Source organism: Romboutsia lituseburensis, from assembly GCF_024723825.1.
GTDB lineage: Bacteria > Bacillota > Clostridia > Peptostreptococcales > Peptostreptococcaceae > Romboutsia_F > Romboutsia_F lituseburensis_A.
The window spans coordinates 57,672-173,014 of the sequence record NZ_JANQBQ010000001.1 but is presented as its reverse complement, the minus strand read 5'-3'; the positions used below and the strand labels follow the sequence as shown (position 1 = coordinate 173,014).

The window sequence follows — 115,343 nt, the reverse complement described above, 5'->3', positions numbered from 1 at the left end:
CATCTATGCTTCCTTTGTGATATTTTTTGTTAAGCATTTCTTTTAATGAATTTATATATTCTATATCGTTTTTATTTCTAAAATCTAAGTATTCAACATTAAAGTTTATATTATCTTCTTTATTTTTTTCCATATATTTTTTTATTCCATCTAATATATTAGATTCCCAATAATGCCCTTGATGATATGAATTTAATATAAGTACATTAAAACCTTCATGTTTATTATTATGCGAGTATATTTTCTGTACATACGAAAACGATATCATTGCGCATAAAATGATACCTAAAATATACTTTAACAGTTTTCCCCCCATATGTCATTTCTCCCCTATTTTGTTCCTATTACTATATTTTTACATTATTTTATGGTTTATAATATATATTTTACATTATTTTATAGTTTTTGTTAAGGAAAGTTATATATAATTTATTAAAGGTACAAATAAATCATATTTTTTATAATTTCAAAACTAACTATGTAATACTTATTTCGATATTTTTCTTAATATATAAAATCTTGAAATTATTAAAAAAATTTAACATTTTATTGAAAATATAACTTATTTTTACTACTATTTAAATTAAATAGGTTATATTTTTATCAACCTATATCAGTTTATCAATTACAATGGGGGTATTTTTATGAAAAAAGTATTTGACAGCTTAATATTTAAATTAGTATTAGCAGTTGTTATAGGTCTATTAATAGGTTTCTATGCGCCTGCTTCTTTTATGAATATTATAGTTACCTTAAAGTATATCTTAGGTCAAGTAATATTCTTTGCGGTTCCTTTAATAATTATCGGATTTATCGCACCTTCTATAGCCAAATTAAAGAGCAATGCTTCTAAATTATTAGGGTACGCTGTTGGGTTTGCTTATATATCATCAGTCGGTGCAGCTACATTTTCAGCTATATTCGGATATATGCTAATACCAAAATTGTCAATTCAATCTACTAATGAAGGTCTAAGACAATTACCAGAACTTATTTTTAAATTAGATATTCCTCAAATTATGCCTGTTATGAGCGCATTATTTTTATCTATAATTTTAGGACTTGCAATAACTTGGACAAAAGCTGATCTGTTTGAAAAATTATTAGATCAGTTCCAAAATATAGTTTTAAGTTTAGTTAATAGAGTGGTTATTCCTTTATTACCATATTTCATAGCTACAACTTTCGCATCTCTTGCTTATGAAGGTTCTATAACTAATCACTTACCTGTATTTATAAAAGTTATAGTTATAGTTTTAATTGGTCATTTTATATGGCTTGCATTGCTTTATGCAGTAGGCGGCGCTATATCTGGTAAAAACCCTATGGAAGTTTTAAAACATTATGGACCAGCTTACTTAACTGCTGTTGGAAGTATGTCCTCAGCTGCCACTCTTCCTGTAGCTTTAGAATGTGCTAAAAAATCTAAAGTACTAAGAAAAGATATTTTAAACTTCTCAGTTCCACTATGCTCTAATATACATCTTTGTGGATCTGTTTTAACAGAAGTATTCTTTGTTATGGTAGTTTCTCAAATATTATACGGTAAACTTCCAAGTGTATCATCTATGGTAGTATTTATAATTTTATTAGGTGTATTTGCTATAGGTGCACCTGGTGTCCCTGGAGGTACAGTAATGGCATCTCTAGGACTTATAACTAGTGTTTTAGCATTTAATGAAACAGGTACTGCTCTTATTTTAACTATATTTGCATTACAAGATAGTTTCGGTACAGCTTGTAACGTTACTGGCGATGGAGCATTAACACTTATGCTTACTGGTATAGCCGATAAGAAAAATATACAAAGTGAAGAAGAATCTGTGGAATTTTAATAAAAAAGCCTTTGGTGTTTATACCAAAGGCTTTTTATTTTATAATTTTTATTATATAAAAATAAAAACTCTTAGACATAATCTAAAAGTTTAATTGGTGAGCGCACAGGGATTCGAACCCCGGACACACGCCTTAGAAGGGCGTTGCTCTATCCAGCTGAGCTATGCACCCATATTTTTATGGAGCTAGTGATAGGAATCGAACCTACAACCTGCTGATTACAAGTCAGCTGCTCTACCGTTGAGCCACACTAGCATCTTGGCGGGAATAACAGGATTCGAACCTGTGACCCATTGATTAACAGTCAATTGCTCTACCAACTGAGCCATATTCCCACAATTGGCGGAGAGGGTGGGATTCGAACCCACGGTGCCGTTAAGCATCACTGGTTTTCAAGACCAGCTCCTTAAACCACTCGGACACCTCTCCGTACTTGGTGATCCATCCGCGACTCGAACGCGGGACACCCTGATTAAAAGTCAGGTGCTCTACCGACTGAGCTAATGGATCATAATATTAAATTGGTGAGCGCACAGGGATTCGAACCCCGGACACACGCCTTAGAAGGGCGTTGCTCTATCCAGCTGAGCTATGCACCCACATTTTTATGGAGCTAGTGATAGGAATCGAACCTACAACCTGCTGATTACAAGTCAGCTGCTCTACCGTTGAGCCACGCTAGCATTTTGGCGGGAATAACAGGACTCGAACCTGTGACCCATTGATTAACAGTCAATTGCTCTACCAACTGAGCCATATTCCCACAATTGGCGGAGAGGGTGGGATTCGAACCCACGGTGCCGTTAAGCATCACTGGTTTTCAAGACCAGCTCCTTAAACCACTCGGACACCTCTCCGTGCTTGGTGATCCATCCGCGACTCGAACGCGGGACACCCTGATTAAAAGTCAGGTGCTCTACCGACTGAGCTAATGGATCATAAATATTAAATTGGTGAGCGCACAGGGATTCGAACCCCGGACACACGCCTTAGAAGGGCGTTGCTCTATCCAGCTGAGCTATGCACCCACATTTTTATGGAGCTAGTGATAGGAATCGAACCTACAACCTGCTGATTACAAGTCAGCTGCTCTACCGTTGAGCCACGCTAGCATTTTGGCGGGAATAACAGGACTCGAACCTGTGACCCATTGATTAACAGTCAATTGCTCTACCAACTGAGCCATATTCCCACAATTGGCGGAGAGGGTGGGATTCGAACCCACGGTGCCGTTAAGCATCACTGGTTTTCAAGACCAGCTCCTTAAACCACTCGGACACCTCTCCGTACTTGGTGATCCATCCGCGACTCGAACGCGGGACACCCTGATTAAAAGTCAGGTGCTCTACCGACTGAGCTAATGGATCATTGTTTATTGTTTTGTTAAGTTCTCACTTGCAAAGACTATTATAGTTATATTTTTTAAATTCGTCAATACATTTTTTCATATTTTTTATATTTTTTTCATTTTTTTTCCTTAAATACCTTTATTTTTAATAATTTCAGCTTTTTAATTTTTTACAATTTTTTTATTTATATTCACTAATATTTAAAATTTATTTTAGCTTTATGTTTATTTTTAATCTTGCTTACCAAACTTATAACTAAAAGTTCCATCACACTTATTATAACTATAGTTCCTCCTGGAGCTAAATCAAAATAGAAAGAAATTATTACGCCTGATATTATGGCAACTTCTCCAAATAAAATCGAATAAAACATTGCGTTTTTAAAGCTTCTAGCTATTTGTATACTCGTTGCAACAGGTATAGCTATTAACGATGAAACTAATAATACACCAACTATTCTTAATGTTATTGTTATACTTGCAGCTACTAAAACCATAAAAATAGTATTTATAAATTTAACAGGTATTTTAGAGAATTTAGCATTATCTTCATCAAAAGTTATAAATAAAAGTTCTTTAAAAAATAATGCTATAAAGAATACTATAACCAAAGCGGTTAAAGTTATTATAACTATATCTTCTTTATTTACTGTAGCTATACTTCCATACATAAATGAAAACAAATCAAAGTTTACATTTGACATACTTATTAATATTCCTGATATACCTACACCTAAAGCCATGATTATGGCAATGGATAAATCTGCATATTCCTTTAAATTCGTTCTTAATCGGTCTATTAAAATAGCGGCTAGACTTGATGCAATTAATGACCCTAAAATAGGATTTACACCAAATAATGTAGCACCACAGATTCCAGATAAAGCTATATGAGATAAACTATCTCCTATTAAAGATAACCTCTTAAACACTATAAACATTCCCATAAGAGGGCATATAAACCCTACTATAGCAGATGCAAATAATGCTCTTAACATAAAATCATATTGAAAAATTTCCAAACTACTTCCTCCCAAATTCTAATTACTAAAAAAATCTAACATCATATTTTTACTTATATCACTTTTTGCATTTTGTATAAACTTTATATTGTGATTTTTAATTAATACAAGATTCTTTACTTCTTCTTTAACAATAAATAAATCATGTGAAACTATAACTATTGTAAGATTCAACTTTTCATTTAATTCCTTTAATAGCTTATAAAATTCTCGCTGCCCATTTATATCAATACCTACTGTTGGTTCATCTAAAAATAACATTTTAGGTGATTTCATTAGTTCTCTAGCTATAAATACTTTTTGCTGTTGCCCTCCTGATAAACTTCCTATAAGTTTATCTTTGTATTCATAAACTCCAACTAGCTTTAAAACGTCATCAACTTCTTCTAAATGTTTCTTTTTTATACGTTTAAATAATCCTATTTTTGAAACTAAATTCATTGCTACAACTTCTCTTACTGTAACAGGAAAAGATGATGAAAATGAATTTGACTTTTGATTTACATATCCTATTTCTTCCCAGCTATTAAATGCATTTATATCCGTTCCAAATATTTTTATTTTACCTTTTACTGATTTTATTTCATTTATCATAAGTTTTAATAATGTGCTTTTTCCAGCCCCATTTTGGCCTATTATTCCAACATAATCTCCCTTATGTATCTCTAAATTAATATCTTCAAGTATGGGCTTTTCATCATAACCAAAACTTACGTGTTCAAATTTAATTACATTTTCCATATTTACTCCCTACTTTAAAATCAATTTTAATGTATCTAAGTTCTTATTCATTAATGATATATAATCTTCATCATTATCAAAATCTTGTTTTGTAACTCCATCTATGGAGTATAGTATTTCTGTTTTTATATTTGCTTCATTAGCTATAGTCTGAGCTACTTTAGGATTTACAAGACCATCAAATAATATATACCCAATCTTATTTGTTTTTGCAAAATTTGAGATCTCGCTTACTTTACTAAGAGAAGGCTCTTGATTTGGAGTTATTCCTGTAACGGATATTTGTTCTATATTATATTTTTTACATAAATAACCATAAGCATCATGAGATACAATTATTTTATTGTTCTTTATAGTACTTAGCTCTGAATCATATTTGTCTTTTATCTTCTCTAAATTGTGCACATACTCATTGTAATTATTTTCATAGTAAGTCTTATTTTTTGAATCTACTTCTATTAAAGCATTTTTTATATTTTCGCATTCTTTTATAACTAAATCTACATCTAACCATACATGAGGATCATATTCACCATGATTATGATTATCGCTATCTTCTTCATGAGAATGATTGTGTGTTTCTTTATCATTATAGCTTAAAGGTTCTATTCCCTTTGTAGCTACTACTACCTTTAAATTCGATTCACTTTCAATTTTATCAGCAAAACTGTCAAGTCCTAATCCATTTTTAATAAGTAAATTTGCATCTTGAATATCTTTTAATCCTTTAGGAGTTATTTCATAATCGTGAGGCTCTGTTCCTGGAGGTATTATGTAATTTAAATCAATCTTATCTTTTCCTATATTTTTTGTAAAATCATAAATTGGAAATACTGTTGTATATACTGTTATTTTATCTTTACTTTCATCTATAGTTTCATTTTTTGAGCATCCAAAAACACTCATAGATATAAATAAACTCATTAATAGTAAATATACTTTTTTCATTTTTATTATCCTTTCTATTTATCTAAAATTTCTTTTTTAACTTAATTATGTCCCAATAATTTAATTAATAGACAAACTTTAATTTAAGTTTTTATTTGATAATGATTATCAATACACTTATTATCTTATTGAACAACATTTTTGTCAATAGTTTTTATAAATTTATATACATCAATATAATAATATGAAATTTTAACAAATCTAATAACCTTATCAAACATAATAATAATTTATATACAAAAAGAAGGTCTTTTCAGACCTTCTAATATAATAATCTTACTTAAATTTTCTTTTAATATTAATTCTTTACTAAATCATTCCCATAAGTTTTGGTATAAATAAACTTATTTCTGGTATGAATGTTACCAACATTAAAACTACTAATATACCTAGATAGAATGGTAACAAGTATTTTATTACATCTTCTATTTTAGTTTTACCAACTTTACACCCTATAAACAATGTGTTTCCAACTGGTGGCGTTATATTCCCTATACACAGGTTAAATATAAGCATTATACCAAATTGAACTGAATCCATACCAAAGTTTTTAGCTATTGGTAAAAATATTGGTGTAAATATTAATATCGCTGGCGTTAAGTCCATAAATGTACCAACTATTAATAATATTAAGTTCATTATTAATAATATCACAACCGGATTTGAAGATATTCCTAATAGTATTTCTGTTATTGCATTAGGTATATTTGTAAATGCCATAACCCAAGACATTATAGATGATACCCCTATTAAGAAAATTATTATACCTGTCATCTCAACTGTGTCTAATAATATTTTAGGTATATCCTTTAACTTTATAGATTTATAGAAGAAAAATGATAGTATAAAAGAATAGACAACTGCAACTGCTGCTCCTTCTGTAGCTGTAAATATACCGCCTACTATACCACCTATTATTACAAATATTAAAGCTAAACTAGGAAGCGCATCTATAAATATTTTTATAGCTTCTTTAAAACTTATATTATATTTAGATGAATATTTATATTTTTTTGCAAGTATAAATGCAACTATCATTACTGCTAGTCCCCATAATATACCTGGTATGTACCCTGCCATAAATAATGCAGCTACTGATGTCCCTCCACTTACTAGTGAATATATTATAAGTGAGTTGCTTGGAGGTATTAATAATCCTGTTGGTGCAGATGCTATGTTTACTGCTGCACTGTAATTTTTATTATATCCTTCTGATTCTTGAAGTGGCGACATTGTTCCACCAATAGCAGCAGCTGCTGCTACTGATGAGCCACTTACTGCTCCAAATAGCATATTTCCAACTACATTTGTATGAGCTAAAGACCCTGGTAATTTACCACTTAATACTTTTGCAAAATTTACTAATTTTAAAGCTATACCACCATTATTCATTATTATCCCTGCTAATACGAAAAATGGTATTGCTAATAATGAAAAACTACTTATTCCTGTAAATATTCTTTGTGCTCCAGTTAAAACTGCTACATCCCATGATAATGTAGTTAATATACCAAATATAGAAGCTATCCCTATTGTTATAGATATTGGTATACCTAATAAAAGTAATATCGGAAATACAATAGCTATAGCTGTACCTGCTTGAAATGCTAATTCCATAATCTTCTCTCCCTCAGATTAATTATTATTTAATAATTTTTTTGAATTTGCTACTTCTTGTTTCAAATCAAATAAATTTAATATATTATAGATTATTGTTATTATCCCTGATAACGGTAGTGCTAAATATATATATCCCATTTGAATTCCTAGTGCTGGTGATATCTGACCCATAGCTAGATTACTTATTTGTATTCCACCTAATACTAAAACTAATGCAGAAAATGCTAATACTACCAATTCTGTCATTATGCTTAATCCTAGCTTTACTTTATGACTTTTATTTTCAAGTTTTTGTCTAAAAAATACCATAGTCATATGATCTTTTTTTCCAAATACATAAGCTGATCCAAGTAATGCCATCCATACAAATGAATATATCAATAGATCTTCAGATACTGTACTTGGGTTATTTAGCACATAACGAGTGATTATTTGCCAAGTACCTAAAACTACCATAAATGCTAGTAGTGACATACATATGACTTCTATTGATTTATTTAATATAACTCTTAATTTATTCATCTTAATTCCTCCCTACTAGTATTTATTTACTTTCTTTTGATGCTTTTTCTTGTATCTTATCATATAAGGCTTTTATTGCTTCATTATCTTGAGTCATTTCCTTACGAAGTGGTAAAACCTTTTCTTTAAATGGCTCTATATCTGGATAATAGAAGTTAACTCCCATTTTTTTAGATTGTTCTACTGCTTCATTTACTTTATCTTCCCATGCATCAACTTCAAATTTATTAATTTCATCAACTGCCTCTAGTATTATATTTCTATGTTTCTCACTTAAGCTGTCTAATAGCTTAGCATTCATTATAAGTATATCTGGAATCATAGCATGTTGATTATATGAGTAGTGCTTAGCAACCTCTCCATGTTTATTGTTAGTTAAGGCTAGCTCATTATTTTCAGCTCCATCTATAACCTTTTGTTGTAAAGCTGTATAAACTTCACCAAAGCTCATAGGTGTAGCTGATCCGCCTAATAATTCCATCATTCTTATATTAGTCTGGCTTTGTTGAACCCTTATCTTCTTACCTTTTAAATCTTCTGGCTTCATTACTGGTTTATCTGTTGTATACATATTTCTTGAACCTGCGTCAAACCAAGTAAGGCCAACAAACCCAGATTCTCTAGTTGATTCATATATTTTGTCCATTATCTCATCATCATTCATTACAGAGTGATAATGTTCTTTACTGTCAAATAAATATGGAAGATTAAATACACTATAAGATTTATTAAAACTTTCAAGTAAGCTTATGCTACCAACCGCTATATCAATAGCACCTGTTTGAGTAAGCTCTACAGCTTCACGTTGACCTCCAAGTAATTCATTAGGGTATACTTGTATATCTATTTCCTTATTTGTTTTTTGTTCTACTATTTTTTCAAATTCTTTTAGTGCTAAATGTATTGGATGTTCCTCACCTTGATTGTGAGCAACCCTCATAACTTTTGCTTCATTATCTTTGCTTGAACTACATCCAACTACCGATAAGCTAGTTATAGTTGCGAGTAAAAGAGCTTTAATCCTCTTATTCATTTATAAATTCCCCCTAGGATTATTTTTGAAAATATTTTTTAGCATTGTTATAACATATATCTTCTACTATTTCACCTAATATATCTAAATCACATGGATACTCTCCATTTTCAACTAAAGTTCCTATATAGTTACAAAGTATTCTTCTAAAATACTCATGTCTTGTAAATGATAAAAAACTTCTTGAATCTGTAAGCATTCCTACAAATTTGCTAATAAGGCCTAGTTGAGATAGTGATATAAGTTGTCTTTCCATACCATCTTTTTGATCGTTAAACCACCATCCAGATCCAAATTGGACCTTTCCTGGAACTTGTCCACCTTGGAAGTTTCCTATCATAGTCCCTAAAACTTCATTATCTTTAGGATTTAGACAGTATAAAATAGTTTTCGGTAAATTATCTTCAACATCTAAACTATCTAATAGTTTAGATAAGGAGTAAGCGATTTCCCCATCATCAATACTATCAAATCCTGCATCTACTCCAACTAAATTAAACATTCTTGTGTTATTATTTCTAAGGGCACCTATATGAAGCTGCATCACCATATTTCTTTCACTATACATTTTTCCTAATTCTATCAAAGTAAATGTAGTGTATTTCTGAGCTTCTTTTGAATCTATTTCTTTACCCGCTAAAACTTTAACAAATATGTTTGAAACTTCCTCTTTTGTAGAAGGTTCAAAATAAACTCTTTCTAAACTATGGTCCGTTATATTACATCCATGGTCTACAAAGTAATTTAATCTTTTTTCTAATACTTTTGTTAATGTTTCATAATCTTTTATTTTTACACCTTCCGTTTTTCCTAATACTTCTATATAACCTTTAAAATCTTTGCTTTGTATTTTCAAAGCCTTATCTGGTCTAAATGTCGGTCTAACTTCACATTCAAAGTTTTTATCTTCACTTATAAGTTTGTGATATACTAAGTCATCTACTGGATCATCTGTTGTTCCAATATAAACAACATTAGACATTTTTATTAATTTTTTAGCAGTTAACTTATTCTCAACTATTTCTCTATTACATTTTTCCCATATATCTTTCGCTGTTTTTTCACTTAAAGTTTCATCAACATTGAAGTATCTTTTAAGTTCTAAATGTGACCAATGATATATAGGGTTACCAATTAAATATGGCATCATTTTTGCAAACTCATAGAATTTTTCAAAATCAGTTGCATTTCCAGTTATATATTTTTCATCTATTCCAAAACTTCTCATAGATCTCCATTTATAATGATCATGGTATAGCCACATTTGAGTTAAATTATCATATTTTTTATCTTGTGCTATTTCAACCGCCGGTAAGTGACAGTGATAATCAAATATCGGCATTTTTGAAGCATTATTATGATATAGGGTCTTAGCTGTCTCACTAGATAATATAAAATCATTGTCCATAAATTTTTTCATTGTATTCTCCTAAGCTATTTACTATCTTTTTTATATTAAATTTTAACATATTAAATTTTTTTCTCCAATATTTTTCATTTTTCTTCAATATTTTTCATTGTAAAGGAAGAGTTTCAAAATGTTTTATCATTTAATTCTAATTATATTTTTAATATACTTATTTTTTATAAATGATTTGTCTGCAAATGTAATAAATTGTATATAAATCTAGTAACTAAAATAAAATTCATTCTGAAACATCTTCATTTTTAGCTATTTATTCTTGTTTATAGCTTCTATCAATCCATTTATATAAACAGCACCTAATGCTCTATCATATAGCCCATATCCTGGTCTTCCAGTTTCACCCCATATCATCCTTCCATGATCCGGTCTGTATGGCCCTTTAAAATCATAATCACAGTATGCTTTTACTATTTCATAAAAGTCTAGCGAACCACATTCTGATAAATGAGCAACTTCATTAAAACTACTATCTCCAGTTATTAATACGTTTCTTAAATGAGCAAAGTTTATTCTATTTTTTTCTTTTCCAAAATATTTAACCATCTCTACAACATCATTAGTTTTTGTACATCCTAATGATCCTGTACATAGTGTTACTCCATTGTATTCACTATCATAAAGATTTATAAATCTTTCTAAGTTTTCAAAATTTGTTATTATTCTTGGAAGTCCAAATATTGACCATGGTGGATCATCCGGATGTATAGCCATTTTTACATTACTTTCTTCTGCTACTGGTATTATTTCTTTAATAAAATACTCTAGATTTTCCCATAGCTTTTCTTCATCAACATTTTTGTATTTATCAAGCAATGCACCTATTCCACCTTCTCCATATGATGTATCCCATCCTGGAAGTTCTAGTTCACCTAATGCTGGATCCATTTTCCTTACTGTTTCTTCATCATATATTAGACAAGTTGATCCATCTTCAAGTTCATAGTTAAGATCTGAACGAGTCCAGTCAAATACTGGCATAAAATTATAACATACTGTTTCTATTTTAGCTTTTCCTAAATTTCTTAAAGTTTCTTTATAGTTTTCTATATACCTCTCTCTTGTAGGTAATCCTAATTTTATATCTTCATGAACGGGCACACTTTCTATTACCGAAAGTTTTAATCCATTATCTTCTACAGTCTTTTTTAATTCTAATATTTTATCTAGTGGCCAAGCTTCTCCTACCGGTATATCATATATTGCGGTTACTATACCTTTCATTCCTGGTATTTGCTTAATGTACTCTATTTTTACAGAGTCATCTTGTCCATACCATCTAAACGTCATTTCCATATTTACATCCCCCAAATTATCTTTTTATATTTTGTAATCCTTCTTCTATCAAACTTGACACACTTTTTCTGTCAACTAGGTTTATATCGCCTCTTATTGAATGTTTCAAAACACTTGCACAAGTTCCAAATTCTACAGTTTCTCTAGAGTTTAAATTATCTAATATTCCATGAAGTATTCCTGCCGTATAAGCATCTCCTCCACCAACTCTATCTAAAATGTCAAAATTGTATTCATTTGATACATGTAAATTTTCTTTATCAAATAAGTAACCTTTTAAAGAATTATTATTTATTGAATTTACACTTCTTTTTGTACATGCTGCATATTTTAAATTAGGATATTTTTTAAATAATTTTTCATATAAATCTTTTAGGCTTTCTTCATATCCTATTTTTTTTGATTCATATTTCAATATATTAGTCATATCTAAATTACCTAAAAACGCTATATCTACATAAGGAAGTATTTCCTCTAAAAACTCTTTAGCATTTTCTAAACTCCACAGCTTAGCCCTATAATTAGAATCCAAGGACACTAGTATATCAGTTTTTTTAGCAAACTTTGCTATATCTATAGTTAAATCATATAATTCCTTACTTAATGCTGGAGTTATTCCTGATAAATGCACTAATTTAACATCCTCTAGCATTTTTTCTATATCAAACTCATTTTTATTTGTCATAGATATAGATGAGTACTTTCTATCATATATGACTTCTGTGCTTCTAAGACCATGACCTATTTCTAAAAAATATATACCAAGTCTACCATCACCTTGTAATATATCACTTGTATCTACATTATAGCTCTTTAAATCCCTTATAACTTTATCTCCTAATGAATTGTTAGGTACCTTAGTTACATATTTGGTTTTATGGCCAAAATTAGCTAAGCTACAAACAACATTTGCCTCTCCACCACCGTAAGTTGCATCGAAAGAATTAACTTGCATAATCTTTTGATTATTAGAAGGTGTAAGTCTTAGCATTATTTCTCCAAAACCTAAAATATTATTATTTTTATTTGCTTCTAACATCTTTTATTTTCTCCACAAATTCTTTAGCTAGTTTTTCTATATCTTTTAAACTTCCTGCATTAAACAGTGAACTGCCTACTCCTACACAAGAAACTCCCATCTCAAACCATTTATCTATGTTATCTATACTAACGCCTCCTGTTGGCATTATTTCAGCTTGTGGTATTGGAGCTTTGATTGCTTTAACATACTTAGGTCCAAATACATCTCCTGGGAATAATTTAACCATTTTATTTCCATTTTCTATGGCATTCATTATTTCACTAACTGTCATGCATCCAGGAAGATAAAGAGTATCTAATCTTTTACAAACTTCATTTACTTCTTTATTGTATCCTGGACTTACTACATATGTAGCCCCTGCTAAGATTGCATCTTCTGCCATCTTTCCATTTAAAACACTTCCAACTCCTAGTATTAACTTTTCATTATCCATTAACTCATTTATTAATTCAACAACATCAGGAATTGAGTAAGTTAATTCTACTGCCTTTATTCCACCATTTAAGCAAGCATTTATATATCCTTTTGCTTCATCATGGTCTTTTGCTCTTATTACAGCTACTATTCCTTCATTTTTTATAGTGTTTAACATAATATCCTCCTATACTCCTGAATATGCGCTAAATGCTCCATCTACGGGTATTACTACACCATTTACAAACCCTGATGCATCAGAACTTACTAAGTATAATAATGTACCTATTAATTCATCTGCTTCTCCAAATCTTCCCATTGGTGTAGCATTTAATATTTTATTACTTCTTTCAGTTGGAGTTCCATCTTCATTAAATAATAGTTTCTCATTTTGAGCAGTAACAAAGAATCCTGGTGCTATTGCATTTACCCTTATTCCTACTTTTGACATATGTACTGCTAACCATTGAGTAAAGTTACTTACTGCTGCTTTTGCTCCTGAGTATGCAGGTATCTTTGTAAGAGGAGTATATGCATTCATTGAAGATATATTTATTATTGTGCATCCTTCTCTATTTATCATGTCTTTGCTAAACTCTTGCGATGGAAGTAATGTTCCTAAGAAGTTTAAGTTAAATACAAATTCTACTCCTTTTGGATCTAAGTCAAAGAACGATATTAATTCTTCGTTGTCTAAATCTTCTTCTAATAAGTATTCTTTTGTTGTTGTTCCTTTTGGATGGTTTCCACCAGCTCCATTTATTAATATATCACATGGTCCAAATTCTTTTAATATTATCTCATGTGCTCTTTTTAAGCTTTCCTTATCTAATACGTTAGTTTCTATTCCTATGGCACATCCACCATTATCTATTATTTCTTTAGCTTTAACTTCACATGCATCTTTACCTAAAGCAAGTATAGCTACTTTAGCTCCACACTTTGCTAATGCATCAACCATAGCTCCACATAGTACTCCTGTTCCACCTGTTACTACAGCTACTTTATTATTTAAATCAATATTAAATGGCAATTTCATTTGTTGTACCTTCCTTTCATCTTCTATACTTGTATACTAGCATATCGTTTTTCTCAATGCAATACCTTTTCCTAAATTTTTTTATATTTTTACATTAGCTGTCATTTTTATAAATTTTTTTAATTTTATTTTATTTTTAATTCTATTTTTATATTTTTTGATAAATACAATTTCACTTAAACAAAAAAGCCTTCATTAGAAGACTTCTTGGTTGAATTTAAATTTAAGTTAATTATTATTTAAAGAATCTTTTTAATTCTTCATTTTCATTTATTAATCTTTCCCATTCTTTAGCTGGAGATACTATATGTATATTTATATATTCTTCAATATCATCAAACTTTTTATTTTTTATTATATCTAACATTTGTTCATGCTGATTTATTATTTGCACTTTATTACTTTTCATTTCAGACAAAAGTCTCATTCTATTATAATGAGTACTTATATTCATAATACTTTCCCATATATTTATTTTTTCACATCCTAAAAATATTAACTTATGAAATTTTTTATCTAAATTATGAAATTCAAGTTCTTTTCCGTCCTTGTCTGCAACTAGTTTTTGCGCAAATAAGTTTTTTTCTAATTCCATAAATAATTCTTCTGAAAAACCATTACAGGCTTCCCTTAAAACTTCTTTTTCTAATATAGATCTCATAAATATTGCTTCATTTATAAGACTTTTATCAATTAAAGATACATACGTACCTGATTGTGGCTTAACTTCTATAAGGTGCTCATTTTTCAATCTCATTAAAACTTCTCTTATTGGTGTCCTAGATATATTCAGTTTTTCAGATAAATCAGATTCACTAAGTAACTCTCCTGGCTTTAAATCTAATGACATTATGTTATCTTTCAAAACTCTGTATGCATAAGCTTTTCCTGTTTCTTTATGTTTTTTTTCGTAAAGTATCATTATTCCTCCTGTATACTAATTTAATCTCTGTTATACAATTAACAATTTAATCTAGTATATTAGTATTTTTACTTTTCTTTTTAATAATATATCTTAATTATAAAAAATAAAAGAGTATTTTAAAATTTTCTTCTAATTTCAAAATACTCTTAGTCTTAATTTTTAATTATTTTGTATGCATTATAACTTATATATCTGTTTCTATTACTTTTAAACTATTGTTTTTATCTAATTCTTTGTATAAATTAGTTATAGTAAGTGTCATATATGGAGTTAACCATAAATATCCTATACCTAATGTAATAAGACATAAAATAGCCCATCCAATGAAACTTAATTGAATAACAAATAATTCCCACTTATGACCTTTCATCATTTGTATACTAAGTTTCATAGCTTTAATTAATCCTAAATTTTCTTTATCTACAATTATATATGATGTCATTGACACTGCTAAACTGAATATAGTAAGTAGCACACATAAAACTATTGATAATATTATTAATAACCATGATACTGCGCTTAAACCACCATTACCAAATATAAAATTAACACTCGATGCAACTGCTGCAACCCCTATAATTCCACCAATTATAGCGCCTATAATACTTATTATTACTACAAACCCTAATGATTTTAATAATGCATTTTTAGATACCAATACATCCTCAAATTTGGAATCATTTGGATTTTCTCTAAATTTCAAGAAAAACTTAGAAAATCCTACAAATCCCCACACTTCTATTCCTAATGATATTAAAAATCCTATAAATATACCTACACCTGAATCAGTATGATTTTGAATTATAGATACTAAAATTACTACAACTGAATATATTAGCATTAATAATACAGGTACTTTCCAATTACCTTTTAATTGGCTTTTAGAAAGTTGTTTTAATTCTGCTCTACTCATAGTAATCCCTCCTTTAAAGTTTTATCTATAATATCTATATTCAAGTTATAGCGTGATTGTGCTTTAATTAAAAATTATTCTATAAAAATATAAAATTTATCCATACAATTGATATAATTTTTATCTATTGATACATTTTAATACAAAACAAAACCATTCTATGTCAAAACAAAAACTCTTAAAGCAATTTATTTATATATAAACCACTTTAAAAGTTCTTGTAAAACTATATTTATTTTTTTATTTTATATTATTTATAATAGCTATACATTCCTTTTCAATATCTTCTATATAATCATGTATATAAATCCCATTACCACAAGCAAATATAGCTTCTCTTGATGTCATAAAGTTTTCATTTACTAAAGGACCTGTAGTTTCAGGATTTAGATTTACATTACTTCTCATTGAAACTAACCCATCACTAAGCATAGGATTTGCAAATATTAATGTATCGCAATTTATTTGAATACTTTCTTTACTGTTAGATAAAGTAACACACTCTAATCTTCCATTTCCTTGTATAGAAGTTATCTCATAACTTTCATATATATTGTCTGTAAGGTTGAAAGTATCTTTAATATTTTCTTTTGTAATAATACCTACTACGTTTATATTATGCTTTTTTAAATCATTTTCTAACATATATAAAGTTGCATCTCCGTGTATAAGCATATTTTTTCCTGGAATCATTTTATCCATATTAAAAATCTTTTTAGCCATTGATAAAGTTAAAATTCCTGAACATCTATCCCCAACCATGCTAACAGCTTTTCTACTTCCTTCTTTTGCTCCATTCGCTAGAATTATATTTTTACCTTTAATTTTTTCTATTCCATTTTTTTCACTTGTACAAACAATTTCATTGTTATCATCTATTTTTAAAACCATAGTAGATAATTGTCTTTCTATGTTTTTGCAATTATCAAGTTTTTTTAAGAGCTCTTTTTTGTATTCTTTACCTGTTATATTTTTACTTTTGCTTATATTGTAATCTCCTAATGTTAACGCTCCTCCTAATATAGGATCTTTTTCAATTAACAGTACATTATTTATGTTATTTTTATCAGCATTTATTGCACATAAAATACCCGCAGCTCCTGCTCCTACTATAACTAAATCATACTCTCTCATAATTAATCCTCCTTAAACCCTATAGCATTTGAAGCTTTGTTATTCTTATTTACTTCACTTATATCTATGCCTAATTCTTGACTTAATATATTTCCTATTGTAATCATACATCCTACACCTTGACATCCACCCATCATAGCACGAGTTCTTCTTTTAACTGCATCTACAGTTTTAGCACCTAATGGTCTATTTATAGCTTCTAATATTTCACCTTCTGTAATCAATTCACATTTACAAATCATTTTTCCATAAGATGAATTTTTAGCTATTAAGTTGTTTTTTTCTTCTAAGCTAAGTTCATTAAATCTTGTTATACCTTTTCTAGTTGATTTAAAATTGTTTTTTTCCTCTAAACTTATTTTATTTTTTATTATTTCAACAGTGTAATATCCAATAGCAGGTGCGGCTGTTAAACCTGGTGAGTCTATCCATATTACATTTATAAAGTTTTTAGCATCAAATGCTTCTTCTATTATGAAGTCACCTTCCTTAGTTTTAGGTCTTAATCCACTAAATGTGTTTAAAACTCTATTTAGAGGTAAATTTTTTATAGTCTTTTCACTTTTTTGTATTATTTCATCTATACCTTCTCTAGAAGTTAAAATAGTATTATTAGCTTTAGCATTTGGCCCTAATAAAAGATTTCCATCCACCGTAGGCGTTACTAAAACACCTTTACTTAACTTACTAGGTACTTGGAATAAAGTTTTTTCACATAAACTACCTGCAACTTTATCAAATAAACAATATTCGCCCTTTACTGGATTTACTTCATACTTTTTACTGCTTACTAAGTTATTTATAAATGCTCCAGATAATCCAGATGTATTTACTACTAATTTTGATTTAATAGCTTGCCCATTTGCTAAATTTATTTCATATCCATCATTATATTTTTTTATATCTATAACTTCACTTCCTAAGCTAAACTCTACTCCATTCTCACAAGCATTTTCAGCTAATGCTATAGTCATTTCATAAGGACTTACAATACCTGAACTTTTAACATATAATGCTTTTTTAACATCTTTGTTTATATTTGGTTCCATTTTTAAAATTTCTTCTTTTTCTATTATTTTAAGCCCCCAAACGCCTATTGCTTCACCATTTTGTTTTAGATAATTTAGTCTTTCTATCTCCTCTTCATTAAAAGCCAAAACTAATGCTTGATTTCTTTTAAATTTAAAATCTAAGTCATTTGATAACTTTTCTATCATTTGATTTCCTTCTATATTTAACTTTGCTTTTAAACTTTCTCTCTTTTCATTAAAACCGCCATGTATTATTCCGCTATTAGCCTTTGAAATACCTTCACAAATATCTTCATTTTTATCTATCACAATTATATCTAATTTATATTTTGATAGCTCTCTAGCTATAGAACAGCCTACAACCCCAGCTCCTATAATAGCTATATCTTTCATAAACATCGCTCCTTTTAATTTTACTAACTTAGTCATTTTTATCTTGTTCAATTTATGTATTTATTATATATCAACTTCACCTATAGGTAAAATTGATATATAATATGATAATCATTAATATTGTTAATGCTATAATTTACCATAAATTTATAAATTAAAAATAGCCTTAAAAATTTATCTAAGGCTATTTTTATTATTTATTGTATTTTAAGTATTTTCCAAATTCATCCCATGTTAATTTAAACTTAGGAATTCCTACATAATAGGGAGCTATTTCATAAAGTCCAAAATAAACTACTATTCCTTCATTATCAATATAAAAACTTTGATTATCACTTATACCTTTAAAGCCTTCATCTCCAGTAAAATAGATATCTTTATTTTTTGAAATTTCATCATTTATAAATTTATTAACAATCTTTTTATAATTAACATTTTCTTTAAATAAATCTTTTAATTTTAATTCTTTTTTATTTTCTAGATCATAGTTAAAAGATTTTAAATAGCTCATTCCATGGGCTCCACCTGTGAATTCATATAATTTTATAGGTATACTTATTAAGTTATTTTTATTGTAGGTAACTTGATAATCAGAATAAGCTTCATACTGATATTTTACATATTGATCTTTAGCCTTATAGAAGATAGTTTTATATTGTTTTTCATATTCTTTTGACTCTTCTTCAATTTTCTTTTTAAAATCATCTATATAATTAGATATTGCCTCATTAATATTTTCAATAAATTTTATGTTTGAATTTTTATCGTCTAAATATTTATTTTTTATTTTTAAATTTGGATAATGAATATCCGATTTAAAAAACTCTTTATTTTCATCTATCTTTTTCATTTCTATAGTAAAAATATTATTTATAGAGCTCTGTTTAGATTTAAATAACGGAAGTTCTGTACATTTAGCTTTATCATCAATAATGTTTTTATCAAAATTAGCATATGAAAAAGATGTACTTAAAAGTATAGTTATTAAACTTAAGCATGCTATTGGTTTTATTTTTCTCATCATAAGTACTCCTTGTATTTTATTTATTGTAAATATAGTTTCTTCTATATTTTTATATCTATACTAGAAATAACATATGATTTTTTAGTATAAAAAAACTACCTTTACAGTAAAGGTAGTTTAATATTTATTTTTCATTTAATTTTTCTATTATTTCATCTAAGTTTAAACCATGAATTTCACAAGCTTGTTCTAATGTTTCCATTTGTGCCGAAGGGCACCCTATACATCCCATACCAAAACTCATAAGAATTTGTGGTGCATTAGGATTTGATTTTATTATATCTGCTATTATAGTATCTTTTGTTATCATTATTATAAACACTCCTTTAAATTTGATATTTGTAATACATCTTTTCTAAATATATCTATTGTTATTCTGTCTATAAAGTCTCCGAGTTTTTCACCCATTTGACCATGTTCATTATAATAATTTAATATTACTTCCACTAAATTATATGCTTCTTGTTCTGATAAACCTTTTGTTATTATATCCGATTGTCTTGGATAAAATCCAGCACTTCCTCCTGCTGTTATAAAAAACTTACCATCTATATCAACTAGTACTCCAATATCTTTTGAGTATACACTTGTGCACGCATTTCTACATCCTGCAACCCCAATTTTAGTTCTGTTTGGAAGTAGCATACCATGAAATTTTTTGCTTATTTTTGTTCCAATACCTATTGTAGGATATTTTGAACGTTTACAAAAATTTGCTGGACACATTTCTACGTTTTTAACTGAATACTGATTTTTTACAGCAGGTTCCATACCTAGTTCTTTCCAAATAGTTTCTAAGTCTTCTTCTTTTAGATTAGTTATCAATATTCTTTGGCCTGATGTTAATTTTATCACTCCGTTATATTTTTTAGCAACTTGTGCTATTTTTATAAGAGTCTCAGGTAATACAAACCCACCAGGTATATGCGGCGTTATTCCATAAGTTCTTTTTCCATTTTTTATTTTCTGTAAATTTCCATAATTACTCATGAATAGTTATACCTTTCTTATTGTGTTAATAGTAACTCCATCATTTTCTTTTTTATCATATACGTATTTAACTCTTAAATTTTCTACAAATGACTTTATCCATAAATCTTTAAGTTTATAAAGATAACTTAAATTCCCATTACCTTTTTCATAATTTTTTTTGTGTATACATCCTGCTTGTTCAAATATCACATAATCATCATTTTTTTCTGTAATAGAAGTAGCTCTATCACACGGCATTCCTGATAATATATAGTTGTTTAATGATATATAAACATTGTCTGGTGAATTTACTTTGTTACTTTCATCTTTTGCACATTTAATAGCTTGTTTTTTATATTCTGACATAGTTAATTCTTTACTTTTTTCTTTATAGATATCATAATATTTACTTATTATATATGCACTTCTACTTTCAACTTCTATTATCCTATTTTGAAGCCAACCATGTATATTATTAACATCTATTAATTCTTCTAATGGTTTACTTTGTATATATTCACCATATAATTTTATAGCTTCTTCTTGTACACTTAATACTTCTTCACCAAAAGTATCTATATGCACCTTTACTATATTACTTTCTAAATCCTGTGCTAACTTTATTTTATTAAATAACCAAGTGTGTATTGGCGCTAAAAATTGACTCATAAAATTCTCCTTTATTAAATTATATATATTTATTATTACCTTAATTTTTTTAAGTATTTTAAATATTTATTTTGTTAATTTTTTCTTTCTTGTGAATTCATTATATAAAATATAACTTAAATTTACTGTAACAAATGTTACAAAATAAAAAATAATTACCATATACTTTAAATTAATTTAAAGCATTAGTAATTATTTTTTATCTTTTTTATTTATAAAACTCTAAAAATTAATAAAGAATTCTTCATACCATACTAAAAATGTATATATAGTATATATCTTTCTGGCATTATTTCTTTTTCCATTAAAATGTTCATCTAGAAGTTTCACTATTTTTTTAGTTTCAAAAAACTCACTTGCATGTTCGCTAGTAAATGATTTTTTTATTATATTATAATATTTTTCATCTTTAAACCAATATCTTATAGGAACAGGGAATCCCTTTTTTTCTCTTTTCGCCCATTCTTTTGGTAATTTTTTCTTAGCTGCTTCTCTCAAAGCAACTTTAGTATTTGTTTTATCAATCTTATATTTAGTAGGTATCGACTCTCCTACTTTCATAACTTCTTTATCTAAAAAAGGAACTCTTAATTCAAGTGAATGAGCCATACTCATTTTATCAGCTTTAAGTAATATATCTCCAGCTAACCATAATTTTAAATCAAGATATTGCTTTTTAGTTATGTCATCTTGATTTTTTACATTATCGTATATAGGCTTAGTTATATCCGCTATACATAAAGAATCCTTGTATTTATCTTTTAAAATTTTTTTTGCTTCCTTTTCTTCAAATATTAGTGCTTGTCCTATAAAGTGGTCTACTACAGGACAACCACCTCTTATAATAGTTGTTCTACCTTTAAAATGCGGTAATTTTTTAGCTACTAATCCTAATGGCTTTCTTATATACGATGGTAATTTTTTATATTCTTTTAATCTTTCATCTTCATCATACCATTCATATCCACCAAATATTTCATCTGCTCCTTCACCTGATAAAACTACAGTAACATGTTCTCTTGCAAGCTCTGATAGGAAATAAAGTGGTATTGAAGATGGATTTGATTGAGGCTCATCCATATAATACTGTATACTATGTAATTTTTCAAAACACTCTTCAGCTGTAAGTGATTTTTGTATATTTTCTATACCTAGCATATTCGATAAATCACTTGCTAAACTAGTTTCATCAAATTGTTCTTGTTTAAATCCAACTGAGAATGTTTTTTCAGGCATTAGATTGCTAACTATATAACTTGAATCAACCCCACCTGATAAAAATGCTCCTACTGCAACTTCACTCTCACTATGTACTTTTACAGACTCATCTACGACTTCTTGTATACGATTAACACATTCTTTTAAAATTATATTTTTCTGTTTAAAATTTATATCCCAATATTGTTTAATTTCTAGTTTTTCATTTTTATAAGTCATAAAATGACCTGGCTTTAGTTTAAATACGCCTTTGAAAAAAGTTTCATCTAAAACAGAATACTGGAAAGTTAGATAAGGTTTTAATGCATTTTTATTTACTTCCTTTTTAAAATTTGGATGTTCTAAGAAACTTTTAATCTCTGAACCAAATATAAACGACTTATTTGAACCTTCAACTATCTCTGTATAATATAGAGGCTTTATTCCGAAATGGTCTCTAGCTGCAAATAACTCTTTTTTATTTGTATCCCATATCACAAAGGAAAACATACCTCTTAATTTATTTACCATATTTTCTTTATACTCTTCATATAAATGTATCAAGACTTCACTGTCAGTACTCGTCTTGAATACATGCCCTTTTTCTAATAACTCTCCTCTTAATTCTTTATAATTATATATTTCTCCATTAAATACTAGTACTAATCTTCTATCTTCATTGTACAATGGCTGCATACCATTACTCACACCAATTATACTTAATCTCCTAAATCCTAATGCTACATCACTATCCAGATATTCACCTTTTTCATCTGGACCCCTATGAACTATACGTTCCATCATTTTTTCTAAAACTTTTGCTTTATTTTGTATATTATCTACAAAACCTGAAAATCCACACATACTAAATCCTTCCTGTAAATATATACTTAATATATTTATCTTGCATTAATTATTTCTCTCCACTATATAAGACTAAGTTCACTACAAAAAAGTTTCATTTTGTTACATTTTTTATAAAATTTTATATAAAAAAAGAAAATCAGACACAATATAAAATACTAAATTATACTGTGTCTGATTTTCCTATACTGATTTTACAGCTGTATATATGTCTGAAAACTCTATATTTATATTTTCAACATATTTATTATGCTTAATTTTTTCTATTTTTTGCTTTTTGGATTCACATACTATTATAGGAATATTTACAATAAATTCACTTCCTTGACCTTGTTCACTATAAACACTTATACTTCCACCATGAAGGTCAACTAGTGATTTTACTATTGATAAACCAATTCCACTTCCTTCACTTTTTTTCGTCATTCTATTATTTACTTGTTTAAACAATAAAAATACTTCATCTAATTTATCTTTTGGTATCCCTATACCACTATCTTTTACACTAATTTCTAAGCTGTCATCTGAAAAATTTAAGCTAACCTCTATATTTCCATTTTCATTATTGTATTTAATCGCATTAGATAATAAATTTAACATTATACGTTCCATTTTTTCTAAATCAAATGCCATAATTTTTTCTTCTAAATTTGTATCAAATATTAATTTTATATGTTCTTGACTAGAATAATATTGAACTGAATCACATATATTTTCAATAAACTCAACAATATCATAATTTATTGGATTATACTCTAAACACCCTGCATTTAATCTTGTGCTATCTATTAAGTTGTTTACCATTTTTAACAATCTATATCCATTTTGTTTAATTATATTAGTATATGTACGGTAATTTTTACAATCATCACCCTTATCCATCATAAACTCTACTAATTGAATTGAACTAAATATAAGGTTTAATGGTGTTTTAAACTCATGGGAGAGATTTGCGAAAAATTCCATTCGTAATCTTTCAAATTCTAATTCAGCCTCTCTTCTATGTGATATATCTCTTGAAATACCAAGTACTCCTCCAACCATTTTATGATCATCTAAAAATGGTACCTTTATAGTTTCAAAATACATTATTCTTCCATCACTAGCTTCAAAAGAATTTGTAGTTATTAATGACCTTTTAGTTCTTACAATCTCTTTTTCTTCTGCTTCATATTTTTTTATTTTTTTATCTAATGTATTAATTTCTTTTTCACTTTTGCCTATTATATCTTCTTTTGTCATATTTCTATTTTCAGCAAATACTTTGTTACAATGTCTAAAGATTCCATTTACATCCTTGAAAAAGATACTGTCAGGTATAGTGTCACTTATTAACTCTAACATTCTAGAGTCAGAAATTTTGTCACTTATAGTTTTTCTATCTTTCCATAGAGTATTAGCACACATACCTATTGTACCTATTATATTTCCTTCTTCATCTTTTACTACTTTATTTATACCATCATAGCAGTTTTCATTAAAAAAAGATAATGCTTCTATGTAATCTTTTTTCCCCTCTAAAAGTTCTTTATCATCTTTAACAAATTTCTCTGCTATCTCTTTTGGAAAAATTTCAAAATCATTTTTTCCTATAATATATTCTGGTGTCGCATGTTTATATGATTCATATGATCTATTTATATAGATATACTTTCCATTTTTGTCTTTACACCACAAATAAACATCCATTTTTTTTATTAATTCTTTTATATTTTCATCTATTTCTATTTTTTTAGTGAACCATATTATATATTTCTTTTCACTGATACACTTAACATCTATATTATAAAAAGAATTTAAAATACTAACATACTCTAAAAATTTAAACTGCTTAGTATTATTTTCAATATTTGATATAAAGTTTTTATAGAATTTCTTATCTAGCTTATAATTAAAGTTAAGTTTAAAAGCATCTTTTTTTATTTTGTCTAATTCACCATTTATCCCTAATATGTTTATATAGTATTCATCTTCCTTACGTGTAAACTCTATCCACATGCAAGGTACAGGACTATCCAAAATTATCTTTATATACTCCTCATTTGATAACATATATAAATAAATGCCCCCCATCTTGTTAAATTAACAATCACAATACTACTATTATATTATATATAAAAACAAAAGTGAATTTTTTATAATAAAATAGATTTTTTTATTATTTATAGTATAATTTTGTTTTTATATGTATTTTAAATTAATTTAGCTCAATGGTATACTTAATTAAGTATTTAATTATATTTCTATTATTTTTAAAGGAGAAAACTATGATTATTTTTTTTATATTTTTTTTATTTTTAATTTATATTTTATCTAATTTTGCATTTGAAAATATTATTTTATCACCTAGGAAATCTAAGATCGATGCTTTTGATTTATTAGAAAAAAGAGGATTATATTCAAATTATAAATTCAAAGAATCTGCATTAGAAGAAATAGAAATATTAAGTCATGACAAGTTTAAATTAAAAAGTTATTTTGCTAAAAATGATTCATATTCTGATAAAGTTATCCTGATAATACATGGTTATACAGCTAATCATTATATCTCTTTGCAATTTATAGACTTTTATTTAAATAATGGATTTAATATTTTACTTATAGATAGTCGGAGTCACGGAAATAGTGAAGGTAAGTATGCCACTTATGGTATTAAAGAAAGAGAAGATATTAAGTTATGGATTAGGACTTTAAAAGATAAATTAGGAAATAACATAAAAATCGGGATTCATGGACAATCTATGGGAGCTTCCACGGCTCTTATGTATGGTGGTAAATATAAGGACATTGACTTTATAATTGCAGATTGCCCTTATTCTAGTGGAAAAGATATTTTAAAATATCAATTTAAACATATAGTTAAAATTACACCTTATCCTCTATATCAATTAGTAAATGTTTTATTTAAAATACGTTGTAAATTTTCTATGAATTCAGTTAATCCAAGTTCTGATATTCTTAACTTAAATATTCCCATATTATTTATTCATGGAAAAGAAGATAAGATAATTCCATATTATATGAGTAAAAATATGTATAAACTAAGAAATAACAAATATGATAAAATTTTTATTGTTGATCATGCTGATCATGTAGAATCATATATGTATAATAAAACACAATATGAAAATATTATTATTAAGTTTTTAAATGAAGTTTATATATAAATTTTATTAACAGATAGTCCCACACACAATTAGTGTCTGGGACTATTTATTATAAATTCATTTCATTTAATAAATTTTTAAGAGATTTTAATTCTTCATTGGTCAAAGTTATACCTTTACCCATTTTTTCATGATTTGGAGACCAGTCTCTTAGGTCAAATTTAGGAGTATTTCCATTCCAACTTATAATATTTAACTCTTTTGTCCATCCTTTTGATGAATCTGATAAAATACCTATTTCTTCATGTATTTCAAATTTTATATCTGCCATTTTTTCACCTCGCACTAGTTATTTTACCATATTTTACTTATTTTTTATTATAACTTTTTATCATTTCAACATGCTTTTTTTTTACTTCATCACTTACTTTTGTAAACTTAATTAAAATATTATATATAGTTTCTATATCTTCTTTTGAAAATACAACATCCGTACTATTTAATATAACACTTATTGTTTGCAGTAATTGATTTCTTTTTATTACTTTAGTAAAGCAATTTGATATTTCAATTGGCTTTAAATTACATCTTTCACTAAATATAATCAAAGAATAAATATCTTCATCTTCTATAAATTTTAATGTATTGGTTAAGTGCTTTATATGATTTTTATTTTGAAATATTGGGTTATAAAATTTTTTTCTAAAGCCATTATCTAGTACCTGTAGCCATTCTTTTTTGAATTCTTTACCATAAATACATCCACTATAGTTTTTGGATTCTATAACAAATATTCCATTTTCATGAATCAATATCATATCTATTTCAGTATTTCTGTTGTGATCAACAGGAATATATAGATTAGTTAGAACTTTGAAGTTCCCATTTAAATTTTCTATTTCTTTATAAACTAAATATTCACCAAAATTACCAGCATTATGTATCATTTGATAAAACCCAATACCTGATATTTGTCTATAATTAATACTTTTTAAATAGATATAAAAACTTAGCATAATAATTAAAATTGAAGTAAATAAAAGCATTATACCTGCTACTACTATTGGTATTTCTATATTCATATTATCATCTTCCTATACTTATATTCTGCATTTTAATTATTGTCATATTTATATTAATTCAAACAAGGTTAATTATTAAATTTAATAGATTATAAAATAAAAAGTACTTTTACTATTAATTAAACTATAATAGCAAAAGTACTTTTTATTACTTTAATATTAATTTTATTGTTACTGGATTATGATCAGTATGTCTAAACTCTAAGTTTTTGCCAGTCACATCAATAACTTCTACATTATCTGATACTAAAAAACCATCTATAACTGATAATAAGTTTTCTCCTTTTTTATAGGTTATGTCCATAGTTCTAGCTGTTGGTGTTCCCTTATCATAAGCCCATCTAAAACCTTTAGGTTTGAAATCATCTGGTATATCTTGTAGCCAATTAGGCTTTTGTTGAGTTGTTTCAAATGCTGTAAAATGAGTTCCTGGAATTTGTTGGTTCCAATCTCCACCTACTACAACATAGCTACCTTTGTTATACTCTTTCTCTAAAAATTCACTTAAAAATCCTAGCTGCTCTTTTCTTATTTTACCACCTTTATCATATGCAGATAAATGAGCATTTACAAGTACTAAGTCTTTACCTTCTTTAACAGGTACTTTATTTACCATAATACATCTATCTAACTCCCCAAGTTGTACTAAAAAACTTTCTTTGCCTGGTAAATCATATCTGATGCTCTCTTTTATATAGTACTTTGACATTGTTGTAAGACCTGCTAAGACTTGCCCATGTGGTTTGGATATTGGCACTGGAACCCATGGTACTTTGTAATTTATAGCAAATGTAAATCCATATTCATTGAATTTATCTTTTATAGCTTTATATTGATTTATCTTATAGCTCCTTGTAGCTCTTTTATCTACCTCTTGTAAAAAGTATATATCTGAATTTAATGCTTCAATTTCTGATATAATTCCATTTAAGTTTTCTATAGTTTTTTCTTTGCTAATAGATCTTGACTGAGTTCCTCCATCCATAAAAAAATCTATATCTTTATCTGTGCCACAATATCCAATATTAAAAGTCGTTATAGAGATTTCATCTTTATTTTCTATGTATCGTTTTTTATTATCCTCTATGTCTATTTTTATCTCACTTTCTGGCCTATAGTCTGTAACTATCATAAACAGTATATAACTACCTATAATAGCTATAAGAAAAATTAAAATCCCCAATATTATTTTTATCATATTCTTACCCTTCATCTAATACTCCTTTTAATTTATTATATATAAATAGTATCACACATATATAATAAATAGGACATATTTTTTATTAAAAAAGCACACTATTAATAGTTTAAACTATATTTAGTATGCTTTTTTATTTATATGGTAAATCTATCAATTAAGTTTTTTATTATGTCTTCTAAATCTCCACACTCTTCTACTTCTATTATTCTTGGATGTAAACCTTTTTCATAATTAACAACACTTATGACAAAGTCTTTACCTTCTACATCTTCTGTATCTATTAAAATACCTACATAATGATCTAAATCTAAACTTAAGTCACCTATATCTCTTATAGTATGTTTATCTGAGTACTCATCACCTTTATAATGTTTTAAACTGTATTTAGTACCATCTATAAATTCAAATTTTTCTTGTCCTTCATACGTTTGACCTACTATAAATAATAATGCATTTTCTTCATTTAATAATACTGATTCGTAATCACTTGCATCTTCTAATTCTTCATAATCTTCATCAAAAGTTATTACATCCATATAGTCTCTATCTATTAAATTTACTCTAGTTACAGATTCATTTTGATCATAAAGCATTTCTTTTATATTATCTTCATAATAGTTTATGAAACCACTTAATTTAAGTTCATCTACACTAATTCTTATTTGCTCCATTTATAATATTTACCTTTCCTTAATTTATATTGACAACATATAAATTTTTAATATGAATAGGATAATAATATCACAATTCTTTCGTATTTTGAATATTTTTCTACAATTTTCTACATTTGTTTTAAGTGTTTTTTATAACTCAAACTTTATCTGTCTTTGTATATTATTTGTTATCATATTTTCACAGCTTTTAAAATTATTTATTTTATTTTTTAATTCTTTTATATCTTTTTCATTCCTTATAATTACACATCTCTTATCTTTTTTTATAGCCTCATTTCCATCCGCGTTAATATCTATACATGAAATAATTTTACCTTGTAATTTTGCAAATTCTATAGTATGCATACTCCCTGATTTTAAACTTGACTCACATAATAAAACAGATTTACTTATGCCACTTTGTATCCTATCTCTTTCTATAAACTGATTTTTAGATATATTTTTACCAATAGGATATTCGCTTATTAAGCATCCCTTATTCTCAATTATTTTTTCAGCCAAATAATTATTTTTATAAGGATATATTTTGTCTATTGCGGACGGAAGCACTGCTACTGTATTTCCATTTGCATCTAAACACCCTTTATGCGCTTGTTCATCACATCCTATAGCTAGTCCACTTACTACACAGTACTTATCCTTGCCAAAATCATATCCTAATTTATACGCCTCTTTTAACCCATTAATACTTGCTTTTCTACTTCCAATAATATTTATTGTTTTTTGATCTTCTATACACTTGTAATTGCCTTTGTAAAAAAGCATAACAGGCTTATCTTTTATTTGTTTTAAGCTTTTAGGAAATTTTTCATTTAATATATCTATATATTTTATATTTAATATACTTGAGTTTAATATTATATCATTACTTTTTTCTTTCGCTTTTTTTATTTCATCTAATGTTGGTATATAAATTTTTTTATTTGTAAGCTTACTACTTATAAAAATTTCTAGTAATTCTGATTCATTTATAGGAAATTTTTCTATTGATTCTATTAAATAAAGCACTGTTTTTCTACCTACATTTGGTATGCATAGTAATGTTAATATTATATTATCCATATGTTAAATCTCCTTAATATATGTTTTATCTATTCCATATTGTATATTATCCCTAAGATATAAAAATATGCTACTATAAAAAATAGCAGCATATTACTTTAATTATTATTTATTTTTATTTATATACTGCATAACCATATCTAACGTTTCCCATCTGTCTTTTCCCTGGAAATTGAAATTACCTTTTAATTTTTCACATGCCCCTCCGATTACAAATACAGTTTCGCCTAGCCCAGGCTTATAAATGCTTAAATCCACTACTATACCATATTTCAAATGCCAACTTAATATTTGTGCTATATTTTCATCAACTTGACTATTATATACAACACAGTATTTGTATAATTCTTCTTGAACCGCAGGAGGGGTAGTTGGCTTTTCTGGCTCTGTAGGTTCATCAGGCTTTTCTATATTACCCGGCTTATATTCAATCCCAAAATACTTACAAACACCTTGTATTGTAGCTTCTGCTAGCTCAGTTCTATATTCTTTTAATATTTTTAGATCTTCTTTATTTGTATAAAATGCATATTCCTCTAATAATGATGGCATTTGAGCTTTATATATAACTGTAAAATCAGCAACTTTAACGCCTCTATCTTTTGCATTTGGGTCTATTGATTTTATCATTTTATAAACTGCATCTTGCACATATTTTGCGGCATCTTTTGAATTTTTGCTAGCATTTGATGCAACATATGTTTCTGTTCCTCTTGCCGCATTAAATTCAGTTTGATATGCATTAGAGTGTATACTAAAAAATAGTGCTTCTGGTTTATTTTTAGATTTCCAATAATCATTCGCTAACTCTGCACGTTTTGTTAACCCTATTTCATCTTTCTTTTGTGGATTAGGGTTCGTTAAATAAACAGTTAATCCATGTTTTTGAGCTAATTCTTTTATTCTATTTTGCATATCATAATTAAATTCCCATTCTCTCATTGATTTATCTGGTGCTTCTTTACCTTGAACGTACTCAGCATGACCACTATCTAAAATTAATAATTTCATTTTATCAGCTCCCATTTAAGTTATATGATTTTCCGTCTATAAATTTAGCTTAATTCAAATACTATTTTAAAGTACTTCTTAATATCTATTAAGCAATTAAATTTTAAGAATATAGTTTTCTATCTCATATTATCTTATTAAAAGGAACTTAAATATGTACTTACTAATTAAATTTATTTTTTACTTGTGTAAATGTATTAAAGTGTAGTATATTTAAAGTTCATGGTTTTATTGTTTTTAATATAAAATATATTCATTTTATTTTTGTTATACTTTATATTAAAAATACTAAAAAATATTTTTTAGTTAAATATGAGGGTGGGGTGAAATACATTGGATTTTAAACTAATACAAGACTTAATTAAATCAAGAACGGATACCTCTAGATGGGTAAGAGGAATTAAATATTTTAATAGAAGATTAGTCGATCATGTAACATTTAATACAAGTGAAAGTATACTTTCTTTTGAGGGAATTTGTGAATCAGAATACTATAATGAAGTTTATCCAACATATGTTGCTATTGATATAAATGAGATGAAAATAGTTAGTACTAGGTGTACTTGTGAAGATTTTAGAGCAAAAAGTCTTACTGATTCTTATTTTATATGTAAACATCTAGCAGCAACTTCTATCTATGGTCTTCAATTAGCAAAACGAGATTATGCCACTGGATTAGTTACTAAAATAAAAGAAAAAGAAAATTCAGCAGTTGTACCTTCTCAACTTAATAAAAAATTACTTTTTTATTTTGATGATTCAAAAAAAGAATTTGTCAATTTAGAAGTAAATCTATCCATAGAAGATGAAAAAGTTTTTGCAGATTTTAAAATAGGCCAAGATAAAATGTACGTTTTAAAAAATATTAAAGACTTTGCATATGCTAAAGCTAACGGATATACATTGCAATATGGTAAAAATTTCACTTATAATCCTACTGTTCATATATTTGAATCTAAATACGATAATTTAGTTGATATATTAGAAAACTACGGCAATAATTTATCATCTTATTTGAGTGTATCTAATCCCAAATTAATGCATATAGGTAATAGTGAATTAAAACTATTTTTAAGTAATTTAAAAGATATACCATTTACTCTTACATTAAACGATACGGTGTATAGCCCTAAAATTTCAACTCAGACTTTACCAATTTCTTTTGATGTAGAAAATGAGGATGGAAAAATAAAGTTAAAAACTAATAATGATTTACCAATTCCACTTACAAATAAAGGTGACGTAGTATTATTTAATGAAGACATATACCTGCTATCATCTAATTATAGCTATAATTACGTAAATATTTATTCTGCGCTTAAAGAACAAAAAAGTATTTGTTTTGATAAGGAAGATACACAAGGTGTTTTTAGTAGTTTAATACCTAAACTATCTCAATTTTGTAAATCTATTAACATAGATAATGATATAAAAAATAATATAGTTAACTCATTTAAAACAAAGTTTTATTTTGATCTTAAGGGAACTACTATAATATGTGATGTTAAGTATATATATGATGATGAAAATGGAACTAAATTTATACTTAATGATTTAGAAAAAGAAAAAATAATAAAAGATAAAATCATCTCTTTAGGATTTAATTTTGAAAGTAATTTTTTTGTATTTAAAGGATCTGATGAACAACTTTATGATCTTTTAAATGAAGAAATTATAAACTTGAAAGCAATTGGTGATGTCTATTATTCTGATAAATTCAAAGCTAAAAAAATATATAACTCATCATCTATTCAAGCATCACTAAGAGATGGTGTTGATGGATACTTAGACTTTTCATTTAATATAGAAGACATAAATAAAGATGAATATAAAGATATTATTTTATCCTTTAAAGAAAACTCTAAGTTTTATAAATTGAAAAATGGTAATTTCTTAAATCTTGAACAAAAAGAAACAAAATATTTCTTCGAACTTTTAGATAATCTAGACTTAGTTAATAATAATGAGTCATCTAAAATTCATAATAGTAAAATGCTTTACTTAAATGATTTTTTTGAAAATAAAAGTTTAGATTTTATTTCAGGAAAAGACTTAGTCAAAGATATCTCTAAGAAATTTGAAAATATAAAAACTCTAAAGGTAGATGTTCCAACTGATTTAAAAGCTAACTTAAGAGAATATCAAGTTGATGGTCTTAATTGGTTTAATACACTAAATCATTATGAATTTGGTGGTATACTTGCAGATGAAATGGGACTTGGTAAAACTCTACAAACTATAAGTTTCTTATTATCTAAAAAAAGTGATACTTGTAAAAGTATCATAATTACACCAACATCTTTAATTTATAATTGGAAAAATGAATTTGAAACTTTTGCACCTACAATAAAAGTTTTATTAGTTCATGGAAATAAAAAAGATCGAGAAAAAGCAATTGAATCAATAAATGAATACGATGTAGTAATAACAACTTATGGAACACTTAGAAATGACTTAGAAAACTATTCAAATACAGTATTTGACTACTGTATAATCGATGAGGCTCAAAATATAAAAAATCCAATTGCATTAAGTACAGAAGCTGTAAAAAATGTTAATGCTAAAGTTAAGTTTGCTCTTACTGGTACACCTATAGAGAACAATTTAATGGAATTATGGTCTATTTTTGATTTTGTTATGCCTGGATATCTATATAATAAAAGTAAATTCCAAGATTTATTTATATATAGTGATAATAATAATGAAAACTTAAAAAAATTAATAAAGCCATTTATTCTAAGAAGAACTAAATCTGAGGTTATGAAAGAATTGCCAGAAAAAATCGAGAAAAAGTTCTTTGTAGAATTGAATAAAGATCAGAGAAAAATATATAGTACTTATGTTTCTGATTTAAGTAAAAAACTCCAAGAAAAAGATGTTAAAAAGGATAGGATAGTAATTTTTTCTTATTTAACAAAATTAAGACAATTATGTTTAGATCCTCGAATAATTTTAGAGGACTATAATAAAAAAAGTTCAAAAATAGAAACTACAATAGAACTTTTAAATGACTACATTGAAAATGGTCATAAGATACTTTTATTTTCGCAGTTTACGTCTGTTCTTAAAAACTTAGGAAATGAACTTAATAAAAATAATATATCTTATTCTTATATAGATGGTCAAACACCAGCTAAGGAAAGATTAAAACTTGTCGATGAATTTAATACTAGTAACAATAATAAAATATTCTTAATATCTTTAAAAGCAGGTGGAACAGGTCTTAACTTAACTAGTGCAGATGTTGTTATACATTTTGACCCTTGGTGGAATCCATCAGTTGAAAACCAAGCTAGTGATAGAGCTCATAGATTTGGGCAAAAAAATGCTGTTGAGGTTATTAAATTAATAGCTAAAGGAACTATAGAAGAAAAAATAATAAAACTTCAAGAAAATAAAAATGAACTTATTGAAGAATTTATAAATGGTGACCTTTCTAATCAAAATACTCTTAGAAGTCTTTCTGATAAAGAAATAATCGATTTATTTAATTAAAAAAAAGAGTTATTATAATTTTTTATAATAACTCTTTTTTATTTGCGCTTACTTTTTATAATTTGTTTAAAATTAATAAATCTCTCCTGGCTATACCTATGTTTCATATTAGGAAATGCGTTTATTATTCGCCTTTGATTTATTGATTTATTTTTTATGATGTGCAATTTACCTATAATTTCTTCAATTTTTTCTGTTTTTATTTCACCTTTGTTTTTAAGATTTTCTAATAACCCCTTAAGATTATCTTCATTGATTTTTTCAGTATTTATATTTATATGCCTTAACTCTATAGTTAACTCCTCTAATGATTTTAGTTTGTACTTTAAATTATTCATAGAGGCTATTGTAAAGCTTAAATCAATACAAAATAATAAAATGTTATTTATAGCTAAAAATATTAAGAATAATGTTGGCATAGATAAGGTAAAACTAGATATACACTTATGAATTATTTTCATTAATATAACTGACATCGTTCCAAATAATAAAGAGTTTTTGAGACATATTCTACCCTTTATATTAAATTTTTTTCTTGAGTAATCCCACCATGTTGTATTAAAAATTGTTTCTAGCAAATAACCTGTTACATATTCAAGTATTGATGTTACTATTATCCCATATATAAAAAGTTTTAAAATCTTATTTTCATATCCTTTAAGAAAAAAAATAATAATTAATGCACCAAATCCATAAATAGGGCATATTGGCCCATTTAAAAATCCTCTATTTATAATTTTTTTGTGCCCAATAGAACAATAAATACATTCACTAACCCACCCTAAAAATGAATATATAAAAAAATATAAAATAATTTCTAAAAATAATCTCATTATTATCACCTTTACATTTTTAGTTATTATATTATTCTATGAATTTATTTGTATTTTGTCATTACTCTTATACATTAAGATGTGCAAATATTTTTGCTATTGTGCATATTTATTTGCAATTTATTTTAAAATTAATGTTTATGTGTTAAATCTATATTAAATTTTTTTAATATTTTTAAATATTCTTTACATTGATATTTTCTAAATTGTCTAAATATTTAATTTTTATTTTTTGTTTTTTACTGGTTTATATTTTGTTTTGGCACAAAAATTGCTCTATAAAACTAAAAAGCATATCCTTTCGTGACTTTCATCTATAAGTTAGATTAAAAATTTAAGGGGGTTTTTATACCATATGGAAGATAAACAGAAAAGGCAAGCTACATTGTTTGATGCATTAATTCCTATAGGATGTTTAGTATTATTTTTAGGTATTTCTATTTTTAAATATGAGGCTTCTCCTCATGTTCCATTAATTGGAGGTACTATAGTTGCTGCACTTATCGCAGTATGCAGATTAGGCTATTCCTGGGGAGAATTAGAAGAAAGCATGTTTGTAACTATAAAAATGGCAATGCAAGCTATTTTAATAATTATGATAATAGGGGTTCTTATTGGAACATGGATAATAAGTGGTATAGTTCCTGCTATGATATACTGGGGACTTGAAATTTTATCACCTCAAATATTCTTAGTTGCAACTGTATTAATTTGTGGAATTGTATCTATAGCCACAGGTTCATCATGGACTACTATGGGAACAGTAGGTGTTGCTCTTCTAGGAATCGGTCAGGGATTAGGAATACCTGCACCATTAGTTGCTGGTGCTATAATATCAGGTGCATATTTTGGAGACAAACTATCTCCACTATCAGAAACAACTAACCTTGCTCCGGCTATGGCTGGTACTAATTTATTTGATCATATAAAATTCATGCTTTATTCTACAGTTCCATCATTGATTATTTGTTTAATTATTTATGGTTTTATGGGAATGAAATATGCTGGCCAAGATTTAGATTTATCTCAAATTACTTTAATTAGAGAAACTTTAGCAAGTTCATTTAATACATTATCACCTATTTTATTTATCCCACCAATAATAGTTATAACATTAGTAATATTTAAAGTTCCTGCAATTCCAGGACTTATAGCTGGTGCTGTATTAGGATTTGTATTTGCTATAGTGTTCCAAGGTGCATCAATTGGAGATATTATTAATACTGCTCACAGTGGATTTGTTTCTTCTAGTGGCGTTCCTGCAGTTGATGACTTATTATCTAAAGGTGGACTAATGTCTATGATGTCTACTGTATCTCTTACAATCTGTGCTCTATCTTTAGGAGGTATTTTAGAAAGAACAGGAATGCTACAAGTTTTAGCTTCATCTATACTACGATTTGCAAAAGGAACATTTGGTGTTGTATTTGCTACAATGGCTACATGTGTTCTAACAAATGCAGTTGCTGGTGAACAATATCTTTCAATAGTCATACCTGGTAGAATGTATAAAGATGAATATTTAAAAAGGGGATTACATCCTAAAATGCTTTCAAGAGCACTTGAAGACAGTGGTACAATGAGTTCAGCACTTGTACCTTGGAATACATGTGGTGCTTACATATATGGTACATTAGGAGTTAGCACATTTGCTTACTTCCCATATGCCTTTTTAAATTTAATAAATCCTTTGGTTTCTTTATTCTTAATTGCTATTAAGTTTAAAATTGAAACTATCTCTGAGGATGAAATAGAAAGATTGCAAAATCCTGAAGGTCAAAACTTAGCTTAAAAATAAAAATGCTTGCCTAAATTTTAGGCAAGCATTTTCACTTATACACCATAGATATCTGAAAACTCAATATTACATTTTTCAATTTTATTGCCCTCTGTTGAGGCATCTATTATAGATTTATATTTATCACTATCTATTTTTTTATTTGGTATGTGAAATTGAAACTCTGTTCCTAATCCTACCTTACTTTTAACATCTATATTGCCATCATGCATTTCTACTAATGACTTTACTAATGATAGACCTATACCACTGCCTTCACAAGGTCTAGCTAATATATGATTTCCTTGAACAAATCTATTAAATATTATCGGCAGCTTCTCCTCTACAATACCTTCTCCATTGTCTTTAACAGATATATTTATGTTATGTTTATCTATATTAAGATTTACATGTATATATCCACCTTGTTTTGTATATTTTATTGAATTTGATAATAAATTTAATAAAATTCTTTCTATCTTTTCTGGATCACATGCAACTATATACTCTTCATAATTAGTATCAAATATTAAATTTATTCCATTACCTTCTATATACTGAGCAACAGAGAGTGTTATATCCTCTACAATCTTTACAATATCATGATTTCCTAGCCTTACTTCATAATATCCATTATCTATTCTAGTCATATCTATTAAATTATTTACAAGTCTCAATAATCTATATGAATTTTGTTTTATTAATTTAAGATATTTTTCTAAATCAAAATTATTGTTACAAACTATATTATTATTAGAATAGTTTTTTGTAAGTAATTGCATTGTGCCTAATATTATATTTAAAGGAGTTTTAAATTCATGAGACATATTTGCAAAAAATTCATTTTTTATACTTTCTAAAGCAACAGCATCTTCTAACTGTTTCCTTTTTTCTTGTTCCTCTACATCTTTGGTTATATCTCTTATAGTAAATGTAAAAGTTTCTCTTTCTTTTATTAGTTTAATTCTCCATCTAAAACATTTATAAGTATTGTTTTTGCATTTTATCTTATTTTCTACAGTTTTTACTTCTTCATCAGAGCTTATCAATATATTCATAAAACTATCTTTATCTTTTTCATGTATTATATCTAATATATTAAAATTTAATAATTCTTTTTCATCCCATCCTAAGCATTTACTCCATGCTATAGTAGATGTTTTTATTTGACCATTAATTGCCATACTTCCAACTAAATCTACTGAGATCCCTAGCAATAATTCAAAATCTTTCTTTATCAATTTAGATTTATATATTTCCCCTAACATTACTTCTATACCTTTTTTTAAATCCTGTACTTTGATTAACTTGGTTATGTCTTGATCTTTTTCTAAATTATCTAGTAGTTTATTTAGTCTTTCTATACATTTAGCAGTTTCATTTATTTCTTTTTTTATACTATTTTCTATTGTTGTATTCTCTATATTTTCGTTAAAGTTTATAACATTTACGTTATCACTAAAAATTATTATTACATCTTCATCTAAAAAAGTATCTTCTACTATTTTGCTTTCAAGTTCTATAGTTTTTTTACCTGTAATCAATCGTACTGCTAATTTTTGATTTTTGATTTTTTCATTATTTTTTAAAATTTTATTTATTTCAGCTTTATCTTCTTTACCATCCACAGATATTTTTAAAGTTAATATATCTTCATTATTAATTTCTAATTTATTTAATAACCTTTTGTTGCATAATACTGGATTTAACTTTTTATCTAAAATTATTACACAAGTATCTAAATTATCTAAAAACTGTTTCATTGATATAACCCCCACAAAACTTCATATATAAATATAATTCTACATTTTTAGATAATCCCCTTGTTAATTTATAGCTTTGTAACTATTTCTATATTTTTTATACTTTTTATAAAGATAAATTTAATAAACACCATTTTAAATTAACTTATCTTATAAGTTTTATACAATAGTAAATTATTATCATCGTAGTTATACTATTAGCTATTTTTATATTTAAATTAAATTTAATTAATCTTTCTGATATCTTAGGTCCTATAATGTTCTTGAATACAAAAAATAATATTGCTGTAAATATTACTCCTATAGAAAATAATTGTAAATTTAAATAAGATTTTATTATTGGAAGTATATCTACAATTCCAATTAATATAATTAGATTAAATATAGATGATAATAAAGTTGTATATTCATCTTCTTTTAGAATATATTTTTCAAAAAATGCTTTATCTTCAAATGAGTATATTTCTTTAGGTATTTGATCTATTTTTAAAAATTCAAAATCATTCGTATATACTCCAACCTCAACTAAGTATATAGTTAAAGTTTCAAATTTATGCTCTAACTTTTCTTTGTAAACTTTTTTTATTTTAAAAATTTCTTTATCTAAGTTTTCAACTATTTCTGCCTTTATTGTATTTATAATATCACTATTTTCTTTTACCTTCGTTTTTATGTAAAAATTTCCATCATGTAATAGTATATTGTCCCATTGATTTTTTATAACAATTCCTATGTACTCATCCATAGAATCACCTCATAATTTTTCAATGTAAAATTTTATGTAAATTATATCAGATTCAACTTAAAAATAATGTTAAACTTTAGTTAAATATATAAATAAAAACTACACTCTATAATTAAAGTGTAGTTTTTATTTATATATTTAATTTTCTTCTTTTTTTCTTTGCTCTAATTTTTCTTTTGTAAGTTTTTTACTTCTAGAAATCAACATTTTGCATTCCATGCAAAAATAACTTATAGAACCTCAGCTATTCATTTCTTCAAGTTTTGACTCACAATAAGGACAATAATAGTCTTTGTTCATAGTGTCACCCCTTTTTATGTTGTCGACTATATTATTTCATAAACATATATTTAATTCAATATATTATTTAGCAAATTTTATTACTACTTTAAATAAATCACCATCAATACTTAACTTAAATATTCCACCTTGTAACTCTATAAAGCTCTTAGCTATAGCAAGCCCTAGACCACTTCCTTCTGTATTTCTAGACTTATCTCCTCTTACAAACCTCTCAGCTAATTCATTTATATTAAATGTAATTTCATCTTTAGTCATATTCTTAAAGCTTATCTCTACAAATTCTTCATTTTCTATTATATCTATATATACTCTGGATCCTTGCATAGCATACTTAGTTATATTTATTACAAGATTTTCAAATACTCTAAATATCCTTTGACTATCTAATGAAAGTATTACTTTATTATTAGGATAATTACTTCTAACAATAAGAGATGATTCTTTTATCTTATCATCTAATTCAAGTAATGTTTGCTTCATTAAAGCTACTACATCTACATCTATTTTATTTAAAGTTATATTGCCACTTGTAGCTTTGCTAACTTCAAACAAATCTTCTATCAATGCTTGAAGTCTTTGAGATTTTTTATCTAATGTATCTAGATATAATGCTCTTTTTTCTTCATCTAAATTCTTATCTTTTAATAAATCAACATAAGTAATTATCGAAGTTAGAGGCGTTTTCAAATCATGGCTTACATTTGATATAAGCTCCGTTTTCATTTTTTGACTTTTAACTTCTTCATCTACTGCATTTTTAAATCCTTTTTGTATATTTGAAATTTCATCCTTTAATACATTAAACGTTCCTAAGTCTTCATTTGTGTCTATATCTAAATTTCCACAACTTATTTCACTTGTTACATTTAATAATTTTAAATAATCTTGTCTCACCTTATTATAGTACTTTTTAACTAATACATATAATAAAACTGTATATATTATCAATCCAAATATTCCAAAGAACCATATACTACACATTATAGATAGCACTACAAAATTTATTAATAGTGCAATTATAATTTTTTTGTTATCTTCACTATTTAATTTTATATCACAGCACCATTTAATTAAATTTTTAATCTTATTTTTTAAGTATCTAAAAGCTTTACAAATTAAACAAGTTTCTCTTAAATAATTTCGTATTCCAATCTTAATCATGTGTTTAGTCGTAATAATACCTATAAAGATTGCTGAAAAACAACATATCCAATATATCATATTTAATAAATATACTAATGTACTTTTTACAGTTTCATCTAATTGAATTCGATTAAAATCAATAAGTTGTTGTTTTATACTTGGGCTTATTATTATTTCACCGCTTCCATATATAAATGTAATCGCCATTAACACAATAAAAGCAACTATCTCAAAAGGTATCTTAATAAATTTATCAAATTTGAATATATTCTTTAATTCTTTATATGGAATTATTATAAACAGTAATACTATAAATAGCATAGCTATGTTTATATATAAGTATGATGCCGATGTATAAGAATAATTTTCTTGCCATGTTTTAAAGTCATATATCTTATCTCCTGCAACTAATTTGTTTGGTACTGCATAAATAAATTTCATATTAGATATAGGCTTTATTGTAGCTCCATTTGATTCATAGTTCATATCTAATCTATTCTCTCTTTGTAAAGATTCTAGATTATTCAATACAACTTCTTTATTTGCACCATGTATCTTTTCTATTTTAATATTAGCATTTTCATCGTAATCTAATACTATATAAAAATTGTAATTATTATTTAAACTTAATATATCATTTTTCGTTGCCTTTTCATCTAATAATATATCTATCTTTCCATTTGATTTTTTTTTAATTTCTTTATTTTCCTTATCAACTGCATAATATTCTAAATTTTTAAATTCAGTATTAAGTTCTTTATTTAAATTATATATTTTGTTGTTTATTTCATTTTTATAATTAGCATAATCATTTTGTACATAATAATCATCTTCGTGTTCTCGCTTGTATATTTCACTGTATTCAACTAAAATATCTGATGGTTTTATTTGTTTTTCTTCACCATATTTTTTACACTGATAATATAAAGAATAATTAGCAAGGTGAATTTCTTCTAAAAACCTGTACCCTTCTTCAAATATATTATAACCAAATTTATCACTATCCTTTTCTATTTTAGGATAAACTAAGCACATACCTATTGATGCTATTAATATTGATATTATTACTACTATATTTACTATAAATTTATTGTTTTTCAATTTTGTATCCAACACCCCACACCACCTTCAAATATTTAGGATCTTTTGGGTTCATTTCTATTTTTTCTCTAATATTTCTTACATGAACCATAATAGTATCTGTATTAACCGCTCTTTCTTTCCAAACTTTTTCATATATTTCATCTGCTGAAAATACTCTTCCTGGATTTTTCATAAGAAGTGTTAATATCTTAAATTCTATAGGAGTTGTTTTTATAAAATTACCATCTACACTTACTTCTTTTGTTGATGTATCTAATTCTAGCCCTCCTATAATAAATAAATTTTCATTTTTTATATCTTTTTGAACCATATTTAAAAATTTCCTATATCGTCTTAACTGAGAGTTTACTCTAGCTAATAACTCTAACGGTTTAAATGGTTTTGTCACATAATCATCAGCGCCAATATTTAGCCCTGTTATTTTATCAATCTCTTCTGACTTTGCAGATAACATCATTATAGGAAAATCATAATTCTCTCTTACTTTCATAGTAAATTCTATACCATCCATTTTAGGCATCATTATATCTACAATTCCTAAATGTATATTTTGTTTTTCTACAATTTCTAGACCATCAACTCCATTATGTCCTATAAAAACATTATATCCTTGATTTACTAAATACGCTTGTATCGCTAATGCTATATCTTTTTCATCCTCTACTACTAAAATATTATAATTATTCATTTTATACCCCGCTAAATTATATTTTTACATAATTATATAATATCATAGGTAACTTCTTATTTATCATCAATCTATGCATTAAATTTTTCCCTCCTTTGCGCTTGTTATCTTTTCTATAGTTAATATAATATATCTAAACTTTTAAGATTTTTGGTATATAATACTAAAGATTTCCTAAAGAAATTCAATAAAAATTTTAAACTTAAATAAATAATATTTATATATATAGGGAATTTTACAATTAGTAATTAAATTTATATAGGTGAAAATATGAATATAGAAAATAGTTATATAATTCCAATAAAAGTCGATTCTTATAAAGACCTATTTTATGAGTTTGACTTTAGTTCTATTGAAAATAGAGATTTAAGAGATGATATAGATTCTTTTATATCTAATAAAGTTTTAGATTTAAATCAAAATAAAAATACTACTGCCATTTTAGAAATCTATCTTTCTTACAATTAAAAAAATACCGAGGAAGAAATTTTAGCTAGACAAGCTATTGAGGATTTTTATGATTCTAAATCTGATATGGATAAGTTTATTATAAATACAGGAAAAAAAGCTTCTTTATTATTTATTTTTATCAGCAATGTTTTTTATGGCTTGGTATTTTATACAAAATTTTTTAATTACTATTGGAAGTAATATTATAGCCTCAATATTTGATGCCTGTGCTACTATGGTATTATAGCAAGCTATAAGGTTGGTATTTATATAAATACTTATAATAAAAATTTAACATTAAATAAAGCCAATAACTTATATATTATAAGGTTTTATTGCTATTGGCTTTATTTAATACAAATATGGTTATTCTATATTTACAAGACCAAATTTAACCTTAACTCTTTTTAACTTAGCTCTCCATGGATCATATAAATATTTTAAAAATATGATAGTAGCAATTGAATGTATCAAATCAGTCGGAAAGCTTGAAGCATATAATGATAAAAATGATTCACTTGAAATCTCATTAATAAATGATGTAGCTGTCCAAATATTCATTATCCATCCAAATATAAACCCACTAATTCCTCCAAATAAGTACAACTTTAATTTATTGTTTATTAAATTTTTTTTAATTAAAAAACCTGATAAAAAACCTATTATACCCCAACTAAACATTTGCCAAGGAGTCCAAGGACCTTGTCCAAAAAATAAATTTGAAGATAATGCAGATACAGCACCTGTTAAAAAACCAGCTTCTGGTCCAAATACACTTGCTGTTATTATTATTATGGCTGATGTCGGTTTAAAAAATGGAACTGGTGCAAATGCTACTCTTCCTATAGCGGCAAGAGCTGCCATAACAGCTAATGGTACCCATTCTCTAGCCTGAGGCTTTTTTAATTCATATATCATTAAAAATGGTATCATTGATAAAGTAATAAATAATAAACTTATCAATGCATAATTTCTATTATCATATTTGGTATATAATATTAAGCATATAGGAAATATAGTAGTTATAAGTAATATTAGTATTTTAAATCTATGTTTTATAAACTTACAGTTTCTTTCTTCTCTAAATTTAACTTGCATAATTTAACCACATCCTCATAAATAAGTGTATCTTCAAAAATATTTCTAGTCATTCTATTTGCTACAGTTGTATAAAAATTATTCCCTAAGAAAAATTGCCTAGGAGTTCCTTCTGATACTATCATTCCATCAAAGAACATTGCACATCTATCAGAATATCTAGCACTAAACTCTATGTCATGGCTAACTAATATTATTGTTACATTCATAGATTTTAACTTTAGTAAAACCTTAGATATATCTTCTTTTGATTGATTATCTAGACCCTTTGTTGGTTCATCTAATAGTATTATCTGTGGATTAGACAACATAATTTTGGCTAGACCTGCTCGTTGCAATTCTCCCCCACTTAAATCATAAGGATGTTGGTTAAGTAAATGACAGATTTCCAATAATTCACTTATTCTATTCACTTCTTCATAAATCTGTTCTTTAGACTTATTTTTTAAAATTAATACTTCTTCTAAATCTGATTTTAAGTTTTCTTGTACAAATAATGATTGTGGATTTTGAGGAAGTATAGCTAAATTTTCTTCATATAAAGATTTATTATTATATTTTTTTATTTCTTTTCCTTTTATAAATATCTGTCCTCTTTGTGCTTTCCTCTGCTTAGATATTATAGATAAAGTTGTTGTCTTTCCTGTCCCATTTCCTCCTAATATCGAATATATATCTCCCTTATATACCTTAAATGATACATTTCTTAATACAGGTTCTAAATTTTTACTATACTGAAACCAAACATCTTTTAATTCTATAACGATTTCATTTACTTTCAAATTATTATGTAGTTTTTCTATACTATTGAGACTATTTATATATCTATTTTTTAAAATATCATTTAGCCACTGTTTACCTTCTTTTACGGTTAATGGACAATTGTGCTCCGTATCCAAATATATTTTTAGTTCACTATATACTTTACTAGAAGTTGGCATTGCTTTAAACATACTGTGTTTTATTTTATAAAGTTTATCAACAACTTTTTGCGGAGTATCATTACATAGTATATTTCCATCGTCCATAACTATAACTTTATCTGCTATTGAAAATATATCTTCTAAATTATGCTCGGTTATTATTATAGTAGTTGATAATTCTTTGTTTATTCTAACTAGTGTGTCAATAAATTCCTTCGATGCTATTGGATCTAGTTGCGATGTCGGCTCATCTAATATAAGTACTTTAGGTTGCATTACCATTATAGCTGCTAAGTTTAGTAACTGCTTTTGACCTCCGGATAAATCAGATATACTTTTTCTAAACCACCCTTGTATTCCAAAAAAGCTTGCCATTTCAGCTACTCTTATTCTTATTGTTTGTGTATCTAATCCTAAATTTTCTAATCCAAAAGCTAGTTCATGCCATACCTTATCCGTTACAATTTGTGCATCTGGATTTTGTAAAACATACCCAATTTGACTTACTAGCTCTTGCTGTGGATATTCATTTATATTTTTTGAATAATAAAATATTTTACCATTTCCTTTTCCATGAGGTCTTAATTCTGGTTTGAGATGTCTAAGTAAGGTGCTTTTTCCGCATCCAGATTGACCACAAATTAAGACAAATTCACCTTCTTTTATGCTAATATCTATTTTGTTTAATGCTTTCTTTAATTTATTTGGATATGAAAACTTTAATCCGTCTAATCTTAGTATTTCCATTTGTATCCCTCCCATAGTTCTAAAACAATCGGTATTATAGTTATAATAAAAAATGATAAATATAATATTGTAGATAATGTATCTAATCTTATCGATTGTATAGTTGGATAAAATAATAATTGACAATATCCATTTGAATATGCAGATCCTAAAAATACGGCTACAATCCATATAAACCCAAGCATTATTATATCCCTTTTAATAAATATAAATATTGTAAAATTAGTTCTTCCTTTTATTCCATACCCTCTAGCTTTCATAGAATCAGCTGTTTGAACTGCATCTTCTAATGCCCATGTTACTACTATTGATAATATTCTCATACTACTCTTTATTTTTTTTATTATAGTACCTTCTTCATAGTCAATACCTATTGTTTTTTGTGTGCTAGCTATTACTTTAGTTTGATTTATTAACTTAGGTATAAGCCCTAAAGTCATACTCGCCATTAATGCAATAGAAGGCAGAGTTTTCCCAAATATATATAAAAACTTGTCCGAAGTAACAATTTCGTTATAACAACTAAACCATACAATTACACAAGCCATCATTAATCCAGATAATATTCCATATAAAAAAGACTCTAAAGTTATTGGATTTCCTCTTAAATAAAATAAAACTGTTACACCTCTGTTTACAAATATTACATTTGCTAATGTAATTAAAATAATCATCAAACTAGAAAATTTTAATATTTGCTTTGTCTTCTCCCGATTAATTATAAATGAGTATAGTGTTCCACTAATAAGTGATATTACTACAAATATAGGATGCATGCATAACATAGATGTTCCAATCACTACTACAAAATATGTAAAACTAACAAGCGGATGATATGCGCCTAATGCCCTTTCCATACTAATTAACTCTAGCTCCTAAATCATAGCCTAAATCACAAGTATAATTCCACTGTATTATGTCACCATCTTTTAAGTTGTACACTCCACATCCATAATTTGGATACCAACCATTTACATTATACATCCATCCGCTATCTTTACCCCCATCAAACTCATATAAATTATTTATTCCTTCTATGTATATAGTTTGACCCGCACCTGTATATTCCATATGTATACCTTTTTCAAGTACTATTTTTTTTAATACATCAAACACAGTCTCTCCTTCTTTAATCTGTACTTCAATTGCAGGTAATATTATTCCATTTGATGGTAAATGAGTAAATCCAACTTCATTATTTACACCATTTTTTATTGCTGTTTTACAACTTATTGACACAGTTACAGTTTGTGTTTTAGGTATTTCTTGCTCTACATTTAAGTTACTATTATTTATGTCAGACTTATTTTCTATATTTGAATCATTACCTGAAACATTATTTTCTTCATTTGGTTTATTTTCTTCTAAAGTATAATTATTTTCATTGTTATTGCTCTCTGCTTCTAATTCTTTATTATCGCTATCTTTACTCTCTTCTTTTATATTTCCTTCTTTATTATCCATATCTTTATTATATTTTTTATCATTTTCACTATTTTTATTTTTTTTACTATTGTACATTACAACATTTTCTTTAGGTTTATTTTCATTTTTATTTGCTCTGGAAAAAATACTATTAAACATTAATCCAATAATTAATAAAAATGAGATAGCTACTGCAATTATACTTAAAATTTTTTTATCCATACTTTCATTCCCTTTCTAAGTTATCAATGTATTTTATAGTTTTAATACTTAAATATTTAAATATTTTTATTTTTTATTTTTACAATTACTAATCCAAAAATAGAAAATATAAGCATACCAACATAACCTAATATAGAAGAATCAGAAGTTTTTGGATTTTTTATCTGTATTGTGTTTGTTGGTATCTGATTATTAATTTTGGCTTTATTACTTCTTTCATTATTAATAGCATGATTATTATTAGAATTATTTCCTAAAGTACTATTATTCTCATTATTTTTATTTAAGTCTTCATCTTGATTTGAATTATTAATTATTTCAATATCACTAGTATCATATAGCTTTGTTTTTAAATTCATTTCTCTATATTGAGATGCTAATGCATGTACAGCTTGTTCAGTTGCCATTGCATTTGAAGATGTCTGCGTTAATAAGTGTCTAAACCCGCCATCTGATGCTTTAAATCCTATTATTGAATCCATTACATTTTTTCCATTCTTAATAAATCGTTCATTGTTTATCTCTATACCTAAAGCATTTAATGCTATTACAACTTGTGCACCACTTTCTACAGTTTCACCTTCATCAGTTCCAAACCCTCCTGTTTCAAGCTGAGCTTTAGATAAAAATTTAAGTGCTTTATCTATAGATTCTTTTACATTTTTTTGATCTTTATATTTAGCCAATGCTTGAATAGCCATCGCAGTTATGTCTACGTCACCTTTTTCAGATGTTAAATTAAATCCTCCATCATATAGTTGCTCATGTATAATTTCTTCTACCATTTTTTCTCTTGAATTATTAGCACTTTCAGGTATATTAAATGATTTAGTATCTAATGCAATTAATGCAAATACAGTTCCATTTATTCCCTGTTTTGATACATTGTCATAATCATATAACTTTTCTACTAAGTTATATCCTCCAACATTCGATGGATCTTTTCCAATAGAGGTTAGTGCTATTATTATTCTTGAGTATTCAGTATATTTTGCTCTATGTAAGTTTCCTTTTTTTTCTTTTACTACTTGTTCTACATTTTTATAATATTTCTCATAGTATCCTGATGGTACAGTAACTCCACTTCTTGCTAATGCAAAAATACTCCATTCATCTCCATAAGATGGATTCTTTACTCTATTTAAAATAGATTGAGAAGCTTCCTTTATATGTTTAGAAATTTCAATCATATCCACAGTTTTAGCTAAAAAACTTGTTTCTATATTTTCACCATTCGATGATTCTTCTATAGTAGAAGTTGTTGTAACTACATCGCTAAATTCTTCTTCCTTTTCAATTATAGCGTTATCATTCATAATAATACTATTACTCAAATGTTCTTGTTTAAAATTTTTATCTAGACTTTCTTCACTATAATTTCTATTTGTATTTAATGTACTTTCTATTATTTGTTCATTTGCAAATACACATATTGGATCTAATATATTTAAACTTATAGATAACATCATAATTGTTGAATAATACTTTTTGTTATTCATCTCATATCATCCCCTCTAATATTTATAAGTAGCTTAAAAAAATATAAAAAGCCTTCTACTACATTTTTTATGAGAAAGGCTTCTTATTTTAAATATCTAAAATTATTTTACTCTACTTAATATAGTTACAGCTTCTGCTCTTGTTATATGTGCTTTGGGTCTTATTGTATTATCATCATACCCATCTACATAATTAGCTTCTATTGAGCCTTCTACTGAACTTTTTGCCCAAGTTGATGTTTGACTTCCATCTTTAAATTGATTTAGTTTATCAGTGTTATTATCTTTATTTTTATTTATATTTGTCAATATTACAGCAACTTCTTCTCTTGTTATGTTTTGATTTGGTTCAAATGTATTGTCAGATTTTCCATTTATATATCCAGCTTTTACTGCTTTGCATACATCATCATAAAACCAATTATTTATTTGTACATCATTAAATCTTTCTATTCCCTTATCTTTAAATCCATACACATTATTAATTATTTTTACAAACTCTGCTCTTGTTATTGTTTTATTTGGTTTAAAAGTATTATCACTATATCCACCTATAAATCCTTTAGTTGAAAATTCTTCAATTTGTTTTTTAGCCCAATGATTGTTTATATCGCTAAATTCTACATTTGATAATTGCTTATTTGCCACCTTTACTTTTATCTCTTTCATAGTCTTGTTTCCATCACTATCTGTTACTTCATATATTACTTTATATGTACCTTCTTTAGATGTATTAACTTCATTACTAATAACTTTTATAAACTCAGTTAAATCCCCATCTTCTTTATCTATTGATTTTACATCTTTCATCGGATCAAATTTATGATTTAATTTTACTTCTTTATCTATTGTATATATTATAGGTTTATTGTTTGTTGATGAATTATCTTGATTTTTATTTTTAAATATATCAAATCTATCATAGCTTTTTTGAATATCTTTTCCTAAGTTTATAGTATAATGCCATATTATTTCATCTCCAGCTTTTAAACTATATATACCTGCACTATAGTTAGGCATAACCCTATTCACAGAATAATTCCATCCACTATCTTTACCTCTATCAAATTCTCCTAAACCATCAATTGCTTCAACATATATAGTTTCATCGCTTCCTATTGACTGTACTTTATTTCCAAGCACTTTTTTTATTATTGAGTATGCTGTATCACCACTTGTATATGGCACTTCTAAGCTTTCATATATAGCACCATCATCCTTATATACTCCTAATTGTATGGTATTAGACTTTGAGTTTATTTTAGTTTCATATGCTAATACAGTGCTTGTTGATGATAGATTAAATATCAATATTAAGCTTATTATAAATAATGAAAATTTTTTAATTAAATATTTCATCTATTTCACACCTCCTAAAAATATTTTAACTCTTATTTAATTTATAAAAAGTAATTAAAGTTTTTATAAAAACTTTAATTACTTTTTATTTATATTTTATATTACTTATCTTATTCTACTCAGTGTAACCACACTTTCAGCTCGTGTTATATTTGACTTAGATTTTATTGTGTTATCCTCATATCCTTTTAAATACCCTGCTTCTATCGAACCTTCTACTGAAGATTTAGCCCACTCAGATACATTATTTGCATCTTTATACTTATTTAATTTATCTAAATTATTATCTTTATTATTTTTTATATTTGTAAGTATTGTTGCTACTTCTTCTCTTGTTATATAATCATTTGGTGAAAATATATCTTTTGATTTTCCTTTTATATATCCTGCTTTTACTGCTATGCATACATCATTATAAAACCAATTTGCTTTTTTAATGTCTGTAAATGACTCGTCTCCAATTTGTGTATATTTAAATACTTTGTTTACTATTTTTATAAACTCTGCTCTTGTTGTTAAATTGTTAGGTTTAAATGTATCGTCGCTATAACCATCTATATATTTTTTTTCTACAAAATCTTTTATTTGATTTTCTGCCCAATGACCTTTTATATCATTAAAGTTGATACCGATTTCCTTTTCCCTAACTCTAACTTTTATATCTTTTGTAGTCGTATTTTCATCACTATCACTTACTTCATATGTTACCTTATATATTCCTACTTTTGATGTATTTACTGTATTTGTTTTTATTCTTATAAACTTTGTTAAATCTCCATCTTCTTTATCATAAGCCGAAACGCCTTTTTTAGGATTAAAAATATCTCCAACATTTAAATCCACATCTTTAGCTGTTATTTCTGGCTTTTCATTTATTAATTCATTTTCTATTACTCTAACCTTTATCTCTTTTGTAGTCGTATTTTCATCACTATCACTTACTTCATATGTTACCTTATATATTCCTACTTTTGATGTGTTTACTGTATTTTTAGTAACCTTTATTTTATAAGTTAAATCTCCATCTTCTTTATCAGTTGCAGTAACTCCTAATATAGGATTAAACTTCACCCCAACTTTTATATCTTTATCACTTGCATTTACTCTTGGTTTTTCATTAGTACTCGGTATTTCTGGTTTATTTTCTTTTACATCACTCATGTCGTATAGGTTAGTTTTGTTATTTTCTAACCTATTTTGTGACACTAAAGCATATAAAACCTGTTCAGTCGCCATATCATTTGCCTTTTTTTCACTCTTTAAATGTTTAAATCCTCCATCATTTGCTTTAAATGTCATTATATTATCTACTATTGTTTTTCCATTTTTAACAAATCGTTGATCTGTATTATCTATACCTAGTGAATTTATAGCAACTAAAACTTGAGCTGCACTTTCTACATTTTCTGCTTCATTATTAGTTATATCATTCATTATATTTTTAAACAATGATGATTTAATCTGGAATCCTCCTGTTTCTATTTGAGAATTTGATAAGAAATTTAATGCCTTTTCTATTGCTACTTTAACATTTTCTTGATTTTTATATTTAGCTAAAGCTTGAATTGCCATAGCTGTTATATCTATCTCACCTTTATTTCCGCTTAGCGCAAATCCACCATCCTCAAGTTGATTTTTAAGTATATGATTTATCATCATCTCTCTTGAATTTAAATCACCCTTTATATCAAAGTCTTTACTGTCTAATGCTATAAGTGCAAATATTATACCATTTATACCCTGCTTAGATACATTATCAAAATCATATAATTTTTCTACTAAGTTGTATCCTACCACATCTGTTGGATCATATCCTAGTGCTGTAAGTGCTATTATAACTCTTGAATACTCAGTGTATTTATTTTTATTAAGCTCTCCTTTCTTGTCTTTAACTACCTCTACCAAGTTTTTATAATATGCTTCATAATAATCATCTGGTACTTTTACATCTCCTCTGCTAAGACCTAGTATATCCCATTCATCTTGATATCCTGGAGCTTTAACATTTTCAAGTTCCCAATCAGCTGCATGCTTTATACCTTCTGTTGTATCTACTGATTCAGCATTTACAACTATATCTATTTCTGGCATTTCATCTTTATAGAATGTAAAACTTCCAAATTGAGGTTTTTGTACAACCACATGTCCATTAGTCATTTTATATATTCCAGGTTGTGCTTCTTTTGGAATTTTAAACTTAATAGTTTTTATTAATTCATTTTCATATTTACCATCTTCAGATTTAATTGTTTCAGTTATTCCAGGTATATCTAAATTATATTTAGTTAATAAAGATATTGTCGGACCTGGTACAGAAGCTGATGGTATTGGCATATTAGGGAAAGTTACTATAACTTCACTCCCTGGAACTATATTAGTTGGGCTAATTTCAAATTTCCAAGGGATTGAAACTAAATTTTGTTTTGCTTGTTGTAATTTTTCTTTTACTTCTTTTAAATCTTGTATTGAAGAATTTTCATTATTTAAAATAGATTTTGCCTTTTCCAGTTGATCCATTAAAAGTTTCCACTCTTTTGGCTCATACTCTTTTTCTTGTAATTTTTCTATTTCCTTTATCAGATTTTGTAGTTGTACAAATTCTTTAGCTATTATTTTCACATCACAAGTAGATTTAAAGCTACCATCTACTGTAGTAACAGTTATGATAACAGTTCCTGCTTTTTTACCAGTTATTTTACCATTTTCAACACTAGCTATATTTTCATCTGAACTAGTCCATTTTACAGATTTATTAGTAGCATTTTCTGGTTTTACAGTTGCATTTATATTTTTAAACTCACCTTCATTTATTTTTAAATTACTTTCATTTAAAATTACTTCTGTAACATCAACTACCTCAGCTTCATTTTTTTCACCTACTTCAATGCTAAAGTTTGGCATTTTAGAGAAATATCTTTCCTGTGTTGGTGCTCCAAGATTTGGATTTCCAGATCCTTGGACTTCTTTATCTGTTCCTAAAGGACTTCCCCACCATTGACTAAATATACGTCCTTCTGAGAAATCATAAGTTCCCTCTTTATCAAACTTAAACTCTATAGTATTCTTTTTGTCTAAATCCCATTGTGAACAATATCCTTTAATAATTCCCACTGTATCATTTTTATACTCTACAAAAGTTCCTTTTGTATCTCCCCACTGACTTATAAATGTTGGATTATATATTGTAGCTAACTTTCCTACTGGATTAGATACACCTTTAAAGCTTATTTGCGCTGTATCACCTTTACCAATTTGTTTACCTGGGTTAGTTTTATTTTTTATATCTATTTCTATTTTTCTGGCATCTACAACTTTATAATAACTCTTAGTTTCACCTTTGCTATTTGTTGCTTCAATACCAATGATATTACTTCTATTTTTTAACTTTGCAGTATATGAATCTCCATTTTTTGTTAGTACTTCATCGTTACATGTAACCTTTATATTCTCCGCATTAGTTGCATTAACTTTAAACGTTAAATCAGTACTATTTCCATTTTTAAAATATATAGTATCATATGAATCTTGCTTTATATCAGTACTTATTTTTATATCAGTATCACTATTTGTAACATTAAATACTACATAAGCAGTATTTACACTTGAACTAGCTCCATATGTTCTATCTTTATAAGTTGTCTCATCATATGTAACTTTAACTATAGTAGTTCCTTCTTTTTCAGCAGTTACTAATGTTTTTTCACTACTACTATTAGTACTTAATGATATGCTGTCTCCTTTAACTATTTTAAATTTAAAATTAGGCCTATGTACATCATTTTCTATACTACTTCCTACTATTTGAGGTATTCTACGTGGGTATATATCTGACTGTTCTCCTACCTTCATTTCTTTAAAATCATATTGTAACCATAAATCATTGGCAAAGTCATTAGGTACGTTATTTATATCTTCCTCTGTACCACAACTTGATTCTACTAGTCTGTTCACTGCTATATTTATTTTGCTTATATATTTACTTACTATAATTTCTGCTTCTGTTTCTTTACTATTGTATTTTTCGTCATTTATTATTACTTTAGCTTCATCTATAGCATTTTGTAAATTACGCTTAGATTCCTCTGTATAATTACCTTTACTTAAAGTGTCAATTGCATTATATGTTATTTCCGATAAATATTTAACTAGTGGTTTTTTTAATTCCTCAGAATTTACAGTTACACAATATCTAAGTCTTATAATATCGTCTTTTTTTATTTTATAGCTATCTAAACCTACATCAGGAAATTCTCCATTTACTTCATACTTCCATCCACTTCCATTCCCGTGGTCAAATTCTCCATCACCATCTATAGAACTAACATATAGGTTACTACCACTTCCTGTATATTCTATAGGTATATTATTTTCATCAGTAACTTTCTTTAATACTGACCAAGCTGTATCGCCTTCATCGAAAGCTATGCTTTGTAGTGAAAGAGTGTCACCTTTACCTATAGTTCTTTTTTCTATTGAGAATTTAACCATATCTTTATTTTCACATTCATGGTCTTCTTCTACTTTTATAGTTATATTTGGTAATGTTCCAAAGTTACCCTCAGTACCAATATTAGGTATTCCTGGACTCCACTCATTAGCTTCCTCGTATACAGTTCCATTTGTTAGATGATATTCTCCTGGACTTAAATCACTTATAATTAGCTTTTTTAAATCCTTAGATTCTGATCTTAACTCTTCCTTTCCTGGAATATCAGACTTATATACAATTCTATAATCTCCGCCATAACTAGAGTTCCATTGACCTGAAACCGTATAAATAGGTACATCTATACTACTGAATTTTATGGTAACTTGATTACCTTCCACCGTCTGATTTATATCTATTGGTTTATTTTTTAAATTTACATTTTTTCCTTCAACTCTTATTTCATTATCTGAAACAAACTCCACTATATCACCCTTGTAGGTATAGTCAATATTATCAGAGTGATAGTAAGTTTCATACTGACTAGCATTGATGTCATCTTCTGTAATTTCTTGTGTTGGCTTCATATTATACATATTATTAGATGTCAGTGCACTTACTGGTATAACATTAATAATTAATGCTAATGTAAGTAGTAAGCTCATAATAGTCTTATACTTAGCCTTTTTAATTTTACTCATTTAAACTCCCCCTTTTTTTTAGTACTCTATTTAATACATAAAATACATTTTTTATCCCCCCACTTAAGAAAAAGTTATACTTGTGAAATTTTTTAGATTATTTAATTACACATGCCATGTTTAGAGATAATATGCTTACAATCATAAAAATAGCTATAACAAAATTATACTTATATTTATAATTAAAAAAGATATTCAAGTATGAATATCTAACCAAGAAAAATCACATATATATATTTTTTTATTTTTTCTATACATAGTGATATATTTCCCCAGAAAGATCTATTCGTGGCATAGGCAGGTCTCCTGGCTTACGATTCATCCTTATTAGCACCTTCCCGCTTTTTTAGCAGTGGCATTTTGCTAACTCATCATCGATTACAGTTACTGGGGCAGCTTTGGCATTTAACCAAATTCCCTATTAAGTAATAATACACCTTTGCCATATATATTTTGTTTTAGTGTATAAGCATATTGAACAATAATTTTAATTTAAATAAATTTGTTCCTCTAATTCCAATTATACATATTATTTTTTTTCATTTGTGTCATAAGGGTGTCATAATAAGTACAAATTCTTATTTTTTTACATAATATAACAATCTACATTTTATTTAAATCATAATTATTGTTTGTTATTTTATTTATTTAATATAGAAAAACTAAAAAAAGTTGATTAATACGTGTTAATCAACTCTTTTTCCCCATAATGACATTAATAATTACTAGCTTATTTCAAACTTATAACCTACACCATATATCGACCTAATTTTCCAATTTACTTCATCTTGTGGTATTTTTTTTCTAAGTCTTTTTATCTGAGTATCAACAACTCGAGTATCTCCAAGGTACCCATACCCCCAAACTTCTGATAATATCTCATCTCTATTTAAAATAATTCCAGGATTAGATGCAAGCATATAAAGAATTTTAATTTCTTTAGGTGTAAATTTTACCAATTTACCTCTTATATAAACTTCATAAGTATCGATACTTATTTCAAGGTCTCTATACTTTATTCTATTATTCATCCTAGAGAAGCTATTACTTCTTCTTAACACTGTTTTTATTCTTGTTACAACCTCTCTTGGTGAAAAAGGCTTTGTTATATAATCATCTGCTCCTAATTCTAGGCCAATTATTTTATCTATAGTTTCTGATTTTGCTGTTAGCATAATAATAGGTACCTCACTATATTTTCGAACTTCCCTACAAACATCTGTCCCAAACATTTTCGGCATTGTTACATCCATCAATATTAAATCTGGCTGAATTGTTTTTGCTTTATCAAGTGCATCTAATCCATCATATGAAGATATATAATCCATCCTTTCTAATTTTAAATACTCTCCTATAGTGTCATGTACTGATGTTTCATCATCACATATAAGTATCAAACTATTTGACAATTAACCTCACTCCCTCTAAAAATTCTCCATTATCTAAATATATTTTTAATAGTTTATAATAAAATTATCTATATATTTTATTATATAAAGTCTTTTTGTTATTTTAGTGTCATTATTATGTCATAATTAGTACAATTTAAACAATAAAAAACTATCTCTAAGTATTATTTCATATTACTTAGAGATAGTTTTTTATTAATTATTTCTTTAATTTAAGCTAAAACTTTTGAAATCTCCTTATTGTTAGTGATGAATTTAACTAGTATTGGTATAAATATTAACTGTATTATCATACCTGGTATTGCTTTAGTCAAACTACCAAACACAAACATTATAGGACTAACTTGTGGTGCTATAGTCATAGATACTATATAAGCTCCAACTAAAGCAAATATTCTACCACCTATCATTGCCCCTACTAATGAAATATATATTTGATTTGTTTTTTTAAATAAAAATCCTGTTATTAAACCATATGCACAAAGTTCAAAAGCCATAATTGGCATAACTGGAACTATTGGCGGCATACCTGTCATAACTCCACTCAGTATTGGAGTTAAAATACCTACAATAGCACCACAAATTGGTCCCAATAAAAATCCAGCTACTAGTACTGGGATATGCATTGGTAAAAATATTGGTCCTGCTAAGTTAACTGTATGAAATATCATTGGAAATACTATTCCAAATGCTATAAATAAACCTGATAAAACTATTTTCTTATTTCTCATGATTATTATCCCCCTATTATTTTTTATTTACAACCAGATAATATATTTCGTCATCCTCATAAGCATCTAATACATTTAGATTAACTTGTTCAAATAAAACTTTCTGCTCTTTTATTGATATAAGCCTGTCTTCACTAACTATTTTATCTTTTTCTTTGTGCATATTATTTAAAAATTCTCTACTATTTGAATGCGCTATTATAAGCTTTCCTTCTTCATTTAAATTATTTTCAACCAATGTTTTAATTGTATTTGTTTTATTTTGTAAATGAGGAAACATTGAGTAAAGAACTATCTTATCGTATTTTTCTTCTAATGTGGAATTTTCTATATCTAAAACTTCAAACGATACATTTTCAGTATCCTTAAACTTTTGACTAGCTATATCTAACATACCACTTGAAATATCTACCCCTTTTATAATACCATTTGTATTTAAATTCTTTAAAAATGGTATTAAAACACCAGTCCCAGTTCCAACATCTAGTATATTATCGTTATCTTTAATATCTAATTTAGATAAAAGAGTGTTAATTTTTTCTTCATTTACTTCTATAATGTTATCCCACTCTTTGGCTATACTATCAAAAAATTCTCTTTGTTCCATACTATCCCCCTAAAAATATATTTTTACATAAAAAAGCCATAAAGATTATTACTCTTTTAAGAGTATCAAACCTTCATGGCTTTATTACAATTTTATAGTATCATTGTATATGATTCTTTTTCAATCTTTTTCGTTAGACATTTTCTCTCAATATTCTTAGATATTACATTTTTTAAAATATTATTTACTATAATTTTATTAAATAGTCTATTCTAATATTTAAAATTCTTCGCTATCAAATAGCATTTTACTATCAAAGAATTTTCCATCTTGCTCTTCTTTTAAATTGAACTTTCCTATAAGCTCCTTTAACATCTCAGCTTGGCTTGATAACTCTTCACTAGCTGCAGCACTTTCTTCTGCTGTTGCTGAATTTGTTTGAACAACAACTGAGATTTGTTCAACACCTATATTTACTTGATTTATATGTTGAGCTTGTTCATTACTTGCATCTGCTATTTCTTGTATAACTTCAGCAGATTTTTGTGCCCCAGAAACAACTTCTTCAAGAGATTTTGCAGTTTCAGAAACAATTCCACTTCCATTTTCGATTGCTAAAAGTGACTTTTCAATTAACTCTGCTGTATCCTTTGCACTTTGAGCAGACTTTGCCGCTAAGTTTCTTACTTCATCTGCTACAACAGCAAATCCTTTACCAGCTTCACCAGCACGAGCTGCTTCTACTGCTGCATTTAATGCTAATATGTTTGTTTGGAATGCTATATCATCTATATTCTTTATTATATTACCTATTTGATTAGATGTATTGCTTATTTCATTCATAGCTGCAATCATCTCTTGCATTTGCTTTTTACCTTTTTCTGTAGCTGCACTTGATTGTATAGAAATTTGTTTTGCTCTTTCTGCATTTTGTGCAGTTTGCTTTATTTGCATTGAAACTTCATTTATTGTTGCTGAAAGTTCTTGAACTGAACTAGCTTGTTCTGTCGCTCCTTGAGATAATAATTGTGCCCCTTCTGCTACTTGATCAGAACCTACTGAAACTTGTTCTCCTGCTATATTTATTTGAGATAAAGTATCATTTAGGCCTTCTACAATTTTATTTACTGCTAATAGTATAGGAGCAAAATCATTTCTAAATAGCTCATTTAAATGTTCATTATCTACTTCAACATCTAAGTTTCCATTGCTAACTTCTGTTAATATGTACGTAAGTTCATTTATCATGCTTCTTAAATCTTCTACAATATTAGTAGTGGCATCTGCTACTAAACCAATTTCATTATTAGCATCTAGCTCAATAGTATCTGAGTTTAGATCACCTTCTGCTAATGATTTTAATCTTTCACTACATGATTTTAATGGATTTCCTATTTTATTAGAGAATATTATAGCTACCGCAAATGCGATTATTGTAAATACAACTGTCGTTATTGCAGTTATTATCATTGAGCGATATGTTGAACTCATAAAATCTTTTGCATTCGCCATTACACCTATACCCCATCCGTTGCTATTGCTTACAGGTGCATATCCTAATACCCAACTTTGTCCATTAAACTTAGCTGTTGTATATCCTGTTTGTCCTGATATAAGCTTTTTGTCAGCTTCTGCAAAAGGCACTTGACTTTCATCTGTCTGAGCCTCTTTTATAGAGTTTGCTACCCCTATACGACTTTCATCTTTATGACCAATTACAGTACCTTCACTATCTATAAGGTATGCATAACTATTTTCACTTACTTGTATACCTTTTACTATATCATTTAAAAGTTCCTTAGGTGGGTCAAATGATACAACTCCAACTATTTCACTTCCTTGTATTCCATCTTTCCAAATAGGTGCCGAAACTACTAGAGTTAAATCTCCTGTTACTTTACTTATAACTGGACTACTTAAGTATTCTTTACCACTCATAGAAATTTTAAAATAATCTCTCTCTGAATAGTCCTTTCCACTAAAGATATCTTTCCCATTTGCATCTATAATTTGACCTAATGCTAATCCATATAATTTCTCTTGATTTGTTATAATTTTTTGTTTTTCTTCAATACTTACATTAGGATCTGATATTTTTTGCATAATACCTGTTTGAATCGCTGCATTTTGAACATTTTTTATTTTAGCTGCTGCATTTTCAGAGACTTGTTTAGTAGTCTCTACAACTGTTTTTGATAAAATTTCTTCAGAGCTTTTATAAGTTAAAAAGCTTGTTATTGACCCTAAAAATACACAACTAATAACTGCAAAACATACTATTATTAAAGTAAGTTGAGTCTTTATACTTTTATCTTTATGATTATCCTTACTTTTTAGTTTGAATTGAAATTTCATTCGTACTTTCTCCTTTATATTCTTTTACATTTTCTTTTATTTGTCATTTTATTAACAGTTTTTCCCACAAATAAGCTTAGTTACCTTTAAATATATTTGTATAAATAAACCTCCCCTTCACTAATTATTTTAATAGTTAGACACCATGCATTTTGCAAAAAAATAAAAGAGCATAAACCTAAGCCCGCTTACACTCTTTTTATAAGTTTACACTCTTTTTTTAAAAGATAATTTATGCAACTGGCTAACTTAAAAAAGTCCCTATAGCTTTGCGTCACCAGATCACTCCGGCTTTGCCTATTCAATTTTTATAATAGAATACTCAGCATATATTAACATAGAAATTAAATTTTGTAAATATTTATAAAAATATGTAATATTATGAAGTTATTTTTGATTTTAGTATAAAATATTCAGTATTTATAATATTTTTATAAAATAGTTATATATTTTTTATTATAAATTCCATTTATCATCCATGTATATCATTTTCTTAGTCATTCCACCATCAATAATAAGATTTGTTCCATTTATAAAATCGTTATCTTTACTTGTCAAAAACAAGCAAGCATTAACAATATCTTTTGGTGTACCCACTCTTCCAGATGGATGCTGTTTTTTATCTAAATCTGATAATTCATAATCATCCACTTTAATCCATCCAGGACTAATTGCATTAACTGTTACAGGTGTTTCTGATAAAGATACAGCCATTGTATTAGTTAATGACACTAGTCCTCCTTTTGATGCACCGTAAGCTTCCCATCCAGCTTCATTTTGATTAAATCTCGTTGATGCTATATTTATTATTCTTCCATAGTCCTCACCTTTGTTTGCTTTTATAAATTCTTTTGAACATATAAAGCTACCTCTAAGGTTTACTGCTATAACTTCATCAAATTCACTTAATTCTATATCAAATATAGATTTATTAAACTTACTTATAGCTCCATTGTTTATTAGTACATGTACTGATCCATATTTTTTTACAACATCTTTAAATACATTTTTTATTTGATCTTCACTTTTTAAGTCAGCTTTATAAAAATCTATATTGTTCTCGTGAAATTTTGTATCTACTATATCTATTGCTATTACAAATGCATTTAACTTTGCATATTCTTTTGCTATAGCATTTCCTAATCCATTTGCAGCTCCTGTTACAAATACTATTTTACCTTTGTACATAGTTTTAGATTCTCCTTAACTTTTTATATTTAGCTCTTTTATATTTGAATATATAAGTATTATAGCCTACAAATCGACTAAAATATATTTATCATTTAGTAATTTGTAGGCTATATATTTTTTTATTAAATATTTTAATTAAAGTTTTAATGTATCGTATTAATCAGCTTGCTTAGTTTTTGCTATAACAATTTCTCTTATACAAATATCTTGTGGTTGGTTGTATGCAAATTCTATACAACTAGCTATTCTTTCCGGCTCTAATCCTGCTTCTATGCTCTTTTTCCACTCATTATAATCAGATTTTATATTTTCATCCGTAGTATGAGATAGTAGAGGTGTTTCAACTACACCTGGTGATATAGTTATCATTCTTACATTACTTTGAGATACTTCTTTTCTTATATTTTCAGTTATAGCATGAACTGCAAACTTAGTTCCACAATATACTGCATGATTATCAAAAGTTTTTCTTCCTGCTATTGAACTTATATTTATTATCGTTCCTTCATTTCTTTGAACCATATTTTTTAAAACTATATTAGTTCCTGTTAATATACCTTTTATGTTAAGATCTATCATATCATTCCATTCATAAAAATTTTGTTCTTCTGGATGACCTAATAACATCATACCAGCACAATTAATTAAACAGTCTACTTTTCCAAATTTTTGTTCAGCTTCTTTTATAGCTTCTCTTACCATTTCTAAATTAGTAACATCAACTGATTTACATAATGAGTTTGGTAAATTTAATTCTTCCATTTTTTCTAACCTTCTTGCCAACAGTAGTACTGGATGACCATTATTTGAAAACTTCTTTGCTATGTCTCTTCCTATCCCTGAACTTGCTCCTGTCACAACTATTAATTTTTTCATAATTATATCTCTCCTTAATTTCTTATTAATTATGTTATAATTATATATAAATTAATATTTTAATTTAAGTACGCACATTATAGTTACATAGGGAAATGAAGGTAACCTTTGTGTAATTTCAATGACGTTATTTTTGGAGGTCTTAAAAAATTCATGAAAAAATGTAGCCTAACTTGCGAGATGGAGATAACTTTAAATGCTATAGGAGGTAAATGGAAACCTCTTATACTTTATTATTTAATAGAAAATGGTACTAAAAGATTTGGTGAAATAAAATCTTTTATAAATCATACCTCTCATAAAACTTTAACTAATCAACTTAGAGAGTTAGAAGATGATAATTTAGTCTCTAGAACAGTTTATCCAACAGTACCTCCTAAGGTTGAGTATAGTATAACTGAGAAAGGGATGAGCTTATACCCTATACTTGAAGCAATGTGTGAATGGGGAGAAAAAAATTTCGATGATAGATATGAACTAATTAATCCACAATGTAAATAATGTTTAAAATAAAAAGTGTCTTATATTTTTAATATAAGACACTTTTTTATAGTAGTATTTATTTTTACAATATTAACAATATAATTTAGAACATATTAAAAAAATGTATTTTTTATATGAATGCTTTTTTATATAAGTCTAAAGTATCATCCTGTATACTTATATATTTGCTTAACTCTTCTAAAGATGTTGTTATAAATTCATATACTAAATATCTCGGATTGATTATATCTACTAAATCTTTTATTTTTTTATTAGTAAAAGGTTTATGCTCATCTATCTTTGCTACATGAAAATAAACCTCTTCATTAAATACATCTATTTTCTTATCTATATTACTAAATTTAGATATTTGTTCCTTTACATATTTTGAAGAAATTGATTTGCTTAAATGAATCCCTTTTATATATTTTTTTAAATCTCCTAAGCTATTTACTGTATTAATTAAAAATTCTATCCCTTCTTCTTCTGTATGTATGTTTAAATTTGTATTTAATAAATGTCCTGTGTCTAGCATAAACCCTTTATTTTCGTATTCTATGCTTTCTATAAAATATTTTACTAAATCATAATCTAACATTCTAAGGCCTGGCCACCATAAGTTTTCAAAGAGTATAGTTATATTAGTTTCTAAATCTTTAAATATCTCATTTACAAGCTCTATAGTTGAATCTATTACATTTTTATCTGTGTATGTAAAATCATAACTATAACAGTGCTTTAATTTAACATGAGATACATGAAAAACTACATATTCTGAATTTAAACTTTCTGCTATTTTTATCTCTTCTTTATAATGATTTATTATATCTTTTTTACTATTGCCTCCATAAAAATTTATTACATCTTCTACACTATTAAAGTCCTCTAATAATCCATCTTTATTTCCATTCCAAAAATCTAACCACATTGGATAATGCTTTAAATGCACCCCTTTTATAATCTCCTTTGAAATTAGATCTTCTCTATATCCTAATGGTGCTAACAACTCTATTGCATCTACTTTATGATTTCTTAAAAACTTATTTATATTTTCACTACTATTTTCATATCTATCCATATCAAATTTATATGTAGATAAATTAATTATTTTTAACATTTCCCCTCTCCCAACTATAGAAATCTCTCTATTTTTATTACTAAATTTTACCTATAGATTAATTCAACTTTTGTTAAAAATCAACTATTTTATATTTTTTGACTTAATATTGTCATAATCTAAAAATAGGCTGTAAGATAAATTTATCCTATAGCCTATTCTTTAGTATAGTTTTTTATTCAACTTAACTGGTAGTAATATAGTAAAAGTACTTCCTTTATTTTCTTCACTACTTACATAAATATCACCATTATGAAGCTTTATTATATGCTTTGTAATAGTAAGACCTAGGCCACTTCCACCTTTTTGATGAGAATTTCCATCTACTACTTGGCTAAATCTATTAAATATATGATCTTGTTTATCTTTTGGTATTCCTATACCATCATCACATACATTGATTTGAACAAAATCATCTAAATCTTTTATAGTTACTTCTATTTTGCCACCTCTAGGTGTAAACTTCTTTGCATTGCTTATTAAGTTAACTATACATCTTTCTATTTCATATTTATCACACGCTATTATCTTTTCTTCCATCTCAGGATCTATAATTAAATTTAATCCATCAGATTCTATATAATCTTTTAACGATAAGCATGTTTCTTCTACTAAATAAACTATATCATTGTCTTTAATATCTATGTTATAACTTCCATCTTCTATCTTAGATGTATCTATTATATTATTAATTAAATTGAGAAGTCTATTGGTATTACTTTGCATAACATTAGTATGGTAATTTATTTTTTCTTTATCAATACCCTCATCTCTTTTATTTAATTCTAATATAAGTTGCTGAGTTGTAGATATTACATTTAAAGGTGTTCTCAACTCATGTGATAAATTTACAAAATAGTTAGTCTTATTTTGCTCAAGTTTTATAAGTTTGTCAAAAAGATTTTTATTTTTAATCATCTCTTCTTGTAGCTGTATAGTTTTTTTATCTACTAATCTATCCAGTCTTTTAACTTTAGTTGAATTTAAATATAGTATAATTGATATTATTAGTATATAAATGCAAAATGCCATTGAGCTTAAAAGTATATGAGGCTTTATAATAAATGTAACCTTACTTTCATTACTTTCAATACCATGATGATTTATTGCTTTTATAACAAATGTATATTTACCTGGATCAAGATCTTTATAAATTATTTCATTGTTATTAGTAACATTCCAATCACGATCATGACCTTCTATTTTATAATAGTATCTATTATTTTTTGTGTCTTTATAGTCTGGTAAAAAATACTTTATTTTTATTGAATTTCCTGTATAGTCAAATTTCATATTATTTATATCTTTATATGAAGCATCATTTACTATGAATTCATCAAATTTAACGTTTGGTATACTCGTCCTGTCTTGATGTATTTGAGATGGTTTAAATATATTAAATCCATTTATACCTCCAAAGAACAATTCACCTTTATTATTTTTAAAACAAGCGCCTCCATTAAATTCATTGCTTTGAAATCCATCTGCTACATTATAATTGGTAAATATGTCAGTTTTTATGTCTAATTTTGATATACCATAATTAGTACTCATCCAAATATTATTTTTATCATCTAATAAAATTCCATATACCGTATTGCTACTTAATCCATCTTTTTCTTTATATGTTGTAAATTTTTCTGATTTTAAATTTAATTTATTCAGTCCATAACTTGTTCCTATCCATATATTCCCGTTAGTATCATCTATTATGTATCTTATTGAGTTTGAACTTATACTGTTTTTATTTTTTAGATCTTTTTTATAATTCTTAACGACATTATGTTTAGTATCTACTTTTATTAATCCACCATCTTTAAATGTTCCTATCCAATAGTTACCTTGTGAATCTTCATATATAGAACTTATATATTTATCGTTTATTTTATAATTATCAAATATATAATCCATATCTTTCATTTCATCATTTTCAGTATTTAATATACTTAAACTGTTTTCGGTTCCTATCCATAAATATCCTTTACTATCTAAACATAGACTTTTAACTTTATTATTTTTAATTCCTTCTTTATTACCATAAATTTTTATTTCTTTTGTTTCTTTATTTATCCTATTTAATCCGTCATTTGTTGCAACCCATATATAGTTTTTACCTCCCGTTATATAATTTATAGAGTTATTACTAAGTCCGCTGTCTTTAGTTATATACTGTACTGTATCTTTTTTTCTATCTATAATATTTATACCGTCAGACCTAGTTCCTATCCATAGATTTTCATTATCATCCTCATATATTCCATGTATAATACTACTGTTTAAAGAATATTTTTCCGAAGGTCTTTTTTTATAGTGTTCTATATTATTTCTTGGATCAAATAAACTTATACCTTCATATGTTCCAACCCACACAAGACCTGTATTATCTTGCATTAAAGAAAATACATCATTATTTAACAAACTGTATCTATTCCCTACATCATTGCTATATCTTAAAAATGATTCACTATCTTCATTATATTTAGCAAGGCCTCTATCTGTAGCTACCCATACATTATCTTGGCTATCTTTTAAAATACTTCTAACAAAATTTCCTGGAAGTGAAGTATTATCTTCATCTATATTTTTATATACTGTAACTTCATTTGTGTTTATATTAATTTTATTTAATCCTGAACTAAATGTTCCTACCCAAACATATCCATTTTTATCACTATAAACTTTATAAATAGTGTCTTCACTTATTGAGTCTTTATCTTTGCTATAAAAGTATTCAACACTTTTGCTTTTTATATCGATTTTGTTTAATCCATTATATGTTCCTACCCATATATTTTCTTTTTCATCTTGATCTAAACTATATATATCTTGACTAGTCAAATTATACCTAAGGATTCTTTTAAAGTTATCATTTTCCTCATCATATAAATTTAACCCATCACCTGTTGCTACTAAAACTTTATTATCTTTGGTGATTAATATATCGCATATATTATAGTGAGATAAATTACCACTTTCCTTTGTATCAAAATAGTTAGTTATTTTATTATTTTTTGTATCAATTTTACTTAACCCGCTTACTGTAGCTACCCATATATTTTTTTTATTGTCTTCTTTAATTGATAGTATGTAATTGCTAGCTATATTAGTTGATGGATCATCACCTTGTTTATATCTTTTAAAGTCATATCCATCGTATCTATCAAGCCCATCATTAGTACCTATCCATATATATCCGTTGCTATCCTGATATAAAGCCTCAACTGTTGATTGAGATAATCCATCATCTATAGTTATATCTTTAAATTGAATATTTGAACTATGAGCATATACGTAAGAAGTATTTATATATAAAATCATAACTAACAATATAGGCATTAATTTGTTTTTGATATTTAAATTATCACCTAATCTCTTTTTCAAATTAAGTCCTCCATTATTTAATTTTTGGTACAATATTATCTAATTATATTATATTTGCTTTTATACTTTTGGTAAAGCTTTACATAACTTTTTCTACATTTTTCTACATTTTTCTACATTTTTTTATATCCATATATTTTAAAATTAAACAAATAATTTTTTTATAAAGATTTTATTATTTTGTAATTAAATTACGATTACTTAAACATTCTATATTTTTGCATTAATCAAGATAATCTATACTGTATAGATTTTTCTTAACTTACTTTATTTTCAAACATGTTTACATTCTTTGCAGAAAAAATATATAATAATAAAATATTTTTCCCTATTTTTTTACAAATTTCTACATAAAATATGTGTTATTATAAAATTCAGATATATTTATGTCAAATAGTTCCATATATAATTTTCATCAATCACTAAATGGAGGAAAATATGAAGAAAAAACAAGAAAAATTTAGAGGTAAGTTTATATCAAACTTAATTTTAATTTTGCTATTTGTAGAGATAGTTACATATACAGCTGTATACATAAGCTTGAAATTTAACCATGGAAATATGGTTGAATCTGTGAAATTTTCTTTAGCACCACCAATTATATGTTTAATAGTATTTCTATTATTAAATTCTGCATCATCTGAAAATAATAAATCTAAATCTTTATTATTTTTAAGTATTATAGCATCATGGGTGCCATGTTTATTAATTTATTATTTTAAAGACTTTGCAGTATTAGAAATAACTTTAAATAAATCTGCAACAATAAATGTTTTACCGCTATTTTCTTTAATTATAGGTTTATTAGCAACAATAAAGTACATATCAAGTTTAACTACAATTTATATAAATGAAAAAGAAATGAGAAAACAAATGGAATTAGAATATATGAGACTAAGAAGAGAGAGCCACAAAAGAGAGTTAGAGCAAAAACGTCGTAATGCTCAAAAAAGACGTTATACTTATTTTAAATAAAATTATAACTATAAACAAATACCCTTTATTTTATTTAGTTTTAATAAAATTAAGGGTATTTGTTTATACTTCCTATTTAATTATATGCTACTTCTTCTTGGTTTTCATTATATATTAGCTCTTTAAAAACATACTTACTTGTACAAGCAGTTAAAAGCCCTCCATATTGTACTAAAAATTCAATAGTATCTCCAACTGAATAATTTTTCTCACTATTAGTTACATTAAGTATCATATGATCTGAGCTTGCACCTAATATTTCTATATTTTTATCTATCGGTGTTATTCCTTCTATATTTATATCTTGTTTTCCTATCCCTACTATTGCTCTTTTTAATATTCCTTTATCTTCATATACAGGTACATTGCCAAATGCATCCATACCAATTTCTCCTATAGGTAAAGATGGCTTTTCTTTTAATTCAACTATTTCGCAAACTAATTTAAAAGCATCTTGGTATGTTCCTTTTATTATATTTCCATAAGCAGTTTCACGTCCAAGTGCTATAGCCTCACCTAATCTTAGATTAGTTATTCCATCTGGCATATTCCATTTTTGAAGTAAATCTATTGAACTAGAGTTACCTCCTGAAACAAATTCTAAAGGCATATTATAATCCCTTTCTATTTGTTTAGATAACCTAGCTAACCTTCCTAAATTTTCAGTTGATGGCATTATAGCCCCATAACAAGTTAAATTTGTTCCTATACCAAATAGTTTTATATTTTCTAATCTCAAAACTTCATCAACTACTTTAAAAAATTCATTTTCTTCAAAATATCCTTCTCTCAAGTCTCCTAAATCAAACATTAAAACTACTTTATGAATTTTTGATTTTGATTTAGCTTCTTCGTTTAATTTATATATAGTTTTTAATTCTGAGTTAAAACTTATATCAACATATTCAATTACATCTTTTATTTCACTAATCATAGGTATTCTAAGTAATATTTTAGGCAAATTTATATCTTTCAAGTTTTTTAAATTTTCTACTCTAGAATCTGCTAAATAATCTACATTTTCTTGACTTATTTCTTTTACTACTTCTGGTATTGCACAATATACTTTTGTAACCATAGCCATATCTAAATTATGAGTTTTGCATATATCACTTAATATAGATACGTTATGTTTTAATTTAGGAATATTTATTTCTAACCTAGGGTACATTCATGTTCCTCCTCTAGATTTAAACTTTTTAACATAAGTTTTAGAGATGCGTCTTCATATTTTTTAGATAAAACGCCTAGAGATGCCATTATATAATCATTATCAACTAGAATTGTTGCTTTTTCTTTTGGGAATAACAAATCTTTATTTTTGTTATATTCACAAATATATTTCATTATTTCTACTCTTTTTGGAAGTCTTGTTAAAGCTCCACCAGTTCCAACTATATACTTTACTTCAGTTAAGTCTTTTCCCTCTGCTATTTTACTTTTTCCACTTGCTCCGTATACATTTCTAATAATTCCTGCATGTCTTTTTGTAGCACGAAGCACAGCTTCTCTTGTTAGTCTCTCAACAAATTCTTTTTGCTGAGGTGTTTTTGGTATTGGCAAATAATTATCCATTATTTCATCTATATTGATGTTTTTTAGCTCCTCTTGTAACTTATCTTTACCTATAAGATTTACTATATTTTTCATATTAACATAGACACCTAAATCACCTTCAACACTTCTTTTTGCTACTGGCTCTGGATTTACTAATATTCTATTTATACCCTCACTACCTTCTGTTACAGAATGTAAATCTGTTGTTGCACCACCTACATCTATAACTATCAAGTCACCTATATGCTTTTTAAGAAGTTTTGCACTTTCCATTACTGCTCCTGGAGTTGGTGTTATATTTTCATTTACTAAATCTTTTATATGTTCCATTCCCGGTGCATTTGTTATATGCTCTTCAAATACATTTTGTATTACTTCTCTTGTTGGTTCTATATTTAAATAATCAATTTTTGGATATACATTATCAACTATATAAAGTTTGTAATTTGTATCTTCAAAAATTAACTTTATTTCTTCTTGATTTTCAATATTTCCTGCATATATAACTGGTACTCCTAGATGAAGCCCTGCTATAAGCTCTGCATTGTAAATTGCCGTATCTCTTTCTCCGTAATCTACTCCACCTGCTATTAATATTATATTAGGCTTAATTTCTTTTATTTCTTTTATATCAGTTCTTCTTAATTTCCCAGCACTTACTTTGTGTATAACTGCTCCTGCACCTAAAGCCGCCTCTTTAGCTGCTTTCGCTGTCATATCATACACAAGTCCGTGAACTGTCATCTTAAGACCTCCAGCTGCACTAGATGTTGCAAACATATCATCATATTCAATACTGTCTACACCTAAATTTTCAGCTAAATCTTTTATTGCTCCGTTAAGACCATTTCTTACATCTCCGCCTTCAAATACAGTTGTTGGTGCTTGTCCTTGACCTATAAACTTAGGACAATCTGTATGGATGCCGAGAAAGGCATTTACAACTGTTGTTGTAGAGCCTATCTCCGCAACTAATACATCTATTTTCATGTTTTATTTCTGAGCTTCTCTTTCTCTTCTTTTTTCAACTAAGAACGTTGCAACATTAACGCCTCTGTCGTTTCTTCCAAATCCTCCGTCCATTCCATTTTCAACTGCTATTTCAGGCGTAACTTGTGTTCCTCCAGCGGCTAATATCACATTATCTCTCATTCCTTTTTCTATGCAGTACTCATGCATTTTCTTCATGTTTTTATAGTGTATATCATCATGACTTATTATAGTTGAAGCTAATATTGCATCTGCGTTTAACTCTATTGCAGCATTTACTAATTTTTCAACTGGCACTGAAGTTCCTAAGTAATGGCATTCTATACCATATTTTTCTATACCACCATGTTTTATATCTATTACTTCTCTAAGTCCAACAGAGTGTTCATCTTCTCCTACTGTTGCACAAACAATTTTTAATGGTTTTCTTTCTATATCTGCTCTTATTTCATCATCTGTCATGATCTTTGGCTCTTCAGGTATTACTAAATCATCTATGTCTACAACAAAAGGAACTTTACCTTTTATCTCTATTCTAGTACCTTCAGCTGAGTGCATTACTTCTCTGTTTATAACTTCAGGATCTTCTAAGTTCATTTTCTTAGCAAATTCTAGTGCTGCAAATTCTGCAGTTCTCTTATCTGTTGGCAACATCATAGTAAGCATTACTGTACCATCAGCACACCATTCCATTTCTGGTTTTATCTTAGTAGAAGTTCTAAATTCTTCTACTTCTTTTAAACGTACATTTACGTTATCCATATCATCTAATTCATCTATATATATTATTTTTGAAGGATCTTCAAATGTACATCCATCTATTAATTTTGCAGGGTCTAGCGCACAGTTTCCATCATATTGTGCTACGTTATTGTATCCATAGTGGGCAGTTACTGGAGCTAAATAATCTTCATCTCTTTCATAAACAGTACCTACTCCTACTCCGTCTTTTATTTTTCTAGCTATACCGTCCCCATTTCTTTCTGGGTAATTTCCTGAATCAACGAAGAATCCTTGTTCAACAGCTTCAAAGTATCCACCAGCTTCTATTATTTCTTCCATATATAATACAGCTCTTTCTTTTAATTCACGAGCAGTATCTCTTAATTGTCCAGTTTCTTTAAGTTCTATCATATCCATAAGTCCATCCATACCAACTAGTGCTTGTTTTGCAGTATCACAAGCTTCTATGTTATACATATGCCAAGGAACATTTCTTCCTTCATCTGGAGTTATAGTAGATTGTATATCAGCTCTTGTTAAAACTGATGTTAGTAAGTTAAGAACATGAGTTACTGTAGCTTCTCTAGTTGATGAATCCATATATTTAGTGTTCATTTGAGCTCTCATTTTATAATCACTAAACAATTCTCTAAGTGCTACTGCATATGGTAAGTCTAATGTTAAACAAGGTGCTGGTGGTGCTGTTGGAGGAACTGTTGATAGACATATATTTTCTTTTTTAATCCCTACTTTTTCAGAGAATATTGAGTTTAGAGCATGCTGAACCATAAGTTCTGGCATAACCTTCCAAGCTTCTCTAGCAGTTGCATTTGCATTATGAGCCCCATCTATTTGAGCCATATCTGAAAATGCCATTATAGTTTTTGCTTCACAAGCATCAACAAATGATCTTATCATATTTATATTTCTATATAATACGTTGTATTGAGGATCTTGATGTGCTCCATTTACTCCTTCTTCTGCAAACATTACAGCAACTTCAGGTCCTGCAACTCCACTTACATAAGAATGGTAATTTATTGGTCTTCCTACTTCTTCTTCTATAAAATCTAAAGCTTTTCTTTGTGCTCTGACTTGTTTTCTAGTTATAGGTACTCCTCCTATACCTTGTGGCGTACCTTCTATAAGTCCATCAAAGTGAGATTGACCAGCTGTTCTTATAACCATTATATGATCCGCTCCGTGATAAGCTGCCATTCTCATTCTTCTTATATCATCTTCAAATCTTCCTGAAGCTATTTCTGTTGTAATTACTGCTTTTGGCTGAGGGTCTATATTATTAAAATATTTTGCTGATGGAAGTGCTACGCTATCTTTTAAAGGAGCTGAACAATCTTGGTATTTAAAAGGTCCCATTTCTAAATCTTTTTCATTTTCTCTCCAAGTCCAACCTCTTCTTTTTGGTACGTAGTTTTCTAGATCTTTTAATATATATTCTATATCTAATTTTTTATTTTCTTTTAGCATGATACACCCTCCTTAGCAAATAAATTAACTACTTCATCCCAGCATTTTCCATTCACTAACATAAGTCCTGCTTCTCTTATACTTATCTGTTTTTCTCTTGCTAATTTATATACAACATGGCCTGCACCTTTACTTATAAGATTGTTTTCAAGTACACCATTTACTATTTCCTTAGCTTCAAGCGAAGAGAATCCCATTCTTAAAAGAACAGATCTTTCTATTGATGGACTTGTATTTTTCTTCCCAAGCTCTAGCATTGGAGTAACTATTTCTTCTGCTAACTGCCAAAATCTATTCTTTAATTCTTCATCACTCAAATTAGCTAAGTGAGTTCTTCGTTCTTGAAAATCATCTAATCTTTTTTTCATGATAATCCCCCTAATTATTTTTTAGTTTTATTTATACTAATAAATATCTAACAAGACTTTACAGACAATAACTCTTTTTCTACTTCTTTTACAAATTCTTCACTACATTTACAATCTTTAGCTAAGAAGCTTATATCTTCATCACTTAATGAAGATACATTATTGTTTTCTATAGCATTTTTTATATATGATTTTCTTATCTTATCAATATTTATATCTTTTGATTTTATTAAACTTGGATGTGATGGCAATATTAAATTCTCTCCACATATTTCATCTTGTGGATTTCCAAACTTAATTTCTATGCCATTTTCACGAGCAAATGTAAGTTGTGGATTTATATGCTTTCCAGCACCTGTATACTCAGTTTCTTGAACTATTATTATTTGATCTTCATCTAACTCTTGAGCCAAACTAAATGCAGCAGTAAGTGAAGTGTTTCCTGCAGGTCCTCTTTCCAATCCTTCTAATTGAGCAAGAAGCTCTGTCATATAAAATACTTCGCCTTGATTAACTGTTACATATCTATCCATATATCGAAGCGGTCTTGCTGCTGATCTTGGTACATCAGATCTATCAGGCCAAGTGCAAAATGGTATTCCAAATCCTGTATGACCTGTTGTAAATGATTTTTTATTGAATTGATTGTCACTTGCCATGTGAAGTCCTTTTAAATTGACACTTGCACCAACTACTTTAGTGTCAGTTGCACCTGCTTTTATTAAACCTCTTGCAGTTCCTGTTAAATTTCCTCCACCTGCATTTGTACAAACTACTATATCTGGATCTTTACCTAATCGTTCTCTACACTGCATAGCTATTTCATATCCTAATGTTTCAACTCCAGCTATTCCAAATGGAGAATATAATGATGCATTAAAATAACCTGTCTCTTCTAACATAAGTAAGAACGTATAAAATAACTCTGGTCCTACTGTTAATTGAACAACTTCTGCACCATAAGCTTCACATTTTCTTGCTTTTTCTATAATTTCAGGTTGGCCTATACCTCTGCTATCATAACATTCTTGAACTATTATACACTTTAATCCTTGCATAGCAGCTTGTGATGCAACTGCTGCACCATAATTTCCACTAGTTGCTGCTATTACACCTTTATATCCCATTTTTTTAGCATGATAAACTGCAGTTGCAGCTCTTCTTGCTTTAAAACTTCCTGAAGCATTCGCTGCTTCATCTTTTATAAATATTCTAGCTCCTTTGCCTTTTAGAGCTACTTTTCTAGCTAACTTAGTTATATTTTTAAGTTCTATTATAGGAGTATTACCTACTGCATAATTTGATTGAATTTTTTCAATTTCGTCTAATGAATATCCAGTTTCTCTCATCATCTTTTCATAATCAAAAGAAACTCCTTCATTTTCAAATATAGAGTAGTCTATTCCTATAGCATTTTTCATTATTTCATTTTTTCTACTCATTACACCACTATAGCTTTTATCTTTAATCATTTGATTCACCTCCAAATAGTATATCTCTTGCTTGAATTCCTATTTGAAGTAGTTCTGGTATACACTTTCCATAGTCATGTGTATAATAAGGGTTTACTTTTAATAAATTTCCTACTGCACATCTTCCTGTTATAGTATTTACTTTTACTAAATCCCCTATATTGGCATCATTATCTATAAATCCCTTAACCCACATTTCTAAAGGATGAGCTTTTGTATCCTCTGGAACTTGTGGAGCTCTTTGACTAGGATTAAGTACAATATTGTGAATTATAACCCAATCACCACGTTTAGCATCCATATCAACAATCTCCCTTTTATTTCGTGCTAGCTAAGTTTTTGTCATAACAGCTAACTAGCACGAATATTTAATTTATATTTTTCTATATTTAAAAGCAAATATTTTATGCTTCTACACTTTCTTTTAATTGTACTAACTCACGTACATCTCCCATTATAGCTCTTGGAACTGGTATATCTAACATTGTTTTAAGACCTGGTATTGCATTTATTACATGTGGTATAGAATTTACACACATAGCTATTGTTCCTATACCACCTGGTATTTCTGGAGTTATTTGTAAATCTATATTTGGAGTTCCTTTTATACTTACATAATCTCCTGTAGATAAACCTTCTAAGTGAGGTAATATTTGTTGTGGATGCTCCATTTCTACTTTCATTTGACCATCTACATATCCATATCCGCATTGTCTACATCCAGCTACATTTCCTGCTTGAACTTCTGCATATTCACTTTTTCTATATACATTACTCATTATTGGTTCTCTAGTTTGATCTATTTTTTCTAAATTCCATCCTATTCCATCAGTTATCATTCTTATAGATTCAGGGAATCCTACATGACCTGCTATTGATCCATCTTCTACCCCTTTTTCAAATACTTCTTTAGTAACACCTACCCCTTGTTCTACCATAACAGCAGTTCCAAATGGAGATAAATCATTTACTCTAGCAGCCTTTATGTAATCTACTTCTTCACAAGTTCCAGTTAGTGCAAGTATTAATAAATCAAGTACAAATCCAGGATTTATTCCTGTTCCTAAAACTGATACTCCATTTTCCTTAGCTATTTTATCTAACTCTTTAGCTAATTCTAGTTCTTGAGCTTGTGGATATGCCATTTCTTCAGCAGTTGATATAACATTTATTTTTCTTTCTAAAACATGTTTTATTTTATCAAATGCTCCTTTTGTAAAAGAATCTGTTGCAAGTAATACTACGTCTGCACATTCTTCTGTGAATACTACATTTGCATCAGAATTTATTATAACGTCTGGTCTCTCTCCTCTTTCACAACCTAAAACTTCATACATACTTTTGTTTACTCTTTCAGGATGCATATCACATACTCCTACTATATCTATCCCTTTTTTCTTAAGAAGCATTTTTGCCATTCCACTACCCATTGCTCCAAATCCCCAAATTCCAACTTTAACATTTCTCATTTTTTAATTCCCCCTTATTATTTTTTCTGTCTTTTATTTAAGCAATTACCATGCCATTTTTTACTTATTTTTGATTTTTTTATTTTTTCAAAATTTAAAATAGTTTCAAAGCGTGTGAAATAAATACTATTTTAAAAATTATAAAAAATAATATTTTTAGAAAATTTCCAATTATTAAAAAATGCTTGTCCTTTTGTTATTTTTTAATAAAAAAAGAGCATTAAATTTTGCATATACTGCAAATTTTTTTGCTCTTTTACTCTTTAATTTAATTCTTATATTGTATTTTATAAAAATTATGCACTAAATATTAAAATATACCATTTCAATACTTTAGCAAAAATAATTACTTATTTTTTTTTATATTATATTTTTTCATTTTATATTGTAAATTTTGTCTGCATAACCCTAATATAGCAGCTGCCTTAGTTACATTATCATTAGTTTTATCTAATGCTTCATTTATGTATCGTTCTTCTATATCAGCTACTACCCAATCAAGAGGTTTAGCATCAACATCAACTACATATACATTTTCAGCAATATTATTTTTATATTCATTTATATTTACCATCTCATTGGTTAAAATATTTTCATCATCCATCATACTCATACTTGAATATATTGTATTCTCTAACTCTCTGACATTACCTTGCCAGTAATGATTTCTGAGCACTTTTATTCCTGTGTCTGAAATATACTTAATATTTTTATCCAACTTTTTATTATATTTTTCAATAAATTTATTTGCTAAAAGTATTATGTCATTTCCTCTTGCTCTTAAAGGAGGTATCTCTATATAAATGACATTTAATCTATAATATAAATCTTTTCTTATTTTTCCTTCATTTAAAATATCCATAGGATTTTCATTTGTTGTTGCTATAACTCTTACGTCTACAGGAATATCTTTAGTCCCTCCAACTCTTCTTACATAACCTTCTTGTAAAACTCTAAGTAATTTTGCTTGAAGTTGAAGAGGCATAGAGTTTATTTCATCTAATAATATAGTACCTTTATTTGCTTGTTCAAACAAACCAGGCCTATCTACAGCGCCTGTAAATCCTCCCTTTACAGTTCCAAATAATATACCTTCTAACAAACTTTCAGGAAGTGCAGCGCAATTTTGTGCTATAAATGGTTGTTCTTTCCTTTTACTATCATAATGTATAGACTGGCTTATTAATTCTTTACCCGTTCCCGTTTCTCCATAAATCAAAACAGTTGCATCACTTTTAGATGCCTTTTTAGAAATTGTTAATGATTTCTTTATAGCATCACTTTCACCTATTATATCATCAAAGTTATATCCTAATTTTTCATGGTTTACTATTTTATTATCTTTAACTTCTTTCATTTTTAAAATTTGTTCAGATAGTGTTTGAATTTGTGTCATATCCTTTGATATCTCCAATACACCTAAAAGATTATCTTTTACAATTATAGGTACTGTAGTATTTATAGTTGTAATTTCTTTTCCATCTTTATTTAAATATTTCTGTACATTATCTTTTATAGATTTTTTATTTTTTAATACTTTCAATAATGTGCTGTTTTTTATCTCCATACTTTGCAATACATCTATAAATGGTTTATTTAATACATCATGTTTATCCATTTGTTCTAGTTTAGCCATGGCATCATTGTAAATAATAGTTTTTCCATCTTTATTTATAAAGTGTATTCCCTCATCAATGCTTTCTATTATTTTTTCAATTACGTCACTATATATTTCTTCTTTCATAAGTTACGCCCCCTACATTCCCCTATTTAAAAGATCTTAATTATTTATGTATTATTTTTATTTTTTGGATCTATTGAAAAAAAGCATCATTAATATAATAATTATACAAAAACCATAAATTTCCTTTTTAGTAAATAATAATTATAGTTTAAAATTGTAAAAAAGTACTTTTTTGCCATTTTTTCTACATTTTTATTCAACTTTGTTATTTTTTTGTTATTTTTTTATATACCTTAGATATATTTTCCATTTTTTGGTATAATTAAATTTATTAATATATTTTTACATAAAGGTGGATTAAAATGAAAAAGGGAAAAATAAAATTATTTATTATAATTTTTATTTCTTTCTTATTTGCTTTTGTTCCTAAAACTTCAAATGCAGAAGAAAGAAAAGATATTTTATTCATCAGCTCTTATTCTCCTAAGTTTATAAGTTTCAATGATCAACTTAACGGAATGGCTAAGGGTTTAGATGAGCGATATGATGTAAGTATTGAATACTTAGATGTAAAAAAGTTTAGAGGAAAGGATCTTGAAGAAAATTTTCATAATTATCTAAAGTTAAAATTTGAAAACTACGAAAAATTTGATGCAGTAATATTAGGGGATGATGCTGCATTAAATTTTGCATTAAAGTATAAAGATAGCTTATTTAAAGATATGCCTGCTGTTTTTTTTGGTGCAACAGATGAAGATAATATAAAATTAGCTAAACAAAAAAATATATCTGGAATTATTGAATATGCGTCCATATATGAAACAGTTGATTTTATTGGAAAAATTTATGGCGGGCATAAAAACTTAATATTGTTAACTGGTGATAAATCTATTTACAATAAAGAAATTACAGATTTTTATAAGCTTAAAGACAAATATAAAAACTTTGATTTTAGCTATATGCCGATTCCCAATAAAGTAAATGATCAATTTTTAGATAAACTATCTAAAATAGATAATATGAATGATGTGGTTTTATTTGTTTATCCTTATAGAGATAGTATTCAAAGTCCATTGTCTGTTAAAGAGGCTATAGAAGTTGTCAAAAACAATATTTCTGCTCCAGTATTTACGACACTTAACTATGATATTATGGATGATATTGTTAAAGGAACTAATATCATCGGTGGTAAAGTTATAAATCACCAAAATCAAGCTTTACTAGCATCTAATTTATTAGACAATATACTAACAACTAATACAAATGAATGTAAAATTATATACCCTAAAGATTCTAATCTTTGGATGTTTAATTATAATAATTTAAAGCATAATAATATATATGAAGGAAATATTCCTTCTAATTCTATTGTATTAAATAAACCAATACCATTTTGGGATAAATACAAAGACTTATTATACCCTGTTATTTTTGTTTTCGCGGGACTTATATTAATTTTATTAGCACTAATTTCACATACATTTAAAACAGTAAAACATAAGAATGAATTGAGAAAGGCTATGAAAATAGCTGAAGATGCAAATATATCTAAAAGTAGCTTCATAGCTACTATTAGTCATGAACTTAGAACACCTGTAGCTGTTATAACTTCTGCCAATCAGTTATTAAAAATACTATTAACAAAAGACGGTATAGATAATCAAATACCTTATAAAACTATGGAAAGTATTGATTCAAATTTAGATATAATTAATCAAAATTCAAATAGATTGCTTAGACTTATTAATAATGTTATAGATGTAGCTAAGATAGATTCTGGATTTGTATGCTTAAAACCACAAAAAGTTAATATAATAAATTTAGTTGAAGAATCTGTTCTCTCGGTTATACCATATGCAAATTCGAAAGAGTTAGAAATTGTATTTGATACAAATACAGAAGAATTAGATATGGTTGTAGATCCAGAAAAAATAGAACGAATAGTTTTAAATCTACTTTCTAATGCTATAAAGTTTTCAAGGCCAAAATGTGTTATTCTTACAACTATAATTGCAAATGAACAATATTTTGAATTTAGAGTTGATGATAATGGTATTGGAATAGAGGAAGAAAATTTAATTAAAATATTTGATAAATTTATGCAAATAGATAATGGTCTAACTAGACAAAATGAGGGAAGCGGAATTGGTTTATCTATAGTTCAATCCTTTGTAAAATTACATGAAGGAACTATAGATGTAAAGTCTGAGGTAAATATAGGAACTTCATTTATTATTAAGTTGCCAGTAAACTCTGATTTATCTACTAAATCTTATAGAGACATACCTTCTTTAGATAGTAACACAGATATAGAATTGTCAGACATTTTTAAATAATTTATAAAAAAGTTATCTGTATTTTAGATAACTTTTTTATTTTATAATTTACTTTTTTAATATATCTTCAATTTCTTTTACTAATTCACTTTTATCATATTCATTTAATGTTTTGCTGTTTTTAATTCTATTTTTTAGATTTAAAATCTTTTGATCCTTTATATTTACACTTCTATTGTGTTTTAAATTTATTTCTTCAAAGCTTTTACTCAACATATTTATAAGAGATGCCATTTCATCTGAACTTCCAGCTATACGATTTAACAACATTAAATTTTGTTCAAGTATTTCAGGGATTTCATTTAACGAATATCTAAGTTGATGATCAATTTCTCCATATCCCTCTTCAAAAATTGTTCTTACTTGAATTTCCGATATTACTTTCTTAGTTGTTGGATAAGATTCAATTAAATAATGTACAGATCTATAACCAGATAATCTAGAACACACTTCTATTCCAAGCTCCTCTAATTTTTTTGTATTGTCTCCTTCTCTTATGTTTGCAACAATTTCTATTACATTCCACATTAAAGTTATAAAATCATGTATTTCTTCCCAATCTTCTTTAAATATATGTATTACTCTTATTCCTAATAAATCAGTAATTTCTTCTTTATAATTATCTACTGTGAACTGAAAATCCTCACCATATTTTTTTCTTCTGTCTTCGGTCTTTCTTATTACCTTCTCAATTAAATGTTCAGCATCTTTAACTCTAGTTTTAACTGAATGAACTTTATGATGTCCTCTAAGTATATTGGCTATTAAGTCAGCTTGTGTTTCATAACTTTTTCTATATTTATTAAAATCACTATATATTTCAGCTAAATTATCCCAACTTATATTATTTTCTACTAAATATTCATTACTAATATTGTGCTTTATTAAAAATTCCTCTTTTCTAAGCATATATGCCTCCCAAAAATCTGATTATACATTTTGATTGTCTCTTTTTATCTTTACAAGTTTCTTCTTTATATTAATTTGTTTATAATTTTTTAGAAGTTGTTCTCCTTTATGATTTAAAATATCTACATATGAGCATAAATCAGATACTTCTATTACACCTATATCATCTACACTTATTCCTTTTAAATTACTTATTGCCCCTACTATATCTAAAACTCTTATTTTCTTTTTCTTTCCTGCATTTAAGTATATTCTAGTAACTTCACTATGTGACTTTTTATTAATATCTTTATTTCTTTTATTTTTTAATATTTTAATTTGACTATTCTCAAAATTTAATTTCCCATTTACAATATCATTTTCATCTATTTTTTTTATTTCCTTTATTTCATAACCTATATAATCTTGTATCTCATTTATATATTTTTCATCTTTAGTAGTTACTATACTTATTGATTTCCCAAATTTATCTTTTCTTCCTGTTCTTCCGATTCTATGTATATAGTTTTCTTTATCTCTAGGTATGTCATAATTTATTACCAAGGAAATGTTTTCAATATGTATTCCTCTCGCAGCAACATCACTACTAACTAATATATTAAATTTATTTTCTTTAAAATCTTTTATAACATATATTCTTTTATCTTGTGACATATCCCCATGAAGTTCTCTTACTAAAAATTTATCTCTTTTCATCTGATTATAAATTTTATTAACTTTTTCTCTTGTATTTGCAAATATTATTACAGTTTTAGGATTTTCACTATAAATAATATCCTTTAAAGTATTATATTTTTCATTTTCATCTACTTTTATCAAATTTTCATCTATTTGCTTTTTATTAATTGCCTCAGCTTCTTCTACAGCTATAATTAAAGCATCCTTCATATATTTTTCACATACATATTCTATCTCTTTATCAATTGTAGCTGAAAATAATCCTACTGTTTTTTGCTTTGGTAAATTTTCAAATATAGTATCAATTTGTTCTATAAATCCTTTATTTAGCATTTTATCTGCTTCATCTATTATTAAATATTTTAAATTTTTTATATTAATAGTTTCTCGTTTTATATGATCTATAATTCTACCAGGGGTAGCTACTACTACGTGAACACGTTGTTTTAAGCTTGATATTTGTTCCTTAATAGATTGTTTACCAAATATGGCACAGCATCTTACTTTTTTTAATCTTCCTATATTTGATATTTCTTCCTTTACTTGAAGTGCTAGCTCTCTTGTTGGCACTATTACTAATGCTTGCACATTGTTATCTTCAATATTTATATTTTCACATATTGGGATTGCAAAACTTGCTGTTTTTCCACTACCTGTTTTTGATTTTACAATTACATCTTTTTTATTTATTAACTGAGGTATGGTTTTTATTTGAACATCGGAAGGTATTTTATATTCTAAGTTATTTAATGCTTTTAATATTTCTTTATCTAAATTAAATTCTCTAAATGTATTATTTTCTTTACTCATTTTTTTGCTCCTTATGTTTTATGCAATTACTAATTATACCATATTTTGTGTTTGTATAATTATTTTACCTTCAAAAATTTTATTATAAATTTATCATTTTTCTTAGTTATTTTATTTAAGATATCTTTACATAATCTTAACTTTTCTTATTAAATTTAAAATAATTTTAACTAACACTTAGATTATATATATAATTCTCTTTTATGGTTGAATTTATGAATACAAAGTACTAGAATTTAATTAAGATTTGTTAAGGAGGTGTTAAATATTTTAAGTAAATTAAAAAATTCTCTACAAAACTCATTTAATATATATGATGATTATTGCATTGAAAATTATAATTTTGATTTTATGGGAGAATTTTTATTAACTAATTCTAAATTTTTTCTTAGTAAAGACAAAGTAATATATTCTTACGACAATAACGAATATGTTTTTGCTAAAGAAGTAAACTGCCTATCTAAAGAATATCTAGAAAAAGATGTACTTCCATTTGCAGAATATGCACTAAGTAACATCGTAAAAACTAATGAAAATCATATGTCTTCAATTATCACACTTTTTTTATCATCAAGTTTTATTGAATCTAATTTAAAAACCTACATAAGAAAATATAAAAAAAGAAAAAGCTACATGTTTGGATTAAAAGGTTATGCTAGCACTAGAATTATTCTTCATGATAAATCAACCAATGAGCTTTTCTATAATAATGAATCTAAAGATATCATAAACTTTTATAAGGGGGTCTTTAAATGAATTCATTTACATTGTTATTAATTAGTGCAGTTATTTTAATAATTGCATACATAAGCTATGGTGGATATCTAGCTAAGAAATGGGGAGTAGATGATAGTAGAAAAACACCTGCTCATACAAAATATGATGGTATTGATTACGTTCCAGCTAAATCTCCTATTCTTTTAGGACATCACTTTGCTTCAATTGCTGGGGCTGGTCCTATAGTTGGACCTATTCAAGCTGCTATATTTGGATGGATACCAGTTACTCTTTGGGTTTTAATCGGTAGTGTATTCTTTGGTGGAGTTCAGGACTTTGGTTCTTTATTCGCATCAATTAGACATGATGGTAAATCAATCGGAGAAATAATAGAAGTTAATATGGGTAAAAAAGGTAAAAAGTTATTTGCTTTATTTGCTTGGTTAACATTAGTTTTAGTCGTTGCTGCATTTGCAAACATAGTTGCTGACAACTTCGTATCAACACCAGAAGCTGCTAGTGCATCAGTATTTTTCATGATACTTGCAGTTCTTTTTGGTATAGCTGTTTATAGATTTAAAATGCCTATACTACCTGCTACAATTGTTGGAGTTATATTATTATTTGGATGTATTTATTTAGGATTCTTATTCCCATTATCTCTATCTAAGCCTGTTTGGATAGTAATACTTATGTTATATATATTTGTTGCATCTGTTACTCCTGTTTGGATATTGCTTCAACCTCGTGATTATTTAAATTCATATTTATTATACGCTATGATAATAGGTGCCCTTTTAGGTATAGTAATATTAAGACCTGAAATACAAATGGATGGATTTATTGGATTTAATGTAAATGGTCAATATTTATTCCCTGTATTATTTGTAACAGTTGCATGTGGTGCTATCTCAGGCTTCCACTCATTAGTTGGTTCTGGTACATCTGCTAAACAATTATACAAAGAATCTGACGCTAAAAAAATAGGTTATGGTGCAATGCTTATAGAAGGTTTACTTGCTATAGTTGCTCTTATAACTGTCGCTTATATATCTAACGCTCAATTTGGAGATTTATTAAAAAATGGTGGTCCTGTTAATGTATTCTCTGAAGGTATCGCTAACTTTATGGCATCATTTGGTATACCTTTTGCAATAGGTAAAACATTTACAGCACTTGCAATATCTGCATTTGCCCTTACTTCACTTGATACTGCTACAAGACTTGGTAGATTTATATTCCAAGAATTCTTTGACACTAATGGTCTTGATAATAAAGAAGCTACTCAAAAAAATCCTTTATCTAATATGTATATTTCAACAATAATAACTGTTTTATGCTCTGGACTTCTTGCTGTTATGGGTTATGAAAAAATATGGCCAATATTCGGTTCTGCAAATCAATTACTTGCTGCAATTGCATTAATGGCAATAGCTATATGGCTTTATAATACTAAAAAAGGTTGCAAAGAGTTTATCATCCCTATAATATTTATGTTTGTTGTAACTATAGTTTCATTATGCTTCAATATAAAAGCTAATATTGGTGTAAACTATTTTTTAGTGGTAATTGCTCTTGCCCTTTTAATATTGGCATTAATTCTTATAAAAGAAGCATTAAATTTCTTTAAACAGAAAAAAAGTGAATCTACTAACTAAGATTCAAAATTTTTAAAGCTATTTAATATAAATTAATAAAACTACTACCTTTTCATAATTTTTTAATATGATTAGGTAGTAGTTTTTAGTTATGAAGCACTATTGTTTTTGTCTATTATATTATCAACTATTACAACTAAGCATAATATAAAAGCTTCATCTTTAAAGTTGATATCTATATAATAGTTATCGGTAAATGAGAAAAATTCTTTTGCAACATGAGCTATTTCTTTTTTATTTTGATAGATTTTATAATTATAGTCAAATATACTTCCTACTATTTCTAAATTTCCATACTTACTTTCTACTTCTATTTTTTCTCTAAAAAATGTTACCTTTTGTTTTACTTTGGCTATAACCTTATCTTCTTCATAAATTTCATACTTACTCATAAAAGTAAGCAGTTTTTCTTTTACATAATATAAAATTTTATTTCCTTTGCTTATATCAAATTGAAGTCCCATTGTTAAAAACTTATTATCTACAAAGTACACTTCTTCTTTTTGATCATTTTTTATCCAAAAGTCTTCTTTTAATTTAAAAAACTTCGACTTCATATAATATCTCATTCTATCTCCCCCACTATGTAAGATTGTCTACATTATTTCATTTAATACTTTAAGTATATTATTTGAATTATCTACTTCAAATCCATACTTTATATACATTTTTTTAAGATTCTCTTCACTTATAATATGTTTATTAGCAATCATTTTTCCTTTTATGATCATTATCTTATTTAAATCATATTTTTCTAGTGTTTTATTTAGATCTTCTAATATTTCATCTAGATTATCTAATATAATTTTTCCATATCCTCTATTACTCATACTTGACCTAAAATCATTTATATATATGGTGCTTTGATTTGAATAGTAAGTACAGTCCATATAAGATTCATTGCTACTTCCTGTTAACAATCTTATATCTACAGATATTCCTATATTTATTTCATTTGGATTTATTTTAGAGATTAATGTAATCAGATCGGATTCTTGATGTTCTTTCGCATTAATAATTATATCATAACCAGTTGACTCTTTTAGATATTTTTTGATTTTTCGCATTAATTTGACATGATAATTATAACATTTTATTAATTCTTTGTCTTGAGTATCTCTTATATTACAATCTTTTATGAGTTGTAGTTTATATTTTTGTATAGCATTTATATCTTTATTAATAAGGTCATTTTTAATTTTACTTATTATATCTATACTATTCATAACTCCCCCATATAAATTATATTTTTTAATTTATATGGATATTACTAATTATTTATGATTTTATTTACATACCACATAGTTAATATAAAACTTATGATAAAGATGGATATATAATAAGTAATGTAACATTTACATACCACATAGTTAATATAAAACTACATTTCTCATGAAAACAGCATCTGCATATTCCTTATTTACATACCACATAGTTAATATAAAACAAAATTAGTAAATCAAACTGTAGTTCCATTACTTGGATTTACATACCACATAGTTAATATAAAACTTAAAAATGGATGCTCAGTACATGCATAAACATAATTATTTACATACCACATAGTTAATATAAAACTCAGATGTTTCATTTGATATAGATAGGAAGTTAACTGATTTACATACCACATAGTTAATATAAAACACCGCCTTTATTGCCTAATGCATTTTTATTTCCTTTATTTACATACCACATAGTTAATATAAAACCTTTTTATGAAGATGGTTACATATGGTGTCCAATAAAATTTACATACCACATAGTTAATATAAAACTGTTCCCACATTTACACTTTTAACATATTTACCAGCATTTACATACCACATAGTTAATATAAAACCCCAATTAGCTCAATACTTACACTTATTGGTACAACTATATTATATCATTAATTTTACAAATAAAAATTTCTTTTTTGCAGTGAGGTAGCATTAGCGTTAATAATAAAATACTAACATATATCTTAACCCGTTTAAATTCAATGAATCTAGCCATTTTAAATAAAATAAACCTCACTGCAAAACTATAAAAACATATCATCAAAACTCTTATGAGTTCCATATACATTTTTACTTATATTTTTAGGATTCTTAATTTCATACACATAAACAGAATCTTCTTTGCAATCTATAATATTTTTTAATTCAATCATACAACTTTGAAGTTTAGAAGGCGTTATCTCACCTTCAAAAACAGAATTCTGAGTCCAAGTTAAATATTTTTTTAAATGCTTCCTAGCTTTATTTAATTGTCTTCCTTCTGAAATATCATAAGTCACTATAACAAACATACTAACACCACGCTTTCAATACTTTATATTTTTCATCTTTTATAAAATGTTTAATCAGCTTATAACACTCAAGCCTTATAAAGTACCTATACGATACACTTCTATTTAATTTTCTATGCTTTATAGTAGTATTCATCTTACCTTCAAAATCAGCTAAAAACTTTTTCTTTCCACTCTCGCTTAAATAACATATTTCATCTTTATATACAAAATCACTTTTAATTAATCTTTTATTGTTTACTAAACTAAATATTATAGGATCAATTATAAGAGGTTTAAATATTTCAGCAACATCTAAACTAAGTGAAAATCTTTTTGATGATGGCTCATGTAAAAAACTTATAGTTGGATCCAATTGTGTTTTATAAATTTCCTTTAAAACAGTTGTGTACATAATACTATTTCCAAATGACATCAATGCATTTATAGGATCCTTTGGAGGCCTTTTTTCTCTTTTATCAAATGTATAATTATTTTTAAGAATTTGATTAAATGATTTATAATAATTTTTTCTTATTCTTCCTTCTATTCCCATTAAAGTTTGAATATCTTCTATATATTTAATACTTTCAGCTTCTTTTTTTATTTTATTGATTAATTCTTCATCAACTTTATAATATCTCATATTTCTTAATATATGATGAACTGCACTTTCTATAAAAGCTTTTGCTAAATATAATCTTTCATCATAATCTAAATAACAAGCAGATTGGCACACTAGTGAAAATCCCGAAACATTTTTCTTTCTAGGATAAAAACTTCCTGTATAGTATCCATAATAATTGTAGAAGTTTAAAATTATTCCAAACTGACTTATATAATTAATCATTTTAGTATTTAAATCAACTTCTCCATACAAATGAATACTATTAACTTGTTCTATTGGCAATGCTCTTTTACTTTCTTCATCATCAACAAAATATATAGTGTTATCTTTTCTTTTTAATCTTCCATTGTTCATTATATAATAATCTTTAGACATTATTCTTCCTCCTTAATATAGCAAAATTCATAATATGCACACTTAGTACAATACGGTAACTTTTGCAGTTTTGGAGGTGTTTTTTCTTTACTTATTTCTACAATATCTAAAATTATTTTCTCTATTTCTGTATCTATTTCTGGTGTTAATTCTATTTCTTCTTGTCTTCTTTCTTTTACATAATTTATCATTCCTTTTTTATTTATACCAAGATTTTTTAGATAATATAAGTAGTAATACAGTTGCATCTTATCTGCTTTTTCCATCTTTCTACTTATTTTAACTTCTCTAACATAATCTTTATCTACTATATCAAGTCTTAATAAATTATCAATTAATAGTTCTTTATGTTGCTTTCGTTTATATGAATTTTCATGTACTAATTTTCCAGCCATTACTCTATCGCTATTTTGTTCCATAGTTATTCCTTTTGTGAATAACCATAGTTTTCTTTTACATACAAAGTAGTAATTTATTTTTACACCTTGTATATTTAATTGTTCTAAATCTATTGACATAAATTCACCTTCTTCATTTGTTTTTATGCCACATGGTTAATATAAATTGTATTTTTAATCTTATAAAAATTGTGAAAGCTCTTCTCCTATAAGAACGCCTTTTCCACCTAAACTTCCTTTATTTTCATATATATCATATTTAAATTCTAATATTTTTAAATCTTCTAAGCCTTTTATATTTATAGGTGTTATTCCACCTTTTCTGGTTTTATATGTTGGTACATTTACAGTTTTTTTAAATATTTCTCTTCTTAAGGATCTTCTTTGATTTTTTATATATTTTATAAATTCTTTATTTTTTTCTTTTTCTTTGTATGCTTTGTTTAGAGTTTCACCTAAATCTTCATACATTTGTATAAATGTATCTCTTATAGAATCATATACGGTTCTCGGTATAACTGTATCACTTTCTATATCTCTTAATATACTTTGAGCTTCATTTTTAGATAATTCATAAGGAGATATAGAATCTAATATATCTAAAGCTTTCCTAAACTTTTTGTAAAACTCTGTTCCTTTTAAGTTTTCTTTAGAATAAAGTACTTCAACCATTTTAACTTTATCATCTTCACTTATTTTTAAAGAATGCTCTAAGTTATCACTATTTTTTAATATATTTTCTTTTAATAACTCTATTCCTTTATTCACTATATCTTCATCATATATACTTCCAATTCCCTCAGCTTCTTTAGTATATATAAATACATTAGCCTTATCAGTACATTTTTCACCTTTTCTATTACATCTACCAAATCTTTGGAATAAACTATCTAATGTTGATACTTGAGTATGAAGTACATCAAAATCAACATCTAAAGATGCTTCTACTAATTGAGTAGTTATCCATATTCCACTTTCATTACCTCTTGCAAATGCTTTTATATCTGATTCTAATTTACTTCTATGTTCTTGTATATACATCGAGTGGAGTAAATTTAAGTTAACACTATTATCTATTTGTTTTAATTTTTCATAAGTTTCTATGGCACTTTTCACTGTATTTACTATAACTAATACTTTTTTATCATACCCTTCTTTTGATATACTTTCTAAGTTGCTAGTAAATGATTTATCTTCAATTTTTATATTGTGTCTGATTGTTTCAGTATTATATGTAGCACTTACTAGATTTTCATCAAATACTCCTCTTTTTTTAAGCTCATCAATATATATAGTTGGCATAGTAGCTGTCATTATCATAAATCTACCACCAATTTTATGGATCATTTCAATACCTTTTATTAACACTGCACATATCTCTGGTGAATATGCTTGTATTTCATCCACTACTACTTTTGAATAAGCTAATGTTGCATATTCTTTTTCATATCCTCTATACATAAATGGGAATTTAAATATTTGATCGATTGTTGAAAATGTAAGTTTTGTGGACATAAGCTTTGATTGATTTACTCTATCTTCATAATCACTATATTTATTTTCTTGTAAATAATCTAAACTTGTTGAATGTAATAATCCTGCATAATTATACTTAATATCTTCTTTTGATACTCTATCAAATAATGCATTTATGCTTACTCTAAGTGGTAATGTAAAAAATGCCTTATCTTTGTCTACCCATATAAGGGCAGTTTCTGTTTTTCCCATACCTGTAGATGCTATAAGAAGTACATTTTTATCTTTATTTTCATTTGCAAAATTTTGTACATCTCTTAACTTTCCATAATTAGATTTTATAAAGTTTTGTGTATATTTGCCTACATTCTCTTTATAATTCAATTCTATAATTTCATGACCTGATGCAGAGTGATCTAGCCTATGTGTAAGACCTTTTAGCAGTATATATAAATTATAATTTGGATCATTGGGTTTTATTCTCTCTTCCATACGAGCTAAATAATTATTTTTTAATGACTTAGACTTTATAGGATATCTGATATTAAATTCATTTTTGATATCATCTATCTTATTGGTTATATCGTTATCTAGTATTTCTTTTATCTTTTCTTTACAATTTGCATCTATTCTTACATCTCTTTCATGATGATATCCAATAGATTGAACTACTAGATTCTTTAGGTTTTTATCTATTTCAAGTTCATTATAATTTAAAAATGATGGTGATATATAATTATGATAAACATCATTCTCGAATACTGTATCTAATGTGTCTATTCCTATTTTTTCTCTTATTACATTTTGAAATGGTGTAAATACTTTTCCTAAGTCATGAAACTCCACAATTATATCTAGTAATCTCCAAAACTCATCTTTATCTAAATTAGCTAATTGTTCTATTTTATCTCCATAAGAGTCTTGCAATATTTTTAACTGCTCTATTAGGGCATCTGTATGCTCTCTTAATGTTTCTTTTGGATCAGATTTTGCATAAATCATAATTTAATCTCCTATTTTTGCTCTATTAATAAGGCAAGATAGTTTTAACTATACTTGCCTTATTCTGTTATATATTATTAAAACAAACTAACTCTTTATATTCATCTAATAGTATTTCACCATCTATAATTTGTTTTCCATGTTCAACATATAGTGTATCTATCTTATTCCAACTGCTTCTATCATTTAAATAAAAATTATTAAGTCTATAACTTATTCCATTTAATTTATAATCTTTATTTTTTGGAATATATATAGGCATTTTTATATAGTATCCGCTTAATTCATTTTCTTCATAGTCATCTTCATTATCATCATCTACATCATATGATTGAACTTCTACAAATTTAATATCATCTATTCTAACTAAATCTTCTTTTCTTCCTAATGATAAATATTCATCTAAGTTTAATAATCTATCATATATTTTATCTAATATCTTATCATCTGCATTTATATGAATTATCAACTTCATATTTAAAAGCATATGCTGATTCATTGGCATAGTTGTTACTTCTTTCTTCTTATAAAAATAAGTTGTTTGATAGTTATTTACTATACTTTCATAGTTTCCTTGAATACTAATATTTAGAGGAATATAACTATTAGCATCTAATAATTTATGTAACATACCATTTACAGTTGAATATGGTGGCAAAGGATAAGTTTCTGATATCTTCATTGCAAATGGCTTTTTGTAACATACCGTTTCTTGAAATAAATCTAATCTTAATGCTCTCATCATCTACACCCCATAGTACTCTTTTACTCCTACTATTAAACCATTAAAGAACTTATCCACACTTAAAACTTTTTCTGATAATATTGTTTCAAATTCTTCCTTATTATTGAATACTCCATCTGTTATCCCTACTGATGTAAAATCTTTTAAATTCTTACCTAAAAATGTTGAATCAACAACATCTTTTATAGCATTAGAGTTTATACTATAACCACTTTGACAAGAGTTTAATTTTATTCTTCCTAAAAAGAAAGGATTTGTTATGTCATATATACCACCTATTACAAATAATGGTGATAGATTTTCTTGTCTTCCTCTTATATTTCTATTTAAAACTTTTATTACTTCTAGTAATTGTACTACTCTTTCACATTTTTCTTCATTAGATAATTCTATGTCTCCATCTTTACCTATCTTAGATAAATCTATTGTAAATGTGTATGTATAAAAACTTAAGTGTTGCTCTATATTAGCTAAATTTGGATGTTCTCCTATTCTATCTGCCAAACCTTTATTGTTTAAAAAGTCCATATCACTTCTATATGGTTCAAGTGATATGGCATTACTTAGTCTTACTACTGCTTCTCTTGTTGCTGACCCACCTTTAGAGTCATCACTTTTTTTATTAGTTTTCATGTATCCAAATAAATCCATCTCTTGTGAATCTTTTATACTTAAGTTGTCTTTGAATTGTATAGTTCCTTTTCCCTTATCTACTACTTGTAAATTCCAATTAAAAAAGTCATGCGCTAATCTAACCATATCATATCTTATAGCTTGTCTTGATGCAAATGTATACATATTACCATCAGCTCTAGTTAATTTTTTAAGTTCAGATATATTACCTATTCCTTCTCCATAGTTTAAACTTTGTGCATTAAATACTATACTTGCAGTTAATCCCTTTTTCATATTATTTTCCCTCCATTGTATTTGTTTCATATTTTTCTGATATAAGTCCTGATATAAATGCATAAGCTATTGATTCAAAATCTAATTCTTTTTCTGCCATTACATCTAAAAATACTGTTGGAACACTTTTTTCACAGCTCATAAATAATCTAAGTATTATATCCATAAAATCTTTCTTATTTCTTACCTTCGCTGTATTTAAAAGTCTATAAGCAATTCCATCTATCTTATTTTTCGAGTTATTTTGAACATAATAATCATGTATTTCTCTACCTGCATATCTAACTGATTTTAGCTTCTTCTCATCCACTTTTTCTTTTCCTCCCTTTTTATAACAATCTAATGTATACCTTATCTTTATAACTTTATATATGTCATTAGTTGAAGTATAAAATCCTTTTGAACTATTTAATGAATCTGTAAGTTTTTCTCTAATTTTTTCATTAATTAAATATTTTAAATCTCTCTCTTTCAAAATTAAATCTATTACTGATAACTTTAAGCTTTTATCTTTTATACTATCTAGCGTTTTTGATTCATCGCAGAAGAATTTTGATGAATATGTTGGTATATCAAAATAATTCAACGTACACTTCTTAGAATCTATTGCCTTAAACTCTATAAACAATATATTACCTAGTTGCCATTCACTCTTTTTCTTATTTTCCCCTACCATATCTAATATAAGTTCTTTAAATACTGAATCCCTATCTTTTGCATTTCTAACGATTATATTTTTATTATATAAATCATCTATTGATGTATCCATATTTATAAATGTGTAAAATTCATTTTCGCCTTCTTTTATATAGTTTTTTCTTACCATATTAGATCCTGCAGGTGTACAAAATAACATTAACTTACATATATCACAAATAGAAAAATCTAATTTCATATCCCAATACATATTCATTGCATTATCTCCACTAACCGCAAGAGGAGAAAAATGGCCTTCTGTATAATTACTTACTATTCCTTTATGATCAGAACACATTTCACATATTTTCAAATTATCACTATTATAATAATTTAGTATTAAATCTATATCCTTATTTTTTTTTGATATCTTTTTTATATCTTTGAATATACCCTCAATAGCTTTAGATGTATTTTTATCTTCTAACCTCTTATCTATAAATTCAATCAGCTTATCTATATCTTGTTTTTGTAATAATTCATTTAGGTTACAGTAATCTAGTATCGGTAATATATAATCTCTATACATAAATTCAGCTTGCTCTTCTATACTAAGAGTAGCTCTAGGCTTTTGAAGAAAACTAACTTGTCCAAAGAAATTATCGCCTATATAACTTCTAGTTTTATTTATCGTTAATTTTTCATTAATATATCGCTTCTCAAATATTTCTAAACAATTATTTACTATTTCATTTAAATGTTCCAAATCTTCTTCTTTTTTTATACCCTTTAGTAAATTTAAATTTTCTGAAATTATCTTAGCGTCATCTTTAAAATAGTTTTTAACTTTACCATTTTGATACATTAAATCTTTCTTTAATTGTTCTACTGTTGATTTTAATTTATCATGATTTGATTTTATATAATTCAATTTCATGATAACATTATTATTTATACTCTTATAAATGTTATCTTTGTCTAAAAAATATTTGAAGTAATGTTTGTTAAAATTTTCTAATATTGAACTATCAAATTCTATATAGTTATCTTTCATAGTTACTTCATCTTTTAGATCCACATGATTCAATATATTTAAAAATCCTACAATCCCCATATTCATTGACCAATCGTTCATATATACCCTAAGATTCACTTATATCACCTCCCACTTACAGTTTCTATATTTCCAAATCCTTGACCTCGCTTAAATCCAATTCCTAACCTATATATATCATTTAAATCTTCACTGTCTCCTCTTAATATAAACTTACCTCTGTAAGAATTTACAAATTGATATTCTCTATTAGTAATTTGCTTAAATTCTCTCATTGGCTCTTTTACAACTATCTTTCTTAAGTTTATATTTTCAAATTTAAGTTCTTTCTTTAATCCATAACCTCTATAATTTTTTAAAACTATATCTGTTATATAATTTAACTCTCCCACATAGTTATCACTATCTATATTTAAAAACTTACCTGTATTGTCTTTAATACATATTGGTGATAATGTCTTAAAAATCACTTCTTCACTATCTATATCTAATTCATTTACTAAGCTAACTTTAATTCTACTCATTTCATATTCTTTATACTTAAATATCTTAGTGTTAACAATTCCATTATATATATTTAATCCTAACTCTAAGTCTGGGGTACTTATATACATGGTTACTCTATCCTTTACCATAAAGTTATTCTTTTCTATTTCATAATTTTTTACAAAGAATGAAAATGTAAAATTTTTACTAGCTTTATTATTCTTATCTTCATAATAATATAGATTTTCAAAATATTCTTTGCTAGACTTTTTTATAGCTTCTTTTATAATACTCGTTCCTAATAAACTATAGTATCTAGGAAAAACATTTGTCCCCAGTTCAATTTTTATTCTCATTTACTTCACCTCTCTTAAGTTCATTATAAACACCAATGTAGACGTTTTTAGGTAGTAATAAAAAAATTAATATAAATTTTTTATTTTTTTTATTTCTTCCTTAATATCTTCTTTTAGTTTTTGTGGTTCTAACACAGTTGCATTTGATCCCATACTCAAAACCCAACTCTTTATTTCACTATATCCATTCATTCTTGCTTTAAAGATTATATACTTTTCTTTTTGTATTATTTCTTGATTATCTACCCATATTTTTTCTTCTATTATTAATGAAAAGGGCTTATTTATTTTTAAAACTAAATCAATTTCGCCATCTTTATAGATACCTACACAGTTTTTACTGTATTCATCCCAATTAAAATCATCATTGAATTTGTACTTTTCTTCTAATACTTCATAACTCTCTATTCTACATATCTTAAAATCCAAAAATCTTTTTCTACTTTCACAATACGCTACCATATAAGTATCACCTTTATAAGTAAACATACCATATGGATGAACTACTCTATTTTTTAACCCTGATGATAGAGAATAGTAATCAATTTGTATTTTTCTTTTTGTTATATATGAATATATAATGCTATCACATAATTCTTTTTGTTTTTTATAATCATAATTACATTTTGATTGAACTGTGAAATAATCCATATAATTATTTAAGTTATTTTTGCTGTTAACTACAGATTTTAATTTATCCACAATTTCTATAAATTCATTTTTGTTAATGTCATTGTTGTATAATAATTGTTCTTTTAGCATTTCTAATACGATTATATCTTTTTCTTTTATATTAGCACCAAGCAAATTATTGCTTATTATAGAATAACCTCCGTATGCACCTGGTTTAGATTCTATCCATATTCCTGCAGCCTCTAAATCTTTCTTATATTTTAGAATCCTTCTCTCACTTACCTCTAGTTCTTGTGCTAATTCAAATCCTTTCATTTTACCTCTACTTTGCAATAAAATTATCATCTTAATAATATTTTGTATTGAACTTATATCTATCATCTCCTCATATCATTTTTTCTCAATATACTTTTTTTCTACATTTTTTAACAAAAACCTTTTATATTAAAACAAAAATATTAATATTTAATTATACCTTATTTAGTATTATGTAAACTAAAAAAACTTAAGATTATTAATCCTAAGTTCTTTATATTAATTATTAGTAAACTATATACTATTCTATTTTTGACCTTGCGCCTCATTATCTATCAATTGTAAGTTATATTGTTGTATCAATTGTATTAATTGTTTTGCATATATTTTTTCTCCCATATCATTCATAAGAGTACTATATCCAGCTTCTTGAAGTGCATTTGCTTGATATTTGTAAGTATTTGATTCAAATACTCCATTTTCTCTGTATCTTTTATTTTCATATAAGAATTTCGCATGATCATATATTGATTGATCTTTATCTTTATATTTTCTGAACTTATCATTTATTACAGTTCCAGAAAACTCTTTAGTTTCTAAAGTAACAAATTCACCCTTCCAAAACTTATCCGCTTTTATTCCAAATAAATTGTTATACTTGCTTGCTAATTCAGATTGTCCCCATCCTGTTTCAAGTATTGCCTGAGCTATTGTTACAGAAGGAAGTATTTTATATTTTTTATAATTTGTTATTGCTCCTTCTTTTATACTTTCTATGAACTTAATGTATTGAGAGTCTGATTCTAATTTACTAGGTGTTAAACCGTAGTATTTTAAATCTTCTATATAATCGTATGCTCTTTGCTTTTCATTTTTACTAAATCCTATTTTTTCTAGTACTGTATCTAAAGAGTTTAGTTTATGCTTATCATTAACAAACATTTTAGCTATTTCTTTTATTTCATTAGTTGTTGCTTTTTCAAAATTATTATTTTCTATAACCCCTATTATTGAAGCTACATACTTCCAATTTACTTGTGCTGTATTTTCACTTGCAAGATCTGTATATTCTATATAGTCACTTATTTTTATTTGTTCTTTATTTAACTCTTTCAAAGAATACCACCTATAACAACCGTATCCTGCACCCACAGCTATTGCTATCAGGGCAATAATTAATATTAATATTTTACTTTTTTTCATTATATAACTATCTCCTTTATTGTCTTTATTATATAGTGCTTGTTATACTTATATTTTTAATATTTAAAAACTTATTTACAAGATAATATTTTACCATCTATTCACAAACACTTAAACATTTTTTCTCCTTTTTTCTTCATAAATATAGTATATATCAATTTTGTTTCATAATTGTTACAAAATGAAAAAAAATAAAACAAAATAATCTAAGTAAATATAACTTCTATATATACTTAGATTATTTTTAATTTAAAATATGTTTATAAATTTTTAAGTTATACTTTTTCTTATTTATTTATAATATCTTGATTTAAACTATCACTACTTGATGCTTTCTTTGATGGAATTAAACTGCCTACTACACCAGCAATTATAACAGGAACTATCCAGTTAAATCCTAAGCTATCAAAAGGTAATTTGTGTATAAATGACATCTTAATTCCCATACTGTCTACAACTGTAATAACACTTACAAGTAATGCTATATATGTTGCAAATTTAAAAGCATTATCATTTTTAATTTTACTGCTAAATAAAGTCATTAATACTAAAACTATTGTAGCAGGATAAATTATTGATAGTATTGGTGCAGAGAATGATATTATTGTACTAACACCAAAGTTAGCTACTACTGCACTAAATATACATACTCCAATTACTATTGTTTCATATTTTACTTTTCCATTTGATATTTTAGAAAAATATTGAGCTGTTGCTGAAACAAGACCTATTGAAGTTGTTAAGCAAGCTAATGCTACTATAACTGCTAATACTACTTTACCAGGTTGACCTAGTAGTTGCTCTGTTATGTTTACTATTAATGCTGTTTGATTTATATCAGCTGGATTTACTCCTTTAAACTGACCAGCAACTGTAGCCCCTAAATATGCAAGTCCTCCATATACTATAAGTAGTGCTACTCCTGCGACAATTCCTGCTTGTAATGTTAATTTTACTTTTTCAGACTCTTTTTTATATCCTTTTTGACCAAGAGATATTATTACTACAGCAGATAAAGCTATTGCTCCTAATGGATCCATTGTTTGATATCCTTGAGATATACCTTCTGCAAATATGGCATCTATTTTAGCTGGCTGGCTTAAATCACCAAGTGGTGATACCACACCCATTATAATTAAAAATATTAGTGCTACCAATAATGCTGGAGTTAAATATTGTCCTATAATATCTACAACTTTTGATGGCTTTATTGTAAGTACAAGTGTTAAGCCAAAGAATATTACTGAAAATAATATTGGACTAAATCCACTAAATATAGGTGCAACTCCCATTTCAAATGTTGTTGCTCCTGTTCTTGGTATTGCTAAAAGTGGCCCTAAGCAAATCATAATTGCTGCTGCCAATATACCTGAAATTGTTTTCCCACTTCTTCCAAGTACTACACTTATATCTCCTTGACACTTAGCTGCTGCTAATATTGCTAATAAGGCTAATCCTACATCTGCTATTACAAATCCACTAAATCCTGTTAACCAATGACTACCGGATACTAAACCTAAATACGGTGGAAATATTAAGTTTCCTGCCCCAAAGAACATTGCAAATAATGCAAATCCTACAACTATGGTATCTTTGTATTGTTTTTTCATAAGCGCCCCCTATGTTTTTTATAGTTATTGTATTGAAGTAATTGTATATTTTTTTGTCTAAATATTCAATAAAATTCGAATTATTTAACTTATTCTTAGCATTTGTATGAATTCTTATTATTTTTTTAACATGTTTTTAACATTATTTTTTAAATAAATAGTAACATATCTAATTTACATTTTATATTGTTTAACATATCATCTATGTTAATATTAAAATAATTAATAATATTTTATTAAGTTGTATTAATTCTACTTTATTTAAATTCCCAACAACTTTGTACGTTGCTCAAAAACGTCTTTTTTACGATAGTCATAATGTATAATATTACTCAATTACAATAATTATACTCCGATTGCTAAGGATCATAATTTCTTTAAGCGTAAAAAAGAGATAAGTTTATTTACTTATCTCTTTTAGTTATTTAAACTGTGAAAAATTCTATTGTAACTTTAAATAAATCTCCATCTATATCTATATCAAAGTTTCCACCTTGTATAATGACTAAATCTTTTGCTATAGCTAGTCCTAATCCACTACCTTCTGTATTTCTAGATTCATCGCCTCTTTTGAATCTCTCTACTATATCTTCTGCATCAAAATTTAGTTCATAAGAAGATATATTTTTCATAACTAATTTTACTTTTTGATTTTCTGTTGTTACGTCAATATATACCCTAGTATTTGAAAGTGAATACTTAGCTATATTTGATAATAAATTTTCTAAAACTCTATATAATCTTTTTCCATCTGCATTTATGTGTATTTTTTCTTTTGGCATATTAAGTTTAATATCTAAATTTGATTGCGATAGCCTCTCTTCTACTTCTCCAATGGCTTGTCTTATTAGCTGATCAAACTCTATACGTTCTATGTTTAATTCTATATTTCCACTACTTGCTTTGCTAGCTTCAAATAAATCTTCTATTAATGATTTTAACCTTTTTGATTTTGAATCTAATACATTTACATAGTCATTTATATATTCTGGTTGTATATTTTTTTCATCTTTTATAAGGTCTATATAATTTATTATAGATGTAAGAGGTGTTTTTAAATCATGACTTACATTTGTTATAAGCTCACTTTTCATTCTTTCACTTCTTAATTGCTTGTCTATTGAGTTTTCTAGACCTTCTCCTATATTGTTTATGTTTTGTGCTAAAGTTGTAAAGTTATCATTGTCCTTCACTTCTATTTTATAGCTTAAATTTCCATTTTTTATGTTTTCTGTTCCTTCTATTATATCACTTAAATATGCTAGTTTTTTTATTAGAAGATATGCTAATCCTACTAAAACAACATTACTTAGCATCATAGCAATTATAGCACCTACAAATTCAAAGTTAGCCCAAAGTAATACACATATGAAGCTTATAATTGTATTTGCTACAATGCCTATACCTACTATTATCATTACTCTTTTTATTAAAGGCATATTTTGATTTGATTTAAGTAATTTCGTAATTACATCTTTTCTCTTTTTACTAGTATTCTTTATTGTTTTTTTAGATAGTACAAATATTTTTATTATTAAACTTTGATTTAATATATCTTCTTTACTCTTTATACTTTTTATTTGTTTCCCACTTATATATATCAGCATGAATACGATAAATAAATATAAAATACTAAAGATAATACTATATACTACATCATAATAATATGCATCGTAGTATATATATGAAAGTGAATTTACTAGCCAAAATCCATAAAATAAAACTACTGGTATTAACAATAACCTTAGCTCTATAGGTATCTTATTTAAAACTTTTATAGCAAAACTATCTCTACTAAATAACTCTACTTTAGATAATTTATAAAGTATTATAGATAATAAGCATACTATTAATGATATTACAGATACTCCACCTGCTACTTTGAAAAATAATACATCATTTTGGTAACCTTTATAGATTCCATATATCCAATCACCTGGTGCTATATTTTTAGTAACAGCAACCTGTATATCTATATTATCTATATTTATTAAACTAGCTAGCCTTCCTTCTGAATCCATTTTTGTATATAATTTTGTATTTATGGTTTTGTTGTATTGAATACTTTTATCTTCTGATACAATATCTGCTACTACACAACCAGCTTTTCTCTGCTTTTGTGCTACAAGACCTTCAAATTCTTCTATGTCTTTAGCTGAAGTATTTGTGTAGTATTCATTTGTATCTTTATTTATTGCTATAAATTCTACATTACTTAAATTGCTTAAGTTTTCTTTTGCTCTTTTTTTATTTTGATCTAATTCTTTTTTCTCATTATTTTTCAAATCTTTATCACTTGTAACTGCTGTATTTAAATAGCCTATAAGTGGTCTCATTACTGCTTCATCAAATGCTTGACTTTTATAAAAATCTTCTTCTATAAGTTTTTTGTCATCATGCATATAACTTGTTGTTACACCATTACAGTTCATTGCATACATAAATATTGTTGGTAATGATATTAAAAATATCGATAATGATAACATTGATATAATTAATAGGGTAAATTTTATTTTTTTATTACTTTTCATAGCTCCCTCACTTTCATCTATTTATTGATTTTGTATATGCGTTAAGTATATACTAGAATCTTCTTTATTTATTTTCACTTTAAATTTATCATTCTTATTTGGATAAATAGTTACAGTATTACCTTCATAATCTGATTGATCAAATTTAAGATTACATTTGAAGAGCTTCTTATCAAAAGCTATATTACAAACTACTTTTTCGCCTTCCATGAATACTATTTGTACCATGCTCTCATCTACTACATCTGGAAGACTTTTATATTTATAACCTACTTTTTCATATATTTTTTCTTTGCTCATTGGAGTTTTAAAATAATATGCCTTATCCCATTTAAATGATATTATTTTGCCTAAATTTATTTCTTTCGCATTTTCATCTATCTTAAATATTGCCCCAAAAAATTCTTGCCCATTTTTACCTAAAGGAGGTTGTTCAATTTGTTTTAGATCACTTGATTTCTCTACAACCTTCCAATTACCTTTATCTTTTTCAAGTTTAAAATTTATTTTAGAAATACAATCTCCGTGATCACCAGGCTCAGTTACTATTACTTTTTCTCCAGCTTTGTTTGTATAATCATGCTGTTTTATTTGTTCATGATTATGGCCTGCCACTATTGCATCTATTCCTTCTACTTGTGTAGCTAAATCTTGTATTCTATTCCCTGGATGTCTTGGTTTTTTAGGTTTTTCTCCTGTATGCGCTACTGCAACTATTACGTCTGCACCATCTTTTTTCATTTCTTTTACATATATTTTAGCGTCTTCTACTAAGTCATTCATATATAAATTTTCAAACCCTGGCTGGTCTTTTAATTCTAGTGATTTAGATTCTACTTTATTTCCATTTTCATCCCAATGCCATTTTTCACCTACTTCTTTTATTGTAAGACCTAATATTCCTAGATTAACTTCCCCCTCAAGAGTTTTTACTTTTTTTATAATATATGGCTTTACATAATTTGAGCCATCTTTATTGTATGTATTTGCAGATAATACATATATACCTTGTTTATTAAAATCTGATACTATGCCATCTAAATCAAATTTATCACTAGATACAAATTCATGATTTCCAAGTACTACAGCATCGTATCCTATTTCTTTCATATCTTTTGCTAAAGGCATTTCTCTATAAACTTTTTTGTTATTTTTATCATCATTATTCTTTAAGCTAATGTATTTGTCCACAGCACCAGAATCATCTCTACCCATGAAATCTCCTGCATCTACTAAGGCTACATTTTCTTCTTTTTTTAACTCATTTTTTGCATATTCGCCTAATTCATATGGTATGAAACTATGTAAATCTGTTGTTGCTAATACATTTATTTCTGTTGTTTTCGTTGAGCTACACCCCGATATTAATAGTGTTGATATTCCTAATATTGATATTATTATCTTTCTTTTCATAAAACTTCCCCTTACATTTTATTGCTATTTTATATGTGTTAAGTATTTGCTAAAATCGTCTTTATTTGCTTTTACTTTGAATTTGTCATTTTTATTTGGATAAATAGTTACAACATTACCTTCATAATCTGATTCATCAAATTTCATATCAAATTTAAATAATTCTTTATCAACAGATATATAGCAAACTACTTTTTCACCTTCCATAAATACAAGTTGTAGCATATTTTTATCTATATCATCTGCTATACTTTTCCATTTATATCCTACTTTATCGTATATTTCTTCTTTACTTATTGGAGTTTTAAAATAATATACCTTGTCCCATTTAAATGGTATTATTTTTGCTAAATTTATTTCTGTTGTTTTTTCATATATACTAGCTAAGCCTCCAAAAAAGTCTTCTAAGTTTTTCACGTAAGGGGGTTGTTCAATTTGTTTTAGATCACTTGATTTATCTACAACCTTCCAATTATCTTTGTCTTTTTCTAGTTTGAAATTTATTTTAGAAATACAATCTCCGTGATCACCAGGCTCAGTTACTATTACTTTTTCTCCAGCTTTATTTGTATAATCATGTTGTTTTATTTGTGTGTGATTGTGACCTGCTACTATTGCATCTATCCCCTCTACTTGTGTAGCTAAATCTTGTATTCTATTTCCTGGATGTTTTGGCTTTTTAGGTCTTTCTCCTGAATGAGCTACTGCAACTATTACATCTGCACCATCTTTTTTCATGTCTTTTACATATGTTTTTGCATCTTCTACTAAGTCATTCATATATAAATTCTCAAACCCTGGCTGGTCTTTTAATTCTAGTGATTTTGCTTCTACAAGTTTTCCACTTTCTTCATCCCAATGCTTACTTTCTCCTACTTCTTTTATTGTAAGACCTAATATTCCTAGATTAACTTCTCCCTCAGGAGTTTTTACTTTTTTTATAATATATGGCTTTACATAATTTGATCCATCTTTATTGTATGTATTTGCAGATAACACATCTATACCTTGTTTATTAAAATCAGATACTATATTATCTAAGCCAGATTTATCAATTGATACAAATTCATGATTTCCAAGCACTACAGCATCATATCCTACTTCTTTCATATCTTTTGCTAGAGGCATTTCTCTATGAATTTGTTTGTTATTTTCATAATCCTTACGTTTTAACTCAAAATATTTGTCCATAGCTCCTCCATCATCTCCATCTAAGAAGTCTCCAGCGTCTACTAGGGCCACATTTTCTTCTTTTTTTAATTCATTTTTTGCATATTCAGATAACTCATATGGTATACTACCATGTAAGTCTGTTGTGGCTAATACATTTATTTCTGTTGTTTTTGGTGTGCTACACCCTGATACTAATAATGTTGATATTCCTAATATTGATATTATTATTTTTCTTTTCATAAAACTTCCCCTTATATTTTATTGATTTTTTATATGTGTTAGATAAATACTAAAATCTTCTTTATTTATTTTTATCTTAAACTTATCATTTTTACTTGGATAAATAGTTGCTACATTATCTTTAAATTCTGATTCATCAAATTTCACATACATCCCCATTGATTCCATATCAAAATATAAATAACAAACTACTTTTTTATCATCCATAAATGCCATTAGCATCCTATTTTCATTTTCAGCAGCTGTAATATCTTTCCATTTATATCCAACTTTATTATATATTTCTTCTTTTTTTATTGGTGCTTTGAAGAAATATGCCTTATCCCATTTAAATGGTATTATTTTTCCTAAGTTTACTTCTTCATTTTTTTCATCTACATTTTCTATTCCCTTAAAAAATGCGTCTAGATTTTTATCATAAGGAGGTTGCTCAATTTGTTTTAAATAACTTGATTTATCTACAACATTCCAACTATCTTTGTCTTTTTCTAATTTGAAATTTATTTTAGAAATACATTCTCCATGTTTACCAGGTTCTGTAACTATTACTTTTTCTCCAGCTTTATTTGTATAATCATGTTGTTTTATTTGTACATGATTGTGACCTGCAACTATTGCATCTATCCCCTCTACTTGTGTAGCTAAATCCTGTATCCTATTTCCTGGGTGCTTTGGCTTTTTAGGTCTTTCTCCTGTATGTGCTACCGCAACTATTACATCAGCACCATCTTTTTTCATGTCTTTTACATATGTTTTAGCATCTTCTACTAAGTCATTCATATACAAATCCTCAAATCCTGGCTGGTCTTTTAGTTCTCGTGATTTTGCATCTACAAGTTTTCCACTTTCTTCATCCCAATCCTTACTTTCTCCTACTTCTTTTATTGTAAGTCCTAATATACCTAGATTAACTTCTCCCTCAGGAGTTTTTACTTTTTTTATAATATATGGCTTTACATAATTTGATCCATCTTTATTGTATGTATTTGCAGATAATACATCTACTCCTTGTTTATTAAAATCTGATACTATATTATCTAAATCAAATTTATCACTTGATACAAATTCATGATTTCCAAGTACTACAGCATCATATCCTACTTCTTTCATATCTTTTGCTAAAGGCATTTCTCTATAAATTTGTTCATTATTTTCATAATCCTTGCGTTTCAAATCAAAGTATTTGTCCATAGCCCCGCCATAATCTCCATCTAAAAAATCTCCAGCGTCTACTAGGGCTACATTTTCTTCTTTTTTCAACTCATTTTTTGCATATTCAGATAACTCATATGGTATACTCCCATGTAAGTCTGTTGTTGCTAATACATTTATTTCTGTTGTCTTAGTCGAACTACATCCTGATACTAATAGTGTTGATATCCCTAATATTGATATTATTATTTTTCTTTTCATAAAGCTTCCCCTTATATTTTATTGCTATTTTGTATGAGTTAAGTATATACTCTGATATCCTTTATTCATTTTCATTTGCACTTTAAATTTATCATTTTTATTTGGGTAAATAGTTACTGTATTACCTTCATAGTCTGATTCATCAAATTTAATATCAAATTTAAATAGATTCTTATCAATGCATATATGACAAACTACTTTTTCACCTTCCATAAATACTATTTGTAGCATATTCTCATCTACAATATCTGAAAGACTGTTATATTTGTATCCTACTTTTTCGTATATTTCTGATTTATTTATTGGAGTTTTAAAGTAATATGCTTTATCCCATTTAAAGGATATTATTTTTTCTAAATTTATTTCTTTAACATCTTCATCTATATCGCGGAACCCGTTAAAAAATTCATCAAAATTTTCACTCAAAGGAGGTTGCTCAATTTGTTTTAAATCGCTTGATTTTTCTACAATTTTCCACTTGTCTTCGTCTTTTTCTAGTTTAAAATTTATTTTAGAGATACACTCTCCACGTTTACCAGGTTCAGTCACTATTACTTTTTCACCTGATTTATTTGTATAATCATGTTGTTTTATTTGTTCATGGTTATGACCTGCTACTATTGCATCTATTCCATCTACTTGTGTAGCTAAATCTTGTATTCTATTTCCTGGGTGTTTTGGATTTTTAGGCTTTTCTCCAGTATGTGCTACTGCAACTATTACATCTGCTCCATCTTTTTTCATTTCTTTTACATATGTTTTAGCGTCTTCTACTAAGTCCTTCATATATAAATCTTCAAACCCTGGTTGGTCTTTTAATTCTATTGATTTTGCTTCTACTCTATTCCAATTTTTATCCCAATACCAATCTCTTCCCACTTCTTTTATTGTAAGTCCTAATATTCCTAGATTAACTTCACCATCAGAAGTTTTTACTTTCTTTATGACATAGGGCTTTACGTAATTTGATCCATTTTTATTGTATGTATTTGCAGATAATACATCTACTCCTTGTTTATTAAAATCTGATACTATACCATCTAAATAAAATTTATTACCTGATATAAATTCATGATTTCCAAGCACTACAGCGTCATATCCTATTTCTTTCATATCTTTTGCTAGAGGTACCTCTCTATGAATCTGTTTATTATTATGCTCATCCTCATATTTTAATTCAAAATATTTATCCATAGCACCCCTATCATATCTATCTATGAAATCTCCAGCATCTACTAGTGCTACATTTTCTTCTTTTTTTAATTCGTTTTTTGCATATTCACCTAATTCATATGGAATACTACCATGTAAATCTGTTGTTGCTAATACATTTATTTCTGTTGTATTAGTCGAACTACATCCTGATACTAATAGTGTTGATATTCCTATAATTGCCATTATTGCTTTTCTATTCATAAAACTCCCCTTATATCACTTGATATTCTTTTAACTTTCACGTTTTTGCGAAATATAAAATTTAAGTATTAATACATTAAAATATATATAATTTTTCATAACTTAAATAAATTATTATAATTTCTCAATTTTATATCCAATTCCCCATACTACTTTTAAATATTTAGGTTCTTTTGGATTTATTTCTATTTTTTCTCTTATCCTTCTTATATGCACTGCTACTGTATTTTCAGCTTTAAAACTCTCTTCGTTCCATACATTTTCATATATCTCATCTATTGAAAATACTCTCCCCTTATTTTCAAGTAGAAGCTTTAAAATTTTATATTCTATAGGAGTTACTTTAACATTTTCTCCATCTACTCTGACTTCTTTAGTATCTGAATCTAGTTCTAATCCTCCGCTACTTAATGTTTTTTTACAGGATACTGGCTGATCTTGATAATTTCCTAGAGTTACATATCTTCTTAGATTTGATTTTACTCTTGCGATAAGCTCTAATAAGTTGAAAGGCTTTGTTATATAATCATCTGCCCCTACGTTAAGACCCATTATTTTATCTACATCTTCACTTTTTGCAGATAATATTATTATTGGTATGTTTTTACTTTCTCTTATTTTTATTGTGGCTTTCATTCCATCTAGCTTTGGCATCATTATATCCATAAGTATTAAATGTATTTCTTGGTGTACTAGAATTTCTAGTGCCTCCATGCCATCATAAGCTTTAAATACCTTATATCCTTCATTTTTTAAATAAATCTCTATTGCTTCTACGATTTGTTGGTCGTCATCCACTACTAATATATTGTACATCCCTTTTTTTACCTACTTTCCTTCTTTTTCCATATATATTATACAATATAAGTCACCTCTTTTCTAATTTTTGTACTTTTGCTTATCTATACTTATATAATAAAGTATAAATATTACAAAACTCTGATATAATTCTTACGAATTTCTTACGATTTTTAATAAACTTTTTATTACTATTTAATTGCCTTACATAAGTCTTTCAATTTTTTTAGATTTATTTGATACTCAAAAAAAGCTAATCTCAACATTTAGATTAGCTTTTTCTTTATTATTTACATCTAGTGCATATTATGTTTTATTTCATCATCTAATTATTATACTTACTCTAAATTTAATTTCTTATCTAATATAAACCTAGTTCCAAAGAATAGCACTATAAGTAAAATAATGTTCATGAATGTCCTAAAATTCCCAATCATTCCACTTAATCCATATATTTGCATGTTTTCAACATGAGCTTTAACCAACATCATTATAATTGCATTCTTTATAAAAGAAAAAATAATATTTATACCTATAAAGCTAGCAATAGATGCCAGGTTTCTATGCTTATTAAATGCTGGTAACTGCCCCATAGAAAGAGCTAAGTATACAGTAAAAACAAATGTTGAATAGCTAATAAATATAACTAACATTATATTTGTAGCAGAAGATAAGTACTCACTAGAAAATATAGTTTTCATAAATTCACTTAATATTTGCATATATTCTGATATATTAATACCACCACTAATACATGAAGATATTAATATTATTAATAAGAATGCAATCACTGATACAAATCCACTAAGCACAGTCCATAAAATAGTCACTAAATACTTAGATATAAGTATTGAAGAAGATTTTACAGGCAGAGTAAACATTAAATAACCTTCATCTCCCAATAAATTTTTACTAAATCTTTGAATTAAAACTATTACGGTTATAACAAATAAAGCTATGAGTAATGCTCCAAATATCATCATTAGTAATCCTTGTGCATTAAATATTTCAGAATTTATAAATAATCCATTAATAGTTGCAACTATCAATAATGTAACATAAAGTGGTAAAAATATTCTTGCAGTTGATTTTAACTCATATTTTAGTAGTTTACTTAACATCTGAATTCCTCCCTAAATAAAGAATCTATAGATTTCCCTTTTTCTTCTCTTATCTCATCTACATTGCCTTGTAATACAATATCTCCTTTAGATATAAATATTACATCATCACATATGCTCTCTATTTCGCTTATCAAGTGTGTTGCAATAAGTAATGTACTTCCTTGACAGTAGTTTGAGAGTATAGTTTTTAATATATAACTTCTAGCAGCAGGATCCACTCCTCCTATTGGCTCATCAAGTATATACAAACTAGCCTTTCTAGACATAACTAATATTAATTGAACTTTTTCTTTGGTTCCCTTAGACATAGTTTTTAATTTTTCATTTACATCTATCTTAAGACTATCTATCATGCTATTAGCCTTATTTATATCAAAATCATCATAAAAATCTTTAAAGAACTCCAGTAAATCTTTAACTTTCATCCAATCATTTAAGTATGTTCTTTCAGGTAAATAAGATACTATTTTTTTAGTTTCTATTGATGGACTTATTCCATTTATCAATATTTCTCCGCTATTTTGATGCAGTAGTCCATTCATTAATTTTATTAGTGTGCTCTTTCCACTTCCATTAGGCCCAAGTAATCCTACTATTTTACCTTTTGGGATATTCAAATTCATATTTTTTATAACTTCTTTTTTTGCGTACCTTTTATTAAGGTTTTTTATTTCTACGATGTTTTCCATTACTCCATCTCCTTTAAATTTCTTAATATTATTTGTGTTAATTCTTCTTTCTTATAGCCCAATTTTATAAGCATACTATATAATTCAGCTATTTCTATTCGTGCCATTTCTTCTCTTAAATGTACTATCGTATCTATATCATCTGTTACAAATCTACCACTCGTCCTTTGACTATACATTAAGTTTTCTCTTTCTAATTCTGATAAAGCCCTTTGCATTGTGTTTGGGTTTACCTCAAAATCTAAAGCTAAGTCTCTTACAGACTTTAGTTTTGACCCTGCCTCTAATTCTCCCGATATTATTTTAATCTTTAGAATATCTACTATTTGAATATATATAGGTTTATTATCATTAAACTCAAATGCCATTTTAACACCTCCGTATTATTGTACTAATCACTTAATACAATGATACAACTTTGGATTAAGTTTGTCAAACATCTTTTTAAAATACAATAGATTAATTAAACTTTAATCCAATAAGTAGCTGTCTCAAAATAAATAAAGAGATTTTCAAATCTTGTTTTTGTTATGCAAAAAATAATATTATTTTACATTAATATATAAAAAAGAAAGTGTCCCTTTTAACGATTTAAGAAAATCATTTTGAGACACTCTCTTTATTACTTTATGTATTTGGTTTCTATTTTTATTTTAAAGTATTTTTTTAACTATAAAGAAAAATTCTATATTTTCATCATTTACATCTACTCCATATTCAAACTTATGAGCTTCTAATATTTCTTTTACTATACTAAGCCCTAGCCCTGTTCCTGATAATTCCTTACTTCTTGAGCTTTCAAGTACATAAAACGGCTTCCAGATATTATCTATTTCTTCTTTGTTTATATTGTTTATTCCATTTTTTACAGACACAAATATTTCATCATTATCTTTTAATAAAAATATGTTTATCTTATTGTTACTATTGTATTTTATTGCATTACTTATTAAGTTATTTAGGACTATTTCTATGCTATTTTCATCAGCATTTATCATAAAATTATCATTATCTATTTTTACATTTAATTTTATATCTCTTTCCTCTATAAGAATTTCATACTTTTTAATACAATGAATTAATTTTTCCTTTAAGTCAAAATTACTCATATTAAATTCTTTCTTTTCATACTTAGACCAATAAAGTAATGTATTTATAAGATCTGTTAAATGTTCACTTTGTTCAATTACTGTATCTATAAATGTACCATCGTCTATTCCATCTTGAATCCCTATAGCATATGCTTTTATAAGTGCTACTGGTGTTTTCATCTCATGAGATGCATCAGATATAAATTGTTTTAAACTTTCATTTCTGTTATTAAGTTCATTATGAGCTTTTTCTAAGTTTATGCTCATTTTATTTATACTTTGGGATAGTTCTTCTATCTCATCATTGGTTTTTATTTCTTCTGTTCTAAATTTTAGCTTTGATATATCATTAGATAGTAATTTTAATTTTTCTATTGGCTTTATTATTTTATTAGATAATATAAAAGTTAATATAGATATTAATATTACAGAAAATGCACTCATAATTATATTAAATCTATTTATAATTTCTATAGTTTCTTGTGAGTGTTCTATGATAGTTCCTATTGCAAAAATATAATCATCTTTTTTTATAAATTTGACTAATAAACTGTACTTTGATTTTCCCTGGTTGTATATCTTATTTACACTTTGATTATTAAGTTTGTACAGTGAATCCTTTGATATCCAAAACTTTTTCAAACTTATTCCTTTTTTCCAAAATTCATGTGATAAATTTTCGCTTACTTACATATTCGTCTGCACCACAACTTAAAGCATTAATTTCATCTTCTATTTGACTTTTAGCAGTTAACATAAGAACCTTTGTGTTACTTTTCTTTTTTATCATGATCACTTCATCATCTGCTATTAATATATTCATATTGTACTTCCATTTCTATACATTATTTTTCAATTTATATTATAGTCTAATTTTGTTAGATCTTCGTTACAAAATTAGACTATAATATAAAGGATTTGCTAACTTATATATTAACAAATCCTTCTTAAAAACTATTATTTCATTTTAATCTTCTATGTATTCAAGTATTATCTTTTGATTTTCTTTTAATGTTATTTCTTCTTTTTTAGATTTTATTCCAGATTTTTTTATTTTTACTTCTGCTACGAAAGGCTGATTCCCCTCTACCATATCAAGTAATTCATATGCTTTCTTTTTGCCTATTTTACTAGCAATTTCTTTTATAAGCCCTATCTTTTTTATCATTTTTACCACCTCTATATTTATTTTTATTTATAACTATTCATTTTAATTATTCTATATTAATAGATATTTTTGAAATATGTCTTATATTAACCCTGTAGCTACCCCCATCATCATTACTATACTTATTACTGTAGTTATACTCTTTATAGTACTACTTTTTCTAATATCTATATTTTTTCTCATAAATACTTTTACTAATAATGGTGTTAAATATTTAAACACACTTACAAATATAACTACTAATAGTAATAATTGAAGTATAAGTGGCAATTTAAACATAAAGTTGTTTAATCCTAAATATTTTATACTAATCATCATAATAGTACTTAAAAATATCATAATCATAGCGAGTAAAGCTTCTGCTAATTCTTTGTACGGCTTATACTTTACAAATATCAATTCATAGAAAGTTTTGCTTGGTGATTTTTTTAGGTGATTTAATAGTTCTTGTGATTTAATAAATTTTAATTTTTCATCGTAAGATATCACTTCAACTACATACATTTTTATATTGTCCTCTTTATCAATTATTCTTTTTTCATTTTTTATAGCTTTATCATAATATCTAACCATCCTATATGCTTCTTGGTTTACATTTTTTTTAAGAGCATTTTTTATTGCTAAACTTATGTCTTCATCTTCTTGTACTTTAATTTTTATGTAGTAATTATTTTTGTATAATAATATTTTATCGTCTTGATTTTTAATAATTACTCCAATATATTTTTCATCCATTAAAATCGTTCCCCCTGACATTTTTAATTATTAATATAATTGTAACCGATTTGAATTCGATTTTCTTTAAATTTTAGTATATTATATATTGTAGTTAAATAAGTAGCATTATAGTTTAAATATCAATATAAAATGGGGGGCATCAAATTGAAAGGCAATAAAAAATTCTATGTACTAATTTGTATTAGCTGCATAGTTATAATGGGTTCTGCTGTAGCTTTAAATTTTAAAAATAAAGATTTAAGCTTGCTTCAAGAATCTTATTTTAATCTTATTCACAAAGATGTAAGAGGAGAAAACATTCTTTCTAATGAACTTAATGATTTAATTCCAGATACAAAAGTTGAAAATATTCCAGGTAGCGTCGCTCTAATTGATAGCACTAAAAACAATTCAAACTTAACTTACTCAACTAATAATTTTGAATTCACTAATAAAGATGAATTTCTTGTAGTATCTTATATAGATACAAATACAAAAACTTTAGATAAAATCGATTCTATTTCTTATAATGTAAACAAAGGGGATAATAATTACTTAAATACATCATATTCAAAATTAAATACTAATGATTGGAAACTTGATTTGTCGCTTAATCTTAGATCTCTAGATGAGCAAGAGCAGTGTTTTGAGGTAGTTAATAAGCTAAAGGATGTAAACTATTTATATGAGGTTTATTTTAATATTGCTCGTACTATCGAAAATGATACTAAAATATCAATTTCAGATATAGAACTTCTACTTAATAATAAAAAATTAAAAAAAATAAAAAATGGTAATAATAATGATAATCGTGCTACTTACTTATACGAAATTAATGACCTAAAATTATATATAGATTATGACCTTAAATCTAATAAATGTATAAATATTTTACTAAAAAGTTGTAATACAGGTGATATTAATTTATCTTATTACAAGGATACAAAAGATGGTATCTCACTTTGGAAATGTAGTAAAAATGTAAAAGAGCAAAATAAAATTATTAAAGATTTAGTTAAATATAATAAATCTGTTTAAAATTAAACTATTAAAAAAAAGTGTATTAAAATGAATTTTTTTATTATATAATACACTCTTTTTTTTAATATTATTATATGTTTTAATCAACATGCAAAGTAATTTGTAATATAAAGTGTAGCGCCCATGTAGTTACTTAAGCAAATTGATTTTTTTATTTATAAGTCTAGAAATAAATATCAGAAAACTCCACGCTAGTTTTTAAAACCACAGCATCCATATTACTTACTTCATATTTACTTTCTAATTCGCTATTTTCATCTAATTTTATTGGTAACTGTACTATAAATTCACTACCTTCTCCAACACTAGATTTAACTTTAATCTCT

General features: G+C 26.7%; 96 protein-coding genes, 15 tRNA genes, 1 CRISPR repeat array and 2 riboswitches (2 of these 114 cut by a window edge). Of the genes, 11 read left to right on the top strand and 100 right to left on the bottom strand.

Annotated elements, in window-relative coordinates:
* A protein-coding gene (locus tag NWE74_RS00880) for a sensor histidine kinase (RefSeq protein WP_258241360.1) crosses the window boundary here: on the bottom strand, nucleotides 1-316 show its beginning. 1,658 nt of this gene lie to the left of the window's left edge; the window shows 316 of its 1,974 coding nt (coding positions 1-316); the start codon lies at nucleotides 314-316; the stop codon falls past the left edge of the window.
* A gap of 328 nt (nucleotides 317-644) precedes the next feature.
* Here NWE74_RS00880 and NWE74_RS00875 point away from each other — a divergent pair, with 328 nt between their 5' ends.
* Nucleotides 645-1,835 (top strand): dicarboxylate/amino acid:cation symporter, encoded by a 1,191-nt coding sequence (locus NWE74_RS00875; protein ID WP_258241359.1) that lies wholly within the window; start codon nucleotides 645-647, stop codon nucleotides 1,833-1,835.
* Between the two features lie 95 nt (nucleotides 1,836-1,930).
* Here the strand turns inward: NWE74_RS00875 and NWE74_RS00870 are convergent.
* The 36 genes from NWE74_RS00870 to NWE74_RS00695 all read right to left on the bottom strand — a co-directional run bounded on the left by NWE74_RS00870 (nucleotide 1,931) and on the right by NWE74_RS00695 (nucleotide 25,458).
* Nucleotides 1,931-2,007, bottom strand: a tRNA-Arg gene (locus NWE74_RS00870).
* 9 nt (nucleotides 2,008-2,016) lie between these two features.
* Nucleotides 2,017-2,091 (bottom strand) — tRNA-Thr (locus tag NWE74_RS00865).
* A gap of 4 nt (nucleotides 2,092-2,095) precedes the next feature.
* A tRNA-Asn gene (locus tag NWE74_RS00860) sits at nucleotides 2,096-2,171 on the bottom strand.
* Nucleotides 2,172-2,176: 5 nt separating this feature from the next.
* Nucleotides 2,177-2,265: transfer RNA gene (locus NWE74_RS00855), tRNA-Ser, on the bottom strand.
* A 5-nt stretch (nucleotides 2,266-2,270) separates the two neighbouring features.
* Nucleotides 2,271-2,346: transfer RNA gene (locus NWE74_RS00850), tRNA-Lys, on the bottom strand.
* Between the two features lie 12 nt (nucleotides 2,347-2,358).
* Nucleotides 2,359-2,435, bottom strand: a tRNA-Arg gene (locus NWE74_RS00845).
* Nucleotides 2,436-2,444: 9 nt separating this feature from the next.
* Nucleotides 2,445-2,519 (bottom strand) — tRNA-Thr (locus NWE74_RS00840).
* A 4-nt stretch (nucleotides 2,520-2,523) separates the two neighbouring features.
* Nucleotides 2,524-2,599 (bottom strand) — tRNA-Asn (locus tag NWE74_RS00835).
* A gap of 5 nt (nucleotides 2,600-2,604) precedes the next feature.
* Nucleotides 2,605-2,693 (bottom strand) — tRNA-Ser (locus tag NWE74_RS00830).
* A 5-nt stretch (nucleotides 2,694-2,698) separates the two neighbouring features.
* Nucleotides 2,699-2,774, bottom strand: a tRNA-Lys gene (locus NWE74_RS00825).
* A 13-nt stretch (nucleotides 2,775-2,787) separates the two neighbouring features.
* Nucleotides 2,788-2,864: transfer RNA gene (locus NWE74_RS00820), tRNA-Arg, on the bottom strand.
* A 9-nt stretch (nucleotides 2,865-2,873) separates the two neighbouring features.
* Nucleotides 2,874-2,948 (bottom strand) — tRNA-Thr (locus NWE74_RS00815).
* Nucleotides 2,949-2,952: 4 nt separating this feature from the next.
* Nucleotides 2,953-3,028 (bottom strand) — tRNA-Asn (locus NWE74_RS00810).
* Nucleotides 3,029-3,033: 5 nt separating this feature from the next.
* Nucleotides 3,034-3,122 (bottom strand) — tRNA-Ser (locus tag NWE74_RS00805).
* A gap of 5 nt (nucleotides 3,123-3,127) precedes the next feature.
* A tRNA-Lys gene (locus NWE74_RS00800) sits at nucleotides 3,128-3,203 on the bottom strand.
* Nucleotides 3,204-3,378: 175 nt separating this feature from the next.
* Nucleotides 3,379-4,206 carry a metal ABC transporter permease gene (locus NWE74_RS00795; protein ID WP_258241358.1) on the bottom strand — a complete coding sequence of 276 codons (828 nt, stop codon included), beginning with the start codon at nucleotides 4,204-4,206 and terminating at the stop codon, nucleotides 3,379-3,381.
* Between the two features lie 18 nt (nucleotides 4,207-4,224).
* On the bottom strand, nucleotides 4,225-4,947 hold the full coding sequence (locus NWE74_RS00790) for a metal ABC transporter ATP-binding protein (protein WP_258241357.1): 723 nt from the start codon (nucleotides 4,945-4,947) through the stop codon (nucleotides 4,225-4,227).
* Nucleotides 4,948-4,956: 9 nt separating this feature from the next.
* Entirely contained in the window at nucleotides 4,957-5,895 is a 939-nt protein-coding gene (locus NWE74_RS00785) for a metal ABC transporter solute-binding protein, Zn/Mn family (RefSeq protein WP_258241356.1), read from the bottom strand.
* A 309-nt stretch (nucleotides 5,896-6,204) separates the two neighbouring features.
* Nucleotides 6,205-7,512: a TRAP transporter large permease gene (locus tag NWE74_RS00780; protein ID WP_258241355.1), complete on the bottom strand. Its 1,308-nt coding sequence runs from the start codon at nucleotides 7,510-7,512 to the stop codon at nucleotides 6,205-6,207.
* An 18-nt stretch (nucleotides 7,513-7,530) separates the two neighbouring features.
* Nucleotides 7,531-8,037 carry a TRAP transporter small permease gene (locus NWE74_RS00775; RefSeq protein ID WP_258241354.1) on the bottom strand — a complete coding sequence of 169 codons (507 nt, stop codon included), beginning with the start codon at nucleotides 8,035-8,037 and terminating at the stop codon, nucleotides 7,531-7,533.
* Nucleotides 8,038-8,059: 22 nt separating this feature from the next.
* Nucleotides 8,060-9,070 carry a TRAP transporter substrate-binding protein gene (locus NWE74_RS00770; protein ID WP_258241353.1) on the bottom strand — a complete coding sequence of 337 codons (1,011 nt, stop codon included), beginning with the start codon at nucleotides 9,068-9,070 and terminating at the stop codon, nucleotides 8,060-8,062.
* Between the two features lie 19 nt (nucleotides 9,071-9,089).
* Complete coding sequence (gene uxaC / locus NWE74_RS00765; protein ID WP_258241352.1) at nucleotides 9,090-10,490, bottom strand: glucuronate isomerase; 1,401 nt, start codon at nucleotides 10,488-10,490, stop codon at nucleotides 9,090-9,092.
* Nucleotides 10,491-10,742: 252 nt separating this feature from the next.
* Nucleotides 10,743-11,789 (bottom strand): mannonate dehydratase, encoded by a 1,047-nt coding sequence (gene uxuA, locus NWE74_RS00760; protein WP_258241351.1) that lies wholly within the window; start codon nucleotides 11,787-11,789, stop codon nucleotides 10,743-10,745.
* A gap of 16 nt (nucleotides 11,790-11,805) precedes the next feature.
* Nucleotides 11,806-12,828 (bottom strand): sugar kinase, encoded by a 1,023-nt coding sequence (locus tag NWE74_RS00755; protein WP_258241350.1) that lies wholly within the window; start codon nucleotides 12,826-12,828, stop codon nucleotides 11,806-11,808.
* Nucleotides 12,812-13,423, bottom strand: coding sequence for a bifunctional 4-hydroxy-2-oxoglutarate aldolase/2-dehydro-3-deoxy-phosphogluconate aldolase (locus NWE74_RS00750; RefSeq protein WP_258241349.1), 612 nt, complete (start codon nucleotides 13,421-13,423; stop codon nucleotides 12,812-12,814). The genes NWE74_RS00755 and NWE74_RS00750 overlap by 17 nt, the downstream gene beginning before the upstream one ends.
* A 9-nt stretch (nucleotides 13,424-13,432) precedes the next feature.
* Nucleotides 13,433-14,284, bottom strand: a complete 852-nt coding sequence (locus tag NWE74_RS00745; RefSeq protein ID WP_258241348.1) for an SDR family oxidoreductase — start codon at nucleotides 14,282-14,284, stop codon at nucleotides 13,433-13,435.
* Between the two features lie 235 nt (nucleotides 14,285-14,519).
* Nucleotides 14,520-15,206: a GntR family transcriptional regulator gene (locus tag NWE74_RS00740; protein WP_258241347.1), complete on the bottom strand. Its 687-nt coding sequence runs from the start codon at nucleotides 15,204-15,206 to the stop codon at nucleotides 14,520-14,522.
* Between the two features lie 187 nt (nucleotides 15,207-15,393).
* On the bottom strand, nucleotides 15,394-16,122 hold the full coding sequence (locus NWE74_RS00735; RefSeq protein WP_258241346.1) for a DUF975 family protein: 729 nt from the start codon (nucleotides 16,120-16,122) through the stop codon (nucleotides 15,394-15,396).
* 240 nt (nucleotides 16,123-16,362) lie between these two features.
* Complete coding sequence (locus NWE74_RS00730) at nucleotides 16,363-17,256, bottom strand: FAD-dependent oxidoreductase (protein WP_258241345.1); 894 nt, start codon at nucleotides 17,254-17,256, stop codon at nucleotides 16,363-16,365.
* 2 nt (nucleotides 17,257-17,258) lie between these two features.
* Complete coding sequence (locus NWE74_RS00725; protein ID WP_258241344.1) at nucleotides 17,259-18,680, bottom strand: NAD(P)/FAD-dependent oxidoreductase; 1,422 nt, start codon at nucleotides 18,678-18,680, stop codon at nucleotides 17,259-17,261.
* Between the two features lie 193 nt (nucleotides 18,681-18,873).
* Nucleotides 18,874-19,701, bottom strand: coding sequence for a DUF3298 and DUF4163 domain-containing protein (locus tag NWE74_RS00720; protein WP_258241343.1), 828 nt, complete (start codon nucleotides 19,699-19,701; stop codon nucleotides 18,874-18,876).
* Nucleotides 19,702-19,828: 127 nt separating this feature from the next.
* Nucleotides 19,829-20,014: a DUF1858 domain-containing protein gene (locus NWE74_RS00715; RefSeq protein ID WP_258241342.1), complete on the bottom strand. Its 186-nt coding sequence runs from the start codon at nucleotides 20,012-20,014 to the stop codon at nucleotides 19,829-19,831.
* Nucleotides 20,015-20,016: 2 nt separating this feature from the next.
* The gene (locus tag NWE74_RS00710; protein ID WP_258241341.1) at nucleotides 20,017-20,694 is read right to left on the bottom strand and encodes an NAD(P)/FAD-dependent oxidoreductase; all 678 of its coding nucleotides are present in this window, start codon (nucleotides 20,692-20,694) and stop codon (nucleotides 20,017-20,019) included.
* Nucleotides 20,695-20,700: 6 nt separating this feature from the next.
* Nucleotides 20,701-21,345 (bottom strand): hypothetical protein, encoded by a 645-nt coding sequence (locus NWE74_RS00705; protein ID WP_258241340.1) that lies wholly within the window; start codon nucleotides 21,343-21,345, stop codon nucleotides 20,701-20,703.
* 222 nt (nucleotides 21,346-21,567) lie between these two features.
* Nucleotides 21,568-23,406 (bottom strand): asparagine synthase (glutamine-hydrolyzing), encoded by a 1,839-nt coding sequence (gene asnB, locus NWE74_RS00700; RefSeq protein WP_258241339.1) that lies wholly within the window; start codon nucleotides 23,404-23,406, stop codon nucleotides 21,568-21,570.
* Between the two features lie 183 nt (nucleotides 23,407-23,589).
* Nucleotides 23,590-25,458 (bottom strand): PAS domain-containing sensor histidine kinase, encoded by a 1,869-nt coding sequence (locus NWE74_RS00695; RefSeq protein WP_258241338.1) that lies wholly within the window; start codon nucleotides 25,456-25,458, stop codon nucleotides 23,590-23,592.
* A 215-nt stretch (nucleotides 25,459-25,673) separates the two neighbouring features.
* On the opposite strand from NWE74_RS00695, the gene NWE74_RS00690 reads away from it, so the two are divergent.
* The gene (locus NWE74_RS00690; RefSeq protein ID WP_258241337.1) at nucleotides 25,674-26,573 is read left to right on the top strand and encodes an alpha/beta hydrolase; all 900 of its coding nucleotides are present in this window, start codon (nucleotides 25,674-25,676) and stop codon (nucleotides 26,571-26,573) included.
* 49 nt (nucleotides 26,574-26,622) lie between these two features.
* Here NWE74_RS00690 and NWE74_RS00685 read toward each other — a convergent pair whose 3' ends face one another.
* The 6 genes from NWE74_RS00685 to NWE74_RS00660 form a co-directional block, all read right to left on the bottom strand.
* The gene (locus NWE74_RS00685; protein ID WP_258241336.1) at nucleotides 26,623-26,844 is read right to left on the bottom strand and encodes a YdbC family protein; all 222 of its coding nucleotides are present in this window, start codon (nucleotides 26,842-26,844) and stop codon (nucleotides 26,623-26,625) included.
* A gap of 37 nt (nucleotides 26,845-26,881) precedes the next feature.
* Nucleotides 26,882-27,595, bottom strand: coding sequence for a nuclease-related domain-containing protein (locus NWE74_RS00680; protein WP_258241335.1), 714 nt, complete (start codon nucleotides 27,593-27,595; stop codon nucleotides 26,882-26,884).
* 148 nt (nucleotides 27,596-27,743) lie between these two features.
* Nucleotides 27,744-28,808 carry an endonuclease/exonuclease/phosphatase family protein gene (locus NWE74_RS00675; protein ID WP_258241334.1) on the bottom strand — a complete coding sequence of 355 codons (1,065 nt, stop codon included), beginning with the start codon at nucleotides 28,806-28,808 and terminating at the stop codon, nucleotides 27,744-27,746.
* A gap of 122 nt (nucleotides 28,809-28,930) precedes the next feature.
* Nucleotides 28,931-29,467, bottom strand: coding sequence for a hypothetical protein (locus NWE74_RS00670; RefSeq protein WP_258241333.1), 537 nt, complete (start codon nucleotides 29,465-29,467; stop codon nucleotides 28,931-28,933).
* 132 nt (nucleotides 29,468-29,599) lie between these two features.
* The gene (locus NWE74_RS00665) at nucleotides 29,600-30,532 is read right to left on the bottom strand and encodes a DNA-processing protein DprA (protein ID WP_258241332.1); all 933 of its coding nucleotides are present in this window, start codon (nucleotides 30,530-30,532) and stop codon (nucleotides 29,600-29,602) included.
* A 105-nt stretch (nucleotides 30,533-30,637) separates the two neighbouring features.
* Entirely contained in the window at nucleotides 30,638-31,543 is a 906-nt protein-coding gene (locus NWE74_RS00660) for an N-acetylmuramoyl-L-alanine amidase family protein (RefSeq protein WP_258241331.1), read from the bottom strand.
* 333 nt (nucleotides 31,544-31,876) lie between these two features.
* Here NWE74_RS00660 and NWE74_RS00655 point away from each other — a divergent pair, with 333 nt between their 5' ends.
* Nucleotides 31,877-35,038, top strand: a complete 3,162-nt coding sequence (locus NWE74_RS00655) for an SNF2 family helicase (RefSeq protein WP_258241330.1) — start codon at nucleotides 31,877-31,879, stop codon at nucleotides 35,036-35,038.
* Nucleotides 35,039-35,076: 38 nt separating this feature from the next.
* Here the strand turns inward: NWE74_RS00655 and NWE74_RS00650 are convergent, their stop codons facing one another.
* A complete protein-coding gene (locus NWE74_RS00650) occupies nucleotides 35,077-35,871 on the bottom strand; it encodes a putative ABC transporter permease (protein ID WP_258241329.1) in 795 nt (264 codons plus the stop codon).
* A 355-nt stretch (nucleotides 35,872-36,226) separates the two neighbouring features.
* Here NWE74_RS00650 and nhaC point away from each other — a divergent pair, with 355 nt between their 5' ends.
* The gene (gene nhaC / locus NWE74_RS00645; protein WP_258241328.1) at nucleotides 36,227-37,663 is read left to right on the top strand and encodes a Na+/H+ antiporter NhaC; all 1,437 of its coding nucleotides are present in this window, start codon (nucleotides 36,227-36,229) and stop codon (nucleotides 37,661-37,663) included.
* Nucleotides 37,664-37,704: 41 nt separating this feature from the next.
* Here the strand turns inward: nhaC and NWE74_RS00640 are convergent, their stop codons facing one another.
* The 4 genes from NWE74_RS00640 to NWE74_RS00625 all read right to left on the bottom strand — a co-directional run bounded on the left by NWE74_RS00640 (nucleotide 37,705) and on the right by NWE74_RS00625 (nucleotide 43,394).
* On the bottom strand, nucleotides 37,705-39,411 hold the full coding sequence (locus tag NWE74_RS00640) for an ATP-binding protein (protein WP_258241327.1): 1,707 nt from the start codon (nucleotides 39,409-39,411) through the stop codon (nucleotides 37,705-37,707).
* A gap of 145 nt (nucleotides 39,412-39,556) precedes the next feature.
* Nucleotides 39,557-40,156 (bottom strand): hypothetical protein, encoded by a 600-nt coding sequence (locus NWE74_RS00635; RefSeq protein ID WP_258241326.1) that lies wholly within the window; start codon nucleotides 40,154-40,156, stop codon nucleotides 39,557-39,559.
* Between the two features lie 363 nt (nucleotides 40,157-40,519).
* Nucleotides 40,520-42,718 (bottom strand): sensor histidine kinase, encoded by a 2,199-nt coding sequence (locus NWE74_RS00630; protein WP_258241325.1) that lies wholly within the window; start codon nucleotides 42,716-42,718, stop codon nucleotides 40,520-40,522.
* The gene (locus NWE74_RS00625) at nucleotides 42,690-43,394 is read right to left on the bottom strand and encodes a response regulator transcription factor (RefSeq protein ID WP_258241324.1); all 705 of its coding nucleotides are present in this window, start codon (nucleotides 43,392-43,394) and stop codon (nucleotides 42,690-42,692) included. Before NWE74_RS00625 ends, NWE74_RS00630 begins: the two co-directional genes overlap by 29 nt.
* A gap of 270 nt (nucleotides 43,395-43,664) precedes the next feature.
* Between NWE74_RS00625 and NWE74_RS00620 the strand changes: the two genes are divergently transcribed.
* A complete protein-coding gene (locus NWE74_RS00620; protein ID WP_258241323.1) occupies nucleotides 43,665-43,862 on the top strand; it encodes a hypothetical protein in 198 nt (65 codons plus the stop codon).
* Between the two features lie 348 nt (nucleotides 43,863-44,210).
* Here NWE74_RS00620 and NWE74_RS00615 read toward each other — a convergent pair whose 3' ends face one another.
* From NWE74_RS00615 to NWE74_RS00555, 13 genes are all read right to left on the bottom strand, one after another.
* Nucleotides 44,211-44,942, bottom strand: coding sequence for an ECF transporter S component (locus tag NWE74_RS00615; protein WP_258241322.1), 732 nt, complete (start codon nucleotides 44,940-44,942; stop codon nucleotides 44,211-44,213).
* Nucleotides 44,900-46,612, bottom strand: a complete 1,713-nt coding sequence (locus tag NWE74_RS00610; protein WP_258241321.1) for an ABC transporter ATP-binding protein — start codon at nucleotides 46,610-46,612, stop codon at nucleotides 44,900-44,902. The genes NWE74_RS00615 and NWE74_RS00610 overlap by 43 nt, the downstream gene beginning before the upstream one ends.
* Nucleotides 46,600-47,469: an energy-coupling factor transporter transmembrane component T gene (locus NWE74_RS00605; RefSeq protein WP_258241320.1), complete on the bottom strand. Its 870-nt coding sequence runs from the start codon at nucleotides 47,467-47,469 to the stop codon at nucleotides 46,600-46,602. The genes NWE74_RS00610 and NWE74_RS00605 overlap by 13 nt, the downstream gene beginning before the upstream one ends.
* Nucleotide 47,470: 1 nt before the next feature.
* Nucleotides 47,471-48,259: a DUF4430 domain-containing protein gene (locus NWE74_RS00600; protein ID WP_258241319.1), complete on the bottom strand. Its 789-nt coding sequence runs from the start codon at nucleotides 48,257-48,259 to the stop codon at nucleotides 47,471-47,473.
* A gap of 56 nt (nucleotides 48,260-48,315) precedes the next feature.
* A complete protein-coding gene (locus NWE74_RS00595; protein ID WP_258241318.1) occupies nucleotides 48,316-49,758 on the bottom strand; it encodes a prenyltransferase/squalene oxidase repeat-containing protein in 1,443 nt (480 codons plus the stop codon).
* Nucleotides 49,759-49,860: 102 nt separating this feature from the next.
* Nucleotides 49,861-51,117 carry an S-layer homology domain-containing protein gene (locus tag NWE74_RS00590; RefSeq protein ID WP_258241317.1) on the bottom strand — a complete coding sequence of 419 codons (1,257 nt, stop codon included), beginning with the start codon at nucleotides 51,115-51,117 and terminating at the stop codon, nucleotides 49,861-49,863.
* Between the two features lie 105 nt (nucleotides 51,118-51,222).
* A complete protein-coding gene (locus tag NWE74_RS00585) occupies nucleotides 51,223-56,244 on the bottom strand; it encodes an S-layer homology domain-containing protein (RefSeq protein ID WP_258241316.1) in 5,022 nt (1,673 codons plus the stop codon).
* 278 nt (nucleotides 56,245-56,522) lie between these two features.
* Nucleotides 56,523-56,700: riboswitch (cobalamin riboswitch) on the bottom strand.
* Between the two features lie 269 nt (nucleotides 56,701-56,969).
* On the bottom strand, nucleotides 56,970-57,653 hold the full coding sequence (locus NWE74_RS00580) for a response regulator transcription factor (protein WP_258241315.1): 684 nt from the start codon (nucleotides 57,651-57,653) through the stop codon (nucleotides 56,970-56,972).
* Nucleotides 57,654-57,865: 212 nt separating this feature from the next.
* The gene (locus NWE74_RS00575) at nucleotides 57,866-58,384 is read right to left on the bottom strand and encodes an ECF transporter S component (protein ID WP_258241314.1); all 519 of its coding nucleotides are present in this window, start codon (nucleotides 58,382-58,384) and stop codon (nucleotides 57,866-57,868) included.
* A 16-nt stretch (nucleotides 58,385-58,400) separates the two neighbouring features.
* Nucleotides 58,401-58,991 carry a class I SAM-dependent methyltransferase gene (locus NWE74_RS00570; protein WP_258241313.1) on the bottom strand — a complete coding sequence of 197 codons (591 nt, stop codon included), beginning with the start codon at nucleotides 58,989-58,991 and terminating at the stop codon, nucleotides 58,401-58,403.
* Nucleotides 58,992-59,210: 219 nt separating this feature from the next.
* On the bottom strand, nucleotides 59,211-61,286 hold the full coding sequence (locus NWE74_RS00565; RefSeq protein WP_258241312.1) for a methyl-accepting chemotaxis protein: 2,076 nt from the start codon (nucleotides 61,284-61,286) through the stop codon (nucleotides 59,211-59,213).
* A 232-nt stretch (nucleotides 61,287-61,518) separates the two neighbouring features.
* Nucleotides 61,519-61,594, bottom strand: a riboswitch (cyclic di-GMP riboswitch).
* Between the two features lie 148 nt (nucleotides 61,595-61,742).
* Nucleotides 61,743-62,474 (bottom strand): SDR family NAD(P)-dependent oxidoreductase, encoded by a 732-nt coding sequence (locus NWE74_RS00560; protein ID WP_258241311.1) that lies wholly within the window; start codon nucleotides 62,472-62,474, stop codon nucleotides 61,743-61,745.
* Between the two features lie 159 nt (nucleotides 62,475-62,633).
* The gene (locus NWE74_RS00555; RefSeq protein WP_258241310.1) at nucleotides 62,634-63,353 is read right to left on the bottom strand and encodes an SDR family oxidoreductase; all 720 of its coding nucleotides are present in this window, start codon (nucleotides 63,351-63,353) and stop codon (nucleotides 62,634-62,636) included.
* Between the two features lie 153 nt (nucleotides 63,354-63,506).
* Here NWE74_RS00555 and NWE74_RS00550 point away from each other — a divergent pair, with 153 nt between their 5' ends.
* The gene (locus NWE74_RS00550; RefSeq protein WP_258241309.1) at nucleotides 63,507-63,854 is read left to right on the top strand and encodes a winged helix-turn-helix transcriptional regulator; all 348 of its coding nucleotides are present in this window, start codon (nucleotides 63,507-63,509) and stop codon (nucleotides 63,852-63,854) included.
* Between the two features lie 112 nt (nucleotides 63,855-63,966).
* On the opposite strand, the gene NWE74_RS00545 is transcribed toward NWE74_RS00550, so the two are convergent.
* The gene (locus NWE74_RS00545; protein ID WP_258241308.1) at nucleotides 63,967-64,953 is read right to left on the bottom strand and encodes a sugar phosphate isomerase/epimerase; all 987 of its coding nucleotides are present in this window, start codon (nucleotides 64,951-64,953) and stop codon (nucleotides 63,967-63,969) included.
* Between the two features lie 162 nt (nucleotides 64,954-65,115).
* Nucleotides 65,116-68,334: a ligand-binding sensor domain-containing protein gene (locus NWE74_RS00540; RefSeq protein ID WP_258241307.1), complete on the bottom strand. Its 3,219-nt coding sequence runs from the start codon at nucleotides 68,332-68,334 to the stop codon at nucleotides 65,116-65,118.
* A gap of 438 nt (nucleotides 68,335-68,772) precedes the next feature.
* On the opposite strand from NWE74_RS00540, the gene NWE74_RS00535 reads away from it, so the two are divergent.
* Nucleotides 68,773-69,309 (top strand): hypothetical protein, encoded by a 537-nt coding sequence (locus NWE74_RS00535; protein ID WP_258241306.1) that lies wholly within the window; start codon nucleotides 68,773-68,775, stop codon nucleotides 69,307-69,309.
* Nucleotides 69,310-69,385: 76 nt separating this feature from the next.
* On the opposite strand, the gene orr is transcribed toward NWE74_RS00535, so the two are convergent.
* The 8 genes from orr to NWE74_RS00495 all read right to left on the bottom strand — a co-directional run bounded on the left by orr (nucleotide 69,386) and on the right by NWE74_RS00495 (nucleotide 79,120).
* Entirely contained in the window at nucleotides 69,386-70,480 is a 1,095-nt protein-coding gene (gene orr / locus NWE74_RS00530) for an ornithine racemase Orr (protein WP_258241305.1), read from the bottom strand.
* Complete coding sequence (locus NWE74_RS00525) at nucleotides 70,465-71,856, bottom strand: GlmL-related ornithine degradation protein (protein ID WP_258241304.1); 1,392 nt, start codon at nucleotides 71,854-71,856, stop codon at nucleotides 70,465-70,467. Before NWE74_RS00525 ends, orr begins: the two co-directional genes overlap by 16 nt.
* Before the next feature lie 3 nt (nucleotides 71,857-71,859).
* Nucleotides 71,860-74,067: a D-ornithine 4,5-aminomutase subunit OraE gene (gene oraE, locus NWE74_RS00520; RefSeq protein WP_258241303.1), complete on the bottom strand. Its 2,208-nt coding sequence runs from the start codon at nucleotides 74,065-74,067 to the stop codon at nucleotides 71,860-71,862.
* Nucleotides 74,061-74,435 (bottom strand): ornithine aminomutase subunit alpha, encoded by a 375-nt coding sequence (locus NWE74_RS00515; protein WP_258241302.1) that lies wholly within the window; start codon nucleotides 74,433-74,435, stop codon nucleotides 74,061-74,063. Before NWE74_RS00515 ends, oraE begins: the two co-directional genes overlap by 7 nt.
* A gap of 47 nt (nucleotides 74,436-74,482) precedes the next feature.
* Nucleotides 74,483-75,907: a 2-amino-4-oxopentanoate thiolase subunit OrtB gene (gene ortB / locus NWE74_RS00510; RefSeq protein ID WP_258241301.1), complete on the bottom strand. Its 1,425-nt coding sequence runs from the start codon at nucleotides 75,905-75,907 to the stop codon at nucleotides 74,483-74,485.
* On the bottom strand, nucleotides 75,900-76,208 hold the full coding sequence (gene ortA / locus NWE74_RS00505) for a 2-amino-4-oxopentanoate thiolase subunit OrtA (protein ID WP_258241300.1): 309 nt from the start codon (nucleotides 76,206-76,208) through the stop codon (nucleotides 75,900-75,902). Before ortA ends, ortB begins: the two co-directional genes overlap by 8 nt.
* Nucleotides 76,209-76,311: 103 nt before the next feature.
* On the bottom strand, nucleotides 76,312-77,376 hold the full coding sequence (gene ord, locus NWE74_RS00500) for a 2,4-diaminopentanoate dehydrogenase (protein WP_258241299.1): 1,065 nt from the start codon (nucleotides 77,374-77,376) through the stop codon (nucleotides 76,312-76,314).
* 346 nt (nucleotides 77,377-77,722) lie between these two features.
* Nucleotides 77,723-79,120, bottom strand: coding sequence for a sigma-54 interaction domain-containing protein (locus tag NWE74_RS00495; RefSeq protein ID WP_258241298.1), 1,398 nt, complete (start codon nucleotides 79,118-79,120; stop codon nucleotides 77,723-77,725).
* A gap of 302 nt (nucleotides 79,121-79,422) precedes the next feature.
* Between NWE74_RS00495 and NWE74_RS00490 the strand changes: the two genes are divergently transcribed.
* Nucleotides 79,423-81,396, top strand: a complete 1,974-nt coding sequence (locus tag NWE74_RS00490; RefSeq protein WP_258241297.1) for a sensor histidine kinase — start codon at nucleotides 79,423-79,425, stop codon at nucleotides 81,394-81,396.
* A 48-nt stretch (nucleotides 81,397-81,444) separates the two neighbouring features.
* Here NWE74_RS00490 and NWE74_RS00485 read toward each other — a convergent pair whose 3' ends face one another.
* Together NWE74_RS00485 and NWE74_RS00480 are read right to left on the bottom strand one after the other, a co-directional pair.
* Nucleotides 81,445-82,305, bottom strand: a complete 861-nt coding sequence (locus NWE74_RS00485; RefSeq protein WP_258241296.1) for a RelA/SpoT domain-containing protein — start codon at nucleotides 82,303-82,305, stop codon at nucleotides 81,445-81,447.
* Between the two features lie 21 nt (nucleotides 82,306-82,326).
* Nucleotides 82,327-83,793, bottom strand: coding sequence for a DEAD/DEAH box helicase (locus tag NWE74_RS00480; protein ID WP_258241295.1), 1,467 nt, complete (start codon nucleotides 83,791-83,793; stop codon nucleotides 82,327-82,329).
* A 258-nt stretch (nucleotides 83,794-84,051) separates the two neighbouring features.
* Here NWE74_RS00480 and NWE74_RS00475 point away from each other — a divergent pair, with 258 nt between their 5' ends.
* On the top strand, nucleotides 84,052-84,549 hold the full coding sequence (locus tag NWE74_RS00475) for a hypothetical protein (RefSeq protein WP_258241294.1): 498 nt from the start codon (nucleotides 84,052-84,054) through the stop codon (nucleotides 84,547-84,549).
* Nucleotides 84,546-86,168: a carbon starvation protein A gene (locus tag NWE74_RS00470; protein WP_258241293.1), complete on the top strand. Its 1,623-nt coding sequence runs from the start codon at nucleotides 84,546-84,548 to the stop codon at nucleotides 86,166-86,168. The genes NWE74_RS00475 and NWE74_RS00470 overlap by 4 nt, the downstream gene beginning before the upstream one ends.
* 89 nt (nucleotides 86,169-86,257) lie before the next feature.
* Here NWE74_RS00470 and NWE74_RS00465 read toward each other — a convergent pair whose 3' ends face one another.
* The 26 genes from NWE74_RS00465 to NWE74_RS00340 all read right to left on the bottom strand — a co-directional run bounded on the left by NWE74_RS00465 (nucleotide 86,258) and on the right by NWE74_RS00340 (nucleotide 113,994).
* Nucleotides 86,258-86,737, bottom strand: a complete 480-nt coding sequence (locus NWE74_RS00465; RefSeq protein ID WP_258241292.1) for an LURP-one-related/scramblase family protein — start codon at nucleotides 86,735-86,737, stop codon at nucleotides 86,258-86,260.
* 27 nt (nucleotides 86,738-86,764) lie between these two features.
* Nucleotides 86,765-87,394, bottom strand: a complete 630-nt coding sequence (locus NWE74_RS00460) for a hypothetical protein (protein ID WP_258241291.1) — start codon at nucleotides 87,392-87,394, stop codon at nucleotides 86,765-86,767.
* A 62-nt stretch (nucleotides 87,395-87,456) separates the two neighbouring features.
* Nucleotides 87,457-88,008: a CRISPR direct-repeat array (repeat unit 29 nt; unit sequence ATTTACATACCACATAGTTAATATAAAAC).
* Nucleotides 88,009-88,191: 183 nt separating this feature from the next.
* Entirely contained in the window at nucleotides 88,192-88,458 is a 267-nt protein-coding gene (gene cas2 / locus NWE74_RS00455) for a CRISPR-associated endonuclease Cas2 (RefSeq protein ID WP_258241290.1), read from the bottom strand.
* Between the two features lies 1 nt (nucleotide 88,459).
* Nucleotides 88,460-89,440 (bottom strand): type I-B CRISPR-associated endonuclease Cas1b, encoded by a 981-nt coding sequence (gene cas1b / locus NWE74_RS00450; RefSeq protein WP_258241289.1) that lies wholly within the window; start codon nucleotides 89,438-89,440, stop codon nucleotides 88,460-88,462.
* Nucleotides 89,440-89,958, bottom strand: a complete 519-nt coding sequence (gene cas4 / locus NWE74_RS00445) for a CRISPR-associated protein Cas4 (RefSeq protein ID WP_258241288.1) — start codon at nucleotides 89,956-89,958, stop codon at nucleotides 89,440-89,442. The genes cas1b and cas4 overlap by 1 nt, the downstream gene beginning before the upstream one ends.
* Nucleotides 89,959-90,018: 60 nt before the next feature.
* The gene (gene cas3, locus NWE74_RS00440) at nucleotides 90,019-92,316 is read right to left on the bottom strand and encodes a CRISPR-associated helicase Cas3' (RefSeq protein ID WP_258241287.1); all 2,298 of its coding nucleotides are present in this window, start codon (nucleotides 92,314-92,316) and stop codon (nucleotides 90,019-90,021) included.
* A 67-nt stretch (nucleotides 92,317-92,383) separates the two neighbouring features.
* Complete coding sequence (gene cas5b / locus NWE74_RS00435; protein WP_258241286.1) at nucleotides 92,384-93,058, bottom strand: type I-B CRISPR-associated protein Cas5b; 675 nt, start codon at nucleotides 93,056-93,058, stop codon at nucleotides 92,384-92,386.
* Nucleotides 93,059-93,061: 3 nt separating this feature from the next.
* On the bottom strand, nucleotides 93,062-93,970 hold the full coding sequence (gene cas7i, locus NWE74_RS00430) for a type I-B CRISPR-associated protein Cas7/Cst2/DevR (RefSeq protein ID WP_258241285.1): 909 nt from the start codon (nucleotides 93,968-93,970) through the stop codon (nucleotides 93,062-93,064).
* A 1-nt stretch (nucleotide 93,971) separates the two neighbouring features.
* Nucleotides 93,972-95,759 carry a type I-B CRISPR-associated protein Cas8b1/Cst1 gene (cas8a1, locus tag NWE74_RS00425; protein ID WP_258241284.1) on the bottom strand — a complete coding sequence of 596 codons (1,788 nt, stop codon included), beginning with the start codon at nucleotides 95,757-95,759 and terminating at the stop codon, nucleotides 93,972-93,974.
* A 5-nt stretch (nucleotides 95,760-95,764) separates the two neighbouring features.
* Nucleotides 95,765-96,502, bottom strand: coding sequence for a CRISPR-associated endoribonuclease Cas6 (gene cas6, locus NWE74_RS00420; RefSeq protein ID WP_258241283.1), 738 nt, complete (start codon nucleotides 96,500-96,502; stop codon nucleotides 95,765-95,767).
* Nucleotides 96,503-96,568: 66 nt separating this feature from the next.
* Nucleotides 96,569-97,516, bottom strand: a complete 948-nt coding sequence (locus NWE74_RS00415) for a helix-turn-helix transcriptional regulator (RefSeq protein ID WP_258241282.1) — start codon at nucleotides 97,514-97,516, stop codon at nucleotides 96,569-96,571.
* Between the two features lie 180 nt (nucleotides 97,517-97,696).
* Nucleotides 97,697-98,593, bottom strand: a complete 897-nt coding sequence (locus tag NWE74_RS00410; RefSeq protein ID WP_258241281.1) for a glycoside hydrolase family 73 protein — start codon at nucleotides 98,591-98,593, stop codon at nucleotides 97,697-97,699.
* 287 nt (nucleotides 98,594-98,880) lie between these two features.
* Nucleotides 98,881-100,203 (bottom strand): branched-chain amino acid transport system II carrier protein, encoded by a 1,323-nt coding sequence (brnQ, locus tag NWE74_RS00405; protein WP_258241280.1) that lies wholly within the window; start codon nucleotides 100,201-100,203, stop codon nucleotides 98,881-98,883.
* Nucleotides 100,204-100,628: 425 nt separating this feature from the next.
* Nucleotides 100,629-102,734, bottom strand: coding sequence for a HAMP domain-containing sensor histidine kinase (locus tag NWE74_RS00400; protein WP_258241279.1), 2,106 nt, complete (start codon nucleotides 102,732-102,734; stop codon nucleotides 100,629-100,631).
* Nucleotides 102,735-102,755: 21 nt separating this feature from the next.
* Nucleotides 102,756-104,147, bottom strand: a complete 1,392-nt coding sequence (locus tag NWE74_RS00395; protein WP_258241278.1) for a metallophosphoesterase — start codon at nucleotides 104,145-104,147, stop codon at nucleotides 102,756-102,758.
* 24 nt (nucleotides 104,148-104,171) lie between these two features.
* A complete protein-coding gene (locus NWE74_RS00390; RefSeq protein WP_258241277.1) occupies nucleotides 104,172-105,560 on the bottom strand; it encodes a metallophosphoesterase in 1,389 nt (462 codons plus the stop codon).
* Nucleotides 105,561-105,578: 18 nt separating this feature from the next.
* Nucleotides 105,579-106,973 (bottom strand): metallophosphoesterase, encoded by a 1,395-nt coding sequence (locus NWE74_RS00385; protein ID WP_258241276.1) that lies wholly within the window; start codon nucleotides 106,971-106,973, stop codon nucleotides 105,579-105,581.
* 24 nt (nucleotides 106,974-106,997) lie between these two features.
* Nucleotides 106,998-108,389, bottom strand: a complete 1,392-nt coding sequence (locus tag NWE74_RS00380; protein ID WP_258241275.1) for a metallophosphoesterase — start codon at nucleotides 108,387-108,389, stop codon at nucleotides 106,998-107,000.
* Nucleotides 108,390-108,503: 114 nt separating this feature from the next.
* Entirely contained in the window at nucleotides 108,504-109,205 is a 702-nt protein-coding gene (locus NWE74_RS00375) for a response regulator transcription factor (protein ID WP_258241274.1), read from the bottom strand.
* Between the two features lie 320 nt (nucleotides 109,206-109,525).
* Complete coding sequence (locus NWE74_RS00370) at nucleotides 109,526-110,308, bottom strand: ABC transporter permease (protein WP_258241273.1); 783 nt, start codon at nucleotides 110,306-110,308, stop codon at nucleotides 109,526-109,528.
* Entirely contained in the window at nucleotides 110,302-111,000 is a 699-nt protein-coding gene (locus NWE74_RS00365; RefSeq protein ID WP_258241272.1) for an ABC transporter ATP-binding protein, read from the bottom strand. Before NWE74_RS00365 ends, NWE74_RS00370 begins: the two co-directional genes overlap by 7 nt.
* Nucleotides 111,000-111,368, bottom strand: a complete 369-nt coding sequence (locus NWE74_RS00360) for a GntR family transcriptional regulator (protein ID WP_258241271.1) — start codon at nucleotides 111,366-111,368, stop codon at nucleotides 111,000-111,002. Before NWE74_RS00360 ends, NWE74_RS00365 begins: the two co-directional genes overlap by 1 nt.
* 285 nt (nucleotides 111,369-111,653) lie before the next feature.
* A complete protein-coding gene (locus NWE74_RS00355) occupies nucleotides 111,654-112,733 on the bottom strand; it encodes a sensor histidine kinase (RefSeq protein WP_258241270.1) in 1,080 nt (359 codons plus the stop codon).
* Nucleotides 112,734-112,755: 22 nt separating this feature from the next.
* The gene (locus tag NWE74_RS00350) at nucleotides 112,756-112,881 is read right to left on the bottom strand and encodes a hypothetical protein (RefSeq protein ID WP_258241269.1); all 126 of its coding nucleotides are present in this window, start codon (nucleotides 112,879-112,881) and stop codon (nucleotides 112,756-112,758) included.
* Nucleotides 112,882-113,058: 177 nt separating this feature from the next.
* On the bottom strand, nucleotides 113,059-113,259 hold the full coding sequence (locus tag NWE74_RS00345) for a hypothetical protein (RefSeq protein WP_092722147.1): 201 nt from the start codon (nucleotides 113,257-113,259) through the stop codon (nucleotides 113,059-113,061).
* An 81-nt stretch (nucleotides 113,260-113,340) separates the two neighbouring features.
* Nucleotides 113,341-113,994 carry a hypothetical protein gene (locus NWE74_RS00340; RefSeq protein ID WP_258241268.1) on the bottom strand — a complete coding sequence of 218 codons (654 nt, stop codon included), beginning with the start codon at nucleotides 113,992-113,994 and terminating at the stop codon, nucleotides 113,341-113,343.
* Between the two features lie 147 nt (nucleotides 113,995-114,141).
* Between NWE74_RS00340 and NWE74_RS00335 the strand changes: the two genes are divergently transcribed.
* Nucleotides 114,142-115,014, top strand: coding sequence for a hypothetical protein (locus NWE74_RS00335; RefSeq protein WP_258241267.1), 873 nt, complete (start codon nucleotides 114,142-114,144; stop codon nucleotides 115,012-115,014).
* A gap of 166 nt (nucleotides 115,015-115,180) precedes the next feature.
* Here NWE74_RS00335 and NWE74_RS00330 read toward each other — a convergent pair whose 3' ends face one another.
* Nucleotides 115,181-115,343: the 3' portion of a sensor histidine kinase gene (locus NWE74_RS00330; RefSeq protein WP_258241266.1), read on the bottom strand. It continues 1,811 nt past the right edge of the window; only the last 163 of its 1,974 coding nucleotides appear in the window; the start codon falls outside the window, past its right edge; the stop codon is at nucleotides 115,181-115,183.

Excerpts from the sequence above, each read along its gene's own strand:
- NWE74_RS00875 (WP_258241359.1), top strand. The coding sequence starts at position 645 with ATGAAAAAAGTATTTGACAGCTTAATATTTAAATTAGTATTAGCAGTT.
- NWE74_RS00790 (WP_258241357.1), bottom strand. The coding sequence starts at position 4,947 with ATGGAAAATGTAATTAAATTTGAACACGTAAGTTTTGGTTATGATGAA.
- NWE74_RS00785 (WP_258241356.1), bottom strand. The coding sequence starts at position 5,895 with ATGAAAAAAGTATATTTACTATTAATGAGTTTATTTATATCTATGAGT.
- NWE74_RS00780 (WP_258241355.1), bottom strand. The coding sequence starts at position 7,512 with ATGGAATTAGCATTTCAAGCAGGTACAGCTATAGCTATTGTATTTCCG.
- NWE74_RS00775 (WP_258241354.1), bottom strand. The coding sequence starts at position 8,037 with ATGAATAAATTAAGAGTTATATTAAATAAATCAATAGAAGTCATATGT.
- NWE74_RS00770 (WP_258241353.1), bottom strand. The coding sequence starts at position 9,070 with ATGAATAAGAGGATTAAAGCTCTTTTACTCGCAACTATAACTAGCTTA.
- uxaC (WP_258241352.1), bottom strand. The coding sequence starts at position 10,490 with ATGAAAAAATTTATGGACAATGATTTTATATTATCTAGTGAGACAGCT.
- uxuA (WP_258241351.1), bottom strand. The coding sequence starts at position 11,789 with ATGGAAATGACGTTTAGATGGTATGGACAAGATGACTCTGTAAAAATA.
- NWE74_RS00755 (WP_258241350.1), bottom strand. The coding sequence starts at position 12,828 with ATGTTAGAAGCAAATAAAAATAATAATATTTTAGGTTTTGGAGAAATA.
- NWE74_RS00750 (WP_258241349.1), bottom strand. The coding sequence starts at position 13,423 with ATGTTAAACACTATAAAAAATGAAGGAATAGTAGCTGTAATAAGAGCA.
- NWE74_RS00745 (WP_258241348.1), bottom strand. The coding sequence starts at position 14,284 with ATGAAATTGCCATTTAATATTGATTTAAATAATAAAGTAGCTGTAGTA.
- NWE74_RS00740 (WP_258241347.1), bottom strand. The coding sequence starts at position 15,206 with ATGATACTTTACGAAAAAAAACATAAAGAAACAGGAAAAGCTTATGCA.
- NWE74_RS00735 (WP_258241346.1), bottom strand. The coding sequence starts at position 16,122 with ATGAGTAGAGCAGAATTAAAACAACTTTCTAAAAGCCAATTAAAAGGT.
- NWE74_RS00730 (WP_258241345.1), bottom strand. The coding sequence starts at position 17,256 with ATGAGAGAGTATGATTTAGTTATAGTAGGAGCAGGAGCTGCGGGTATT.
- NWE74_RS00725 (WP_258241344.1), bottom strand. The coding sequence starts at position 18,680 with ATGAAAGATATAGCTATTATAGGAGCTGGGGTTGTAGGCTGTTCTATA.
- NWE74_RS00720 (WP_258241343.1), bottom strand. The coding sequence starts at position 19,701 with ATGAGAAAAATAAAACCAATAGCATGCTTAAGTTTAATAACTATACTT.
- NWE74_RS00715 (WP_258241342.1), bottom strand. The coding sequence starts at position 20,014 with ATGATAACAAAAGATACTATAATAGCAGATATAATAAAATCAAATCCT.
- NWE74_RS00710 (WP_258241341.1), bottom strand. The coding sequence starts at position 20,694 with ATGAGTAATTATGGAAATTTACAGAAAATAAAAAATGGAAAAAGAACT.
- NWE74_RS00705 (WP_258241340.1), bottom strand. The coding sequence starts at position 21,345 with ATGAGTCAATTTTTAGCGCCAATACACACTTGGTTATTTAATAAAATA.
- asnB (WP_258241339.1), bottom strand. The coding sequence starts at position 23,406 with ATGTGTGGATTTTCAGGTTTTGTAGATAATATACAAAATAAAGCAAAA.
- NWE74_RS00695 (WP_258241338.1), bottom strand. The coding sequence starts at position 25,458 with ATGTTATCAAATGAGGAGTATATAAAGATAATTTTGGATAGTCCTGTA.
- NWE74_RS00690 (WP_258241337.1), top strand. The coding sequence starts at position 25,674 with ATGATTATTTTTTTTATATTTTTTTTATTTTTAATTTATATTTTATCT.
- NWE74_RS00685 (WP_258241336.1), bottom strand. The coding sequence starts at position 26,844 with ATGGCAGATATAAAATTTGAAATACATGAAGAAATAGGTATTTTATCA.
- NWE74_RS00680 (WP_258241335.1), bottom strand. The coding sequence starts at position 27,595 with ATGAATATAGAAATACCAATAGTAGTAGCAGGTATAATGCTTTTATTT.
- NWE74_RS00675 (WP_258241334.1), bottom strand. The coding sequence starts at position 28,808 with ATGAAGGGTAAGAATATGATAAAAATAATATTGGGGATTTTAATTTTT.
- NWE74_RS00670 (WP_258241333.1), bottom strand. The coding sequence starts at position 29,467 with ATGGAGCAAATAAGAATTAGTGTAGATGAACTTAAATTAAGTGGTTTC.
- NWE74_RS00665 (WP_258241332.1), bottom strand. The coding sequence starts at position 30,532 with ATGGATAATATAATATTAACATTACTATGCATACCAAATGTAGGTAGA.
- NWE74_RS00660 (WP_258241331.1), bottom strand. The coding sequence starts at position 31,543 with ATGAAATTATTAATTTTAGATAGTGGTCATGCTGAGTACGTTCAAGGT.
- NWE74_RS00650 (WP_258241329.1), bottom strand. The coding sequence starts at position 35,871 with ATGAGATTATTTTTAGAAATTATTTTATATTTTTTTATATATTCATTT.
- nhaC (WP_258241328.1), top strand. The coding sequence starts at position 36,227 with ATGGAAGATAAACAGAAAAGGCAAGCTACATTGTTTGATGCATTAATT.
- NWE74_RS00640 (WP_258241327.1), bottom strand. The coding sequence starts at position 39,411 with ATGAAACAGTTTTTAGATAATTTAGATACTTGTGTAATAATTTTAGAT.
- NWE74_RS00635 (WP_258241326.1), bottom strand. The coding sequence starts at position 40,156 with ATGGATGAGTACATAGGAATTGTTATAAAAAATCAATGGGACAATATA.
- NWE74_RS00625 (WP_258241324.1), bottom strand. The coding sequence starts at position 43,394 with ATGAATAATTATAATATTTTAGTAGTAGAGGATGAAAAAGATATAGCA.
- NWE74_RS00620 (WP_258241323.1), top strand. The coding sequence starts at position 43,665 with ATGAATATAGAAAATAGTTATATAATTCCAATAAAAGTCGATTCTTAT.
- NWE74_RS00615 (WP_258241322.1), bottom strand. The coding sequence starts at position 44,942 with ATGCAAGTTAAATTTAGAGAAGAAAGAAACTGTAAGTTTATAAAACAT.
- NWE74_RS00610 (WP_258241321.1), bottom strand. The coding sequence starts at position 46,612 with ATGGAAATACTAAGATTAGACGGATTAAAGTTTTCATATCCAAATAAA.
- NWE74_RS00605 (WP_258241320.1), bottom strand. The coding sequence starts at position 47,469 with ATGGAAAGGGCATTAGGCGCATATCATCCGCTTGTTAGTTTTACATAT.
- NWE74_RS00600 (WP_258241319.1), bottom strand. The coding sequence starts at position 48,259 with ATGGATAAAAAAATTTTAAGTATAATTGCAGTAGCTATCTCATTTTTA.
- NWE74_RS00595 (WP_258241318.1), bottom strand. The coding sequence starts at position 49,758 with ATGAATAACAAAAAGTATTATTCAACAATTATGATGTTATCTATAAGT.
- NWE74_RS00590 (WP_258241317.1), bottom strand. The coding sequence starts at position 51,117 with ATGAAATATTTAATTAAAAAATTTTCATTATTTATAATAAGCTTAATA.
- NWE74_RS00585 (WP_258241316.1), bottom strand. The coding sequence starts at position 56,244 with ATGAGTAAAATTAAAAAGGCTAAGTATAAGACTATTATGAGCTTACTA.
- NWE74_RS00575 (WP_258241314.1), bottom strand. The coding sequence starts at position 58,384 with ATGAGAAATAAGAAAATAGTTTTATCAGGTTTATTTATAGCATTTGGA.
- NWE74_RS00570 (WP_258241313.1), bottom strand. The coding sequence starts at position 58,991 with ATGGAACAAAGAGAATTTTTTGATAGTATAGCCAAAGAGTGGGATAAC.
- NWE74_RS00565 (WP_258241312.1), bottom strand. The coding sequence starts at position 61,286 with ATGAAATTTCAATTCAAACTAAAAAGTAAGGATAATCATAAAGATAAA.
- NWE74_RS00560 (WP_258241311.1), bottom strand. The coding sequence starts at position 62,474 with ATGTACAAAGGTAAAATAGTATTTGTAACAGGAGCTGCAAATGGATTA.
- NWE74_RS00555 (WP_258241310.1), bottom strand. The coding sequence starts at position 63,353 with ATGAAAAAATTAATAGTTGTGACAGGAGCAAGTTCAGGGATAGGAAGA.
- NWE74_RS00550 (WP_258241309.1), top strand. The coding sequence starts at position 63,507 with ATGAAAAAATGTAGCCTAACTTGCGAGATGGAGATAACTTTAAATGCT.
- NWE74_RS00545 (WP_258241308.1), bottom strand. The coding sequence starts at position 64,953 with ATGTTAAAAATAATTAATTTATCTACATATAAATTTGATATGGATAGA.
- NWE74_RS00535 (WP_258241306.1), top strand. The coding sequence starts at position 68,773 with ATGAAGAAAAAACAAGAAAAATTTAGAGGTAAGTTTATATCAAACTTA.
- orr (WP_258241305.1), bottom strand. The coding sequence starts at position 70,480 with ATGTACCCTAGGTTAGAAATAAATATTCCTAAATTAAAACATAACGTA.
- NWE74_RS00525 (WP_258241304.1), bottom strand. The coding sequence starts at position 71,856 with ATGAAAATAGATGTATTAGTTGCGGAGATAGGCTCTACAACAACAGTT.
- oraE (WP_258241303.1), bottom strand. The coding sequence starts at position 74,067 with ATGCTAAAAGAAAATAAAAAATTAGATATAGAATATATATTAAAAGAT.
- NWE74_RS00515 (WP_258241302.1), bottom strand. The coding sequence starts at position 74,435 with ATGAAAAAAAGATTAGATGATTTTCAAGAACGAAGAACTCACTTAGCT.
- ortB (WP_258241301.1), bottom strand. The coding sequence starts at position 75,907 with ATGATTAAAGATAAAAGCTATAGTGGTGTAATGAGTAGAAAAAATGAA.
- ortA (WP_258241300.1), bottom strand. The coding sequence starts at position 76,208 with ATGGATGCTAAACGTGGTGATTGGGTTATAATTCACAATATTGTACTT.
- ord (WP_258241299.1), bottom strand. The coding sequence starts at position 77,376 with ATGAGAAATGTTAAAGTTGGAATTTGGGGATTTGGAGCAATGGGTAGT.
- NWE74_RS00495 (WP_258241298.1), bottom strand. The coding sequence starts at position 79,120 with ATGAAAGAAGAAATATATAGTGACGTAATTGAAAAAATAATAGAAAGC.
- NWE74_RS00490 (WP_258241297.1), top strand. The coding sequence starts at position 79,423 with ATGAAAAAGGGAAAAATAAAATTATTTATTATAATTTTTATTTCTTTC.
- NWE74_RS00485 (WP_258241296.1), bottom strand. The coding sequence starts at position 82,305 with ATGCTTAGAAAAGAGGAATTTTTAATAAAGCACAATATTAGTAATGAA.
- NWE74_RS00480 (WP_258241295.1), bottom strand. The coding sequence starts at position 83,793 with ATGAGTAAAGAAAATAATACATTTAGAGAATTTAATTTAGATAAAGAA.
- NWE74_RS00470 (WP_258241293.1), top strand. The coding sequence starts at position 84,546 with ATGAATTCATTTACATTGTTATTAATTAGTGCAGTTATTTTAATAATT.
- NWE74_RS00465 (WP_258241292.1), bottom strand. The coding sequence starts at position 86,737 with ATGAGATATTATATGAAGTCGAAGTTTTTTAAATTAAAAGAAGACTTT.
- NWE74_RS00460 (WP_258241291.1), bottom strand. The coding sequence starts at position 87,394 with ATGAATAGTATAGATATAATAAGTAAAATTAAAAATGACCTTATTAAT.
- cas2 (WP_258241290.1), bottom strand. The coding sequence starts at position 88,458 with ATGTTTGTTATAGTGACTTATGATATTTCAGAAGGAAGACAATTAAAT.
- cas1b (WP_258241289.1), bottom strand. The coding sequence starts at position 89,440 with ATGTCTAAAGATTATTATATAATGAACAATGGAAGATTAAAAAGAAAA.
- cas4 (WP_258241288.1), bottom strand. The coding sequence starts at position 89,958 with ATGTCAATAGATTTAGAACAATTAAATATACAAGGTGTAAAAATAAAT.
- cas3 (WP_258241287.1), bottom strand. The coding sequence starts at position 92,316 with ATGATTTATGCAAAATCTGATCCAAAAGAAACATTAAGAGAGCATACA.
- cas5b (WP_258241286.1), bottom strand. The coding sequence starts at position 93,058 with ATGAGAGCATTAAGATTAGATTTATTTCAAGAAACGGTATGTTACAAA.
- cas7i (WP_258241285.1), bottom strand. The coding sequence starts at position 93,970 with ATGAAAAAGGGATTAACTGCAAGTATAGTATTTAATGCACAAAGTTTA.
- cas6 (WP_258241283.1), bottom strand. The coding sequence starts at position 96,502 with ATGAGAATAAAAATTGAACTGGGGACAAATGTTTTTCCTAGATACTAT.
- NWE74_RS00415 (WP_258241282.1), bottom strand. The coding sequence starts at position 97,516 with ATGATAGATATAAGTTCAATACAAAATATTATTAAGATGATAATTTTA.
- NWE74_RS00410 (WP_258241281.1), bottom strand. The coding sequence starts at position 98,593 with ATGAAAAAAAGTAAAATATTAATATTAATTATTGCCCTGATAGCAATA.
- brnQ (WP_258241280.1), bottom strand. The coding sequence starts at position 100,203 with ATGAAAAAACAATACAAAGATACCATAGTTGTAGGATTTGCATTATTT.
- NWE74_RS00400 (WP_258241279.1), bottom strand. The coding sequence starts at position 102,734 with ATGAAAAGTAATAAAAAAATAAAATTTACCCTATTAATTATATCAATG.
- NWE74_RS00395 (WP_258241278.1), bottom strand. The coding sequence starts at position 104,147 with ATGAAAAGAAAGATAATAATATCAATATTAGGAATATCAACACTATTA.
- NWE74_RS00390 (WP_258241277.1), bottom strand. The coding sequence starts at position 105,560 with ATGAAAAGAAAAATAATAATATCAATATTAGGAATATCAACATTATTA.
- NWE74_RS00385 (WP_258241276.1), bottom strand. The coding sequence starts at position 106,973 with ATGAAAAGAAAAATAATAATATCAATATTAGGGATATCAACACTATTA.
- NWE74_RS00380 (WP_258241275.1), bottom strand. The coding sequence starts at position 108,389 with ATGAATAGAAAAGCAATAATGGCAATTATAGGAATATCAACACTATTA.
- NWE74_RS00375 (WP_258241274.1), bottom strand. The coding sequence starts at position 109,205 with ATGTACAATATATTAGTAGTGGATGACGACCAACAAATCGTAGAAGCA.
- NWE74_RS00370 (WP_258241273.1), bottom strand. The coding sequence starts at position 110,308 with ATGTTAAGTAAACTACTAAAATATGAGTTAAAATCAACTGCAAGAATA.
- NWE74_RS00365 (WP_258241272.1), bottom strand. The coding sequence starts at position 111,000 with ATGGAAAACATCGTAGAAATAAAAAACCTTAATAAAAGGTACGCAAAA.
- NWE74_RS00360 (WP_258241271.1), bottom strand. The coding sequence starts at position 111,368 with ATGGCATTTGAGTTTAATGATAATAAACCTATATATATTCAAATAGTA.
- NWE74_RS00350 (WP_258241269.1), bottom strand. The coding sequence starts at position 112,881 with ATGATAAAAAAGAAAAGTAACACAAAGGTTCTTATGTTAACTGCTAAA.
- NWE74_RS00345 (WP_092722147.1), bottom strand. The coding sequence starts at position 113,259 with ATGATAAAAAAGATAGGGCTTATAAAAGAAATTGCTAGTAAAATAGGC.
- NWE74_RS00340 (WP_258241268.1), bottom strand. The coding sequence starts at position 113,994 with ATGGATGAAAAATATATTGGAGTAATTATTAAAAATCAAGACGATAAA.